Here is an 83218-nt window from a genome sequence, read left to right as displayed (position 1 = left end):
CCGTCTTTTTTGGACGGGCGGGACGCCCATCCCACAATAATAATTAAAATTGTAAGTTATTTAATTTGCGATCCTTAGACTCAAAAAATGTTGGATTGGATTGTCAAAACCGTAGCCGATGTTTCAGGGGTAACTAACCAGCTAAAGATAGCTGAATGGGCAAAATTGAACAGGACTAACCCTTTCGATATGGGAGCAAAAAACTACCAACGATGTCTTCATGACTTAGGGTTAGGGGGAAAATATCATGAACTTGAATATAACGAAGATGGCAGCCTAAAATATCAATAATTTTGCAGTACTTACCTGAATTACTTTTCATAATTACTTATTTTCTTATCCATCCCTAATCAATTAATCTATCAAACAGAAACATTTCTTTCCCATCCGCCCCAAGGGGGGAAAGGTTACACAGTACATTTTCCGCATGGGGAACAGAAATTTGTTTGAATTGAGAGAATAAACCCAAACTTGTAAAACTCCATAACATTGGACAGAGAGTAAGATAATTAAATCGCGCCGCGTATCCGTGTTAAAATTCCTTTATCGCCGTGTTTTTTGAGGGAATAAAACTCATGGAAAAAGAATTTACCATCGGTCAAAAAGTCCGAGTTGTGGCGATGCCGCCTTACGTCAAAACTGCCGAACCAATGCCGATGCTGCGGCCTGCGAATGTAATTGCGATCGGGGCCCAAGGTGTTGTGATCGATCGGCGTCCCGGCAATTATTGGGGAATTCGCTTTGAAAAAGGTGCTTTTCTGTTAGACAGTCAGTACATTGAAGCGGCAGAAACTACTGTAGAAGGTAATGGGTAATCGGGAATGGGTAATCGGGAATGGGGAATTTATACGATCGCAACTTAAAATCTCCCTTTTCCTTCTCTCTTTTCCTTCTTCCCTCAACATCCCTCCGTTAAATCCGTTAAATCCCGTACATTGCTAGTTGCCAGACTTCTCTCTTCAAGAAGCCAGCTTAGCCTTAAAAGCCAAAGAATTAACCGTAAAATCCCCCAAAACTTCCTCTAAACTAGGAGAAGTGAAGTTACAAGGTAGAGGCTTTCCAAAATAATAACCTTGAGCGTAATCTACCCCAAGTTCATTGAGTTGATCCATAATTATTTGACTTTCCACATACTCGGCAATAGTTTTAATTCCCATGAGGTGAGCAATTTTGGTAATAGCTTCCACCATTGCGATATCAATAGGATTTTCGGCAATATTCTTAATAAAATTGCCGTCAATTTTGAGATAATCAACCGGCAAGCTTTTCAGGTAAGCAAAGGAAGACATCCCGCTGCCGAAGTCGTCCAAGGCAAACTGGCAGCCGAGTTCCTTGAGTTGCAAAATCAAGCTAGCTGCCTTGCTGAGATTACCGATCGCCACGGTTTCTGTAATTTCAAAACAAATTATTTCTGGCGGTATTTGATGGATGGAAAACTGCTCCTGAATAAACTCGATAAACTTTTCTTCGTTGATGCTGTCGCCGGAAAGGTTAATTGAATATAGGGTGGAATACTTGCCAAATGAGGATTGCGGATTAGACAAAACAGAGCCAGCAGGGAAGGTAACTATTTTCTCGCTGTCTGCCCCGGGGTTTTGGACTAATAAATTTGCCGTGAAAAATTTAGATAAATTGCTAAATAAAGTGCGAATTACCCAGCAGTCGATCGTGTGCATCAAGTTGTAGCGTTCTGCAGCGGGAATAAACGCCATGGGCGACACCAACTGACCGGTTTCAAGCTGGAGGCGGAGCAGGATTTCGCAGTGGGATGCGGTGGTTGGAGAATTGAGCAAATGTACGATCGGCTGAGAGTACAAGCAAAAGCGATTCTCTTCTAAAGCTTGGTTAATTTGCACTACCCACTCGGTTTCGCCGTGCTGTTTGATTAATTCTCGATCGCCCGCTTCATAAACCTGCACCCGGTTGCGGCCTTTATTTTTAGCAGCGTAGCAGGCCATATCGGCCGCGCTCAAAATCGCTGATGTCGATGCTGTTTTGGGAGTAATTGCTACCAAACCGATACTGACGCCGATCGAAAAAGTTTTGTCCTGCCACCCAAACCGGAATTCCTGAATGCTTCGCAGCAGAGATTCTGCAACATTCAATCCTCGTTCGACGGGACTATTGTACAGGAGTACGGCAAATTCATCGCCGCCAAGACGCGCCAAAATATCGGTTTTGCGAATTTTGCTTTTAAATAGCTGGCTGACTTGGCGCAGCAGTTCGTCGCCTGCTGCGTGGCCGGAAGTGTCGTTAACTATTTTGAAGCGATCGAGATCCAGGGAAAGCATAACGTGTTCTTGCCCGTAACCTTGAGCGCTGTGCAGGGATTGTTCTAGCTGGTACTCAAATTCGCGGCGGTTGACTAATTGCGTCAGGGGGTCATGAGTTGCCTGCCAGGTGAGTTGCCGCGCTTGAGTTCGCACTTGGGTGACATCTCGGAACACAACGACGGCCCCGACAATTTTGCCGCTGCTGGCGTGGATGGGGGCGACGCAGTGGTCGATCGCAAATTCGCGGTTGTTGCGGGCAATCAGCAAGCTGTTGTGTCCTTGGTCAACAATGCGACCTTCGCACAAAGCGATTTCGGCGATATTTTCGACCTGCAGCCTGGTAGTTTCGTCAACTATTCTCAGCACACTGGCGAGGGGCAAACCTTTAGCTTCCGAGGTAGACCAACCCGTGAGTTCTTCGGCAACTGGATTCAGGGTGGAAATGTAGCCGGCGGCGTCAGTAGCGATTACGGCATCGCCGATCGATTGTAGAGTAACCTGAGCGAGTTCTTTTTCTTCAAAAAATGCTTGTTCCATGCGCTTGCGATCGCTAATATCGCGCTGCACCGACACCCAGTGAGTAACGTTCCCGGAGGTGTCGGCAATGGGTACGCTGTTAAGTTCCACCCAATAAGTTGAACCATCCTTGCGGTAGTTAATCAATTCCAGGCGTAGGGGTTCTCGGCGAGAGAAAGCACGGCGAATTTTAGCGACCTGGGCCGGGTCAGTTTCTGGGCCGCGCAAGCAACTGGGGGTTTGTCCGATGATTTCTTCGGGTAGGTAGCCCGTCATTTGGGTAAAAGCTTCGTTGGCATAGATGATGCTGGGATCGGAGATATCGCTGTGTCCCGCATCCATAATCACGATCGCGTCGTTAGCGTTAACTACGGCAGATTCTAGCAGTTGCAGCCGCACCTCAGCCTGGACGCGGGTAGCGATTTCGCTTTCTAGTGTGGCGTTAGTCAAGCTGAGTGATGCGATCGCTTTTTGCAATTCGCTACTGCGTTGGGCCACTGAATTGTGCAGAACATCGATCACCGCGGACATTTCCATCGGGTCAAGTACCCGCAGTAAGTTGCTTTGAGTGACTATTCCCAAGAGTTCTCCCTGTTCCCCCGTTACTACCAACCTGCGGACTAAACGCTGCTGCATTTCCTGATGAGCTACCCACAGCGAGTCTTCTTGCTTGAGACTAAATAAGGGGGTACTCATCACTGTTTCGGCGACGGTTTGCGACAAATCTATATCTAAAGCTTGAAATTCCACAATATCCCGTTCTGTGACTATACCCACTGGAATTGGGAACGACAAATTCATCGATAATTCTGTTGATTCTGTAATTACCACGCAGCTAACGCGGTGCTGCGCCATCAACTCGGCTAAACTGATAACTGACGCGGAGCGAGGCGCTTGAATGACTTGTGCGGTCATTACTTCTTTGACGCTGCGCATTTTTAAGATATTTGCCGGTTGCAGCATGGCTTGGCGAATGCTTTCCGGCGTAATTACTCCTAAGAGTTGACCCTCACTGTCCAATACTGGCAAATGGTGAATTCTTCCTTGGCGCAGCAGAATTATGGCGCTAAAAAGGTCTTGAGTCTCTGATTTGATCAGACTTGCAGCAGGCTGCCTCATGACTTCTGCGATGGTGACACCTTTTAAGTTTTTGCCCGAGGCAATCAAATCGACAAGATCCCTCTCAGTGAAGATGCCTTGCAAGTGAGAATTTTGAGCCGAGTGCGAGGATAATTTTTCGAGGGATTTTTCCACGACAAAGACGCAGATACCTGCGGCATCTCTGCACGCGCTTGAGGTAGAGGGATTTGCGACGTCTGTTAGTTGCTGGTAGATATCGGTTGGTGGAATGTCTGCGTTTAGAGAGCAACTTGGGCGCCGTTGGCCCATCAGAGTAATTACTTCTGCTAGTGGGGTATCGGGCCCAACTGTCAAGGGGTAGTGGTCAATTACTTGATCTAAGGTTGGCAGATACTTGGAGGAATCGTTTTTGAGCATATTTAATTTATTTTTGCGATCGCGTTGATTCTGCGACATTCCAAAAAAAGCGCTGCTTTCCAAGCACTAGGTAGATTTTTTCAGTGCTGGTGAGACGTAATTAAAATTTTTGTTAAAAGTGCACCCCGATCTTTGGCTGGGGAGCGGATCGGTGACGGCTCCCCCTCTACCTCTAAAGTTATAGACCGATCTTTATTTTAAGTTAAATTTTCTGTTCTTTGACAGCTTTATTAAAAATAATGTATTTTTGGTGATTTTTTTGCGCTCAAATTACCGGCTAAAATCATCGATCGCATCGCTAAGCATAAAAAAAATCGGTAAGTGGGTTCCGAGGGCGGCTTTAGCCCGAGCCTGGGAAACGACGCGGGCAGTTTCAATCGCCGTGAATCTTTCCATTACCGCGCCAGGGAATTGTTTGATTCGGTGTAATGAATGTAATGTACTTTCACTGCTGACAATTACTGCTTCCGAGATCACAATCCGCTCGCGCATAATGTTTGCTCGCTCTCATACCCTGCCTTGGGGGTAATTTTAGCACGCGCCTTTGTTTAAAGAGCTTGAGAGACTTGCAAGACTGTCGGGCGTGACCTTAGAACTGTTTAATTGCCAATGACACAGCAGGAAACTAGCTACCCATCAAGCGGGTGTCGTCACTCAAAAAACCTAGACCTCCGTTTACAAAGTCTTAGGCCCATCAGAACGGCTTGCGGGAATTGCTCCCGACCAAGCGAGCGTGTCCTTAGACCTGGGTTTGTGAGATCCCTCTTCAGAAATACACATTTGTTGGCTGTACTAGCTAACATAGAAAAGGTTACTACAAAACAGCACTGTATTAAGTTCGGCAGTGTTAAGATTTGCGAAATTAAATTTTGCGAGCTTTTCGAGACCCTGTGTAACTTGTCGAGGGCAATCGAGGTCACAGCCAAGCTGTGAATTCGATCGCAACTGGCGAAAACAACCGTGGTAAAATTGTAGATATAAAGACAAGAACTTAAATACACAGTCGGGTGAGGAAAAGAGATTATGAAACGCCATCTATTAGCCGCTACTTTTTTAATTACCCCCCTACTGTTGGCAGGTCCGGCTCGCGCTGAAAATCCGGCTCACGTCAAACAGTTATTGTCAACCGGGCAATGTTTTAAGTGCGACTTGGCCGGAGCAGATTTAAGGGGCTCTCATTTAATTGGTGCTGATTTGAGAGAAGCAGATTTACGAGGAGCCAACCTATCTAGTGCCAACCTCGAAGGTGCTGATTTGAGTGGTGCTAACTTGACCGGTGCTAACTTAACCTCGGTTTTCCTAACTAATGCCAGTTTAAATTACGCAGACCTCGATCGGGTCAATCTGACCGCCGCCATCATTAACACCGCTGACGTATCCGGCGCATCAATGGAAGATATGACCATCACAGAGGCCAAAATCTACAATACCCAAATCGGCGTCGGCGGCAGCTACGACCAGTAAACTCCTTAAAAGAATGGAAAACGCCAATTTTCTTAAAAACCCGGTTTCTCGCCAGAAACCGGGTTTTTAGTCGTTTGGTAGGGTGTGCCAAACAACTTTTTGGGTAAGAAACTGTAACATAATTGTTACATATCTGTATATTGCTTACTGTTTGGGTAGGTATTAAGGGTAGTCGTATCCGTCCTTTTGATGAATGGATGTTAAGTAGTCCAACTTGATAGACCTCCGTTTTTTGTCAATAACCAATTCTCCGCAACCATGTGACATTGGGCAGACTCGTGCAGTAAAAGTACCTTTGTACTTGCCTTTTGGAACATCAGCGCGAACTATATCGCCCGTACAGAATCCCATAATTGGACGCAACGGGCGATGTTTTTGCGGATAGCCAAACTTGTTTGTTTGACATCGCTGCCGACCACCAAAACCTGTTGCTTTTACTTTGATAATCTTACTAGTAACAAGTTTTATAGTTTCAACGGAGCCGACGCAGGCAGCATCAATCCAATGAGCTTTTGGTAAGTCAAATCGCATCCGATTGAACTTTGTTTGACCGCCGGTTCCAGTGCTAACAGGCAATCCAAAAGACTTCAAAGTATTGAACAATGCCCACCGAGTCGAGTTAACTGATGCCGCATCCTTTAAGGGAGTTTTGGCTTGTTTCAAAACGCGGTTCAACAGCTCTGACTTACCTTTTAGAAAGTCTTTGATATCTTTATTTCCCTTGCGTTGATTGCACTTGTGACAAGCCAAGCACAGATTGGATATACGGTCTGAACCACCTTTGGACTTTGATTCGATATGTTCAATTTCGAGCGGAACATCCTTGACACCACAGTAAGCGCATTGACGATTCCATTTCTCCAACAAGTATTCGCGACATTCGTAACCTTTCAAAGTTCCCGCACGGTATTCAATCCCAGAGATTTCTGGATTCTGGACTGCCTGGGTGTCGAACTTAACCACTTCTTGAACAATTGAACTAATTGAAGCAAACTTTTGAATTCGTTTGACCCAGGTTTGGGTTGTCAAGACGCGATGCTTCAAAGATGGTGCTAACCAACCATTTGGACGCTTGCGGTTCAGGAATCGAGCTTGACGATAACGAGTATTGCGATTCCTCCGTCCTCTACGCACTGCTTTACGTGCTAAGAGCGCGTTTTTGATTTGTTGACCTCTATGTTGCAATTCCATCCCCCAAATGACATTCCCTTGGTTGGTTACTAGCGCAATACCAGTAAACTTTGAGCCTGGGTCAATTTTAAGTGTCAGAGGATAAACGTTGGGATTGTCAATAACTCGTTTGAGTATTAAAGTGAACGGATATCGCCGAAACACTGCTGCGGTGCCTGCATCCAACAACTTTCTAGCTTGTTTTGGATGTACTAGATTTAGCGGTGTTTGGTTGCTGTCAATTAGAAAGACGTAGTTTGACATATTCTGTCAGCCTGATTTCTCAGTAATGTTTGCCTCGACAATGATTTAAGAGCTTGTTTGGACTGCCACACGCGGATGTATAAGGAATACCCTGAAAACCCCGTGACTTCAGTCCGGGAATGAAAGGGCGTTGCAGGATTTATCCTGCCTGTTCTCTTTACCTGAGTCATGAACCCAAAATCCCATCTTTTTAATTCAAAAAACTTCCTTACAAAGCTTTGGACAAAACCCGACAGTATGGTAAACTCAAACAGTCAGGGTTAAACTCCCTTGCCCTCCGTGAAACAGGACATGAGACACACTTTTAGGAATAAACTGGGGGACAAAGTGCGGCGAAAACACTATAAACAGTCGAAACCGAAAAGGTAGGTTTCAATCCAGCAAATAAACTTTTTCACGCTCGAATTGTTAAGTAGGGTAGGGCATACCCAAACTCGCTTGTTCATATCAAGCGTAAGCTTTTGGAGATAGACCCGCGCTTGATGCTTCTGAATTAGGCGAGTCAATTGGTGGTATCCCCACGGTTGAAAGGTTTAAGAATTGCCGTAAGGACAGAACATTTTAAGGTGAGTCGCTGAATTAAGAATCCCCTCGGCTTCAGCCAGGGGAGTGTCAAGAACCGTTAATCCGTGGCTTAATGACAATCCACAGAGCAACAAACTGGCGTTCATTTGTTGGTGTTATGACTCAAAAATCGCAGCTACCGAAATAGCTGAGTCTGCACGCTCGGTAGAGTTGTCAGTAAATGTCCAACTCTGGGTAGGTTTTACCGAGCGGTTTAAATTAGCACTTATATCGATTCCGGTTGCACCGTCCGTGCTTGTTGAGTGTTGAGTGTTGAGTGTTGACTGTTGACTGTGAGTCAAAAAAATGAAAATTGCGCGAGTTATTTGTTGGCAGCTTGATTCGACTTTACGCCTAACTCTTGAAGCAAGGGTTTGATATCATTCCGGCCGCGGGGCCGGAATTGATATTACGCATGGGGGTCGAGAAACCGGGTTTTTTTACTAAAAAATTTTGCCCGAGTCCGCACACGGGCGTAAAAAACCCGGTTTCGAGGAATCGGAGTGCGTCCAGGAATGTAAATGCTGAAAACTTAAAAACCCAAATCAACCGCAATTCGGTGCGCGCAAGCAAACCCCGAAAACGCCACGGCATTTAAACCCTGTCCGGGAAACGTACTGTCGCCCACACAATACAAACCAGGCATAGAAGTTCGGTTAAACGGCATTCCCAACAAACCCATTAGCTTCTGTCGCGGAATCGGCCCGTAAGTTCCGTCGTCGCGACCCAAAAAGCGGCGGTGAGAGCGCGCCGTCCCAACTTCCATATAATCCAAACCGGCATCTAAACCGGGAAAAATCTTTTCTAACCTTTCAATAATTCTCCCTCCCGCCTCTTCCTTTTTATCCTCGTATTCCTGCTGCGAAAGTCCTTCCCACTCTTCCATCCAACTCGACGTAAAAGCGTGAACGATGTGATATCCTGCGGGAGCTAAATCCGGGTCGAGCACGGTCGGAATTGACACCAAAACAGTTCCCTCGGGCGCTTCCATTTTGTCCCAATCTTCTAACAAAATGTGGTGGCAGGCACTACCTGCAGGGATGACGCTTGCTTCCACTCCCAAATGCAAACTCAAGAAACTGGGGGCTTTTTGATAGCGCTGCTGCCATTTCTTTTCGCTAGCGGGCATCTCTTCTGCCGGCAGTAATTTCTCAAAAGTATCCCACCGCGTGGCGTTAGAAACTATCCGCTTTGCCCGGTAAACTTCGCCGGTTGCTAGCTCGACTCCGACAGCGCGGCCGTTTTCTGTAATAATTTTTTTCGCCTTAGCTTTGTATAGAATTTTCCCGCCGCATTTTTCTAATCCTTCTACTAATTTTTGGGCGATTTGACCGACTCCGCCTTTGGGATAATTGATGCCGCCGTAATGTCTGTCGGAAAATACCATTCCGGCGTTAATCATCGGCGTCAAGTCTGCGGGTACTACAGACCAGTAGTAGCATTCCATGTCGATAAATTTCAGCAAAGTAGGGTCTTTGATGTAGCGCCGCGCAATGTCGCCAGTATTTTGAGGCAGATATTTTACTAATCCCAAACAGGCTAAAGGATTCTGAAAAAAGACTCGAACCAGATATCCGGGTTCTTCTAGGGATAGCAATTCCATGCCGTTGAGGCAGTTAAAGACGTTCCAGCATTCGCCGTAAAATTTGTGGATTCCTTCGCGTTCGTGAGGGAACCTGTCTGTTAATTCTTGCAAGTATTTATCATAAGCCTGGGGAACTTCAAGTTCCAAGCCGCTGGGTAAGTGATAGTGAAGCTGTACGGGGTCGGGAATCGTTTCTAAGGTGACGTTGACTGCTTTCAGGGCGCGGGTGAGGAGGTTGGTGGTGCCGCGCTGTCCGAAGCCAAAAATCATGGAGGCGCCGACATCGAATCTGTAGCCTTCTCGATCGAAATATCCAGCGCTACCCCCCGGAATTGTATAGCTTTCGAGCACTAAAACTTTGGCTTTCTTCGCCGCTAGCTGGGTGGCTGTCACGAGTCCACCAATGCCGGAACCGATGACAATCACATCAAACTCTTGCTGTGTAGGGCGGGAGTTGGGAGAAAATAACTGGGATTGGGTAGGAGCTGACATTAGCTGAAAAATCTTAATATTTCTATAATTTTACAGTCGATCGCCCTCTCTCAACTGTTGCCTCTGCTATTTTCCCTTTGTATATCTAGCTTCCTGCCTTTTTCACCCTTGACCGAAAGCATCCAGGATACAAGCCCCCGGATTCATCCGTCCAGAAATAAAAAACCTGTATCCGATGAAACTTGCCTAACGTATTTATCCCTGGGGTCAATGCTTCAATTCTTTAATCTAAAATCTAAAATCTAAAATCGATTGACCGAAAGCATCCAGGATACCAGCCCCCGGATTCATCCCTGGAGAAATAAAAAACCTGTATCCGATGAAACTTGCCCCCGGAATTTATCCGTAGGATCAATGCTTCAATCTAAAATCTAAAATCTAAAATCTAAAATCGATTGACTTCTTCCGGCTGCCATCGCACTTCTTCCGAATTCTTTCCCCAAAAAAAATGCGGGAACAGTCTACCATTGCCGACTGCCCCCGTCTGCAGATCCTTTGAGAGGAGAACACTGAAATTTACTATAGCCTTGTTGCTAATTAATGTCAATACTATTAAAAAAAAATTTCAATAAGCGGAGGAAGGTCGATCGGCAAATGGGTTCTAAGGGACGGCTTGCGGTCGCAATACTGGGACCGGAGAACCCTCCGGCAGGGGTTTAAACCGCTGCCTAAAAGCTGAAGTCCTTTGAAAAGGACTAAAGAGAAAACTCAAGTTGAGGGTTATTTGGTTGCTGTTGAGTCGTCTTTAGAGGAATGGGAGCTGTGAGGCTCGGGTTTGAAGCCGCGACGGCAATCTGGAACATCGCGCTCTTCGGTCGATTCTCACTCTCTGGGTTGTATGCGCCCTCAAGGATGTGATAAGTTGCACAGAGCGAGCGATCGCCCGTTGGCGAAGCCCTCGAAGACGATCGACCGCGCTGCATACAATCCCTCAAACCTAGCAATCTTCCCAATTTTCTAATGTCCCTGCAACTGCGCGTTTACGTTCCCCCGCATCCGTTAATTAAACACTGGCTGGCTGTCGCCCGCGACGCCGCCACCCCCTCGGTACTTTTTCGTTCTGCGATGACAGAATTGGGAAGGTGGCTGGCTTACGAGGCAATTAGAGAGTGGCTGCCGACAGTGGAAACAACGGTGCAGACGCCTTTGGCAGAATGTCCGGCGACATTTATTAACCCGGAAGCTCCGTTAGTTGTGGTACCGATTTTGCGGGCGGGTTTGGCACTGCTCGAAGGAATTCAGACGGTTGTGCCGCTGGCGTCGGTTTACCACCTCGGCATGGCAAGGAATGAGGAGACGCTGGAACCGAGTTGTTATTTGAACAAGTTGCCGGCGCAGTTTAACCCGGAAACGCGGGTGATAATTAGCGAGCCGATGCTGGCGACTGGTGGCACGATGCTGGCGACAATGCAGGAATTGACTGCACGGGGGATTGACCCAAACTTGATTCGGATTATCTCTGTGGTGGCTGCTCCTGATGCTTTGAAGAAGCTGAGTGCAGAGTACCCGGGTTTGATTATTTACGCGGCAACGATCGACGAAATCGTCAACGAACAGGGCTTTATTGTACCTGGTTTGGGAGATGCGGGCGATCGAACTTACGGTACATGAACCAGTCAGTCAGTCAATTTTAGATTTTAGATTTTAGATTTTAGATTGACTCGACAGATAAATCTGGGGGCTTGTATCCATTTTTGGGTACGGTGAGTTGTTTCAGGAAGCAGTTGCTGAAATCTCCGGCCAAAAAGATGACCCTGGTTTGGTAAAAGCAGGCACCGACAAAGTTAAAATCAAAAGTATAAGTCAAAAATAAATAGCGTTTAGCACTCATTGCCCGTGAAACTTGATTCTGTTCCGCCAAGCTTGTCTGCTTCTGACTCACTAAACCTCAATTACGATTTGCCACAAAAGGTACAACTACAAATAAAAGAGGTTTCTAAGATTTGTGCTGATTTAACCCCGGACCCTGGTGAAATTTCAGTGGGTGCAAATCCTGATATTTGTCAGGAAGAAAAGAAACTGAAGTCGAACCACTGGGCAATTTTTGCCTCGACTTTTGCAACTATTTTTTTGGCTGAAATTGGAGACAAAACTCAGCTCGCAATTTTGCTGATGACGGCTGAATCTCGGAATCCTTGGATTGTGTTTGCCGGTGCGGGTGCGGCTTTGATAGCAACCAGTTTGCTGGGAGTGTTGCTGGGAAGGTGGCTGGCTAGTCGGATTGCTCCGAGAACTTTGGAGAGAGCTGCAGGAGTGATTTTGCTAGCAATTTCCGCGGTTCTGCTGTGGGAAGTGCTGGGTTAATTGTCTGCCTGTCGCTAAGTCCTAGATTTCTACAATAGCTAACTAAGAACTAAAAAAACATGGACTGGCAACTTTTGGGAGTAAGTTTTATTACAGTTTTTTTGTCAGAATTGGGAGACAAAAGTCAATTAGCTGCGATCGCCCTGGGCAGTAGTTGTAACTCGCCGCGGGCTGTATTTTTCGGTACGGCATCGGCGCTGCTGCTGGCGAGTTTCATCGGCGTGGCAATCGGCTTGGGCACTGCAGAGGTGTTGCCGGAGCGACTGGTAAAGGCGATCGCAGCGATCGGATTTGCGGTGATGGGCTTGCGCCTGCTGTGGCCAAAAGCAGATTTACCCGAAGCATCCGAGTAGAGCGTGCCCTCAGTCGATTTGAAATTTGAGACTCGATCTGCGTGAATCAGCGTCAATCCCTGGTAATCTGCGGTTAAAATTCTCTTTTTTTAACCGCAGATATAGGCAGATAAACACAGATTAACGCCGATGAATATCAAATTTGTTAGCATCGGAATTATTCAGCTCTCTCTTCTCTACATCTGCGTGAATCAGCGTCAATCCCTTGTCATCTGCGGTTAAAATTCTCTTTTTTTAACCGCAGATATAGGCAGATAAACACAGATTAACGCCGATGAATATCAAATCCGGTTGCACCGTCCGTGACTAGCGCTATAATTTTAAAAATTAGCGGGGGGCGTGAATTTACGCCCCCCGCCGCTGTTGGTTGAGTTTTTTTTCTCAACTCAACCTCTGAGCCTTGTGTCGATTAAACTTGGTTTTGGTAGCACCAGCCCAGCAGCGTACCGGCGACAGCCAACTTCAGCGCTTCTAAGCCAAAATACCCTTGGTGCAGTACATTCATCCCGGCGGGTACTTCTGATGCGTCAGCGAACAGATTTAGGTGCATTCCCAAGGCGCTCATTTGGGGCGTCAGGGCGTAGGTGTCAATCAGGGCGATCGCCAGAAGTACCAATGATAATATGATTGCTGTGCGGCTGCGCTTGCCGAAGTCACCGACTAAATTGCTCAAAACCATCACACCTGTTGCCACCAGACCGGCACAGATTAACTCAACGCGGTTGAATCCCCAGAACATTAAATTTCCGGCCGTTGCAAACTCGGGAGATGTCGTCATGCCAGATACGTAGAGACTGGGCATAATTACTAGATCCAAAATCAGGCTACCGCTGAGCCAGAAAATTAAGGCCACCATGACAATTGCTTGCCAGCGGGGTTTGATTGATTCCACTCTCGATGTTGTAATAGCTGTCATTTAATTCGACCCTCAAAAATTTTTTTCTGCCTTTTCTAGAGTTTAACTAATTTTTTTCTCAAATTGTGTTAAGTATTTTTAAATTAATGGTAACTTTTTTGTAACAGGCCCTAAAGAATTGTTAAGCTCACTTATGTTGGTCATCACCTCGGTTAACTCATACAACTAATCCTGAAAAAGTAGAGAATAAATTAATAATTACTCACAGTCCTGGATGCACTGCGACCAAAGACATCGGTTTTTGACCGTGATTAAAGACCTTAACCTATTTTTATTATAAAAAACCCGCGTGTCTGCGTCCCGGGCGAACTCCTCATTTAACTTTAATGCCTAAACTTCAATTATCATCTTGGTTGCCACGTCTTCCCCCTCAAGTCTGGATTCTTGCCGCCGGCAGATTCCTCTCCCAAAGCGGCACCGGTTTTACTCTATTTTACGCGCCGATATTTTTTGTCGATCGCGTGGGCTTATCTGCTACTGCTGTTGGGATCGGTTTGGGTAGCGGTTCAGTTTCGGGAATATTCGGCAGAATTTTGGGCGGTTCTTTTTGCGATTCCCAATTTTGGGGAAGGCGGCGTACTTTATTGCTGGCGGCAATTATTTCGGCTGCGGCTTCTTTTATACTGGCGGCGACTAATGATTTCCCCGGCTTAATTGCGGGCAATTTACTGATGGGTTTTGGGGTGGGTTTGTATTGGCCTCCAACTGAGACGATGGTGGCGGATTTAACTGAGGGCGAACAGCGACAGGAAGCTTTTGCTTTGACGCGGCTGGCTGATAATTTGGGTTTGCAAGTTGGGATTATTTTGGGCGGTTGGTTGATTGCGGTAACGGGTAATTATCGATCGCTCTTTATTATTGATGGTATCTCGTTTTTAGTGCTGTTTGCGGTAGTTGCGATCGCGATCGCCGAAACCTACAAACCACCTAAGTCCGCGGATAGAGGCAAAAAAAATCGGGAAAATGGCTGGATGGTGGCGCTGAGCGATCGAAGTCTTCTAGTTTATGCTGTAGTAAATACTCTGTTCACATTATATATTTCCCAAATCCAAACCACCATGCCGCTGTACTTTAGCAAGTTTGTCGCGGTGGGAACGGGAACAGGCTTTTCCACGGGTACAATTACCGTTTTGTTTGCTTTTAGCACGTTTTTAACTGTGGCTTTGCAACTGCCGGTTGTTAAAGCTTTGAGGCGGTTTTCCCATCCGAAAGCTTTGATGATTTCTGCGCTGATGTGGGGAATCGGATTTATCGCGATCGGCTTGACGGGAATGGCTGCAACTGGCAATCTATTTTTAGCTGTTTTAGGCTTGAGCTTGTTGTCGGTTGCGACTGTTGCTTATACCCCTTTTGCTTCTGCTTTGGTGGTGGATTTAGCGCCGGAGTCTTTGCGGGGCGTGTATTTAGCAGTTAATTCTCAGTGTTGGGCGATCGGCTATTTAATCGGGCCGCCGCTGGGCGGTTTGGCCTTGGATAAAGGTAAATGGGCGGCGGATAATTTCTGGTTGGGTTTGGCTTTGAGTGTCGGCGCTGCTATTTTTATTTTGCAAAAGCTCGATCGAATGTTAAAAAAATAGTTGCCTAAATACCTGTTCCGTGATATTATCTTTTACCTTTTTTTTACCGAGGCTCGATCGAATGTAAAAAAAATAGTTGCCTAAATACTTATTTTGTGATAGGTTATTCTACTATATCTGATGAAAAATATAATAATTTTTAATTAAAAACTTTGTGGTTGTGGATACCAAATAGATTTATAATTCTCGAAACGTAAGAGCAATTTTACAATCTATTTGGTGAGGAGTTGTAATGAAAGCACATTTACTCTTTAGTGCTAGCGGAATAGGTTTAGTTTATCTACTTGTCGGTTCTCTACCATTGGCAGCGATGCCTCTCGTCCCTGAGAAACAGACATTAGGTGCTGAAGGATTGAAAGAATTAGAGACTGAAGTCAGCCTGAATACAAGTAGTGTTGACAATTCGGTCAAAATTCCGGGAATAGATGAATTACAACCCGCCGATGCGGTGGAAGTTGAAAACACTGGCGATAGCCCCGTCTCCACACCCAAGGAACTCGCCCCTCTCTCGCAAGAGGCCCCTCAAGTCAATCAGCGACAAACAGCAACATTTACCGCAGAAAATAAGCCGGAAAACTCATTAAAGCTAGCTGAAAAACCAGCCAACCCAGAGCCAGCCTCAGTTACAGAAGAAATATCTGTTACCCCTTCCCAAAACCAGCAGGCACCAGCAGAAGTTACGGCAGAAACATCAGTCATTCCTGCCCAAAAGCCAGCCGCACCAGCTATTGCCCAAACAGGCATATCTGCGCCAGTACCAACAGAAACTTCAACTGCCCAAAAGTTGGCAGAAATCGAAAACAGCAGTTCCTTAGAACCCGCCGCAACCAACAGCGAAACCGAGGAGTCGATCGAACTACAACAAGTAACATCTGTATCTCAACTCTCCGACGTGCGCCCGACGGACTGGGCATTTCAAGCCCTGCAATCTCTAGTAGAAAGATACGGCTGCATAGCAGGATATCCAGACGGAACATTCCGAGGCAATCGGGCAATGACTCGCTACGAATTTGCGGCCGGTTTAAATGCTTGCTTGGATAAGGTTAGCGAGCTAATTAGAGGAGGTACATCCAACTTCGCGACGAAAGAAGACTTAGCCGCATTGCAAAGATTGCAAGAAGAATTTGCAGCGGAACTAGCTACTTTGCGGGGTCGAGTAGATACTTTAGAAGCCCGTACCGCCGCCATAGAAGCCAATCAATTTTCGACAACAACTAAACTCAGTGGCGAAGCAATTTTTAGCGTTGCCGATACTACCAAAAACAATCACAGCGATACTCAGACAGTTTTAAACTACCGAGTGCGCTTGAATCTGCTGACCAGTTTTACAGGCAAAGATACCCTAATAACTGGCTTGCAAGCTTACAACATTCGCAGCTTTGGGCCTAATTTAGGTTTGTCAACAGGGGCATTTAGTGCTTTGTCCGACAGTCAGGCAAAGCTGAGTTTTGAACCGCAATTCCCAGGAATTAATCCTGAGACTCTATCTAGCGTTGACGCCAATACTGTTGAACTTTACAAGCTGCTTTACGTGTTTCCAGTTTCTAAGAGTATCAGCTTATTTGCTGCCCCGAAAGTAGAAACTTCCGACGCTTTTGCAGCAATTACTCCCTTTGCTGGAGAAGGGCAAGAAGCCGTCTCCAGGTTTGCAGGTTATAACCCTGTAGTCCGCGTATCCGGCGGCACTTCAGGCAGGGGTTTGGCATCAGCAGGCGGGTTTATTTGGAACATTTCCCCCAAGCTCAATCTCACAGCTTTGTACGGCAGTGTAAATGCAGCCTTGCCCAATGATTTAGGTTTTCCAGCCACGCCTTTGGGAGCCGGCGCATTTGGGGGAAGTACGGTGGCTGCGGCGCAGTTAACGATTAAACCTACCAGCAGTATCGACATAGGTTTAAATTACGCTTACAGTCGCCACAAATTGAATATTCTTGCTACAGGATTAGGTGATGCCGATTTGGGTTCTATTTTGGGAGCAGATAGAGAACCTGTTAGCGGTGGCGTGAGGCTGAATTCGTTTGGCGGTACTTTAACTTGGCGGTTTTCTCCGAAAATTGCTATTTCTACCTATGGAGGCTGGATAGTTGCTGACGCTGAAAGAAGCAATGCTTCTACAACTTTCAACAGTTGGATGGTAGGTTTCCATTTCCGAGATTTGTTCGCACAGGGCAATAATGCAGGTATTCTGTTTGGACAGCCACTCGATCGCGATTCAGTAAGTGGCGGTGCTCGCTTTCAGCAAAACAAAGCAACTCCTTACCATTTAGAAGCTTATTACCGCTTCAAAGTCAACGATAATATCAGCATTACACCCGGAGCTTTTGTGCTGTTCAATCCTGAAGGAACTGAAGATAATGACACCGTAGGGGTGGGAGTCCTGCGCACGACTTTTACCTTCTAAAGGCTGTCGCGATATTATCTGCAATTGCAGGAATTGATGCTGTTGCAGCTTAAGCAGTGCTAACGTAGATAGTCCTGGACGCACGAGTACGAATAGGGGCCCAGAAACCGGGTTTTTTTACCAAAATAGTTCCTTAGAGAATTGCAGACTTGGTAAAAAACCCGGTTTCTTCACTCGGAGTGTGCCCAGGACTAAGTTGGTTAAACCCCTCAATTAGACAGGACTTACGCCTGGGGGATCCAGAAACTGGGGTGAGGGGCGAAAATACTTGGTTCGAGCCAGCAGATTCGGTAAAAAACCTGCTGGTTGAGCGAAGTTGAAACCCGGTTTCGAGGAGTCGGAGTGCCTCCAGGAGGGCAATTATCAATTATCAATTACCGATTCCCAATTACCGATTATTTTCGTCGATCGTCCAATTTGCGGTAAACTGCTCTCAAATCCACTTGATGGTGAGCCAAAGCAACTAAAGCGTGATAAAACAAATCAGCCACTTCCCCTGCAATCCCCTCTTTGTCGTCATCTTTGCAAGCCATTACAACTTCCGCCGACTCTTCGCCAATTTTCTTGAGAATCTTGTTGTCGCCGCCCTCGAACAATTTGCAAGTATAAGAAGTTTCGTTAGGATTGTCGCGCCGATCGCAAATTACCCCAAATAATTGAGATAACATATCCCCCGGCGGCGGTTGAATTTCCCCATCAACTTGGTGAAAACAACTTCTTTCTCCCGTGTGACAAGCAATATCTCCGACTTGTTCGACAGTCACCAGCAAAGCATCACTATCGCAGTCGTAACGCAGGGCTTTGACATTTTGAACGTGTCCCGAAGTGGCGCCTTTGGGCCACAATTCGGCACGAGAACGACTCCAGAACCAAGTTTGCCCGGTAGAGAGCGTTTTTTCCAGGGACTCACGACTCATCCATGCCATCATCAACACTGTACCGTCCAAATAATCTTGGACGATCGCCGGCACTAAACCGCGATCGTCGTAACGGATCTTTTCAATTGGGATCGATCGGCTCAAACTCGATAAATCAGTAGTAAACATAATTTTATTTCAACTTTTTGACACTCAGGGCGCGTTTACGCGCCCAGATTCTTGGTTCACCCAGTCGGCTTGCTCGTTGGTGTCACCACCAGCGAGTAGAGGTCGGTCTGTCCCCAAGCGTTAATTCCGGTGTACCCCACCGTATTTAAAGTCATTCCTACTTGCTTCAATCCTTTCGCTAAAATATTCAGCGCTGCGTTGTGATCCCGGTCTAATACCATTCCGCAACTACAAACATGAGTCCGAACTGATAGCGACTTTTTAACAGTCGTACCACAACCCCAACAGTCTTGGGATGTGTATTGAGGAGCAACAGCAACAACCGTTTTCCCATACACATTCCCTAAATATTGCAACCACTGAGTAAACTGACTCCAGGCTGCATCGCTGATTGACTTGGCAAGCTTGTGGTTTTTGACCATGTTCTTTACCTGCAAGTTTTCGTAGGCTACAAAATCGCTAGATTTCACTACGCCGGGCGTCGTCTTAATGGCGAAGTCTTTACGCTGCCTACTGACTTTGAGGTGTTTTCGTCCCAACCTGTTGATAGCCTTCTGACGATTGGCTGACCCTTTCTTCTTTTTAGAGACTCTCCGTTGTAATCTGCACAGGGCCTTCTCGCTCTTACGCAAATAGTGAGGGTTAGGTACGGTATCTCCGTTACTGTCAGTCAAGAAGTGATTCAATCCAACATCGATACCAATAGCCCTGCCTGTTGGCGACAGTTCCTCTGTCCGTGTTACGTTGACACAAAACTGGGCATAGTAACCATCAGCCCTTTTGACGACTCGAACTCGTTTGATGTTGTCAGGGGTCCAGAAGTGCAAGTCGTAAGAGCCAATTAATTTAAAAGTACCCGCCTCGAAGCCATCGGTAAAAGTCAATCTCCTTTTGTCAGGAGAAAGTTTCCATCCCGACGTTTTGTACTCAACAGAACGCGAGCGCTTCTTAAATTGCGGGTATCCTTTTTTTCCAGGTTTCTTCGCTTTGCAATTGGCAAAAAAGCGTTGAATAGCAGAAATGGCACGTTCGGCCGAAGCTTGACGCGCCATCGAGTTAAGTTTACCCGCCCACTCAAACTCTTTAGCCATGATGGCGCACTGTTTGTAGAGGTCGGACAGCTTAACATTTTGATTATCGATCCAATAACGCAGAGCCTTGTTTCGCACAAACTGAGCAGTTCGGATCGTGTCGTCGATGATCCGATATTGCGTTGGTTTGCCTTTCAACTTGTACTCTAGTGTTATCATGCAACCATCTTAACAGTTTATTACAAGTTGTGGCTATAAAATAAAAAGCCGTCCTGAAAGGACAGGGCTTTAAACCCAGATTTCCGGTAATATTGATTAACGCTTTCCTGCCGGAGATTTTTTTTAATTAACCGCAGAGAACGCAGAGGACGCAGAGGAAGAGAAGAGAGGAGATTGAGGAAGTGATGGACAAATTGTCAAGAACTATTTTACAAAAAATTACACTTTAGGGCGATTCCCTACGGGATAGCTTCGCTTCACGGTGCTAGTGCGACCAAGCCCGAAAAACCCAAGCTGCTATTGCTACTCATTGGTTTGTACCCTAAAATCTATTAACATAGTTTCCTTGAATCGACCTAACCATTATCCTGAAGTCGTTATAAAAGTATCCTACCAACAACAGACGTTCACTAAGGAGAAAACATTGGTTTCCACAACCTTGAAAACCACCAAATCAGAAGAAATTTTTGCCGCTGCCCAGAAGTTGATGCCAGGTGGCGTCAGTTCCCCGGTCCGCGCCTTCAAATCTGTAGGCGGACAGCCCATCGTCTTTGACAGGGTAAAGGGAGCCTATGTTTGGGATGTTGATGAAAACCAATACATCGACTACGTAGGCACTTGGGGTCCGGCTATCTGCGGCCACGCCCACCCCGAAGTCATCAAAGCCCTTCACGAATCTTTAGAAAAAGGTACAAGTTTCGGGGCACCGTCGCTGTTGGAAAACGTGCTGGCAGAAATGGTCATCGATGCCGTTCCCAGCATTGAAATGGTGCGATTTGTCAATTCCGGCACGGAAGCCTGTATGGCCGTTTTGCGGCTAATGCGAGCTTTCACCGGACGCGATAAACTGATTAAATTTGAAGGCTGCTATCACGGGCACGCCGATATGTTCTTGGTAAAAGCAGGTTCCGGCGTGGCAACTCTGGGCCTTCCCGACTCCCCGGGCGTGCCGAAATCTGTTACCGCCAACACCCTCAACGCTCCCTACAATGACTTAGAAGCAGTAAAAGCTTTATTTGCCGAAAATCCGGGCGAGATAGCAGGGGTAATTCTCGAACCAGTGGTGGGGAATGCCGGATTTATTGTACCGGATGCAGGTTTTCTCGAAGGTTTGCGGGAAATTACCAAAGATAACGGTGCTTTGTTGGTGTTTGATGAAGTAATGACCGGTTTCCGCATCGCCTACGGTGGAGCTCAGCAAAAATTCGGCGTTACCCCGGATTTGACAACTTTGGGTAAAGTTATTGGCGGCGGTTTGCCGGTGGGAGCTTACGGTGGACGGCGCGATATTATGGGGATGGTGGCTCCTGCTGGGCCGATGTATCAAGCGGGTACGCTTTCGGGAAATCCTTTGGCGATGACTGCTGGGATTAAGACTTTGGAATTGTTGCAAAAACCCGGCACTTACGAACAGTTGGATAAGATTACCAAAAAACTGTCCGAGGGATTGCTAAAAATTGCTAAGGAAGCAGGACACGCGGCTTGCGGCGGGCAAATTAGCGGGATGTTTGGCTTGTTTTTTGCGGCGGGCCCGGTTCACAATTACGATCATGCGAAGAAGTCGGATTTGACGAAGTTCAGCCGCTTTCATCGGGGAATGTTGGAGCACGGTATTTATCTGGCTCCTTCGCAGTTTGAGGCGGGATTTACTTCTTTGGCTCATACTGAGGAAGATGTCGAGAGAACTTTGGCTGCAGCGCGCGAAGTGATGGCAAGTATTTAACGTGCGTACTAAGGACTTTAGTCCTTAAAACTCAGGAATAAATGATTATAGTCCTTGCTGTTTTGTGGCAGTAAGGACTTTAATTTTTAACTCCTACCGAATCCGCGTTAAAAATCTCTCGGGGCTTGCGGAGGGGGCTAGAAACCCGGTTTCTACGAGATTTTGCGACGACTCACGATAAATATAGGAAGAAACCGGATTTCTGAGGTATTGTTTTTTTCCGATGACCTACTTAATGACTAATGATCTCATGTCCGATCGATCGCCCATAATACAATTGCTGGGGCGGATTTGTGAGATTGTCCGTTTTTGGCAAATATTATTGGCTCACGGGCCACTACAGGAATCAGGGTAATCGACCGGACATGATATGACTAATGACTGCTGACTCATTAAACTTGAATTGCAGACATTCACAAAGTATCTTTGCATGCCTCTGCGTGGCATCTGCCGTTTCCCTGTCGCTCAAAGATTTATGCCATAAGTCTAATGACTACTGACTCGCATCAATTATTGATAAATTCACCTTCACAGATAATCGAGTCTCTGCTGTCCAAATCTTCTGGATTCCAGTTCGAGTTTAATGCTGGCGAACTTAAGCAAGTTGACATCGTATATAATGTTGTGTTGTAGTATTCTACAGCATTACTAAGTTTCACCTGCGGCGCTTCCTTGAAGTACGAATTAATATCAGGCGTGCAGCGCTGGGCTTGGTAGTATAAATAAGCTTCAGCATTAATGCACATTACATGGTAAAAATCCTTATTTGCTGCCGTAACATCTCCGAGTTTATACAGCGCTAAACCCCGGTTGAGATAAGCTTTAACATAGTTCGGGTCGAGTTCCACTGCTTTGTCAAAGTCTTCAATTGCAAGCTGCATTTGTTTTAATTTATAGCGAACGCAACCTCTGTTATAATACGCATAAACATTTTGTGGCTCGATGCCGAGTGCTGTGTTGTAATCGGCGATCGCCTGCGTATTGTCTCCTAATTGGTGATAAGAGAGACCGCGATTTATGTAAGCTTTGATATATCTAGGATTCAACCGCAGCGTTTCGTTAAAGTTCTCGGTTGCTACCTCCTTTTCTCCCAAAAGGTAGTAAGCGCGCCCGCGGTTGTAATAGGTTTTATAATTGTGGGAATTGAGAGAGAGAGCTCGATTGTAGTCTTCTATTGCTTCTTCGTAATGTCCTAAATTAGCAAGTACAAGTCCTCGGTTGTTGTAGATAGCCTCGCTGTTGGGCTTACTTGCTAAAGCGCAGTTTAGATCGTCAATGGCTTTTTCGTGTTCTCCGAGATGACGCCAAGCATTGCCTCGATTCAGGTAGGCCTCGAACAAATTAGGATTGATATCTAGCGCTTGGCTGAGGTCTGCCATCGCTTTCTGGTAGTCTTTCATGTAATAGTAAACCAAGCCGCGATTGTTATAGACTTTGGCATCGGCGGGATTGACTTGCAGTATGCGATCGAAATCGTCGATCGCCGCTTCATAGTTTCCTTTCTTGGCGCTGTGCAAACCGCGCTTGTAAAATTGTTTGAGGTTCATAGGTCAACTTTCAGGAGTGCTTGATTCTGCGGGTTGATTCCTTTGCTCGAGGGTCGTTAATCTCTTGAAAGAGCATATTCCGGCAGTCTGGGTAACTCTTGACTGGTTCCCTGCCATCTACCCTAAATAGGATTTTTGTTTTATTTTAACAGTATTTAAATCCTGTTGAAAGAGTCTGCACCTCGCCTGGATTTAAGTAGTCAGTTCGATTGTTTACCCGATCGACTCGATCTCAAAAGTCTAGTTTTAGTTGGTGCTCTGTGTCTCTTGATGCGGCTGGGCTCGGAGCGAACGGAAAATTCAGCTTGAGACAGCAACTAGGTACAAAGTTGTACGCAGCCCAAAAAAGTAAACTTTATATATTCACCATCAACATTAACTCAGTATTTTCCGCAAAACCCGTACAAATTTTTGTTACCAAATTTTAAAGACCAGTGTCCCTTGCCAGCTTATAATATGAGGGCAGTATCCAAACACGAATAGAGAAAGATGGATGGAACTATAGCCAGTAAATTACTGCGTCTGGCTGGCAGTTTGGCAACGCATCCAGAGTACATTCCCCGCTACCTGCGCGATCGCGCACCAGCACGCAGTTCGCCGCTAGAGATAGAACTTCCCTGGATTTCCTACGCCGCGATCGACTTCCTCGAGGGATACTTGAAATCGGACATGACTGTTTACGAATACGGTTCCGGGGGTTCGACGCTGTTTTTTGCTTCGCGAGTTGCCCGCGTGACTAGCACCGAACACGACCCACTTTGGTACTTGCGCGTCCGGACCAAACTCCAAGCGAACTCTGTGACCAACGTCAACTTACAGTTAGTTGAGTGCGATTTATCACAAACGCCTGACTTCGAGAACTCCCCCTACGTGCAATCTCTTCGAGACACAGAAGCCGACGTGATTTTAATAGACGGACTCGAGAACCAGTCAAAGTATAACCGGCGCCCTATTTGCTTTGCGCTCGCCGAAACTCAAATTAAACAGGGTGGCATCATCATCTTAGATGACTCTTGGCGCTACACCCACCTCCGGCAGAAAAACTCTGCTGTTCGGGTGCAAGTATTTGAAAGCCCAGGCCCGGCTCGCCCAGGGGTAACTTCCACCGACGTTTACTTCTATTAAAAATAGAATTTCACAATCAAAATTCGTGAATACAAAAGATTTCGCTATGTTTTCACAGCAGCTTTGATTGTCCAATTATCAATTACGAATTCCCAATTACCAATTACCGATTGATTTCCTCTTCCACATAAACAGTCAATTTCTCTAAATCTGGAAGTTCGATCAATTCTTTTTCCTTTTCCTTAACCGACACGGGCATCATTACAGGTGTACGCTGCTCGATCCAGCAACTCGCCAGCGGTAAAGTTTGTTCCAAATCTTCCAAAGGCCTCGGAATTACCATCACCGCGTTCAACTCGCCAATTCGCTCAGCTTCGTACATCCCCGCTTCTACGGCTACTGCTACATCTGCAACTGCACCGCGAATAATTGCCGTGCACAAACCGGCGCCAATTTTCTCGTAAGCTGCCAAGTGTACGTCGGCGGATTTGAGCATAGCATCGCAAGCGCCGACCATTGCCGGAAATCCCCTGGTTTCTAGCAAACCGATCGCCTGATTGCTAAGCCGAGAATAATTGCCACTTTCGGAAAGTTCAGTCAGCCGAAAGCCGATCGGCAAAACCACTTCCAAATTAGGCAAAGGTCTAGGAATCACCAACTTAGAAACAAACTCCCCGAACTGTTCGGCTGTTTGAGCTCCAGCTTCCACAGCCAAACGCACATCGGAAATTCTGCCGCGGACGATCGCCGTACAGTGACCGGAACCTATTTTTTCGTATCCTACCAAAATCACCCCTGCCGACTTCAGCATCATGTCAGCAGTCCCGACAATTGCCGGAAAACTCTTGGTCGATACCAAACCCAAAGCAGTGTCTTTAAAGTATTCCTGGCGCTGCGATCGCTCTTGGTGACTGTTACGATCTGTTTGTCCGTCCATCTTCTATTACCTTTAGAAACTTCCCAAAATAAAAATTTGTTGATATTTTTAGTTTCTCAGATGATTCGACAGACTGCACGAGCTACAAGACATTGATTGCTGCTGCAAGGTCTTACAAATTGCTGAGCTACCAATATAATATGAGATTACCTATTTATATTTGATCTTTCTGCCTTCAGCATAGCTGCCTTTTGCTAAAATGACGGCTACCCGGAACCGCCCGATAGATTTTGACCGTTTTCCTCCGAGCGATTAAAAGCTTGCCGGTGCGGAAACAGCGTCCCCAGCAGCCGATTGATGTGAGCTTGGCCGTACAGAATAGTTGGCATCTCCCCTGGTTGGGGTGGCTCTGCGGCGGTGGATTCCGGCGGTTCTGCTGCAGCCTCCGGCGCCGTTTGAGGCGGTGTTTGGGCGGGGGAAGGCGGCTCGATCGGTGGAGCGACTGGTGGCGTAGTGGCTTCGGGGGTTTCTGGTGATGTTGGCGCTGCTGTTGGGGCTGCTGCGGTTGCGGCTGTTTCGACTTGGCGGCTGGTATCTCCGATTAGAGAACCTGCTGGCATAATTTGCATTTGGTCGATACAAGGATCGATCAGTGTCGTCCCGGCGCCTATACAGGCATTTTTCCCGATCGTCCCGGCACCTACCACCAGCACCCCTGCACCCAGAATAGCGCCCGCCCCGATGGACAGAGTACCTTCACGGGCGTGAAGGATAACTCCCATCCCGATACACGCACCGGCGGCGATCGAGATCCGGCTCCCTGGCTCTGCTTGCAGGATTGCTCCCAGGGCGATCGCCGCACCCTCATTCACAACTACATCGCCACTCATCAAAATCTGAGAGTTGCTACTTAATTGTAGTGGCGATAAATACATTCAACTTCACCATGAAAAGAGCTATTTTTTTCGCTTAAATGAATTTAAATTATGGGTTTTCTCGACTGATAAATTTAATCATGTCAATCTAAGAAACGATAATTTACTAATGCACAGAAGTTTGATGCTTTAACGTTTTCTAGAAAGTTTCAGAAGATTCTAGATTTTGACCAACCCTTCTCTATCGAGCTTTTTAACTCTCTCAAATCCAACTTCAATCCGCTGGGGTTTCTCCCGTGGGGCCCGCAAGCGAGGACTTAACGGGAGAAACAAGCTAATTACCTAGCTTCTTAAGGTCGTTGGATAATTTCTTCGAGTACCCGGCGCTTGGCCTTGGAGTCGATGCCCAGCAAGCGGACGTACTCGCCGCTGTGTTCTTTGAGACAGCTTTCGAGAGCTGAAATCACTTCGGATTCGCGGTTGGATGCGATCGGCGCGCAACTGCTCCAAGAACCGGTGCGGAAACGGCGCGCATCGGCGTGTTCCGTGCCAATTTTGTAGCCTTGGGAAAGCAGGTTGCGGATTTGGTCGATCGTCTTGCCGGCCAACATTCCGCTGCTGGGCGCCGAACCACTCGTCGCGGCTTTGTATCCCGATGTTCCTGCAGGCTTAGATGTTGCTGCGGGCTTAGCCGATTGAGCAACCGGGCCGTCGGGACGCTGAATAATTTCTTCAACCACGCGCCGCTTAGCTTTCGGGTCAATCCCGATCAAGCGCACGTACTCGCCCGGGTACTGATTCATCACAGCTTCCAAAGCGGCGATCGCCTCAGATTCGTTTCTGACTTGCAGCGAAGCCCCGCTTTGCCAAGAACTGGTACGGAAGCGGCGGGCGTCGGCGTGTTCCGTCCCCACCTTGTAGCCTTGAGCTAGCAAGCTGCGAACCTGAGCCACTGTTGCCTCACTCAATTTTCCGCTTGACACGGAACCGCTATTGTGGTATGAAGTTTGTGCAACTTTACCGTTAGATTGGTGAGTTTTGGCACCGTTAGAACCGTTAGAGCCGTTGTCTCCCGGTCTTTGGACGATTTCTTCTAGTACGCGGCGCTTGGCTTTGGTGTCAATCCCGATCAAGCGGACGTATTCTCCTTGGTGGTCGGCCATGCAAGCTGACAAAGCCGCGATTACTTCAGACTCGCGGGTTGAGGAAATCGGGCCGCAAGTGCGCCAAGAACCGGTACGGAAGCGGCGCGCGTCGGCGTGTTCGGCTCCCACGCTGTATCCTTGGGCTAGTAAATTGCGGATGCTATCGGCAAGAGTTGAACTCAATTGGGTGCCGGCAGGGGTAGAATATTTGCTTTGAGTCATATTGGAGTTTTTAGTTTGCTCGTTGCGAATTGGTGCTAGACAGGCGATGTTCTCAGCGCAGCGATAACCCGTTCTCAGAGCGTCATTGATGCCGATGACATGGGTCGCAAATTTAACGTCAGAATCTAGAACGTCAGGCAAGCGATCGGCTTGTTGCTGATTAGTGATGATGGCTCCCGAAGGTATGTACTTACCTTCGGGAATCTCCACATCTTGAATTAGTACGTGCATCATGACAATGCAGCCGTTGCCCACTCTGGCATTGAACACCGTAGAGCGAAAGCCGATAAAGCAGTCGTCGCCCACGTAGGCAGGCCCGTGAATTAAACTCATGTGGGTGAGGGAAGTATTTTTCCCCACCCACACAGAATAGGAGTTGCCGTCATCTCCTGTGACTCGGCCTTTTTCTAGGCCGTGAATCACTACTCCGTCTTGAATGTTGCTTCCTTGTCCGATATGAAAAGGAGTGCCTTCATCGGCGCGGATAGATGTCCCGGGGGCAATCATCACATTAGAAGCGATATGCACATCCCCAATAATGTTAGAAAAGGAATGTACGAAGGCGGTATCGTGAATTTTTGGCTCAGCCAAGTTTTTCGACCAAGGCGTCGGGGGAGCCGCAACATTGCGGACTGCCATAAATTAAGTTCTCCTAAGCTGAAAAATCTTTTTGTTAGTTGTTAGTTGTTAGTTGTTAGTTGTTAGTTGTTAGTTATTTTTCCACTAACTGCTAACTGCTAACGGTTGCAACTAGCGGTACGGGTCGTCTTTTTTACTGTAAATGACGCGGTTTTCTACATTGACAGTATCTATAATGCCTACTACCAGAGCATCGATCGGACGGTTTTCGCTCCCGGGCGCGATCCGGGCTGCGCTGCCTCGGGTCACTAAAACCCATTCATCGATACCAGCGCCCACACAGTCAGCCGCTACCTCATATCCGGGAACCGGGGAACCTTCCTCATCGATGAATTGCAGCAGTAGAAATTTCGATCCTCTCAGCGTGGGTTCTTTTTGGGTACTGACAACTGTGCCGAGAACTTTGGCCATTTGCATTTTAGGTAATAGGTAATAGGTAATTGGTAATTGTCATTTTTACACTGTCACTTGTCTTTTTTTTTATTAGCTTTGCTCAGTCCGCTGTCCGTCGTTTAGAGTTATTCGTCTAGTAACTAATGACTGATGACTAATGACTCCTGACTAATGACTCCTGACTAATGACTCCTGACTAATAACCAATATCCCATGCCCACCTCAATTAAAAATTAAAAATGCTAAATCAAAAACATCGCGATTTTTAATTTTTAATTTTTTAATGACCTAATGCCCCATTGCATTTCTGACCTATCTTACGATCTGTTGAGAGGGCGAATACCGCTGACGCCTTCGCGGAACTGTTCTACAGCTTCGGTGTAGCGAATCGGCAGCACGTACTCCAAGTTTTCGTGAGGGCGGGCGATAATGTGGGTGGACATCACTTGTCCGCCGTTAACGCGCTTCACTGACTCTACTCCAGCGGCGACTGAGGCTTGGACTTCGGAGACATCTCCTCTGACAATGACTGTAACGCGAGCGCTACCGATTTTTTCGTAGCCTACCAAGGTGACGCGGGCTGCTTTGACCATCGCGTCAGCAGCTTCTACAACTGCGGGGAAGCCTAAGGTTTCGATCATGCCAACTGCAATTGCCATTGGTTTTACTCCTGATTGATTATTTGGGGAACTAAACAGTTAATTTTTGACGAGCGCACTAATTTTCGTCAAACCAAATTTCTGTGCGCTAAGAACTTAGTAGCCTCGGAACTGTTCTACTGCTTCTGTATATCGAATCGGCAGAACGTATTCTAGGTTTTCGTGGGGGCGAGCGATGATGTGGGTAGATACGACTTCTCCGCCGTTCACCCGCTTGACGGATTCCACGCCGGCTGCCACTGAGGCCTGGACTTCCGACACGTTGCCGCGCACAATTACTGTGACGCGGGCGCTGCCGATTTTTTCGTAGCCCACTAGGGTAACACGGGCAGCTTTGACCATAGCGTCGGCAGCTTCCACAACAGCGGGAAAACCTTTCGTCTCAATCATTCCCACGGCAATTGACATTTTTGAATCTCCTTTGAGGATTAGTGAAATTACCGTTACAAATCTTTGAGAAATCTAAAAATTTGGACGGGGAGGCCCACATTATTTAGTAATGCAGTGTAAAGCTTCCTATCCTTTAAGAATAGGGGAAGCTGTCCACCTTGACAATATAAACTAACATCATAATGTTTAATAACAAAAATTAAAATTTTTTATGTTACTTAAAATAATTTAATATTTATTTAATAAACTTAATATTGAGAGAAGTAGATGCCGGGGGCGATCGGGGATTAGAGTAAGTAACAATACTTATAAAGTAGAGTTCGGTATGTGAAGCAGGGGGCGATCGGTGCCGGGAAACTTGGGGATTACCAAAAGGGGGATCGCGGGAAAATTGGCGAAAAAGGCAGTCTTGGCTGATGAGCCGGTATTTTTTTCTGTGAGTGCCGAGCCTGCTGAATCTGTAAAATTCTATTGAGAGAATTCTCAGTTTTGATGCTTTAATGTATAGTGAATCAGGAGTGCAAATTATTTTGCCGGAACTATACGATCGGGTTTAGTCAAAGTTTTTGGGTATCGGGCGATCGCCCGCGACTGTTTTTTGTATAAAGGCAGGCGGTAATTTCAAGTTTAAGGGATAGATTAAGTCAACAACCCAGGTCTAAAGACACGCTCGCTTCGGGCCTTTGACTTAAACCCGAGTTGACCAGAGGTGTACCTGCGTACTACGTTAACAATAAGAGTTAAAGACCTACCAAGGGATGCTCAGCTAGTTCCTTGAATTGCGAAATTTAGGACGAAACAAACTTATTGGGTTAAATCAGTGTCCTAGATCGAGTACCGGCCATTAACTTTGTCGAGACTAACATAACCCGTCTCAATTAGGCTCATAAAGGAGCAAACATTATCCGATCGCGGGTTGCGACCTTTGAGATAGTAATTGTCAAGAGTGAAAATACATCACATTCATTACACCGAATTTAGCAATCCTTGGCGCGGTAATGGCAAGATTCACGGCGGTTGAAACCGCTCGCGTCGTTTCCCTGTCAGCCCTCTTTGTGACACTCGTTTCCCACTTACCGAGTATTTTTATGACTCAATTTCTCCTCCAAGCCTGTTGGTGGGTACCTTTATATAGCTTAATAGGCGCAATTTTAACTTTGCCGTGGTCTACGGGAACAGTTCGCAGAACAGGACCCAGACCGGCGGCTTACTTCAATTTGTTGATGAGTGTGTTGGGTTTCATACACGGGTCAGTTATTTTTACAGCGACTTGGGATCAACCGCCCCAACAGTTGCTCGTCCACTGGGTGCAAGCAGCAGATTTAGATTTGTCTTTTGCAATAGAAATCTCCACGGTCAGCGTCGGAGCAATGGAGTTAGTTACACTTCTGAGTTTGCTAGCACAAATTTACGCTCTTGGCTACATGGAAAAAGACTGGGCCCTAGCTCGATTTTTTGGGCTGCTCGGTTTTTTTGAAGCGGCAATTAGCGGCATTGCCATTAGCGACTCGCTGCTTCTAACTTACGCTTTGTTGGAAATGCTGACGCTTTCAACTTACTTGCTAGTCGGGTTTTGGTACGCTCAACCGCTGGTAGTAACAGCCGCTCGCGATGCGTTTTTAACAAAGCGTGTAGGAGATGTGCCGCTGCTGATGGGAGTAGTGACGCTTTCAACTTTAGCGGGAAGTTTGAATTTTTCCGATTTGGAAAAATGGGCGGAAACAGCAACTTTGTCTCCGGTAGTGGCGACTCTTTTAGGTTTGGCTTTAATTGCCGCACCTACAGCTAAGTGCGCTCAATTTCCGTTCCATTTGTGGCTCGACGAGGCGATGGAAGGACCCAACCCGGCTTCGATTATGCGGAATACGGTAGTTGTGGGCGGGGGGGCTTATGTTTTGATTAAACTTCAGCCTGTTTTAGCGCTGTCGCCCGTGACTGATGCGGTGCTGGTGGTTTTGGGTGCGGTGACTGCTGTTGGCGCTTCCTTGGTGGCGATCGCCCAAATCGACATCAAAAGAGCATTATCGCATTCTACCAGCGCTTCTTTGGGTTTGGTGTTTATCGCGGTGGGGCAAAATCACGTTGACATTGCTTTGCTGTTGCTGTTCGTGCACTCGATCGCCAAGGGCCTATTATTCATGAGCATAGGGTCAGTTATTACCACAACTAACACTCAAGATTTAACTGAAATGGGTGGCTTGTGGTCGAAGATGCCTGCCACGACTACGGCTTATTTAGTAGGCGCTGCGGGGATGGTAGCCCTGTTGCCTATGGGCAATTTTTGGACGATGCGGCGCTGGCTCAACGGTTTTTGGACTGTGCCTTTGTGGCTGGTAATTGTGTTGCTTTTGGTTAATGGTTTGACGGCGCTAAATTTAACTCGCATATTCGGTTTAGTGTTTGTCGGAAAACCGCAGCCGAAAACTCGCAGAGCTCCAGAAGTCGGTTGGCCGATGGCTTTGCCGATGGTAATTTTGACCGTGATGGGGCTGTTGGTGCCTTGGATGTTGCAGGAGTGGCAATTGTTAATTAGTTGGACTGGCCCTTGGGCGCAAACGGGTGATTTTGATACTTTAAATTTGCTGTTGAAGACTCTGGATATTCCGCTGTTAATGTTCTCTGGGTTGATTGGCGTTGCGGTTGGGGTGGCGATTTATTGGTACGGGGTGTTACCTCGACCGGTACGGCTGCCGATTCCGGCGGTACAGGATTTGTTAGCTTACGATTTTTATATCGATCGAATTTACCGCCTGACTGTGGTTTGGGCTGTGGCTTATATTTCTAAAATCAGCGCCTGGACTGACAAGTATCTGGTGGACGGGGCGGTGAATTTGTTTGGTTTTGCCACAATTTTCAGCGGCGAAGGGTTGAAGTACAGCGGCACTGGTCAGTCGCAGTTTTATGTGTTGACTATTACGATGGGGGTTGCTGTGTTGCTGGCTTTGATTATTTGGCAGTTTTAAACGGCAGAGGTTGGCAGATGAATTTTTTGGGGTTTGTCTGCTTTTTGTCTGATGTTATTTATTTTTAAACCGCAGATGAGGGCGGATGTACGCAGATGAACGCAGATGTTTTTATTCTGGGTTTGTCTGTTTTTTTATGTCATTTTACTCAAAGTCGATGGGCCACAATTCGGTCACCGCAATTTCCCAACCGGGTAAAAGTTCGGGAAGTGAAATTAGGTCGCCGTCTCTTAATACCACTGGCTGGGCTTTCTGAGTGTAAAGGGTTGAAGTACAGCGGCACTGGTCAGTCGCAGTTTTATGTGTTGACTATTACGACGGGGGTTGCTGTGTTGCTGGCTTTGATTATTTGGCAGTTTTAAACGGCAGAGGTTGGCAGATGATTTTTTTGGGGTTTGTCTGCTTTTTGTCTGAGGTTATTTATTTTTAAACCGCAGATGAGGGCGGATGTACGCAGATGAACGCAGATGTTTTTATTCTGGGTTTGTCTGCTTTTTTATGTCATTTTACTCAAAGTCGATGGGCCACAATTCGGTCACCGCAATTTCCCAACCGGGTAAAAGTTCGGGAAGTGAAATTAGGTCGCCGTCTCTTAATACAACTGGCTCGGCTTTCGGTGTGTAAATTGTTACTGTGCGCTTGTCTGGGTCGATTAATATTCCTACTTTTGCTCCGAGTTCGATAAATGATTGAATTTTTTCTCGCAGGGGTTTGAGGCGATCGGACTGAGATTTGATTTCTACAACTAAGTCGGGAACGAGTTCGGCAAAATACCTTTTACTTTGTTTGAGGCGCGAGGCTGTCACAAAGGAAACATCGGGTGCTGTAACATTTGAATTGGGGAGAATAAACCCGCCGCTGGACTCAAATACTCGTCCGAGTTTGCGGGGTTTGACCCAGTTACGCAAAAGACTGACTAACTCTGCTCCTATTTCGCTCGATACAATGTCTGATGGGCCCCTAATGATAATCTTCCCGTCTACGAGTTCTAATTGGTAGTCTAGATGGGCTTCGCAGAGTATACCTTGCAGTTGTTCCAAGTCGGCAACTGTGAGGCGGGTGGAAGGAGAACCGGATTTAATTTGCAAATCTTCTCGCTCTGTAAGACTTGTGGTCATAGGAGGTTTCCAGAGATATTTGAATTTATGTTAACAAGAAAGTCAGCCGGACGCTTTTTTATGCGGTTGCTTTGCGTTAATGTTAAATATAGTTCTAAAAACTCTGTAACAAAGGAAAGTTTTAATTGATGCTCAGTGCTTTAATCTGGATACCAATATTGGCGGCTGCCCTAATTGGGTTCTGGCCCGGTGCGATCGGTCCTAAAATAGTGCGGAATGTCGCGATCGCCATTGCGGGCATAACTTTTATTCTCTCGGTGATTTTGGCAGCTCAGTTTGATGCTAGTACGAGTCAGTTGCAGTTTTCGCAATTTGTTCCTTGGATAGATGCTTTGGGATTGAATTACAATCTCGGCGTTGATGGTTTGTCTCTGCCTTTGGTAATTTTAAATACTCTGCTGACAGGGGTAGCTATTTACGCTACGGATGAGTCGATCCGCAGACCTCGACTTTATTATTCTTTGATGCTGTTAATTACGGGCGGCGTAACGGGGGCTTTTTTATCTCAAAATTTGCTGCTGTTTTTCCTGTTTTTTGAGGTAGAATTGATTCCGCTTTACCTGTTAATTGCGATTTGGGGAGGGGAGCGCCGGGGTTATGCTGCTACTAAGTTTTTAATCTATACTGCTTTTTCGGGGATTGTGCTGCTGGCTTCTTTCTTGGGGGTGGTTTGGCTCAGCGGTGCTTCTAGTTTCGATATGGTTGGTGCAGCGGGCGCCTCGCATTTGCAAGGAGGATTGCCTTTGCCTTTGGTAAGGCAAATTGTTTTGCTTGCCGGGGTGTTGCTGGCTTTTGGCATTAAGATTCCTTTGGTGCCTTTTCATACTTGGTTGCCGGATGCTCACGTAGAAGCTTCGACGCCGGTTTCGGTGCTGCTGGCTGGGGTGCTTTTGAAGCTGGGAACTTATGGGATGCTGCGCTTTGGTTTGGGTTTGTTTCCAGATGCGTGGGCGGTGGCGGCGCCTTGGTTGGCGAGTTGGGCTGTGGTGAGTGTGCTTTACGGGGCCAGTTGCGCGATCGCCCAAAAAGATATGAAAAAAATTGTAGCTTACAGTTCGATCGCTCACATGGGCTACATTCTGTTAGCTAGCTCCGCAGCTACTCCGATTAGTATGCTGGGAACGGTTTTACAAATGGTTAGCCACGGTTTAATTTCGGCGCTGCTATTTTTGAGTGTCGGCGTTGTTTACAAAAAATCGGGCACCCGCAACATCGATGTGCTTAAAGGTTTGTTCAATCCCGATCGCGGTTTGCCGATGATTGGCAGTTTATTGATCCTCGGCGTGATGGCAAGTGCCGGCATTCCGGGTTTGGCTGGATTTATTGCTGAATTTTTGATGTTTCGGGGCAGTTTGCCAGTGTTTCCCCTGCAAACTTTCCTGTGCATGATCGGCACTGGTTTAACTTCGGTTTACTTTTTACTTATGGTCAACCGCGCCTTTTTCGGCCGCCTTTCGGATTTGGTGGAAAATTTGCCGCAAGTCCGCTGGCGCGATCGCATCCCTTCGCTGATTTTAGCAATAATTATCACCATCATGGGGGTGCAGCCGGGTGTTTTAGTTGCTTTGAGCGAGAAAACTGCGATCGGATTGGTAGCTAATGTACCCCCGCAAGTTAAAGTGATTGCTCAAAACTTAGACTGATAGGATCTCTGGTCGAGCGACAGCAATCTAATTCGTTTGTAGTGAGGAATACAAGTCATCCTAAACTTCTGAGGATGGTCGTACTCACTACAAACAAGCGTACTCCGCAGCAACCGCAAAAAACCTGCTTTCTTCGATATAGATTGCGTCTAGTAGGGTATGTATTTTTACATCAAAATAAAGTAAATATTTGTGTGTTTAGGTAGCCTGTATTGCCAAAAATGATCTAATATCAGAGCTATCAACAGTAAAAAAATAGTTATTAAATTCAGGCTGAATCTCGATGAAAAGCACAGTATTAAAACCGTCTGCCCATCCCCTAGCCGCATACATTGACATCTTGGAATCAGGCAAAGCTTTGCTTCCCGAATCGGCGGAAAATGTACTAGAAGTTGTCGGAGTTCTCAAAAGTTACGGTGTGGTTCTCGATGCCTACTCCCGCAATCTCAACTACATCGCTGAAGAACAGTTTTTAGTGCTTTTTCCGTTTTTTAAATATTTCAATGGAGAGGTGACGCTGCCGAAATTAATTCGCTATTTGTGGCACGACCGCATTAATTTTGAGTATGCTGAGTATTGCATGAGAACAATGCTTTGGCACGGCGGCGGCGGTTTGGACACTTATGTGGATTCCCCAGAATTTAGCAGTTTGGCCGAAAAGGCGATCGCGGCTAAACTGAAAGGCAATTTTTTCATGCAGGGACTCCACAAAACATTTCCTGATTTTTTGCCGGAACAAGTGCGGATGCTGGCTTACTACACGGGCCTCGGTCAGTTTTGGCGGGTAATGAGCGATTTGTTCATCGACTTGTCTGATTCCTACGACGCCGGGAAAATTAAGTCGATCGCTGACGTAGTTAATTTTGTCAAAGCAGGTTTGGTTAGCGCCGCCAGTCTGCCAATTACCTACAGTGTAAAGATTCACGGTCAAGTCTACGATATCATTCCGGCGGCGGCGAACTTGACATTTTTACCAGATGTAGCAGTGCCTTATGTAGAGGCAGTTTTCTTTCGGGGCACTGCGTTTTTTGGCACAGTTTCCTACAACGCGCAAGCCCATCAAATCCCCGAAAAACAGGGAGAATTTGCCTACGGGGCTTTGTTTGCAGACCCTTTGCCGATCGGAGGTGCAGGGATTCCGCCAACTCAATTGATGCAAGATATGCGGCATTTTCTGCCGGATTATTTGCACGAAGTTTATCGCACTAGCTGTCGGGGTGAAGACGACCTGCGGGTGCAAATTTGCCAGAGTTTTCAGAAGTCGATGTTTTGCGTGACGACGGCGGCTATTTTGGGTTTAGCACCTCATCCCATGAATACCTCCGATCCAGAGGAAAAGAAGGCTAATCGCGCTTATTTGGAAGGTTGGATGGATCGATTTGGGAATTCTCGCTTGGAGTGGGCAAATCAGCCAACTAACAGGGCCTGTCAGTTGTTCCCCGAACGGTAGAATGGCGACTGGTTTTTAGAAAGAAATGTCTCTAGGAGTTGCCAAAATATTACCGGCTTGGGCGATTGCTTTCTTTTCGAGGGCGAAAGCTCATGCTGGCGATCGCAATGAGAGCAAGTCCAGTAAAATAGCCGTTATCAGGCAAGTAGTGAGGACTGAACTCCTCGGATTTTTATGAGGACTTCAGTCCTGACTGCGAACCACTTTTATAGTGGTCGTTTTAGCGGACATAATATGACATGGTGAACTGCTTGTTTTCCGGTCATTGCGATTGCTTTCATAACAGAGGGATCCGAATCGGCTTAGGCTAGCAATCACAGGATAAAGCACTTGTTATTTCCCAACTATTTAGATTCTGACTAGAATACTCAGCCCGTGAGAGTCGGTTCCGCAAGTTCCAAGCAAACCATAAGTTTCTGCTAAATCTTTGACTAAAGCACTTCGTTTGGGACTCGGTTTCCAAGGATTGGGATTACCGTAAGCATAGTAAGTTTCTACACCGTCAATGCCGAAACGGGCTGCTTCTGGGATTAGTTGCTCTGCGGTCGATCGATACCGGCAAGGATGTGCTAGAACTGCTAAACCTCCTGCTTCATGAATAGCTTCAATTACCCGGGCTGCTGGATAATAAGCGGTGCCTTCAGTACCTTTACCTCCTAAGTATGGTTGGACACTCGGATGTTGCGGGGAGAAGGCGTAAGCGAGAATGTGTACCTCATTGTTGAGCAATTCGGCATTAATTTCAGCGCCTGTCCACAGACTAGGTGCTTCGCTATTTTTTTCGGGATGGTTTAATTTCCAATTATCCAGCCAAAGTTGAGCTTTAACGTAGCCTTGGGTGCTGTGGTGGTCGGTGATAGCTAAGCCTTTGAGGCCGCGGGCTATGGCTTGTTCCATCAATGCCTCTGGCTGCAATCGCCCGTCCGAGTAGACTGTGTGCAGATGGAAGTTATAGGAACCCGGACAGCTATCGGCATCAATTGTCTGGAAGACTTGTTTGAGGGCTGATATATTCTGGGCTTCTGGTTTGAGGCTAGAACTTTTTGGGGAATCGAGATTGATAGGCATAGGGATTCTTATAAAAAAAAACTAGCTTTTTTTAATATATCTAATAAATGAATATGTTGCACCTGTCGCCCTAGTCGGCTGTAGGGTTTAAAGCTCTGGCCGACTACTGCCTTCGGCACAAGATATCAATTCACTCGCACATTTTGCACAATTTTATATTGAGGATTTTATCATCTGGTGGGGACTGGTTTATGAGATGATTAATTTTATGCAATTATACTTCGTAAAACCAGCCCCTACAGGTTTGTGGAGGATGCCACAAGATATCAATTCACTCGCATTTTAAACCTGCGGCTGCGGCTGTGGTAAATTCGATCGGCACAAAGGTGAAACCAAACTGTTCTTTAGAACACGGTACAATATGCACCAATCGTTTAGGAGGGTTTAGCCGATTTCGCGTATTCGGGTCAAACTCAATTATACCCGTGGCTCCTGCGGCTTTAAAGTTGGGATCGGCTAAGGTTTTTTGCATTCCTTCGCGGCTGGGTTTTTGCTGCATTTCTAGGGCTTTAATCAGGGTCCGGGCGGCATCGTAGGTTAAAGCCGCTCGAGTATTTACCGGGCCTCCCCACAATTTTTCAACGTTTTGCGGAAATTTTTTGTCAAAACTTATTAACGGATGCCAAAACACGGATATACCCAGTTTTTCAATAGAATTTAGCTGTGTTGCTAGTTTTAACGTACCCGGGTCGTACAGCGTCCAGGGTCCGACCACCCAATTGCGATCGTTGTTAGCTTTAATCATTTCGATCGCATTTTCCAGGGAATTAGTGACTTGACCGTCGGGAATGAGAAGTAAGGCTGTTTTTCCGGCTTTCTCATCAACTTCTTTGATTGCTGCTTCGGCGTTAAAATTATTGTTAGATAAGTCGTCATAATTACTGCTTTTATAAGTCGTTCCTCCTAGGGCTTCAAATTGCTTTTTAAATTCTTCCCACAAAGAAAGGCTGAACGGACTGTTGGGATTGTAAAATACTGCGGCTTTTTTCTCACCGGCAAAGATCAGTTGATTTACTAAAGATTCAGCTTCTATCCTAGTTGTCGGAGCCGTCCGAAAGAAATATTTTCGAGGTTTTCGCGTCAGTTCTTCTGTTGTGCTTCCCGAAGAAATGGCGACCAGTTTATTGTCATTGTAAATATCTACTGTTTTCACAGTCATGTCACTAGTATAGTGTCCGATGACTGCTAGAATATCGGGTCTCTCGACCAGGTAATGGGCCCTTTTAACTGCGTAGTCTTTGATATTTCTGTCATCAGCAATGATGACTTTGAGACCTTTTCCGTTAATAGCTTTTGGTTCGAGAAAGCCTTGACCGGGAAAATCTTTATTGTTCTCATTTACACCCGGAAGACCTAAATTAACTTCGGTTTGAGCTTGAGCAATGCCGCGCAGCAGTTCTTCGGCTAAATTTGCATTGAGGATGCTGCCGTCCTGATTTCTGCGGATGGGAACAACAATTGCGATCGTGTAATATTCTGCATTTATTGCCTTCAGCAGAGCATTGTTCATGTAAATTAAAGCTTCTGGATCTTTGCGCTCTTCTTTCCAGGACTGTTTGAGCAATTTTAAAGCTGCGGGATAATTTGAGTCGGCAAACTCATTGATTCCCCTTTGTTTTAACGAAACGTCGGAGGGTTGCACTAGGAGTTTTTCGCCAGAACTTACACCATCTGGGGAGGGTGGAGGCAGGCTTGGGGACGGTGTAGGCAGGGTTGGGGAGGGTGTAGGCAGGGTTGGTTCGCGGGAAATTATGGAGATTAGCGGGAAAATTATGGGGATTAAAAGTCCCATCGCCAATCCAGCGCCCAGTCCCGCAACTCCAAACAGCAACCAACGAAACTTCCCTACAGGCGGTAACGGTGGTGGTGGTGGCGGTGGCAATTGAAGCGAATCCAAGTCTTGCAAAACTTCATCCACAGATTGGTAGCGGTCTTGAAAGTGGTAACGCACCATTGTGGTTAAAATATTTTTGAGGTTGTCGCTAACTTGTACAGCAGGGCGATTGGGCGTCGAGTAATCCCAGATAATATCGCAAGTTGCGGGGTCTGGTGGCAGATTGGTGGGATGCTGGCCGGTGAGAGCTTGGATGGCGATGATTCCGAGAGCATAAATGTCGTTGTAGAGTTGCGGGACGGACCGCGGATTGTATTGTTCGGCAGGCATATAACCGCTGGTGCCGATCGCCTGCGATGTTAATATTTCACCTGTCGAGTTAGATGTGAAAGTGCTGATTTCTCTGACCGCTCCAAAATCTATTAAAACAATTTGTCGGTCTGTTTGGCGCCGAATTAAGTTAGAAGGTGTAATATCGCGATGAATAACATTTGCTTGATGAATAGAGTTTAAAATTTCTAAGATTTCCCGTAAAAAGGCGATCGCCTGTGCTTCCGTCCACCGTTGCCCCGGAGGGAGTTCTTGACTTAGGGGAGTTCCTTCCATGAATTCTTGAACTAAGTAAAAATTGCCATTTTCCTCAAAGTGATTGAACAGTTCAGGAATGCGCGAGTTATTTCTTAGAGTCTGCAAAGCCCTAGCTTCCCTTTGAAATCGCCTCCTGGCTCTTTCCAATACCTGGGGATTTTCGGATTGAGGAAAAGGAATTTCCTTGATTACGCACGGGGGATTTTCGGGGTTTTGTATATCTTGAGCGGTGTAGGTTCTAGCGAATCCTCCCTGTCCTAATCGAGCAATGATTCTGTAGCGTCCGGCCAGTATCTCTCCGGGATTGAGACACATAAATTTTCTAGTTCCTTGTGGAGGTGCGATCGTTGATGTTGATTATAAGCTTTTTTGTTGCCTGATACAGCTTGGCAACCTATCAAATTCCTCTGTGTCTCTATCAAAAACCCTATAGCAATCCTCGCATCATTTGCATAATTATTGTAGGGGCAATCCCCCCGTGGTTGCCCGATAGATAGGGAGTAGGCAAAGAAAGGCACTACCCCTACAAATTTATCTGAATCATTTAGGATTGCTATATAACTCTCAGCAATTGGCAATTATACATTAGTCATGACCGATCGTTAATTCCCAATTATCTTTCTGCTAACTTGCTGAGTACAAAAGCAGCTAAAAAGCCGCAGACAGTAATTAGTCCAGCAAAATCGTGAGTTTCATCGAATGCTTCGGGAATCATAGTATCTGAGATCATTGCTAAAATAGCCCCTGCCGCTACGGCGGTAGTTGCGGCTATTACTTCCGCAGAAAAGCGGCTGAAAACCGTATATCCTAACAATGCGGAGATACCGGAAATAACTGCGATCGCACCCCAAACTCCAAAAATGTAACCGATCGATCTCCCTGCTTTTTTCATGCCGGCGGCGCTGGAGAGTCCTTCAGGAATATTGGAGAGGAAAATTGCCGCTACTGTCACCCAACTGACAGCGCCTCCAGAAATCATGCTGACGCCAACGACGATCGACTCGGGTATCCCGTCTAACAGCGCGCCGAGGGCGATGGCTAATCCGCCATCGCCTGACTCTGTTTTAGCTGGGTGCAAAGCGCCCGATCGCTTGCGGTGTTTTGCTCCCATTTGACTCAAAAACCAATTGGCGGCTGTGTAGATGGCAGCGCCAGCCAAAAAGCCGATCGCCGTAGAGTCGAAACCGCCGCGCTTGTAAGCTTCATCCATCAGCTCAAAGGATAGCGCTGAAATCAGCACACCGGCACCAAAAGCCATAATTGTCGCGATCGCGCGCTGGGGAATGCTGACAAAGTAACCCACCGCCGCTCCCAGTAGCAAGGCTGAACCCCCTACTAAACCCCAAAATCCTGCTTGCAACCACACTGGAAACATCAGCCGCACCTCAGAGGAAAATTTTTTTATGCCCCCTCGAAAATTATATAGTTTTCATTACGGATCGACAGCAGATACAGCATTTATCAACCAAGCGAGGGACTGCCTCGGAAGCACGCAATTTCCAACAATAATTCCGGTTGCACCGGAATTATTGTTGAGAGTTGACTGTTGAGAGTTGACTGATGACTGTGTTGACTGATGACCAAGAATTTATTGATGGTACCCGCCACGTGATTTATCCGTGGAATCAATCCCAAATCGAAAATCGAAAATCCTCAAGCCCCCGCATTTATTCGTGGGGTCAATCTAAAATCTAAAATCTAAAATCTAAAATCGATTGACTGTGTTGTTTGACTTCCAGGCTCTACCTGATAACGCAGAGAAAGGAGGCTGTGCCTCCAATTTTCCTCTGCAATTGAGGCTCTTGCTCGCTTATATCGCATAGCGAGGCTCGACCTCGGAACCAGTGCAATCTAAAATCTAAAATCTAAAATCTAAAATCGATTGACTAATGACTAATAGAAACAAATTCCCAGGCTTTACCCGGGAACGAAAGATATTAAAAAAAGTAATGTTGTTTTAATAAATTGAGTTTGCCAAAAAGCGGCGATAAATTAGTAGCAGCGCTTGTTGATTTGAGAGGGGAGGACGGGGCGGGCAGTCCTGTGGAGATGCCGCACCCGATCGCATTTTTCAGTCTCAAGAAAACAGTTGCATTCATATTTGAGCACCAATTAAGCTTGGGTGCTGTTGCGAGTCTGGCTTGCCAGCTCCAACAGTTGCGCCCAGCGTTTTTGGACTTGTTTGGGAGTGCATTGGATTGCAGCGCCGATCGCCTTGTCGCTTTCTTGATTCCGCTTCATTTCTAACAGTTGCTGCATTTGGGGCGACAGTTGAGCGCGAAATTCTTCCCATTGGTCCGAAGTCATTCCCAGCTTTTGATCGACATCAGCACCCAGCCATTCGTGCACGAGTTTCCAATTTTGAGTGCGGGCAAATTTTTCGACGTGGTACTTAAACCGCTGTTGCAAGTAGTCGCGCTGGCGGGAAGACAAACCGAGAACTCGATCGATTTCCGAAGCCGAAAGGTCTTGCAATTTTAAAGTTAGGTAGTCCACGCATTCGGGCTGATTTTGGGCTTCCAGATAGGCGATCAATTCCGAGACTACTCGATCGCGCAGCACAGCATCAGCCGGATCGACAGTTTCCGATACCATTTGCTCGCGCACTTGTTGCAGCGCCGGAGAGCGGCTGTACATTTCCGCCTCTTCTCCCTTGCCCGACTCTACAGCCATTTCAATGTCGATCGCAGTTTCCGGAGGTTGGCCCTTGGCAAATCCTTGAGCGCGCAACACGATCAGGCGCTGGCGGTTGCGGCCGGGCAAACCGATTTGGCGCTTGGCGTAGTGTTCGGTAAAAGCCATGTACTCAGCCAATTCTAGCTGCGTGCGGGGCTGGTAGGTAGCATCGAGTTGGTGTTCGCGGCGGAAAGCTCGCAAAGATTCGATGTAAAAGCCTTGCAAAAAGTCTTCAATCATGTTGTAGCGAGCTTGGAAGTTCAAGTTCGATCGGAAAGAAGCAACATGGCGGTAAACCATCGCCGCGAGGTGAGAATGGAGTTCGACGCGGCCTTGTTTGGAACCGAGGCGGTAGTATTGCAAGGTTTTTTGCAACCGGTGCTCTGCCAAAGTGATTTGCCAAGCTTCAACTTCGCCGGAAATTTGGATGCGATCGCTTTTTTGGCAAATCCGTTCGACTTCCTTAGCAATCCGCATCGCCACTGCTTGAGCGCTGCGGCTGGCAGTTTTCATTTCGGCTTGCAATTCTTTGAGGGCGAAGTTAGCCAAAGCGAGGATATCGATGCTGGAAACAGTATTGATATCGGCGGTTTGTTCGCCTACGGCAGTCGGAATGCAGTTGAGATCGGAAGCGGTGTTGCAGTTGACGGTGTTGGTGGCAGCTTTGACAGTCATGGCGTTTATCGGGTGGTAGTGCACAGCGGGTGTGCGAGGACATTTGTTAGAGAGTGAGGCGGCAGTAGCTGGCGGTTTCGCTTGCTGTGCTGATTCAACTCTCTATACATTGAATGTTACGGAAGAAGAGATAACCGCAGTTATGCCAGTGTTCCACTCTCTCATGCAACAGTTTTTGCCTGCTGAATCTGATTCTTTGCGCTGGCTGTGGGAGATTGGTTGTATGCCTATTAAACCGTGACTGTACAAGCATTCTGAGCTGTTTGTCGCCTGGGGCGATCGTCACAAGGATTCAGGGGGCTGCCAGCCCCCTGAATGGACAATTTATTAAGTGGCTGTGTGAGCGTTGGAGATTCTGGAATGGAGATTTGGCAGGGTGTAGCTAGCTGCAATCTCTTTAAAACCTACGCTACAGCATTTAGGAAACCCGGTTAATCTGCAAATTTGCTTTTGTGGAATAAGGAAGAAGGAAACAGGAAGCAGGAAGCAGGAAGCAGGAAGAAAAGTCCTGGACGCACTCAGACTCCTCGAAACCGGGTTTTTGGAGCCCGTGTGCCGGCTCTAAGGAAGTATTCTTGTAAAAACACCCGGTTTCTGACCACCCGTGGCATCCAACTAAAGAAACCGGGTTTTTGGAGCCCGTGTGCCGTCTAAAAAAGTATTCTTGTAAAAAAACCCGGTTTCTGACAAGCGAATTTCAAAGGTGGTACCCGCCACGTGATTTATCCGTGGAATCAATCCCTTTTCGAAAATCGAAAATCCTCAAGAAAGAGCATTTATTCGTGGGGTCAATCTAAAATCTAAAATCTAAAATCTAAAATCGATTGACCGCCCGTGCGTCCAGGACTAAATCATTCAAGCCGATTCTCTCTCTAGTACCAAAGTCACCGGCCCGTCATTATCTATAGAGACTTGCATCATCGCTCCAAACACGCCTGTTTCAACTTTTAAGCCGCTCTGGCGCAACTTTTCGACAAATTTATCATAAAAAATTTCAGCTCTTTCAGGAGCCGCTGCTCTGTCAAAGGAAGGTCGCCGACCTTTGCGGCAGTCCCCGTAGAGGGTAAACTGACTCACAACCAGCAACTCGCCGCCGATGTCTTGTACGGAGTTGTTCCAGCGGCCGTTATCTCCTGCCGAGTCGGGAAACAAACGCAATTCTAGGCATTTGCGAGCCATCCAGTCGAGTTCTGCTTCGGTGTCGGTGTCTGCAATACCTACAAGCAAGTTAAGTCCGCAGCCAATTTTGCCGACAATTTGACCGTCAATTTCAACTTGAGATGATTTGACTCGCTGAATAATTGCTCGCATTGAAAATCGGTAATTGGTAATAGGTAATTACTCGTTACCAGGCTAAGGCCTGGTAACGCAGATTCTGATGATCTGACTCCTATATTTTTGAGGATCACAGAGGCAGAGCCTCGCTTACATAGGTTCCCAGGCCTTAGCCTGGGAACCAGTAGAAAAGAATATTTTACTGTTAGTTTTTCGCAAAACCTTTACCGCGACTGGTTGAAGGCATACAAAGACAGTTTTCGAGTTGCGATCGCAAATTCTCGGTATCCAAACCCTGACCGATGAGAACAAGCTGGTTCTTCCGCTCACCTTTCCACTGGTCATCGTCCATCGTAAATCGCTTGCCGCTCAAGTGAAAAATATGCCGTTTCGGGCTTTCTTCAAACCACATAATCCCTTTCGCGCGAAACACGTTTGTTGGCAGTTGGTGGTCTAAGAAATATTGAAATTTCCTCAGAGAAAACGGCTTGTCGCTTTGGAAAGAAATTGAGGTAAATCCGTCATTTTCTAAATGGTCGGAGTGGTGGTGATGGCTGTGGTCGTGATGGTCGTGGTGGTCGTGGTGGTCGTGGTGGTCGTGGTGGTCGTGATGGTCGTGGTGGTCGTGGTGGTCGTGGTGGTCGTGATGGTCGTGGTCGTGACTGCTAGGAGTTTTTTCAGATTGGAAATATTTGTCCGATTCAAACAATCCGACGCTGAGGACAAGGGGTAGGGGAACTTGCGATTTTACTGTTCGCAGAATTCGAGCACCTTCTTTGACATCGCGAATCTTAACTTCCAACAAATCTAAATCTGCTTCCTCAACCAAATCTGTTTTGTTGAGGATAATTATATCGGCGTAAGCTATTTGACTGTAAGCTGCTTGAGAGTTGAACAAATCTAAGCTGTAGTTGGCTGCGTCTACTACTGTAACTATCGAATCGAGACGAGTCAGGTCGCGCAGTTCTGTGCCTAAAAAAGTCATCGCTACTGGCAGCGGGTCGGCGAGTCCGGTTGTTTCGACTACCAGATAATCAAGATTTTCTTGACGTTCTAAAACTTTGTAAACTGCATTAACTAAATCTTCATTAATAGTGCAGCAGATGCAGCCGTTGTTCAGCTCAACCATGTTGTCGTCGGTGGTGACAATCAGTTCGTTGTCAATGCCGATTTCGCCAAATTCATTGACCAAAACTGCTGTTTTCAAACCCTGCTGGTTGGTCAGGATGTGGTTGAGCAGGGTTGTTTTGCCGCTGCCGAGAAATCCTGTAATGATTGTAACGGGCAATCCGTGTTTGGGAGCGTCCATCGCCGGTTCTGTCTCGGACTGAGTTGTAGATTGCATAGCTTGGATGTCAAATAAGGTCTGAAGCTTAAAGTTGTTGTTCTTATTGTATCTTATATTAATTCCGAACAGCGCCTTACCCGCGCTAATTATCGGAAGCTGCCAACTATTCGATCGCACCCTGTTTAATTGGGCGAGCGAATAGTTGGCACAAGTACCTCTAGGAGTTGGTCTGTAACGTGTTTCCAGGTAAACCCAGTCGCTACAAATTTGGGGCCTGCTTCGCGAGAGCGATCGCACAACTCCGGCTGTTCTATAATATTTTTCATTAAGGCAATCGAATGTTCTAAATCTGGCATCAGGCGAAATATCTGCCGATCGTTAGAAGTACCTTCTTGAAACGTACTTTCGACGTGCCAAGCAAAATCTGGAGTTGTAAAATCATCCGTCGGGCCGCCTTTAGTGCAGATGACCGGCAACCCACAAGCAATTGCTTCTAGTGCTGGCAAATTGAAACCTTCTGCTAAATAAAGAGATACGTAGGCATCGGCGGCTTGATAAAGTTGAGCCATTTTTGCAAAAGGCAGTGTTTCTCCTATGTAAGCCATGCGCGGCAAAACTTTTTCTGCTTCCTCAAAGGTTAGTTCGTCTATGTTTTGAGCGATCAGAGAATCCGATTCATATATTGATTCTTCTCCTTTCAATACTAATCTGGCTTCGGGATAACTTTCAGCTACAACGGAGAAAGCTTTTAACAATAAATCGATGCCTTTATTGGGAGAGCCTGCACCGACATTCAAAAATACAAATCCGTCCCATCCTAGCTGTTTCCGCAAAGCTTCGCGTTCCGATTTTGTTAAAGGTTTATAAATATTCTGATCGGTGCCGCAGGGTATGACAATTGTGCGATCGGGATTCGCACCGCTGCGGATAAATCCGGTTTTCGACCAATGGGAAGGCGTAATAATAATTATATCCGAGTTGCTGTGACCTTCGCGGAGGGAAGCTGCGCCCGTTATTCTAAAGTTTTCGTTGTGCAGAATTCCCCATTCTGTTGTGGCAAACAAGCACGTCCGTTTTGTATTTGAGGGTGCAAAATTGTAAGGTACTGAGATCCGTAACGTAGCGTCTGCTTTTAGAGACGCCCAAGGGTGAGGAATATTTTTTATTGCTGCTTCAGCAGTTGCGTCTAACAAACCCGTTACTGGCTGCCAATTTTCGTCTAGATAGGGGATATCTTTGTGGAAAATTTCTAAGTGAGGATATTTCAGCATTTCTAGTAGCTGAAATTGATTGGCGATCGCGTAGGAGTGCGGCAAAAAGCGCCAGCCTTCAACAATTATACGCATTTATTTGTTAGTTGTTATTTGTTATTTTTTGTTTGTTACTACCGCTCGCCCCTCACCCATTACCCCTTACCAATGCCCGATTATCCCTTACCCGTTACCATTAATAGAAAGAGTTATTGGGTTACAAAATTATTGAGTTAAAAATTGATTGGTCAATTTTATAGCTCGTGTTTTCGGGTAATATGACATCTAGCAACTGGTCTGCAAGCGTGTTTCCCAAAAAAGTTTTTAGCTACCAAACCGGGTCGGCAAGTCTAGCTTGGGCTGTAAGTGCAGGTTGTGCGATAACTGTCTGCATCAATTGAGTAAAATTTTCCCCTTTGCCAGCTAAAATAAAGAGTTTTTATTTGGCTATTTCTACAGCCATAAATTTACTTTCTACTTACTTTCTACGGGCAATGCAAAGTCTGGGTGAGTGAAATCGTCTGTAATGCCGTCGGCTGTGGGGAATCTGGTTATTTCGACTACTAGATAGTCGAGATTTGCTTGGCGTTCTAAAAGTTTGTAAACTGCATTAACCAATGCCGAGAAATCCTGTAATTATTGTAACGGGCAATCCGTGTTTGGGAGCGTCCCTCGCCGGTTCTGTATCGGACTGATTTGTTGTAGATTGCATAGCTTGACTGTCAAATAATGTCGATCGCACTTTCGTTGTGGTTTTTATTGTATCTTAATTAGGACAAAGCCTCGTAAACCGAGTTTCTCGGATAAATGTTGGGTTTGGTTGCCTGGTATCTACGCATCAACCGGGAATCAGCCCCAGAGTGCAAAATAAGTGGGGTCCTAATTATCGGCAATTGCTAACGCACTCGATCGCACTTTTTTATTTTTTTGATAACTTTTTTGTTCCGAGTACCTGTCGCAGTTAGCCTGCAACCTGACCGGGCCGGTAAATCCAGCAGCGACAATTTGGGGGCCGACTCAAGCTGAGGGCGATCGCCCAATGGACGCTGCTTTATCATAGTTTTAATTATCGAGCCGCGTGAAATATTTAAACCTCAACTAAAACAGGGCGGTGGCTACTTATAGCCACCGCCCTCAAGATAGTATTGAGCTATCTAAGTCTGTGCTTACGCAGGAAGCAAGACTGAATCAATAACGTGGATGACGCCATTATCAGCAGCAACATCGGCTGCTGTAACGGTAGAATCATTGATTTTTACGCCATTGGAAGCATCAATTTTCACTTCTGAACCTTCAACTGTCTTGGCAGATGTCAGCTTTACCACATCAGCAGCCATAACTTTGCCGGAAACGACATGATAAGTCAGGATTTTTGTCAGCTTAGGAATATCATTAAGCAGTGCTTCTACAGTACCTGCGGGAAGCTTAGCAAAAGCTTCGTCAGTAGGCGCGAAAACTGTGAAGGGGCCAGCGCCTTTGAGAGTATCTACTAAACCAGCCGCTTGCACGGCAGCAACTAGGGTAGTAAAAGAGCCAGCCGAAACGGCGGTATCAACGATGTCAGCCAAGTGAGTCACCTAGTTTTTGTAATCTATAAATCACCATAACGCTAAAAAGCTAATTTAGCTACATAAATTTTTTCTCGGGTTCTGTCTGGTTTGGTGATATTCAAGATAGCAATTTTTTTTTATTTAACTCATTTCAGAAAATACCTATCTAAAGGTAGATAAAATTATTTGGAGTTTACTGTATTTTTATTTATCCATGTAATCCTAAATACATTGCTAAGAGGCTCGCCCCTGCGCGGTGTTGAAAGTAAATGCAGGGGCGATCGCCCCTCGCCCTTGCCCGTGCTACGACATTTTGATTGACAAGCAAATTTCAAAGGTGGTACCCGCCACGTGATTTATCCGTGGAATCAATCGCAAATCGATTTTCAAAAATCCTCAAGCCCCCGAATTTATCCGTGGGGTCAATCTAAAATCTAAAATCTCAAATCTAAAATCGATTGACTTGGCAAAACATTCAACATCCAGCACAGTGCTAAGGCGCCGTAAAGGCCCGCAGCCCCGACTGATGGCAACAGTTTCAAAAATGCCGATCTACACTGTTAACAACCATTAGCTAGCGCAAGGGTGACATGAGATATAAACTACTAGGTCACAGCGGACTTCGCGTTTCCGAAATCTGCCTCGGAACCATGACTTTTGGGGAAGAGTGGGGTTGGGGGAGCTCCTTCGACGAAAGCCGTAAAATGTTCGACGCCTTTGCAGAAGCGGGCGGCAATTTCATTGATACCGCAAATCTCTACACCAACGGTACAAGCGAAAAATATGTCGGCGAGTTCATCGCAGCCGATCGCGAAAAATGGGTAGTTGCCACTAAGTATAGCCTCAACATGAAAAACGGCGAAATCAATGGTTTCGGCAACCACCGCAAAAATATGGTGCAAGCAGTAGAAGCAAGTTTGAAGCGGCTGCAAGTCGAATACATAGATTTGCTGTGGCTGCACGCTTGGGATTTTACGACACCGGTTGAAGAAGTGATGCGCGCTTTTGACGATTTGGTGCGCGCCGGCAAAATTCTTTATATCGGCATTTCCGATACGCCGGCTTGGATTATTTCTCAAGCAAATACGATCGCCCACCTGCGCGGTTGGACACCATTTATCGGGTTGCAAATCGAGTATTCTTTAAAAGAGCGAACTCCCGAACGAGACTTGATCCCTATGGCAAAAGCCTTTGATATTGGCATCACAGCTTGGAGCCCCCTAGCAGGCGGTTTGCTGACAGGAAAATACAACACTTCAGAAACTGCCAGCGAAGCTAAACGGCTTAATTCACCTGAATCGGGAACAATTAACGAACGAGACCTCAAAATTGCTGACGAAGTTAGGAAAATAGCAGCCGAAATTGGCAAACCTGCTTCTCAAGTAGCCCTAAATTGGCTGATCCAACAGCCACTCAAAGTTATTCCGATTGTGGGTTCGCGCCGACTCTCGCAGCTTCAGGAAAATCTCGCTTGTTTGGAGTTTCAATTAACCCCGGAACAAATGCAGCAATTAGACAAAGTAAGTGCAATTGAATTGGGCTTTCCCCACGATTTCTTAAAGAGTTCGACGGTGCAAGATTTTGCCTTTGGAGGGGGACTAGCAAAAATTGACCGCAGACTTTAAAATTGCTACTATTTTCTAGTCGGGGCGGGTTTACGTGGATATTTGGCGATCGATCGCAGATATCGGCCCACCCGCCCTTAAAGAGATGATTGAGATTGGTGATCTCGGCGGCAGTTTAACCTCACCCCCAGATCCCTAATGTCATTACCTTGGTTTCTGGCCACCGACTCGCGTAAAATTGTAGGTTTATCGTCGCCGTTCCCCGCTTTCTTTCAGATTTGGGAGAAAGGTGCAAGATGCAAGTTTAACCTACTCTATAAACTGTAAACTGTAAATTGTTAATCTATCGGAAGTCAGAAATATCTCTTTATTTCTGTATAGTAGGATACATTTTTTAAAATTAGCGATCGCAGAAGTGTAAAAAACAACGTTTGTCAAATCAAAAAGGAACATAAACCCGTGCGAGCGAAGCTATCCAGAAGGGAATCGCAAATTTTCTATCCTCTCCAAATAAAGCAATAAAACTCGCTCTTTTTTCAGCCCGTACCTGCCTGTTAAGAGTCATTTTACAAGGTAGATCGGCACTTTAACCGCTTTTGAACCAGCGTGTAAGCTAAACGCCTCCTGAGAGAGAAGTCATCCTTCAGATAGAAGTAATGGCCGAAAAACTGGGTTACAGTTAACAGCAATAGCAAGTCAAACAATATTAACTTATCTCCAAGTTTCAATTTAGAAAAAAGCAGATAAGCCTGTTTTTTCCGCAACTAAACAGTTTCTTTGTTTGGTTCACTGAATGCGGCGCTTGCTCGTCAATAAAATTTCTCAGATTGAGGCTTGCAACTTTCAGTAAGACACTGCTGAGAATATATCCTATTGACAAATTTTCATTGACAAATTCCAGAGGCTAATTATGTCCCCCCCTGACAACTCAGTAAACAATAATTATAGCAATAAAGGTCGAGCATGGGAGATACGATTTACCTCTATAGATCCAGCCAAATCGCCCTCTCAATTCTCTACCTCGCCCGCATTGCGCGCCAACTTATCAAAAGCTGATGCTTTAGATGCACCTGATTTAGTTTGCCTGTCTCATTTGCGGTGGAATTTTGTCTATCAGCGTCCGCAACATCTCTTGAGTCGCTGTGCCAAAAATCGTCGCGTATTCTTTGTAGAAGAACCTATTTTGAGCGCGGCTACAGATTGGTGGCTTGATGTCACCATCCACGAAAGCGGAGTGTGGGTAATAGTACCGCACCTCAGCGAAGGAACCAGCGAAGCAACAGCACAAACTGCTCAGCAAGCCATGCTAGATGATTTGTTTCGAGCGGCAGACATTAACCAGTACATACTCTGGTATTACACACCAATGGCTGTCAGTTTCACAAACCACTTACAGCCACTAGCTGTAGTCTACGACTGCATGGATGAACTGTCAGCATTCAAAGGCGCACACCCCGATTTAAAAGCCAATGAAAATCAACTATTAAAGCGTGCCAGCGTAGTATTTACAGGCGGACACAGCCTTTACGAAGCTAAACAGTACCAGCACGAGAACATTCACCCCTTCCCCAGCAGCATCGAAAAAGAACACTTTGCGACAGCCAGGAATCTTTCAGAAGAACCGGCGGATCAAAAAGACATTCCTCACCCGCGTTTGGGATTTTATGGCGTCATAGACGAACGCATGGATATCGAACTGCTGGCGGGCATTGCCGAAGCAAGGCCGGACTGGCATTTGGTCATCATTGGCCCGGTGGTAAAAATCGATCCGGAAACTCTGCCAACTCACCCAAATATCCACTATCTCGGCGGCAAATCTTATCAAGAGCTGCCAGGGTATCTTGCCGGGTGGGATATAGCGATGCTGCCTTTTGCAATTAACGAATCGACTAAGTTTATTAGTCCGACGAAAACTCCAGAATACCTCGCTGCTGGCAAACCAGTGATTTCTACTCCTATCCGCGACGTGGTGCGGCCCTACGGAGAAAACGGCTTGGTTCGGATTGCTAGCAATGCTGAAGAATTCGTTGCTTGTGCCGAAGAAATCTTCAGCGAAAGTTCGGACGTTCGCGCCAAGTGGCTCAGCGAAGTAGACGCCTTTTTAGCAGACAATTCTTGGGACAATACCTTGGGAGAAATGCTGGCGTTGATCGAAAGTGCGATCGACGACAAAAGGCAGAACGCAACAGGCAGGATGAAAGTTTTAAGCTAGGAAGGTTGAGGTTTAAGTTAAAGAGTTACCAATTTACACATTCAAAACTTAACACTCAACAATTCTTGCTTGTTGATTACAAATTACCACTTACCTTACTACAAATCAGAGGTTTTTTAATGTTTGACTATTTAATTGTCGGCGCAGGATTTGCAGGTAGCGTCATTGCCGAAAGACTAGCAAATGAAGCCGGAAAAACAGTCCTAATAATAGATACCCGCAACCACATCGGTGGGAACGCATACGATCACTACGACAACCACGGCATCCTCGTACACAAATACGGTCCCCACATTTTCCACACGAATTCGCGCCCTGTTTTCGAGTATCTTTCCCGCTTCACCGAGTGGCGGCCCTACGAACACCGGGTCCTCGCCAGCGTTGACGGTCAACTGCTGCCAATTCCCATCAATCTCAACACCGTCAACCAACTTTACGGACTGAATCTCACCTCATTTGAAGTAGAAGATTTCTTCGCGAAAGTAGCAGAACCAAAGGATTATATTCGCACTTCCGAAGATGTCGTTGTCAGCAAAGTCGGTCGCGAACTTTACGAGAAATTCTTCCGCAACTACACCCGCAAACAGTGGGGAATGGATCCGTCGGAACTCGACAACTCAGTGATTGCGCGCGTACCCACTCGCACTAACCGGGACGATCGCTATTTCACCGATACCTATCAAGCAATGCCCCTGCACGGCTACACTCGGATGTTTGAAAAGATGCTTTCTCACCCAAACATCAAGGTGATGCTGAATACCGACTACCGGGAGATTGAGGGCTTTATCCCTTACGGAGAAATGATTTACACCGGGCCGGTCGATTCCTATTTCGATTACTGCTACGGCAAACTTCCTTACCGTTCCTTGGAATTCAAGCACGAAACGCTGAACGTACCTGTACACCAAGCAGCACCGGTGGTAAATTACCCCAACGAGCATTTATATACTCGCTGCACGGAGTTTAAATACCTCACCGGACAAGAGCATCAAAAAACTAGCATTGTCTACGAATATCCTCAAGCTGAGGGAGACCCTTACTATCCGGTTCCGCGTCCAGAAAATGCCGAAATTTACAAGAAATATAAGGCTTTGGCTGATGAAACTCCTGGAGTTTCTTTCGTGGGAAGGCTGGCGACTTACAGGTATTACAACATGGATCAAGTGGTCGCTCAAGCTCTGACAACTTACAATCAACTTACTACCAAGCCGGTGATTCAATTGGCGGCGAATGTTAACGATTCTGCCTCTAATCTAAGCTCCTCGAATGGAGCGATCGAGTTCCCAGCCACACCTTCTCTAGAAGTCGCTGCTGTCAACGGCAACGGCAACGGCAACGGCCACGGCCAATCTGCTAGCAAGTAGGTGGAAGCTGTGAATTAGTAAGAGTCCAAATGTCTGGCGCTCCGTGTACACCCTACAGCAATAGCTAAAAATGTAAGGTATGGACGGATCGCCATACTCGGTTTGGGTTAAAATTTATTTGACAATTCAAACAAGCGTTGAGGAGAAAATGAGAGTGATAGTTAAAATTGTTTTGTCTCCAGAGGTTTTGGAAACTTCTCAATTTCCGCATTTCTATAAAGAAATAGAGCGCCTAATTGCAAGTGGTGGTAAAATTCTTATGCTCGATTTCTCAAAAATTAATTTTTTGAAAAATCCGGAGTTAATGTCTGTAGTGGCGATCGTGAAATTAGTTAGAGACAGCGCTTGTATACTTTTGATATCTGCCATGAGCGAACAAGTTAGAATCCTATTTGAACTAACGGGACTCGAACAAATATTTCAGTGTTTGTCGCCTTTAGATGATAATGGCCTCAAAAGTGAGCTAACTGAACAGTTAGGTGATTTGCAAAAGGTGGCCAGCTAAACTAGAGTTATGAGCTCGGGAGAGTGTCAGACAGAGAGTGGCAAGCGAGGGGGAGAGGCCCAGAGTGTCCGAGTGTCCGAGTCGGGGATCAGAAAAATCTTGCTTCTTCCTGGCCTCTGACTAATGACTAATGGCTTCTGCCTTCAGTACAAGACAGCCTTTAGATGAGGCTGTTTTAATTTACTAAACTTTTACAAATCTTTTACAAATTAATCAGCAAAAAAGTTGTCAAAGTCGGGGTAATTGTCGCTAATCTATATGTATAACTTCGGGTAGATGTGCCGATGAGCTGGTTAGGTAGAGAGCTAGAAAATTGTGATATTGAAGAGTCTTCCACTATAGACAGCAAGGTAACTGTTCAAGGGCGGAAAACTGGTTATCCACGCCCCCAATTGCGCCGCAGCAACTGGATTTGTCTCAACGGTCAGTGGAGGTTTGCTTACGACGACGCGGGACGCTGCGTGCAGCCGATCGATATTTCTGAGTGGACTCACACTATAGAAGTGCCATTTGCACCCGAATCGGCAAAAAGCGGGATCGGCGACACGAATTTTCACGCCAATTGCTGGTACGAACGCGAATTTGACTTACCTCACACAGAAAGCAGAGTGCTGCTGCACTTCGGGGCCGTAGACTACCGCGCCCGCGTCTGGGTGAACGGTCAGTTTGTCATCCAACACGAAGGCGGACACACTCCTTTCTCCGCAGACATTACAGCAGTTTTGAACCACAGCGGGCCGCAGCGGGTGACAGTCTGGGCCCAGGACGACCCGCAAGATTTGGAGAAACCGCGGGGGAAGCAAGATTGGCAAATAGAGCCGCACAGTATTTGGTATCCGCGCACGACGGGTATTTGGCAGACAGTCTGGGTAGAATTGGTGCCTCACACTTATATCGAGCGCATCCGCTGGACTCCGCAGTTTGAACGCTGGGAAATCGGTTTTGAAGCGTTTGTCGCCGGCGATCTCCAGTCGGGAATTCAGATTAAAGTTAAACTGTCGATCGGCTGTATGCTGCTCGTCAACGACACCTACGAAGTCATCAACGGCGAAATCCACCGCCGCATCGCCCTCTCAGACCCGGGTATCGACGACTACCGCAACGAATTGCTGTGGAGTCCGGAAAAACCGACATTAATCAACGCTCAAGTGCAGTTGTGGGCAGGCGGCAAACTGCTGGACGAGGTTAAATCTTATACCGCCATGCGGACGGTCAGCATCCAGCGCGATCGCTTCATGCTCAACGGCCGCCCCTACTACCTGAGGCTGGTGCTCGACCAAGGTTACTGGCCCGACACCATGATGACTGCCCCGAACGACGAAGCTTTGCGCCACGATGTCGAATTAGTCAAAGCAATGGGTTTCAACGGCGTCCGCAAGCACCAAAAAATCGAAGACCCCCGATTTTTGTACTGGGCAGACGTGCTCGGGCTCCTAGTTTGGGAAGAAATGCCCAGCGCCTACCGCTTCACTCCCAAAGCCGTTGACCGGCTGACGCGGGAGTGGATCGAAGTCATCGACCGCGACGCCAGCCACCCCTGTATCGTAGTCTGGGTGCCGTTCAACGAATCCTGGGGAGTTCCGAATTTAGTCGAAGCAGCAGCCCACCGCAACTACGTGCAAGCGCTGTATTTCTTGACAAAAACCCTCGATCCGACTCGCCCCGTCATCGGTAACGACGGCTGGGAAAGCATCGATACCGACATCCTGGCGATTCACGACTACGACAACAACCCGCAAACCCTAGCCAAGCGCTACGGACCGGAAGTCCAGCTATCCGATTTGTTCGATCGCGGGCGTCCGGGAGGGCGCATCCTCACCCTGGACGGTCACCCGCACCAAGGACAGCCGATGATGCTGACAGAATTCGGCGGCATCGCCTGCGCCGGCCACGAAAACCCCGATTTTTACAGAGTTTGGGGCTACGTGCGCGCGTGGGACACGAAGGAACTGCAAAGGCGCTACACCGCGCTGCTGAAGGTGGTAAACCAAGTGGAAATGTTCAGTGGATTTTGTTACACGCAGTTGACCGATACTTACCAAGAAGCTAACGGTTTGCTGTATGCCGATCGCACTCCCAAGTTTCCCCTAGAGGCGATGGCCGCGGCAACTCTCGGCTGGGATCTTCCCGAAGAAAGTGCACAGCCGCAAGCTATTACTCAGTGCTAATTGGGCATGGGGAATGGGGCATCGGTTATTAGTTATTAGTTATTAGTTATTAGTTAATTGCTAACAATTACCAATTTCTAAATTCCTAATGCCCGATGCCCCATGCCCCATTCCCAATGCCCGATGCCCGATGCCCGATGCCCCATTAGCCATTAGATTGATGTTTCAAAGCTTTTTCATGGGAGGTTTTGAATGTTCCACCCACCGATTGCGATCGGGAAAACGCCTTGATGTAACAGCCGCCACCTCTCACGATAAATTTGCAGTCGCCGACTACCAACGTTTGCAACAGCAAGGCATTTACACAGTCCGCGAAGGCCTCCGCTGGCACTTAATCGAACAGTCGCCAGAAAAATACGATTTTTCCAGCGCACGGCCAATAATCCGCGCGGCCCGCGACATCAAAATGCAGGTAATTTGGGATTTGTTTCACTACGGCTGGCCCGACGATATTGATATTTTCAGTCCCGAATTCGTGTCCAGGTTTGCCAAGATGGTGCGCGCTTTTATGGAAGTCCTGGCGGAGGAAACCGACGCAACACCTTTTGTGACACCTGTCAATGAAATTTCATTTATTGCTTGGGCCGGCGGCGATTTCGCCTACATCAATCCCTTTGCCAAAGGCAGGGGAGACGAGCTCAAAATCCAGTTAATCAAAGCAGCGATCGCAGCGATAGAATCAGTTTGGGAAGTTAATCCCCGCAGTCGCATCGTTCAAACCGACCCCGTAATTAACGTTATTGGCGATCCAGACAAACCCGAGGATCGAGAGGAGGCCGAAGCTTATAACTTATCTCAATATCAAGCTTGGGATATGTTGGCCGGACGTTTTCGCCCCGAACTCGGCGGCACGGAAAAATATCTCGATATTATTGGGGTGAATTATTACGATCGCAATCAGTGCATTCACAAAGAAGACCCGATGAAATACACAGATCCCCTGTACCGGCCGTTTCGCGAACAACTGCAAGAAGTGTTCGATCGCTACCGCCGCCCCTTATTCGTAGCAGAAACAGGCGCTGAAGACGATTTTAGACCGGTGTGGTTTAATTATGTGTGCACTGAGGTAGTGGCGGCGATGAAAGCAGGAGTGCCGATAGAGGGAATCTGCTTGTATCCGATTGTCAACCATCCGGGCTGGGACGACGACAGGCACTGTTACAATGGTTTGTGGGATTATTGCAATGAATCAGGCGATCGAGAAATTTACCAGCCTTTAGCAGACGAATTGCAGTATCAAAGGCAGCAGATTGAACCGCTGTTGAAGTCGCCGACTTGATAAGTGCGATCGAATTATGTAGGGTTCGCTGCTGCGCACCTCAATTTGCTTTGAGACTCGGCGGTTGAAACCGCGTCTATACAAACGAAGTCCCTCTCTAAGAGACTAAGAGGTGGAGGGGGTATTTATGCGGGATTTGACGTTGGATATAAAACGGCGACCCGCCTTGACTGACGTTTATTTTACCTACTTAATCCAATGTGGAAGCTGGTCAAAATTCAGCCTTTTGATTTTTTGGAGAGAAGGGCAATCACTCTTCTAACCCTTTTAATGCTTGTTTGACTGATAATCTGAGCTGAGCTTCATCAATATCAAACTCAGGATCGAATAAAGCAGAATCGCTGCAATAAGCATCTACGTCACCAAACAACTTGTCTCAAATTTGGAACTCTATTTCTGAATAAAAAAAATCTTTTTTAAAAAGCTCCATAAATTGGAACTCAAATTCATCGCTGCTGATTTTATTATTAATAAAATTTTTTAGCAATCTAATATATTTCATATCAATTTCATATCAAGCAATTTCATACAATCTAGTATTTTATTTTTAGAAGGGCAGGAAAAAAGTTCCCGCCCTTTTTATTATCAGCCTCCTCCAATATTACCAGTATCTCTAATCGCCTTAAGTTGGTTTTCCTTCAATTTCCAACCACTGATAAAATATCCCTTATCATCAGAAAAGACATTTAAAGCTGTTTGCGGATCAAAATAATGAACTACTGGCATTCTTCTGAAAGTTCCCCACCTCACTTTCGTAGTGCTACTTTGTACATGATTTTCTATAGCGATTTGAAATTTTGTTAAATTCTGTAAACTTCAACTTTCTTGAATACCAAAATCACTAGCGTGCTTAAATTTTTCTTGAAGTTGCTTATCGTGAAAATATATTATGCGTTTTTTTATACTTTGTTTTATGTGTTTTCTAGATTTTTTTCCAGATTGTGTTATACATTTTTTCCCAGATTTTATTATTTTAGATTTTTTGGGAGTAGATTTTTTTCTAAAGTTCATCATTCTACAGACTAACTATTTTTTACGCAAACAAAATACTGATAGTATTCTTGTAAAAAATTTGCTCTGTAGTCTTGTGTAGTCCTGTGGCAGTTTTCAGGCTTGCGGGCCATCGGGATAGTCCCCGGCGTCTGCGGGATTCAGCAGTTTACCCTCTGTCTTCTTTCCAGAGCGTCTTATTAACTTGTATTCTTATCATACTACGGGAAAAATACATTGTCAAGTTAAAGATGGGGTTTCAATCCCTGGAGGAGGAGCGCCCTAAGTTGCCACTCCTAACTAGACTTATCTATATAATAATTTGCGACTTTAGATAGGGGCGAATTCTCAAAGCACGAAGTTATACTCCTAAAATCTCTACTCTTAGACGCAGCCGCAGTCAGAAACCGGGTTTTTTAGGAAAATCTTTCGTTGTAGCCTGCCAATTAAGTAAAAACCCGGTTTCTTTGGTCTTAATGCGTAAGTTCCGCTCTATTAAAAACGCCCGCCCCGACAAAAATGCACTCCCAAATATTGCTAAAACCAGACGGCCGCCCACTCACACTCTACAGCCGCTACCCCATCCCAGAAGGTATCGCGGCCGTAAGTCCCAGCAATGAACCGGTACAGGCAAACCCGCACTTTCGCTGGCATCCTTTGCGGGGGGAATGGGTAGCATACGCCAGCCACCGCCAGGGCAGAACCTTCATGCCGCCGCCGGAATACAACCCCCTGGCTGCTACAATTAACCCTAAGTTTCCGACAGAATTGCCGCCGGGAGATTACGACGTAGCAGTTTTTGACAACCGCTTTCCATCGATGACTTTGCAGGCAAAAAACGCACCGGCAAATATTGTCGAAACTTTGCCCGCTCACGGCATTTGCGAAGTGGTAGTGTTTACTCAAGATCCGCTGGCTTCCCTCGGCGGTTTGGAGCTATCTCACTTAGAATTGCTGTTAGAAGTATGGGCAGATCGCACTTCAGTTATTGGCAGCAATCCCGAAATTCAATACGTCTTGCCCTTTGAAAATCGCGGCGTCGAAGTAGGAGTAACTTTGCACCATCCCCACGGTCAAATTTACGCTTATCCCTTCGTGCCGCCAGTGCCGGCGCGGATGTTAGAATGTCAGTCGGTTTACTATGAAAAAAACAGTAGCGGTTTGCTGCAAGATATGATTCAAAAAGAAATTGCTGACAAACAGCGAATTCTTTATTTAGACTCCGAGGCGATCGCCTTTGTCCCCGCTTGCGCCCGCTACCCTTACGAAGTCTGGATTGCGCCGATCGCACCGACGGCCACATTTATCGATCTTACTGAAAAACAGCGTCAAGGACTCGCTAAAGCCTTAAAAACAGTCACCCTCAAATATGACGGTTTGTGGCACCGCCCGTTTCCCTATTTGATGGCTTGGTTTCAAGGGCCCACAGACGGGAAACCCCATCCCGAAGCGCATTTGCACGCCGAATTTTATCCGCCCTACCGATCGAGCGATCGACTAAAATACCTAGCAGGAACCGAACTCGCAGCCGGAATGTTTGCTAACGACGCTTTACCCGAAGAAAAAGCTAAAGAATTGCAAGCCGTATCCATCCATCTATTTTAGATTTTAGATTTTAGATTTTAGATTGAGGAAACGCTAACTAAAATCATTGATTTTCTTCCTTCTTCCTCAGATGCATTATATCCGTTACATCCGTTACATCCGTTACCGAACTTTCATCTATGATACACTCATTAAATCCAGAAGTTGACAGCAAACTCGAATTCATCCGCCAAGCCTTAAGCGAAACAAGAGCGATCGCCCTTCGCTTGCGAGGCACAGACTGGTTTGCTTGGGCCACAGCCGGCGGTTCCCATACAGTATTGCTGACCGCAGAAACCGGAGTTGCAGAACTTTTAATCACCGCCGAAACAGCTTGGGTTCTCACCGATGAAATCGAAGCCCAGCGCTTGCAAGACGAAGAATTGCCAGCCAACTTTCAAATGCACATCTATCCTTGGGCAGATGTTGCACAGCGCGAAGCTTTTGTCAAAGAAATTACTGGTGACGGTAAGGTGATGAGCGATCGGCCAATTTATCCCCAAGAAACGCCAATAATCGCATCTTTACAGTCTAGCAAACAGACAATGATGCCAAGCGAATTAGAGCGATACCGGCGAGTCGGGCGTTTAGCCAGTGAAGCCATGACAGAGGTACTTTCTGCAGCCAAACCGACATGGACAGAATATCAGCTAGCGGGAGCCGGTGCACAGGCATTGTGGGCGAGAGGTTTGCATCCAGCCCTGACATTAGTTGCTGGAGAAAGGCGTTTGCCGCTGTACCGCCACGCCACCGCAACCACCGAACAAATTGGGCGGCAAGCAATGTTAGTATTTTGTGCCAGGGGATGGGGTTTGTATGCAAATTTAACCCGATTTGTCAGTTTCGACTTTCTTGGGGAAAATCATTCCGAGTTGCACCGACAAGTCAGAGAAATTGAAGCAGCAGGGTTGAATTCGTGCCGGCCGGGAGTATCGCTGAATGCGGTTTATGATACGCTGAAAGCTGCTTACGAAGAGGAGGGATATCCTCAAGCAATTAGGCAACACCATCAAGGCGGAACTACCGGATATTTGGCGCGAGAAGTTGTGGCAAATCCGGCTACTTCAGATAGGTTAGCCGAAAATATGGCAGTGGCTTGGAATCCGAGTTTGTCGGGAGCCAAAATTGAGGATACCTTTGTAATTCACAGCGATGGAACCTTGGAAAATTTGACTTTCGATCCGAATTGGCCGAGTGTAGAAGTAGCGGGAAGGTTGCGGCCGGTGCCAATGGAAAGATGGGGCGATCGGCTTTAACTTATGTGTTGGGGGCGGGCGATCGTACCCACCCCACAAAAACTAATTTATTTATCTATATATATCTATCTAATAGATGTCGTCACCGATCGACAAAACAAATATGTTTAATATGCACCCCCTGTAGTAAAACACTAATCTAATGAACAGAGAGCAGCCGATCGCTACCCCGCCCCTAGAGGTATGGGCTGGAGTAGAATGCACTGTTAACCGCGTGGGCGACGAGTATTTCGACCAGTTGGAGCGCAGCGGTCACGCCACGCGCCTGGAGGACCTCGACCTGTTTGCAGAACTGGGCGTGCGTGCCATCCGCTACCCCGTGCTGTGGGAACGGACTGCACCCGATGGTTTAGAGAGTGCTGACTGGTCCTGGGCGGATGAGCGGCTGGGTCGTTTGCGCGAACTCGGCATTCATCCCATCGTTGGTCTAGTTCACCACGGCAGCGGCCCCCGCCATACCAGTCTCATCGATCCCAGCTTCCCTGAGAAACTAGCCGAATTCGCCCGGGCGGTTGCAGAGCGCTATCCGTGGGTAGACCGCTACACACCTGTCAACGAGCCACTGACCACGGCGCGATTTAGCGGACTCTACGGTCACTGGTATCCTCACGGACTCGATGGACTAACCTTCGCCCGTGCCTTGTTGACAGAGTGCCGTGCCACTGTACTCTCGATGCGGGCAATTCGTGAGGTAAACCCTGCCGCACAACTGGTGCAGACTGAGGACATGGGTAAAACTTACAGCACGCCCCTACTAGCGTATCAGGCAGAATTTGAGAATGAGCGCCGCTGGTTGAGCTTCGATTTGCTGTGCGGTCGCTTGAATCGGTCTAGCCCGATGTGGGGTTACCTACGCTACTTGGGCATTGAGGAAGCCGAACTCGATTGGTTCTTGGAGAATCCCTGCCCGCCAGACGTGTTGGGGCTTAATTATTACGTAACCAGCGAACGCTTTCTGGATGAACGCATAGAAAACTACCCAGAGTCCTGGGTTTGCGGAAACGAGAAACACAAGTACATCGACATAGAGGCAGTGCGCGTCTGTGCTGAGGGTAAAGCCGGTTTGCGTGCGCTCATCCAAGAGACATGGGAACGCTACGGGCTACCCATCGCCGTGACAGAGGCACACCTCGGTTGCACTCGGGAGGAGCAACTGCGCTGGCTTTATGAAATATGGCAGGCAGCGCTTTCTATGTGTCGCGAGGGCGTGGACGTGCGCGGGGTGACTGTTTGGTCTCTCTTGGGTACGTTTGACTGGAATGTTTTGCTGACCCGCGCCGATGGCCACTATGAGTCGGGAGTATTTGATGTGCGCGGTTCCCATCCGCGCCCGACCGCCCTGGCCCGGCTGGTACGGGATTTAGCAGAGGGACGCCAGCCGGACCACCCCGTCCTCGACGTGCCTGGATGGTGGCGCCGACCTGTGAGGCTGCTTTATCCACCTTATAGTTGTGGCGCAGATGGGCAGCAGGATAACTGGGTTATGGGGCCTGAAGACTGGCGGGTGGAAAAGAACATAACTAATTCCCAATTAGCAATTACCAATCCCCAGCCTGTGCGTCCGCTGGCAATTGTGGGAGCAACAGGAACGCTGGGCAAGGCTTTTGCCCGCCTGTGCGATCTCCGGGGCATCCCATACCACATCCTGACACGCCGGGAAATGGACATTACCGACTTCGCGTCTGTCGCTGCGGCTCTTAGTGAGTTGAATCCGTGGGCGGTTGTGAACGCTGCTGGGTACGTTCGCGTGGATGATGCCGAACGCGAACCTGACATCTGTCTGCGGGTGAATGCTGAGGGTCCAGCCATCCTCGCTGCTGCTTGCGTTGATGCGGGAGTGGCGCTGCTTACGTTCTCATCAGACCTTGTATTCGATGGGGCTGGTGCTACCCCTTATCTAGAAAGCCACGCTGTTGCACCCCTCAACGTGTATGGGCGCAGCAAAGCTCTGGCGGAGGCGCGGGTCTTAAACGCTAATCCCTCAGCGCTAGTAATCCGCACGAGTGCATTCTTCGGCCCGTGGGATGAGTATAACTTCGTGACGATCGCACTGCGTCAGTTGGCTGCTGGGCAGAGGTTCGTAACGGCAGAGGATTCGGTTGTTTCGCCTACCTATGTCCCGGATTTGGTCCATGCCAGCCTCGATTTGTTAATTGACGGCGAGTACGGCTTGTGGCATTTAGCTAATAAGGGTGCGATCACGTGGACCGAGTTGGCGCGACTGGCGGCTTCTGTCGCGGGTGTGGATGCGTCTGGTGTCGAAGCTCGTCCTACGCGAGAACTTGGTTTTGCCGCTCTCCGTCCCACTTACAGCGTTCTCGGCAGCGAGCGCGGCTTGCTACTCCCGGACCTTGACCATGCCATGTCCTGCTACTTCGCCGATCGGCAACAAGTTTAGATTTTCGAGTAGGAAGGAGTTAATATGTCTCAGGCTGGATCTACCCTCTTAGTAACAGGGGGAGCGGGATATATTAGACATCTCCAAAAACTCTCAAGCTTTTTCCCCCGTTAGTTTATGGCTGCCTGCTCTTGGAGGGCAGGCAGCCATAAACTAACGGTTCAATAAGGGTTGAAAGATTTATAAATAAAAATTTCCCTAGTTTTATTGACGGCCTGTGACTTTTTTTTGCTGTTTATACTAATCTTAGTTACACATAAGTATTGCCCCTATTCGCGATGTTATTAATCCCCATACTACCAATATTACTGGTTCATAATTTTCCCGTTTTCAGCGAAATCTCTCTGCTGCTACTCTAAAAATATTCAGTAATCTAATTAGACGTTCTACCACTATTCTTTTTCTAGCCTTCTTTTGATTTCCTTGTTTTTGTTTGGGAGTAATGTATTGAATTATAGTTATTTGTCAAGAGTTTCAATGCCTAATTCCTCCAAATATGCTTAATTTCCTTGGTACTTTTGTGTCTCAGTTTATTCTTAACGTCGGGAACACCCAATTTTTATGTCTCCCGTTGCCCCAGTTTCTCCCACTACTACACGATTTCTTTGCCAGGCAGCATCACAATTACTTGGTTTTGTAAAGTCGGTCTTTTGTGGTGAAAGAGCGAGTTAGCTGCTGACTCACTCCAAATTTTACTCCCAGCATTTGAAATCGGGGCCGATGATGCAGATCTAGGCTTGGTCAAGAGAATTTGAGCGGGAATCGCTAGTTTAGGCGGCAGACCACCGCTCCCTTTAATGATGCGAATTTGAGAATTATCTTGAAGTTTTTTATGCTGATTATGCAGATTTGAGCGGATGACTAATTAGTCCTTTGAGTGAGGCCGAGTCTAGACCCCATAGCCTCCTGGTTTCTGAGGGATGTTTTTCTATCTCCGAAGTTGACTCATGTAAGTTAAGGGAAAATTTTATTATAAGATTGAAGCGATGGCTCCGCCCCGGCTTACGCCTACGCACTCCTAGTTGATTTGTTGGAGATGTCTATTAGTCATCATTGGCACCATTTACAGCACATATCGGGTTTGGCAACTGTGGCCGAACCAACAGTTTTTAAGGACGAGGGCTCAAAGCGGTAAGGTTGGCGCTCGAGTCGCGCATGGCTTACTATGGATGATGCTGTTGTTTTGGTCAGCCAACTTAATCTTCCTTCTAGTGATTGGCTGGTTGAGGATTTTCTAGCTCCATCTAGCACCAATGCAGAAAACCCAATTCCTCAAAGTAAATCAGAAGTTTCAACAAAGGTAATCCATCGAATGAACATTGCTATTATCGGAGGTGGCATTGGCGGTTTAGCGACAGCGATCGCCCTGCTCAAACACGGATTTAACGTGCAAGTCTACGAGCGGGCACAAGCTTTGCGGCCCATTGGTGCAGGCCTGAGCTTGACCCCAAACGGATTAAATACCCTCGACGCCATTCACCCGGGGATCGTTGAGTTGTTGAAACAAGCAGGCAGCCAAGTGAAAACGCTTACCCTGAAGCGAAGCACCGGAGAGACGATCGCATTCCAGCAGATCACGACCATGGAGCAATATGGACAACCCCTGTTGAACATTCAGTGGTCGCGTCTGCAAGCCATCCTGGCATCGGTACTGCCGCCAGATATTATCCATCTCAATCATCGATGTATCGGTTTTCATCAGCATGAAAACAGTGTTGAAACTCATTTTGAAAATGGAAAAACAGTCCAGTCAGACTTGCTGATTGGGGCAGATGGTATCAACTCTGTCGTCAGGCAAAAGCTAATCGGTGATGGTTCTCCTCTCTATGCCGGTCGAATGTCTTGGCGTGCCGTAATTCAATATCCCCACGAATTGTTATCTCCTGACTCAGCGACCTTAATCACGGCACCCGATGGCAAAAATATCATCCTAATTGATGTGGGTGACGGTTACACCTTTTGGAGTGCCGGTGCACTATTAACAGACGATTCTGTTTGTCAACGTGCAACTGATGTCAAGGCTCGTATTTTGGAGATATTTGCAGAGTGGACAGAACCTGTAGAGGCCATCCTCAAGGCAACCCCTGCGGAGGACATTGTGGAGCGACCCATCTGTGACCGCATCCCGTTACCACGCTGGAGTTCGGGTAGAGTAACGCTTTTGGCAGATGCCGCTCATCCAGTTGTGCCATCTCTGGGGCAAGGAGCAAACAGCGCATTTGAGGACGCTTACGAACTTGCAGAATGCCTTTCTTCAGCACCTAGCATTGAAGCCGCCCTGGAGGCTTACGAGCACAGTCGCATCCCTCGCCTAGAAGCGATTTATACTCAAAGTGCACATGAGGGGAAAGCCTCCTACAAGCCAGACAGCGAGACAAGATTCCGCGAAATGATGAAGCACTCGCCAATGAATCCAGATCAGTTTCAACAATGGCTCTACAGCTACAAGCCTGCATAAACCGTTGAAGATGTGCTGATTAAAAATGCTGGCATGATGCAGCTATCAGCACTCGAACATAATAAATAAAGGAAACCTTTAAACTGGATTTAGTATTAAACTCTCAATACAGGCCTTTCGGGATTTTCAGGATTGGGAATTAGAGGCTGATTTTTGCAATCTACTAGCAAATCTAAAGTTTCTAACACTGTTTGACCGATTAGCACCCTATCGCCTAAAACCATTGCCTCCTCAATTGTCTCGCGCCCTTCTATAGCAATCCTAAATCATTTGTGTAATTCTTGTAGGGGCAAACCCCCCGTGGTTGCCCCGATGCAGGCCGGGGTAGGCAAAGAAAGGCACTACCCCTACATTTTTTTACGACTCCTGCAAGGATTGCTATATTTCAATGAGAACAGGCTTTGTTAATCCCACTGTTTCTTGTCTGCCAGCGGCATATTGTGCTATTTCTTGACTCCGAATTCTTAAGCCGAGGTGTTCCACGACATCTGCAGGTAACGCAGTTCTGAGGGAGCCGCTATCTATTAGTGCTTCTGCTTCGTACACGCGCCACAGATTGGGATTTAGCAATCCTCTTTTGACTAACTCTTCATCAATTGCATTCGTGAGCTTGACTTTGACTCGAACTGCACCTATATTTTTGGTTTTTTGACTTCGATCGCGATCGCGATTTATCCGATCGCCTCTGTTGTCTAGAAAGTCTACCTTAGATTCTAGCTTTGAATTCGTGCAGCCACAGGTGTTAACCTGTAGGCTGCAACCTCCGGCAAAATATCTCTAAAGACTATTCATCTTCAGCATAGATAAACCGATACAATTCGCTAGGATCTGGCTCGGGGCTTTTCTCAGCAAAATCTACCGCATCATCAATTACTCCTTGAATCTTATTATCGATCTCTTTTAATTCTTCAGCAGTTGCCAAAGTTCGATCGATCAACTCACCAGCCAACTTCTTAATCGGATCGCGGGGGAACCAATATTCCTTCTCTTCCTTAGAACGCAATTCATCAGGATCGGCCAAAGAATGGCCGCGAAAGCGATAAGTCAAAGCCTCGATTAAAGTCGGTCCCTCGCCGGCTCGTGCCCGCGCTACCGCTTCTTTCGCCACTTCGCGCACCGCCAAAACATCCATCCCGTCAACCTCAAAACCAGCCATGCCAAAAGCATGAGCCTTTTTGTAAATCAGCGGATCGGAAGTAGCTCGCTCGTGGGCCATCCCGATCGCCCATTTGTTATTTTCCACGACATAAATAATTGGCAACTTCCACAAAGCCGCCATATTCAAACACTCAAAAAACTGGCCGTTATTTGCAGCACCATCGCCAAAAAAACAAGCAGTCACCCCATCAGAACTCTCATCCCCCAAAGCTTCGCGCCGGTACTTCGATTGAAAAGCCGCCCCCGTAGCTACAGGAATCCCCTCAGCCACAAAAGCATAGCCCCCCAAGAGTCGGTGTTCGGCCGAAAACATATGCATCGAACCGCCGCGGCCCTTCGAGCAACCAGTTTCCTTCCCGAACAACTCCGCCATTACCTCCCGCGCCGGGACGCCCGCGCTCAAAGCGTGAACGTGATCGCGGTAGGTGCTGCTGACGTAATCGGTATCATCCCGGCGCATCGATCGAATCACGCCTGTAGACACAGCTTCCTGACCGTTGTACAAGTGGACAAAACCAAACATTTTGCCCCGGTAGTACATCTCAGCACACTTGTCCTCAAAGTAGCGCCCCAAGACCATATCCTCGTAGAGCATCAAGCCCTCATCCCGAGAAAGGTTTACGCTTTGCGCGTCAAAAACTGGTAAAGTCCGTTCCTGAACCATAAATAATTAATACCCGACGATCGGCTTCCTAGACATCTAAATTTAAACCCAGATGGGACACAACCGCAGCAGAAAAAGCTCGAACCTTTTCTGTGCAGCAGTTCACCAATTGTTAAAATGACTAGGGCAGGGGGGCGGATTGGCCGGACTGGGAGAACCAACTCCCATCTAAACCCGATGCCAAGGAATGATATAATTCCATTACTCTCAAACCCGAAAATGCTCAAGAGTCAAACAACTCATTTAGCTGACGGGTAGTGGGGCAAAGCATTTTCCTCACTGTAAAACGCTGTAGAGGAAAAAAAATCAGAGTATCTCTACGGCAAGTCCAAGATAGCGTGAATTGGGCAGTTGGAAGCCAACACCAGAATTTTTGATTTGGTTTGCGGGAGTATCTCACTTAAGATAGGCTAATTCAGTTGCTAGCGCTTTGGGGAAGTGGACGAGTGTTAATTCCACTAGATTACTACCGGATTTTGGGTCTACCGATTCAAGCTACTGCCGAACAGTTGCAGCAGGCTCACCGCGATCGAACTTTACAGCTTCCGCGCAGGGAGTATTCCGAAGTTGCGATCGTCGCCCGCAAACAACTGCTCGATGAAGCCTGCGCCGTTCTGTCAGACTCAGACGGGCGCAAAGCTTATGATGCCAGTTTTTTAGCCAAAACTTACGATCGAGAGTCGGAAGCCGCACTCGAAGCCAAGCACCAGAGGTCGAAAACCTCAGCAGGCACGGCCACAGTTTTGCAAGACGCAGGAGAAACCGCTGCTGCAGAATCCAAGGCTTTAGAGGCTGCTCCCGACCCGCACACTCCAAGTATTGAAATCGATGACAACCAATTCGTAGGAGCCCTGCTCGTACTGCAAGAACTGGGGGAATACGAACTCGTACAGAAGCTGGGTCGCCCGTATCTCAACAATGGCAGCATCGGGATAGCCGAAGGTCGTTTCGGCGACCCCCAGCTCGTGCGGCCAGATATAGTTTTAACCGTCAGCCTTGCCTGTCTAGAACTCGGCCGCGAACAGTGGCAGCAAGGTCAGTACGAAAAAGCTGCAAAATCATTAGAAGCAGGCCAAGAACTGCTGCTGCGCGAAAGCTTATTTCCAAGCGTGAGGGGTGAAATGCAAGCCGACCTATATAAATTGCGTCCGTACAACATTTTAGAGTTACTATCCCTCCCCGAAGAAAAAGTCGCCGAGCGTCGCAAGGGACTGCAAATCCTGCGAGAAATGCTTCAAGAACGAGGCGGGATAGACGGATCGGGAGACGATCGATCGGGTTTAGGGATAGAAGACTTCCTCCGCTTCGTGCAGCAAATGCGGAAACACTTAACCAGCAGCGAGCAGCAGGCTTTATTTGAAGCCGAAGCCGGCCGCCCCTCCGCAGTCGCCACTTACCTCTCGGTCTACACCCTGTTAGCCCAAGGATTTGCCGCCAGACAGCCATCGATGATCCGTCGCGCCAAGCTGATGCTGATGCAGCTAGGTCGCCGCCAAGACGTTCACCTGGAAAAAGCCGTTTGTTCCCTGCTGCTGGGCCAGACAGAAGAAGCCAGCAGAGCCCTGGAACTGAGTTCGGAAAAAGAACCCCTCGCCTTCATTCGCGAACATTCCCAAGATTCTCCCGATTTGTTGCCCGGACTGTGCTTGTACGCCGAACACTGGCTGCAAGAAGAAGTGTTTCCCCACTTCCGCGACTTGGCAAACCAGTCAGTATCCCTAAAAGATTACTTTGCCGACCCGAAAGTACAAGCTTACCTAGAAGCTTTGCCGCTCGAGGCAGAAACCGCTAATGAATGGGTGGTGGTGCAGCCCCGCTCCGGCAAGCCCTCGGCGCGACTGCAACCGACAGCAGGCCGATCGCCCGCAGCAGTACCCCCACCACCGAGCAAGCAGGGAGCCAGTACCGTCACTTTGACCCCCGTACCAGCCGGCGTCTCCACCGCAGGCTCAGGACCGAAATCCCCGGCAACGGGGGCGGTGCCGAGACCGGGTGCCGCCGTGTCTCTCCCGACAGCTACGGCGGGACCTCCCCCAGACTCGACTTCTAAACAACGCAGACGCAAAAATTCAGGGCGCAGCGGAGCAAGCGGCAAGGGCCTAACAGGCGATTTGGTCGATCGCACCCGCACCCAGGCAGCACAAATTTCCGCCAAAGTCAAGTCCATGCCTCGAAACAGGCTGGCTCTGTTTCTAGTCGCAGGTGTCGTGAGCCTGTTATTTCTGTGGTTAATACTCAGTTTGTTGGCGAGCGCGATACAAGCTCTGTCGGGTCCATCCCTGCAAGGAGAGCAAGCCTCCGTCGGGCTGGAAGCACCGCCGGTAGAAATCCCCGCCGTTTCCGCAGCCCCTGAGCCGAGGGCCGCGGCGTCGGGAGCAATGACTGAGGAAGCAGCAAGAGAGTTAGTTCAAAGCTGGCTGTCGGCGAAAGCGGCGGCTTTGGGCCCTAAGCACGCTGTGGAAGAATTAAAGCAAGTTCTCACGGAACCGGCTTTGTCTCGCTGGCAATTAATGGCAGAAGCTCAACAGCGAAACAACGCTTACCAGCGTTATGTACACAAGCTGGAAGTTAATGGAATTACCGCAAATCCGACTAATCCCGATCGCGTCCAAGTAGATGCCCAAGTAGCTGAAAAAGCCGAAGTGTTCGATCGCGATCAGCCAGTTTCTTCGCGCAACGAAAACCTGCGGGTGCGCTACGATTTGATCCGCCAAGAGGGAGAGTGGCGGATTATGGATTGGCAAGTGATTAAGTAAGGAATTGTTCGGTTCACAGTTGACAGTTGACAGTTGACAGTTGAGGGCAAGAGAGCGACCTCTACCTGGAAGGAACAGGATTGGAGTAATGAACAGTCTTCTTTTAATTTCTCCCGATCGGGCTTTGGGCTTTAAATCAATTCTTTCTGGTAATTGGTAATATCAACTCCGGTAGCATCGGAATTAATATTACTCACAGTCAGGACACGGCGAGTGCCTTAGTCCCTACCCCCATTAATTGTAGGGACACGGCACTGCCGTGTCCTCTATATCATTCCGATGCTACCGGAAACAATATAATTGGTAATTGGTAATTTCTGAGTGCTAGTTGCTAATTACCAATGTCTGATTATTAGTTAAATTTTTAATTCCAAAAGGGGCAGTTTTGAATGGCAGATTATTGTTGAAGGCTGGCGTTTTATTTATCATTCTTATTGTGTAGCCAATCAATTTCAACTGCTGGAAATGGTCGTGAAGCGCAGCTATCCCGTAGGGAATCGCCCGCGAGGACAAATTGAGCTTTTCCACCGCGATATGGCCTATATAGACGCTGCTTGGGAGACAAAATTTAGTTGGTTCGATCGCCCAAATGAAACTTTACTCCGCAGCATTAACAGCCCTGCGGTAAATCAGTCTGCGGATGTGACGCTGCGAATGTACTGCCCCTGGGACTTCTCGGCATCCTGCAGCGCAACAACTTGGGGATTGGCAGCGACAGAATGGGGGATTGTTACGAGTACAGTATTGCAGGGGATGGGGGTTAAGTCGATCGCAGAAACTGGGGTTAATTCAGAAACGAAAATTATTACACCGTCGGAGTGGTCAAAAGCGGGGTTAATTCGGAGCGGTGTTGAGGCCGATCGCATTGCGGTGGTACCTTTGGGAATCGATCCTAAAATTTATTATCCTGTCTCGGGCGATCGGCGTCAATTGCTGGGCGAAAGGTTGGGCTGGTCAAACTATTTTATATTTTTAAACATCGGAGGGCAAACGGACCGCAAAGGTATTCGCCCTTGATTAAAAGCCTTCGCTGCGGTAGTTGACAAATATCCCGATGCGAGATTAGTTTTAAAAGGTTCAGAAGTGCTTTATCCGTCGAGAGACGAGATTGCCGAAGCCTGCCGAGTTGTGCTCGACGATGGGGAAAGAGCGAGAGTTTTACCGAGATTAATTTATACTGGCGGGCAGCTATCTTTTGCTCAAATAGCTGAGTTTTACCAAGCAGCAGATGCTTGTGTTTCTCCGTATTTGGCAGAAGGTTTTAATCTGCCGGTGTTGGAAGCTGCTGCTTGCGGTTTGCCGGTGATTTGCACTCTTGGCGGCCCTACGGATGATTTTACGCGATCGGACTTTGCACTGCAAATTGAAAGTAAATTTATGGCTGTGGCGAGGGAGGGGGAAACTTTATTTATGTTAGGTCCTGAGTGGGAACATTTGACAGATTTGATGCGAAGGGCGATCGAACAGCCTGGAATCGCTGCGAAAGCTAGGGTTGCGGGCCCGGGTTTTGTGACTGAAAATTTTACTTGGAGGCGGGTTGTCGATCGATTGCTTGAGGTTATGGGAGGAGATAAAAAGAGTGAGGAGAAGTCTATTTTTGAGCCAATAATTTTGTAGTTTGGGCGTTTCAAGCCCTAGATGGGGAAATAGGTTTTTTCCGGCAATTAATGATTCTGCAAATGCCGATCGAGGCAGTTTCAATCCCTGATAGGGTTTTAGGTTTTTTCCGGCCTTTTGGCAACCATTTCACTTTACATTCACACTGCCGTTTCAATCCCTGATAGGGTTTTAGGTTTTTTCCGGCCTGGCAGCGTCCGTGTCGGCTTTCCCGATCGCTAGTTTCAATCCCTGATAGGGTTTTAGGTTTTTTCCGGCTGATGCGACAATCTTTATCCTTGGTGCGTCCGCAGTTTCAATCCCTGATAGGGTTTTAGGTTTTTTCCGGCGCAATGCCGGCATCCCCTTGCGAGTCATCCAGAGTTTCAATCCCTGATAGGGTTTTAGGTTTTTTCCGGCTGATGCGACAATCTTTATCCTTGGTGCGTCCGCAGTTTCAATCCCTGATAGGGTTTTAGGTTTTTTCCGGCATAGGTATTACATCCGACATTCTTGCCGACGCACTAGTTTCAATCCCTGATAGGGTTTTAGGTTTTTTCCGGCTGCATAAAGGCAAGCTTGAATACTGGGAGCCATTTAGTTTCAATCCCTGATAGGGTTTTAGGTTTTTTCCGGCTCTACTTGCCTGGTATTTAGAAAAAATTAACTTGGTTTCAATCCCTGATAGGGTTTTAGGTTTTTTCCGGCGACACTGTACCCGGTGGCAGTCACACAAATAACCCGTTTCAATCCCTGATAGGGTTTTAGGTTTTTTCCGGCTTTGGATTATGGGAGCGGGCGGGCAATCGAGTTAGTTTCAATCCCTGATAGGGTTTTAGGTTTTTTCCGGCCTCGTCCAGCAGTTGCAATCGCAGCTCAGTTGTTCTCTTGTTTCAATCCCTGATAGGGTTTTAGGTTTTTTCCGGCTTTGCTTGCGCCGCCAACTTGTGCCACGAAATGCCCCAACGCTGGCGGTGGATGTCTAGTTGGGCATACAATGTTTCAATCCCTGATAGGGTTTTAGGTTTTTTCCGGCTTGCTCGTTTCTGCTAGCAGCACAACAGGGTCAAGTTTCAATCCCTGATAGGGTTTTAGGTTTTTTCCGGCTTGGGTTGACTAACTCAGCTATTTTTTTGTCTCAATATGTTTCAATCCCTGATAGGGTTTTAGGTTTTTTCCGGCTGTGCTGGCATTAGTAAGATCGGGAACTAATGCAGGTTTCAATCCCTGATAGGGTTTTAGGTTTTTTCCGGCAAGCGTCCCTTTCTGCCTTGTCTCGCTTTGCTTCGTTTCAATCCCTGATAGGGTTTTAGGTTTTTTCCGGCAAGGAAAGCCGCGTTTATATATTTATTTTGCTGAGGTTTCAATCCCTGATAGGGTTTTAGGTTTTTTCCGGCTAGCTGGCAGTAACCCCGATTTTGCATCCCAATCCTTGTTTCAATCCCTGATAGGGTTTTAGGTTTTTTCCGGCCTAAAGCGGTGATTTTCAAGCCAGGAACTGGTAGGTTTCAATCCCTGATAGGGTTTTAGGTTTTTTCCGGCTTTGCTGATGCCGTCAGTGTCATCTTGTCTGTCTCCTGGTTTCAATCCCTGATAGGGTTTTAGGTTTTTTCCGGCTTGATGCGGCGATTCGCCGTCTACAGCTTGTGCTTTGTTTCAATCCCTGATAGGGTTTTAGGTTTTTTCCGGCTACATTTGAGTCAGAATGGAAATTATTTGGAATAGTTTCAATCCCTGATAGGGTTTTAGGTTTTTTCCGGCCGGGTTGCTAAAAGTTTTTGCCCAGTGTCTGAGAAGTTTCAATCCCTGATAGGGTTTTAGGTTTTTTCCGGCTTTCAAATTCAGTTCCACCGCCAGTAAATTGATTAGTTTCAATCCCTGATAGGGTTTTAGGTTTTTTCCGGCTTGGGTTGACTGGTTAAAATATTTCCGAACTTTGTGTTTCAATCCCTGATAGGGTTTTAGGTTTTTTCCGGCCCCTTATCGGCAGCGCCTGTCTGATATGCCCAACGGCGTTTCAATCCCTGATAGGGTTTTAGGTTTTTTCCGGCCGTAGTGTGCGATCGCTGGTGCAACTGTACTATCCACGTTTCAATCCCTGATAGGGTTTTAGGTTTTTTCCGGCTGTAAATGGAATAAGAGAGAGCAACGACTCGAATTGTTTCAATCCCTGATAGGGTTTTAGGTTTTTTCCGGCTTCAAGCACTACACATTTATGAGTGCTACTCCTAGTTTCAATCCCTGATAGGGTTTTAGGTTTTTTCCGGCGTTATTATCCAAAAAATAGAGGAGATGGTAGTAAATCTAGTTTCAATCCCTGATAGGGTTTTAGGTTTTTTCCGGCTTCAGCCGTTAACCCAACCAAAAAAATAATCATGACTGTTTCAATCCCTGATAGGGTTTTAGGTTTTTTCCGGCAGTTCTTCTACTATTCCTACTACTTTAGAAAGATTAGTTTCAATCCCTGATAGGGTTTTAGGTTTTTTCCGGCGTAGCACTTGGAAATCTTCTAAAGCTTTTTGGACGTTTCAATCCCTGATAGGGTTTTAGGTTTTTTCCGGCATACTTGGCACATTCTCTTTCACTATAGATGATGACACGTTTCAATCCCTGATAGGGTTTTAGGTTTTTTCCGGCTAGAATCTATTGGCGCGTGTGCGGCTTCTATTTCTGTTTCAATCCCTGATAGGGTTTTAGGTTTTTTCCGGCCGAGGTGAAATTTTAACAAAGTTCGATCCAACTTTGTTTCAATCCCTGATAGGGTTTTAGGTTTTTTCCGGCGAGTATTATCTAGTCTCAAACAGAAGAAATTACATTGTTTCAATCCCTGATAGGGTTTTAGGTTTTTTCCGGCGTTACTAATAGCAGGATTAGGTTGTCTGAAGAATGTTTCAATCCCTGATAGGGTTTTAGGTTTTTTCCGGCAGCCCTATTGAATTTATCCCTTCTGAAATTACAGGTTTCAATCCCTGATAGGGTTTTAGGTTTTTTCCGGCTCAATTGAGTGTCAGCCAAACGAGATAAACTTGGCGCGTTTCAATCCCTGATAGGGTTTTAGGTTTTTTCCGGCTTATTGATTTAAATAATACAGATAAGATTGTCAGTTTCAATCCCTGATAGGGTTTTAGGTTTTTTCCGGCTGGATTCGCTCTTGGCAAGTCAAGTGAAAAAAGCGGGTGTTTCAATCCCTGATAGGGTTTTAGGTTTTTTCCGGCCTGGCGTAAGGGCGTCTTCAGGTTTTATCCTTGAAAAGTTTCAATCCCTGATAGGGTTTTAGGTTTTTTCCGGCCCAAGTTTCACAAGGTTTAACTTTCAATTCAATAGGTTTCAATCCCTGATAGGGTTTTAGGTTTTTTCCGGCTTCAGTATGTGACTATCTCCTTGGGGCCTTTTTCGCAGTTTCAATCCCTGATAGGGTTTTAGGTTTTTTCCGGCGTAGAAACAAAGCGATATCAGCTTCTTTACGACGTTTCAATCCCTGATAGGGTTTTAGGTTTTTTCCGGCTTTACTGTTAGCCAAATAAATCTTTTTGCCGGCAGCGTTTCAATCCCTGATAGGGTTTTAGGTTTTTTCCGGCAGTAGCTTTATAGGCAGGGTCGATGGCCGCTGCAGTTTCAATCCCTGATAGGGTTTTAGGTTTTTTCCGGCTCATTGGATTCGGGGAAAGAGGAATCGATTTCTGTGTTTCAATCCCTGATAGGGTTTTAGGTTTTTTCCGGCCAGCGCTGGCAATGCTTCAGTAGTCGGTTCGATCGAATACGGCTCGTTTCAATCCCTGATAGGGTTTTAGGTTTTTTCCGGCCGCCGGGGTCTAGGAGGCTTGAAATATAAGGTTTTCAAGGTTCATTTGCGTCTGAATGGAATCAATATACCATTTGGCCGATCGCCCTGTCAAGAAAGCAAAACTCAAATATACCTCAAACTCTTTCCCAGTAAGCATTACAGCATTTGCGTCTGACCCCCATGACGTACAAACCACTGCAAACCCAGTCCTAGTAAAGCTTTCGACCATTAAAATTCACCCCCTCCCTTCAACACCTATAGCCAGACGCAAAATCAAACCATAAAGATCGTAGTATCCAGCGGTGCCCTGCCACCAATCCGCTCTATCTTCCCCTGACAGCAAGCACACAAAAAGTGAAACAGAATACTATCTTCTTCCGACTTAATCACCCTACTCAGACGTTGGCGCATCCGAGCATACTGGGTATCCGTCACCTCGCAATGAAACACCGAATACTGCTTCCATTCCCCATAAGACTTGAGAATATTGTGAATCTTAGTGCGGCGCTTGTCCTCAGATATATCATAGCAAACCAAAACAAACATAACTCGATCGCCCTCCCTATTTCAAAATCAAAGGTGGATACTTATCAACTTCACCCATCAAATACTTAGCCATCAGCCGCCCTTGAATCTCAAACGCTTCTTGATAGCTACACAACTTTCCCATGACTGGATGCTTGAACTTTGACTGTTTCTTTTGCTCGTAAAGTCGCAAAAAATTGTGCAGCCCTTCTTTTGTTAAAGAAACCGCCCCGCTCAGCGGTTCTGCCGTAAAATCCTGAGGGGAAACTTTCTGCAAATTTATCGCCGTCAACACTACAGCATCAACTACCAAAGGTCGAAATTCTTCCATCAAATCCAGTGCTAAGGAAGGACGGCCATAGCGCTCGAAATGCAAATATCCCAAATACGGATCGAACCCCACAATATTTACCGCACTTTGAACATCGTGCCGCAGCAGAGAATATCCCAAACTTAACAGAGAATTTACCGGATCCGTAGGCGGACGGCGGCGGCGAACTTCAAAGCTAAAATCCGGCACCCGAATCAGCCGATTGAAGCAGCCAAAATAAGTCGCGCTACCCGCCCCCTCCAATCCTCGCAGAGAATTAATACTCGAAGTTTTCTCAATAGACGCGATGACTTGTTTCAATTGTGCGATCGGTTTTTCCAAATCCTGGGGAGAATATTTGCGCTGACATTCTAACAAAGTATTGCGGTAATTCTTGAGCTTCCCCCGTACAAACCCTCTCACTAAATGTACCGACTTTTCCGATTCCCCAGCCGCTTGCCACTGAGCTTTTCGCACAAAAATGTTTTTCGTCATTTCCGGTTCCAACCTCCCCAAATAACGTCCGTTTACCGTCAAAAAACTCAAAGGAATGTGACGTTCCAAAAGTTCCACCACCACAGCAGGCGAAACTGTGGCCCGTCCCAAAGCAACAACCCCATCAATTTTGATTAATGGCACGTCCAACAGATTTTTTTTGTCAGCTTTAACCGTAAGACGTTCGTCAACTTTGCCGATAAAAGCATCTTCTTGAGTAATATAAACTGTTCCCATTGTCAATTCTCCTATTTGCTGGTTAACTTGCTTCTTGATACCGCAGGACTTTCTGTGCAGCTTGCGGCAAACATTGCTGATAAAGGCTGCAACCTTGACAGCGTTTGCTATAATAAGCTGGAGGCATTTTGCCAGTTTGTAGTAAAATTTGGATAGCGTTGATAGTGGCGATCGCCTCTTCTCTCAATTGCTCAGAAATCTCCACTAATTGTCGCTGGTGCGACTGCGCGTAATACACATATCCAGCCGCAATAGTTTTCCCCGTCATCTCCTCCAAACAAAGCGCTTGAGCGCAAACTTGCAACTCATCATTATCCCATTCCCCCTTCCCTCCCCGCTTGTATTCCACCGGATAAATCTCCCCCTCAGCAGACTCAATCAAATCCGATTTACCAATCAGTTTATAGCGCTCGGATTTCAGCCAAATCGCCCGCACCTGCCAAGTTTCATCCCGGTTAATTTCGCCCATCCTGTGAACGCGATCGTGCAAAGTCGTCCCTTCAATGGTATACTGATTGTCCGCAAATTCCCCCGCACAAAACATCCGCCAGCAGCGGTGAGCGCAATAGGAATACTGGTTAAGCGACGCAATAGAAATGTAATCAAAATCATTCATAATTTTGATGGTTTGTAAGAGATTGGTAATTGGGAATTAGCGATCCGCCAGTCCGCCAGGGGTTGAAACATTTAATTTTGCCGTGGGGGCGAAAGAATTTGAGGAATTAGCGATTTGCCAGTTATCCGCCAGTTATCCGCCAGTCCGCCAGGGGTTGAAACCCCTGTCTCATAGCTAAAGTCGGTTGAAACCGACTGAAGAAGTAATTTAATCATTGATGATATTTTGAGCTTATCGGTAACAGTAAGCGCCAAGATTGAAACCGACTGAAGAAGTAATTTAATCATTGATGATATTTTGAGCTTATCGGTAACAGTAAGCACAAAGGTTGAAACCGACTGAAGAAGTAATTTGATCATTCATACTTGCAGTCCTCTTAAGAGGACTTTAGCTTTGAGGCAGGGGTTTCAACCCCTGCCGGACTATGGGTTTTACGTTAAGTTTCAAGAACTTTTTTTAACAACTATTCGCCTAGTCATTCCCATCCCCATCGGAGTTTTTCTCCCCACCCCGCAGTAAACAGCAAAATCAGCCAAAGCATTAACTTGCTTAATCATTAAAGGCTCCACATCTCCCAAAATCCGATAACTAACCTCCCCAACCATGCCGACAAAATTGCTTTCATAGTTAGTCAACTTTTCAGTCCGGATATTGACAAATGTCGAAAAAAGTGCATCTAAGGAAAGATCCGGAATTGCGATCGGGCTGTACTTATTCCACCGACTGAGGAGACTATTAAAAACGCAATCTCTAGTAGGAATCACCGAATCGAATTTCCCTTGCCTAAAAGTAGTAGGAGTCGCAAAACTGAAGGCAATTAAGCGGTTAGTTTCCGAAGCTTGTTCGTAAAGTTGAGAGTAAGTACAAGCATTAGCCCAAGGTTGATCTAATTGAGCAGTCCCCAGGATATTCGCAATCACCAAATCCGCCGGGCCAAGGTGCCACGGCTTGGAGGGATTGAGATTCAGCCAAAGATTCGTTAACTTGCCAAATAAAGTGTCATCAAGGAGAGTAATCCGCCACCAACAGAGAGAGTGTGCTGGAATCGATTGTGTGTGTTCCCATTGCAGGGAATGGTGTTTTTTGAAAGGGCATTTTTTAGTTTGCAAAGGGCTGAGAGTGAAGGATTTTTGGGCGGTGGCTTCGTGGAGGTAATCACCGAGTTTTTTGTCAACGGAACTCACGAGGGTGAGGAAGAGGGCGTGCAGGTGTCTTCCGGTGAGGTATCCGGGGGGAATTGGGGCCAGGGGAAGGATGTTGAGGACTAGGCTGTGTGGCATATTGGTTAATGGTTAATGCTTAAAATTGGTTTAGTTTTTATCGTTCCCAGGTTCAACCTGGGAACGCATTTCTCGAGGCTCTGCCTCCTATTAATCAGCCCTAAAACGGTATTCCATACAAGCTGGAATTTTGAGTTGGTCAAACTCGTAATATCGCCCTAGCATTTTGACATTTTGGATGAGGCTAACCGGAGGCATATTAACCACATCGTAGCTAATCACTTGATGGGAAAATATCACATCTAAAGGGTTGAGAAGATAGGGAAAAATGAAGTCTGTTTCTGAGGGCGATCGCTTCACTTCCTTCTGTTCTAAAATTTCGACGGCTGCTTTGCTCATCCACTTTCCCAACCGTATCCACTTTGCCAGTTTCAGAGACTTATCTGAAATTATGAAAAACTCAAATTTGCTTTCCGGCGCAATTTCTTTTGTTCTGCCAAAACCGGGGATATTTTTCTGGGTTTTCTCCATCTCAACGTGATAGTTATTGTTGGCGTATTTCCAAGTGTTGAGAGTAGAGGAGTGAGAAATAGATCGCGCCGGAGTAACATAAATCCTCTGTTGGTTGAGCGCGGTTAAATGCCGCTCGTATTTAGGAACTTGTTCGGGACAGAAATAGCGATAGGAATGTTCTTCAGAAACGGTGGTGGAATAGATTTCGCTATCCACCAAACCGAGGGCGTAACAAAGCGCGTAATTGTGAATTACTGGCTCTGTTTCGTAAAGTCTCCCTATCTCGCGAGTTGCAAAATAAAGGCTATCGTGCAACTCGATTTGACAGCGGTAAATAAAAGCCACGATTTTTACTCCGTAGGTGCAACTGCTTTCTTACCTTTCTTGCCTTTTTCAGAACTCTTTAAGATATGTTTCTGAGCGTAAGCTGTTGATTCGGTATTGGCTTGAGTCAGCATTGCTTGCAGTTTAGTTTCATTGCTGGAAATCGATTTAACCTCCGCCAAAAGGCTATCAAAAGATTCGCCGAGAAAATCGCGGTGCGAGATGCACTCTCCCTCCATCAGTTCAGTAATTGCTCGATTCGCATGAGTCAAAACATCATTTTCATTGAGAGGATCTGGGGGATTAATTTTGCCAGCAGCACTCATCAAATCGTAGATTTTTTGCGTCCACCGCAGATTGCTAACAATCTCGCCATCAGCAAAAATTACCCCGATCAATTCATTGCGAACTCGACCCGTGCGAGTAGTTTGCGCTCCGTAGTGCCGCGTTCGGAGAATGTTATTAAAAACGTAGATAAAACCAGTTTCTGTCGGGTCTTTCAAGGTTACAATGCTGGGAAAAAAGACTTGAGGCAAAATGTGGTCTTGACTGTTGATGCGACTGGTAACTTCTCCCTGACGGCTCATTGTTCCGCTTTCAAACGGTGCATTGAGGGTGAAATTGAGGTGAGAATCGTCGAAGGGGGTAATGGAATAAGCAGTGTCTACAACTACTTTGGATTTCTCAGAACCGGAATCGCCGATCGCAAAACCGTACAAAATGCAATCAGGAGTAGTTTTGCTAAAATCGACGTTGTAGTCGCACTTTTCCCAGTCGCCAATTTTGTAATTTCGCAGCAACTCCCGTCCTGTCAAGCGTTCTGGTGTAGACTGTTTCCGCTTAAACATTGCTAAACGGCTGATGTGCGTTTTGTCTTCAATTCCAGCACTTACTCTGGCTTTATTCAATTCGCCGTCTGTCTGAAACAGCGGATAAGATTCGGTGACGCGAACGGTGATAAAATGAGCGTATTTTCCCATCGGTTTTGCGGGAATTTCATCGTGAAATAATTTTGAATCAAGAGTTTTCAGAAATTTCATGGTTGGATTCTCCAGTAAGTAATGATTAAACAACTGCGGATAAGTTAGAGTGATTCTGCTTCTAATTCGGGAATTTCATCAGGTTCATCCTGTTTGCGTTCCCGGCGTTCTTTGTCATCTTCCAAGCGATAAAGGTAATCGCAAGTATCCCGAATCAAGTTGAGTTGAGTGCCTGCTAAACGCGCGCGATCGCCCTTCAGACTCCCATCAAAAATTACCTCCACAAAATACTTAGCAAAATCATAAATTGCTTGCCGTTCTTCCTCAGAAGTCAAAGCAGGTTTCCACTTCCCATCAACAAAAGCAAGTCTTGGTTTGCCTTCCGCCGCCCGCCGCCGCACGTTATTCATCAGCTTTGACAAACGTCCCGCCACAATATCTGTTAAAGATTCAGTATTGTTGGCTAAAGATTTATCAAATTTCAGAATAACGTCAGCAGCTTCGTCAATAGGTTTCAGCACGGCATTAGCTTTCGCATATTGACTTTTTGCCCGATAAAAGCGGCGGTACAGTTCGGTCAATTCTCGCATTTGATTCATGGTTTCTCCTTGGGGTTGAAAGTAGTAGTAAAAATTTAGGTACAGGCGGATTTTGGCAATCGGCACAGACTCGATTTTGTCTTGTTTCCGCAGCCATTTATTCAGGTAGTGAAAGACATAAAGAGGACTGGTTTCTAAATCGCGTGCTAAATCTGACAATTTCCCCCAGTCGGGATTGCCATCTTTTTTGCGGTTGACTTCTAAGTGAATGCAGTAAGCGGCACTTAAAGCATTTAGCGGTGAAATTTTAGGCGGATTTGATGGCGGAGGCAAAATGCCGTCTAAGCGATATTCATCTTGCTTAATCAGAGAACGAATTGCTTGATGTTCGCCATCAATCACAACAGTTTTTTCAAAATCTGCACCGCTAATAAAGGGCGGGACTGGCGACTCGGATGCAACTGTTTTGACATCGAGAATTAGCGGTAAAGCAAAGGCTAACCAAGTCGGCATTACCCAGGATTCGGTATCTGTGGCATCTTTTCCCGGTGGCAAAGCTAAGAAGAAAAAGGTCAGCGGTTGATTGTCGGGATAGCCGATCTTGAAAGTGCGATCGTCTTCTGCTGGCAAATTCTCCTGAATCAATAATGAATCAACTTGTTGATAATTGTCAAGGGTAAAATTGGCAATTTGTTTGTCAGTAATTAAATGCTTGCGAATATCAGCATCAAATCTCGTCCTAGCAATCCAACTGTAAGCTTTCTGAAGAAATTTGTTGGTTTCTGGAGTAAAGAAGTAAGCGGGATAAAGATAGAGATAGCGGTATTTGCGCCCTTCAAAGTCTCCTCCCGTGGCATTGGTTTGATTCATCAAAATTTGTCTCAGCATGATTTCGATAGACCAAATTGAGCAAATTTGACGTTTGGCAGCTTGCGCGTTAAACAAAATTTGGCGGTTGCTGTAAACTTGGGGAGTAAATAAAGTCGCCGCCTCCATTTGTTCCGTCACAGTGTAAGCCGAACTCGACATCGCACAAACATTTTCGCGTCCTCTCCCTGTGGGTAGTGCTTTTTTGTAAAGGACAGAGGAAAACAATCTATCTTATTATGCAATCCCCATTTTTTTTCTGATTTGTTG

64 protein-coding genes, 2 pseudogenes and 1 CRISPR repeat array are annotated in these 83218 nt (G+C 46.8%); of the genes and pseudogenes, 27 read left to right on the top strand and 39 right to left on the bottom strand.

Annotated elements, in window-relative coordinates:
* Positions 1-575 precede the first annotated feature (575 nt).
* Entirely contained in the window at positions 576-815 is a 240-nt protein-coding gene (gene sipA / locus QUB56_RS16175) for a regulatory protein SipA (protein ID WP_332956433.1), read from the top strand.
* 144 nt (positions 816-959) lie between these two features.
* Here sipA and QUB56_RS16170 read toward each other — a convergent pair whose 3' ends face one another.
* A complete protein-coding gene (locus tag QUB56_RS16170; RefSeq protein ID WP_332956431.1) occupies positions 960-4325 on the bottom strand; it encodes an EAL domain-containing protein in 3366 nt (1121 codons plus the stop codon).
* Between the two features lie 231 nt (positions 4326-4556).
* Positions 4557-4778, bottom strand: a complete 222-nt coding sequence (locus QUB56_RS16165) for a hypothetical protein (RefSeq protein ID WP_332956429.1) — start codon at positions 4776-4778, stop codon at positions 4557-4559.
* 531 nt (positions 4779-5309) lie between these two features.
* On the opposite strand from QUB56_RS16165, the gene QUB56_RS16160 reads away from it, so the two are divergent.
* Positions 5310-5750: a pentapeptide repeat-containing protein gene (locus tag QUB56_RS16160; RefSeq protein WP_332956428.1), complete on the top strand. Its 441-nt coding sequence runs from the start codon at positions 5310-5312 to the stop codon at positions 5748-5750.
* Positions 5751-5912: 162 nt separating this feature from the next.
* Here QUB56_RS16160 and iscB read toward each other — a convergent pair whose 3' ends face one another.
* The 3 genes from iscB to QUB56_RS16145 form a co-directional block, all read right to left on the bottom strand.
* On the bottom strand, positions 5913-7184 hold the full coding sequence (iscB, locus tag QUB56_RS16155; RefSeq protein WP_332956427.1) for an RNA-guided endonuclease IscB: 1272 nt from the start codon (positions 7182-7184) through the stop codon (positions 5913-5915).
* A 1096-nt stretch (positions 7185-8280) separates the two neighbouring features.
* Entirely contained in the window at positions 8281-9825 is a 1545-nt protein-coding gene (gene crtH, locus QUB56_RS16150; protein ID WP_332956425.1) for a carotenoid isomerase, read from the bottom strand.
* A gap of 695 nt (positions 9826-10520) precedes the next feature.
* Entirely contained in the window at positions 10521-10778 is a 258-nt protein-coding gene (locus QUB56_RS16145) for a hypothetical protein (RefSeq protein WP_332956423.1), read from the bottom strand.
* Between the two features lie 7 nt (positions 10779-10785).
* Here QUB56_RS16145 and upp point away from each other — a divergent pair, with 7 nt between their 5' ends.
* From upp to QUB56_RS16130, 3 genes are all read left to right on the top strand, one after another.
* Positions 10786-11436 carry a uracil phosphoribosyltransferase gene (gene upp / locus QUB56_RS16140; protein ID WP_332956421.1) on the top strand — a complete coding sequence of 217 codons (651 nt, stop codon included), beginning with the start codon at positions 10786-10788 and terminating at the stop codon, positions 11434-11436.
* A gap of 225 nt (positions 11437-11661) precedes the next feature.
* A complete protein-coding gene (locus tag QUB56_RS16135; RefSeq protein WP_332956420.1) occupies positions 11662-12129 on the top strand; it encodes a TMEM165/GDT1 family protein in 468 nt (155 codons plus the stop codon).
* Positions 12130-12188: 59 nt separating this feature from the next.
* On the top strand, positions 12189-12482 hold the full coding sequence (locus tag QUB56_RS16130) for a TMEM165/GDT1 family protein (RefSeq protein ID WP_332956419.1): 294 nt from the start codon (positions 12189-12191) through the stop codon (positions 12480-12482).
* A gap of 409 nt (positions 12483-12891) precedes the next feature.
* Here the strand turns inward: QUB56_RS16130 and QUB56_RS16125 are convergent, their stop codons facing one another.
* On the bottom strand, positions 12892-13398 hold the full coding sequence (locus QUB56_RS16125) for a hypothetical protein (RefSeq protein ID WP_332956417.1): 507 nt from the start codon (positions 13396-13398) through the stop codon (positions 12892-12894).
* 326 nt (positions 13399-13724) lie between these two features.
* Here QUB56_RS16125 and QUB56_RS16120 point away from each other — a divergent pair, with 326 nt between their 5' ends.
* On the top strand, positions 13725-14975 hold the full coding sequence (locus QUB56_RS16120) for an MFS transporter (RefSeq protein ID WP_332956415.1): 1251 nt from the start codon (positions 13725-13727) through the stop codon (positions 14973-14975).
* A 232-nt stretch (positions 14976-15207) separates the two neighbouring features.
* Positions 15208-17376, top strand: coding sequence for an iron uptake porin (locus tag QUB56_RS16115; RefSeq protein ID WP_332956414.1), 2169 nt, complete (start codon positions 15208-15210; stop codon positions 17374-17376).
* 395 nt (positions 17377-17771) lie between these two features.
* On the opposite strand, the gene hisIE is transcribed toward QUB56_RS16115, so the two are convergent.
* A complete protein-coding gene (gene hisIE, locus QUB56_RS16110) occupies positions 17772-18422 on the bottom strand; it encodes a bifunctional phosphoribosyl-AMP cyclohydrolase/phosphoribosyl-ATP diphosphatase HisIE (protein ID WP_332956413.1) in 651 nt (216 codons plus the stop codon).
* 56 nt (positions 18423-18478) lie between these two features.
* Positions 18479-19672: a transposase gene (locus QUB56_RS16105; protein WP_332956411.1), complete on the bottom strand. Its 1194-nt coding sequence runs from the start codon at positions 19670-19672 to the stop codon at positions 18479-18481.
* A gap of 424 nt (positions 19673-20096) precedes the next feature.
* Here QUB56_RS16105 and hemL point away from each other — a divergent pair, with 424 nt between their 5' ends.
* Positions 20097-21395, top strand: coding sequence for a glutamate-1-semialdehyde 2,1-aminomutase (hemL, locus tag QUB56_RS16100; RefSeq protein WP_332956410.1), 1299 nt, complete (start codon positions 20097-20099; stop codon positions 21393-21395).
* Positions 21396-21901: 506 nt separating this feature from the next.
* Here the strand turns inward: hemL and QUB56_RS16095 are convergent.
* Positions 21902-22942 carry a tetratricopeptide repeat protein gene (locus QUB56_RS16095; protein WP_332956408.1) on the bottom strand — a complete coding sequence of 347 codons (1041 nt, stop codon included), beginning with the start codon at positions 22940-22942 and terminating at the stop codon, positions 21902-21904.
* 489 nt (positions 22943-23431) lie between these two features.
* On the opposite strand from QUB56_RS16095, the gene QUB56_RS16090 reads away from it, so the two are divergent.
* Positions 23432-24067, top strand: coding sequence for a hypothetical protein (locus QUB56_RS16090; RefSeq protein ID WP_332956407.1), 636 nt, complete (start codon positions 23432-23434; stop codon positions 24065-24067).
* Positions 24068-24170: 103 nt separating this feature from the next.
* On the opposite strand, the gene QUB56_RS16085 is transcribed toward QUB56_RS16090, so the two are convergent.
* The 6 genes from QUB56_RS16085 to QUB56_RS16060 all read right to left on the bottom strand — a co-directional run bounded on the left by QUB56_RS16085 (position 24171) and on the right by QUB56_RS16060 (position 29225).
* Complete coding sequence (locus QUB56_RS16085) at positions 24171-24944, bottom strand: BMC domain-containing protein (protein ID WP_332956406.1); 774 nt, start codon at positions 24942-24944, stop codon at positions 24171-24173.
* A gap of 206 nt (positions 24945-25150) precedes the next feature.
* A complete protein-coding gene (locus tag QUB56_RS16080) occupies positions 25151-25819 on the bottom strand; it encodes a carbon dioxide concentrating mechanism protein (protein WP_332956405.1) in 669 nt (222 codons plus the stop codon).
* 290 nt (positions 25820-26109) lie between these two features.
* Complete coding sequence (locus QUB56_RS16075) at positions 26110-27765, bottom strand: ribulose bisphosphate carboxylase small subunit (RefSeq protein ID WP_332956404.1); 1656 nt, start codon at positions 27763-27765, stop codon at positions 26110-26112.
* Between the two features lie 111 nt (positions 27766-27876).
* Positions 27877-28182 carry a EutN/CcmL family microcompartment protein gene (locus tag QUB56_RS16070; protein WP_332956402.1) on the bottom strand — a complete coding sequence of 102 codons (306 nt, stop codon included), beginning with the start codon at positions 28180-28182 and terminating at the stop codon, positions 27877-27879.
* 293 nt (positions 28183-28475) lie between these two features.
* Positions 28476-28817, bottom strand: a complete 342-nt coding sequence (locus QUB56_RS16065) for a carbon dioxide-concentrating mechanism protein CcmK (protein ID WP_006635058.1) — start codon at positions 28815-28817, stop codon at positions 28476-28478.
* Positions 28818-28913: 96 nt separating this feature from the next.
* Complete coding sequence (locus QUB56_RS16060) at positions 28914-29225, bottom strand: carbon dioxide-concentrating mechanism protein CcmK (protein ID WP_006635059.1); 312 nt, start codon at positions 29223-29225, stop codon at positions 28914-28916.
* A 1070-nt stretch (positions 29226-30295) separates the two neighbouring features.
* Between QUB56_RS16060 and QUB56_RS16055 the strand changes: the two genes are divergently transcribed.
* Together QUB56_RS16055 and QUB56_RS16050 are read left to right on the top strand one after the other, a co-directional pair.
* Positions 30296-32170 carry an NAD(P)H-quinone oxidoreductase subunit F gene (locus QUB56_RS16055; protein WP_332956400.1) on the top strand — a complete coding sequence of 625 codons (1875 nt, stop codon included), beginning with the start codon at positions 30296-30298 and terminating at the stop codon, positions 32168-32170.
* A gap of 95 nt (positions 32171-32265) precedes the next feature.
* Complete coding sequence (locus tag QUB56_RS16050; protein ID WP_332956398.1) at positions 32266-32532, top strand: hypothetical protein; 267 nt, start codon at positions 32266-32268, stop codon at positions 32530-32532.
* A 144-nt stretch (positions 32533-32676) separates the two neighbouring features.
* On the opposite strand, the gene QUB56_RS16045 is transcribed toward QUB56_RS16050, so the two are convergent.
* On the bottom strand, positions 32677-33288 hold the full coding sequence (locus QUB56_RS16045; RefSeq protein ID WP_332956396.1) for a Uma2 family endonuclease: 612 nt from the start codon (positions 33286-33288) through the stop codon (positions 32677-32679).
* Between the two features lie 128 nt (positions 33289-33416).
* Between QUB56_RS16045 and QUB56_RS16040 the strand changes: the two genes are divergently transcribed.
* The 3 genes from QUB56_RS16040 to QUB56_RS16030 all read left to right on the top strand — a co-directional run bounded on the left by QUB56_RS16040 (position 33417) and on the right by QUB56_RS16030 (position 36559).
* Positions 33417-34931 carry an NADH-quinone oxidoreductase subunit M gene (locus QUB56_RS16040; protein ID WP_332956395.1) on the top strand — a complete coding sequence of 505 codons (1515 nt, stop codon included), beginning with the start codon at positions 33417-33419 and terminating at the stop codon, positions 34929-34931.
* Between the two features lie 283 nt (positions 34932-35214).
* Complete coding sequence (locus tag QUB56_RS16035; RefSeq protein ID WP_332956394.1) at positions 35215-36381, top strand: CO2 hydration protein; 1167 nt, start codon at positions 35215-35217, stop codon at positions 36379-36381.
* Between the two features lie 25 nt (positions 36382-36406).
* Positions 36407-36559 (top strand): hypothetical protein, encoded by a 153-nt coding sequence (locus QUB56_RS16030; RefSeq protein ID WP_332956393.1) that lies wholly within the window; start codon positions 36407-36409, stop codon positions 36557-36559.
* 170 nt (positions 36560-36729) lie between these two features.
* Here QUB56_RS16030 and QUB56_RS16025 read toward each other — a convergent pair whose 3' ends face one another.
* The 10 genes from QUB56_RS16025 to QUB56_RS15980 form a co-directional block, all read right to left on the bottom strand.
* Positions 36730-37449, bottom strand: a complete 720-nt coding sequence (locus QUB56_RS16025; protein WP_332956392.1) for a PHP domain-containing protein — start codon at positions 37447-37449, stop codon at positions 36730-36732.
* A 271-nt stretch (positions 37450-37720) separates the two neighbouring features.
* Complete coding sequence (locus QUB56_RS16020) at positions 37721-40186, bottom strand: bifunctional serine/threonine-protein kinase/ABC transporter substrate-binding protein (RefSeq protein ID WP_332956391.1); 2466 nt, start codon at positions 40184-40186, stop codon at positions 37721-37723.
* Between the two features lie 298 nt (positions 40187-40484).
* Positions 40485-41246, bottom strand: coding sequence for a ZIP family zinc transporter (locus QUB56_RS16015; RefSeq protein WP_332956389.1), 762 nt, complete (start codon positions 41244-41246; stop codon positions 40485-40487).
* Between the two features lie 562 nt (positions 41247-41808).
* Positions 41809-41970: a hypothetical protein gene (locus QUB56_RS16010; RefSeq protein ID WP_332956386.1), complete on the bottom strand. Its 162-nt coding sequence runs from the start codon at positions 41968-41970 to the stop codon at positions 41809-41811.
* A gap of 13 nt (positions 41971-41983) precedes the next feature.
* Complete coding sequence (locus tag QUB56_RS16005) at positions 41984-43222, bottom strand: HetZ-related protein (RefSeq protein ID WP_332956384.1); 1239 nt, start codon at positions 43220-43222, stop codon at positions 41984-41986.
* Between the two features lie 855 nt (positions 43223-44077).
* A complete protein-coding gene (dtd, locus tag QUB56_RS16000; protein WP_332956382.1) occupies positions 44078-44533 on the bottom strand; it encodes a D-aminoacyl-tRNA deacylase in 456 nt (151 codons plus the stop codon).
* 169 nt (positions 44534-44702) lie between these two features.
* On the bottom strand, positions 44703-45842 hold the full coding sequence (locus tag QUB56_RS15995; protein WP_332956380.1) for a GTP-binding protein: 1140 nt from the start codon (positions 45840-45842) through the stop codon (positions 44703-44705).
* 125 nt (positions 45843-45967) lie between these two features.
* Positions 45968-47131, bottom strand: a complete 1164-nt coding sequence (locus tag QUB56_RS15990) for a glycosyltransferase (RefSeq protein WP_332956378.1) — start codon at positions 47129-47131, stop codon at positions 45968-45970.
* 378 nt (positions 47132-47509) lie between these two features.
* The gene (locus tag QUB56_RS15985; protein ID WP_332956377.1) at positions 47510-47653 is read right to left on the bottom strand and encodes a hypothetical protein; all 144 of its coding nucleotides are present in this window, start codon (positions 47651-47653) and stop codon (positions 47510-47512) included.
* A 548-nt stretch (positions 47654-48201) separates the two neighbouring features.
* Positions 48202-48603, bottom strand: a complete 402-nt coding sequence (locus tag QUB56_RS15980; protein ID WP_332956437.1) for a fasciclin domain-containing protein — start codon at positions 48601-48603, stop codon at positions 48202-48204.
* 572 nt (positions 48604-49175) lie between these two features.
* On the opposite strand from QUB56_RS15980, the gene QUB56_RS15975 reads away from it, so the two are divergent.
* From QUB56_RS15975 to QUB56_RS15950, 6 genes are all read left to right on the top strand, one after another.
* On the top strand, positions 49176-50210 hold the full coding sequence (locus QUB56_RS15975; protein ID WP_332956376.1) for an aldo/keto reductase: 1035 nt from the start codon (positions 49176-49178) through the stop codon (positions 50208-50210).
* 850 nt (positions 50211-51060) lie between these two features.
* Positions 51061-52362, top strand: a complete 1302-nt coding sequence (locus QUB56_RS15970; RefSeq protein ID WP_332956375.1) for a glycosyltransferase family 1 protein — start codon at positions 51061-51063, stop codon at positions 52360-52362.
* Between the two features lie 119 nt (positions 52363-52481).
* Complete coding sequence (gene glf, locus QUB56_RS15965; protein ID WP_332956373.1) at positions 52482-53726, top strand: UDP-galactopyranose mutase; 1245 nt, start codon at positions 52482-52484, stop codon at positions 53724-53726.
* A gap of 148 nt (positions 53727-53874) precedes the next feature.
* Positions 53875-54231, top strand: coding sequence for an STAS domain-containing protein (locus QUB56_RS15960; protein ID WP_332956370.1), 357 nt, complete (start codon positions 53875-53877; stop codon positions 54229-54231).
* Positions 54232-54515: 284 nt separating this feature from the next.
* Positions 54516-56399: a glycoside hydrolase family 2 TIM barrel-domain containing protein gene (locus tag QUB56_RS15955; RefSeq protein ID WP_332956368.1), complete on the top strand. Its 1884-nt coding sequence runs from the start codon at positions 54516-54518 to the stop codon at positions 56397-56399.
* Between the two features lie 88 nt (positions 56400-56487).
* A complete protein-coding gene (locus tag QUB56_RS15950; protein WP_332956367.1) occupies positions 56488-57678 on the top strand; it encodes a beta-glucosidase in 1191 nt (396 codons plus the stop codon).
* A gap of 250 nt (positions 57679-57928) precedes the next feature.
* On the opposite strand, the pseudogene QUB56_RS15945 reads toward QUB56_RS15950, so the two are convergent.
* Positions 57929-58180 (bottom strand): annotated as a pseudogene (locus tag QUB56_RS15945) (colicin immunity domain-containing protein).
* 83 nt (positions 58181-58263) lie between these two features.
* Positions 58264-58467 (bottom strand): colicin D domain-containing protein, encoded by a 204-nt coding sequence (locus tag QUB56_RS15940; RefSeq protein ID WP_332956435.1) that lies wholly within the window; start codon positions 58465-58467, stop codon positions 58264-58266.
* 720 nt (positions 58468-59187) lie between these two features.
* On the opposite strand from QUB56_RS15940, the gene galT reads away from it, so the two are divergent.
* From galT to QUB56_RS15920, 4 genes are all read left to right on the top strand, one after another.
* Positions 59188-60273: a galactose-1-phosphate uridylyltransferase gene (gene galT / locus QUB56_RS15935; RefSeq protein ID WP_332956365.1), complete on the top strand. Its 1086-nt coding sequence runs from the start codon at positions 59188-59190 to the stop codon at positions 60271-60273.
* A gap of 119 nt (positions 60274-60392) precedes the next feature.
* Positions 60393-61508 carry a M24 family metallopeptidase gene (locus QUB56_RS15930; protein ID WP_332956364.1) on the top strand — a complete coding sequence of 372 codons (1116 nt, stop codon included), beginning with the start codon at positions 60393-60395 and terminating at the stop codon, positions 61506-61508.
* Positions 61509-61650: 142 nt separating this feature from the next.
* Positions 61651-63906, top strand: a complete 2256-nt coding sequence (locus QUB56_RS15925; protein ID WP_332956363.1) for a family 1 glycosylhydrolase — start codon at positions 61651-61653, stop codon at positions 63904-63906.
* Between the two features lie 1165 nt (positions 63907-65071).
* Complete coding sequence (locus tag QUB56_RS15920) at positions 65072-66364, top strand: FAD-dependent monooxygenase (RefSeq protein WP_332956361.1); 1293 nt, start codon at positions 65072-65074, stop codon at positions 66362-66364.
* Positions 66365-66459: 95 nt separating this feature from the next.
* Here the strand turns inward: QUB56_RS15920 and QUB56_RS15915 are convergent, their stop codons facing one another.
* From QUB56_RS15915 to pdhA, 3 genes are all read right to left on the bottom strand, one after another.
* Positions 66460-66588 carry a hypothetical protein gene (locus tag QUB56_RS15915; protein ID WP_332956359.1) on the bottom strand — a complete coding sequence of 43 codons (129 nt, stop codon included), beginning with the start codon at positions 66586-66588 and terminating at the stop codon, positions 66460-66462.
* A 154-nt stretch (positions 66589-66742) separates the two neighbouring features.
* Entirely contained in the window at positions 66743-66934 is a 192-nt protein-coding gene (locus QUB56_RS15910) for a hypothetical protein (protein ID WP_332956356.1), read from the bottom strand.
* A 214-nt stretch (positions 66935-67148) separates the two neighbouring features.
* The gene (gene pdhA, locus QUB56_RS15905; RefSeq protein ID WP_332956355.1) at positions 67149-68186 is read right to left on the bottom strand and encodes a pyruvate dehydrogenase (acetyl-transferring) E1 component subunit alpha; all 1038 of its coding nucleotides are present in this window, start codon (positions 68184-68186) and stop codon (positions 67149-67151) included.
* A 446-nt stretch (positions 68187-68632) separates the two neighbouring features.
* Here pdhA and QUB56_RS15900 point away from each other — a divergent pair, with 446 nt between their 5' ends.
* From QUB56_RS15900 to QUB56_RS15890, 3 genes and pseudogenes are all read left to right on the top strand, one after another.
* Positions 68633-70942, top strand: coding sequence for an IMS domain-containing protein (locus QUB56_RS15900; protein WP_332956354.1), 2310 nt, complete (start codon positions 68633-68635; stop codon positions 70940-70942).
* 465 nt (positions 70943-71407) lie between these two features.
* The gene (locus QUB56_RS15895; RefSeq protein ID WP_332956352.1) at positions 71408-71959 is read left to right on the top strand and encodes a hypothetical protein; all 552 of its coding nucleotides are present in this window, start codon (positions 71408-71410) and stop codon (positions 71957-71959) included.
* A 12-nt stretch (positions 71960-71971) separates the two neighbouring features.
* A pseudogene (locus QUB56_RS15890) lies at positions 71972-72559 on the top strand (glycosyltransferase family 4 protein); the annotation flags it as partial.
* Positions 72560-72636: 77 nt separating this feature from the next.
* Positions 72637-76341: a CRISPR direct-repeat array (repeat unit 37 nt; unit sequence GTTTCAATCCCTGATAGGGTTTTAGGTTTTTTCCGGC).
* A 254-nt stretch (positions 76342-76595) separates the two neighbouring features.
* Here QUB56_RS15890 and cas2 read toward each other — a convergent pair.
* The 8 genes from cas2 to cas10d all read right to left on the bottom strand — a co-directional run bounded on the left by cas2 (position 76596) and on the right by cas10d (position 83176).
* Positions 76596-76868 (bottom strand): CRISPR-associated endonuclease Cas2, encoded by a 273-nt coding sequence (cas2, locus tag QUB56_RS15885; protein ID WP_332956351.1) that lies wholly within the window; start codon positions 76866-76868, stop codon positions 76596-76598.
* Between the two features lie 16 nt (positions 76869-76884).
* Positions 76885-77889 (bottom strand): type I-D CRISPR-associated endonuclease Cas1d, encoded by a 1005-nt coding sequence (cas1d, locus tag QUB56_RS15880; RefSeq protein ID WP_332956350.1) that lies wholly within the window; start codon positions 77887-77889, stop codon positions 76885-76887.
* 22 nt (positions 77890-77911) lie between these two features.
* Entirely contained in the window at positions 77912-78505 is a 594-nt protein-coding gene (cas4, locus tag QUB56_RS15875) for a CRISPR-associated protein Cas4 (RefSeq protein WP_332956349.1), read from the bottom strand.
* A gap of 71 nt (positions 78506-78576) precedes the next feature.
* Positions 78577-78864 (bottom strand): hypothetical protein, encoded by a 288-nt coding sequence (locus QUB56_RS15870; protein ID WP_332956347.1) that lies wholly within the window; start codon positions 78862-78864, stop codon positions 78577-78579.
* A gap of 84 nt (positions 78865-78948) precedes the next feature.
* Positions 78949-79785, bottom strand: coding sequence for a CRISPR-associated endoribonuclease Cas6 (cas6, locus tag QUB56_RS15865; protein WP_332956345.1), 837 nt, complete (start codon positions 79783-79785; stop codon positions 78949-78951).
* Positions 79786-79875: 90 nt separating this feature from the next.
* Positions 79876-80583, bottom strand: coding sequence for a type I-D CRISPR-associated protein Cas5/Csc1 (gene cas5d, locus QUB56_RS15860; RefSeq protein WP_332956343.1), 708 nt, complete (start codon positions 80581-80583; stop codon positions 79876-79878).
* Between the two features lie 5 nt (positions 80584-80588).
* Positions 80589-81602: a type I-D CRISPR-associated protein Cas7/Csc2 gene (gene cas7d / locus QUB56_RS15855; RefSeq protein ID WP_332956342.1), complete on the bottom strand. Its 1014-nt coding sequence runs from the start codon at positions 81600-81602 to the stop codon at positions 80589-80591.
* A 44-nt stretch (positions 81603-81646) separates the two neighbouring features.
* The gene (gene cas10d / locus QUB56_RS15850; RefSeq protein WP_332956340.1) at positions 81647-83176 is read right to left on the bottom strand and encodes a type I-D CRISPR-associated protein Cas10d/Csc3; all 1530 of its coding nucleotides are present in this window, start codon (positions 83174-83176) and stop codon (positions 81647-81649) included.
* Positions 83177-83218 lie beyond the last annotated feature (42 nt).

Origin of the sequence: Microcoleus sp. AR_TQ3_B6 (genome assembly GCF_036702785.1) — a bacterium.
GTDB lineage: Bacteria > Cyanobacteriota > Cyanobacteriia > Cyanobacteriales > Microcoleaceae > Microcoleus.
The sequence above is the reverse complement of the archived record's forward strand: the minus strand, read 5'-3'. Positions and strand labels throughout refer to the sequence as shown.

Excerpts from the sequence above, each read along its gene's own strand:
- sipA (WP_332956433.1), top strand. The coding sequence starts at position 576 with ATGGAAAAAGAATTTACCATCGGTCAAAAAGTCCGAGTTGTGGCGATG.
- QUB56_RS16170 (WP_332956431.1), bottom strand. The coding sequence starts at position 4,325 with ATGTCGCAGAATCAACGCGATCGCAAAAATAAATTAAATATGCTCAAA.
- QUB56_RS16165 (WP_332956429.1), bottom strand. The coding sequence starts at position 4,778 with ATGCGCGAGCGGATTGTGATCTCGGAAGCAGTAATTGTCAGCAGTGAA.
- QUB56_RS16160 (WP_332956428.1), top strand. The coding sequence starts at position 5,310 with ATGAAACGCCATCTATTAGCCGCTACTTTTTTAATTACCCCCCTACTG.
- iscB (WP_332956427.1), bottom strand. The coding sequence starts at position 7,184 with ATGTCAAACTACGTCTTTCTAATTGACAGCAACCAAACACCGCTAAAT.
- crtH (WP_332956425.1), bottom strand. The coding sequence starts at position 9,825 with ATGTCAGCTCCTACCCAATCCCAGTTATTTTCTCCCAACTCCCGCCCT.
- upp (WP_332956421.1), top strand. The coding sequence starts at position 10,786 with ATGTCCCTGCAACTGCGCGTTTACGTTCCCCCGCATCCGTTAATTAAA.
- QUB56_RS16130 (WP_332956419.1), top strand. The coding sequence starts at position 12,189 with ATGGACTGGCAACTTTTGGGAGTAAGTTTTATTACAGTTTTTTTGTCA.
- QUB56_RS16125 (WP_332956417.1), bottom strand. The coding sequence starts at position 13,398 with ATGACAGCTATTACAACATCGAGAGTGGAATCAATCAAACCCCGCTGG.
- QUB56_RS16120 (WP_332956415.1), top strand. The coding sequence starts at position 13,725 with ATGCCTAAACTTCAATTATCATCTTGGTTGCCACGTCTTCCCCCTCAA.
- QUB56_RS16115 (WP_332956414.1), top strand. The coding sequence starts at position 15,208 with ATGAAAGCACATTTACTCTTTAGTGCTAGCGGAATAGGTTTAGTTTAT.
- hisIE (WP_332956413.1), bottom strand. The coding sequence starts at position 18,422 with ATGTTTACTACTGATTTATCGAGTTTGAGCCGATCGATCCCAATTGAA.
- QUB56_RS16105 (WP_332956411.1), bottom strand. The coding sequence starts at position 19,672 with ATGATAACACTAGAGTACAAGTTGAAAGGCAAACCAACGCAATATCGG.
- QUB56_RS16095 (WP_332956408.1), bottom strand. The coding sequence starts at position 22,942 with ATGAACCTCAAACAATTTTACAAGCGCGGTTTGCACAGCGCCAAGAAA.
- QUB56_RS16090 (WP_332956407.1), top strand. The coding sequence starts at position 23,432 with ATGGATGGAACTATAGCCAGTAAATTACTGCGTCTGGCTGGCAGTTTG.
- QUB56_RS16085 (WP_332956406.1), bottom strand. The coding sequence starts at position 24,944 with ATGGACGGACAAACAGATCGTAACAGTCACCAAGAGCGATCGCAGCGC.
- QUB56_RS16080 (WP_332956405.1), bottom strand. The coding sequence starts at position 25,819 with ATGTATTTATCGCCACTACAATTAAGTAGCAACTCTCAGATTTTGATG.
- QUB56_RS16075 (WP_332956404.1), bottom strand. The coding sequence starts at position 27,765 with ATGGCAGTCCGCAATGTTGCGGCTCCCCCGACGCCTTGGTCGAAAAAC.
- QUB56_RS16070 (WP_332956402.1), bottom strand. The coding sequence starts at position 28,182 with ATGCAAATGGCCAAAGTTCTCGGCACAGTTGTCAGTACCCAAAAAGAA.
- QUB56_RS16065 (WP_006635058.1), bottom strand. The coding sequence starts at position 28,817 with ATGGCAATTGCAGTTGGCATGATCGAAACCTTAGGCTTCCCCGCAGTT.
- QUB56_RS16060 (WP_006635059.1), bottom strand. The coding sequence starts at position 29,225 with ATGTCAATTGCCGTGGGAATGATTGAGACGAAAGGTTTTCCCGCTGTT.
- QUB56_RS16055 (WP_332956400.1), top strand. The coding sequence starts at position 30,296 with ATGACTCAATTTCTCCTCCAAGCCTGTTGGTGGGTACCTTTATATAGC.
- QUB56_RS16050 (WP_332956398.1), top strand. The coding sequence starts at position 32,266 with ATGAACGCAGATGTTTTTATTCTGGGTTTGTCTGTTTTTTTATGTCAT.
- QUB56_RS16045 (WP_332956396.1), bottom strand. The coding sequence starts at position 33,288 with ATGACCACAAGTCTTACAGAGCGAGAAGATTTGCAAATTAAATCCGGT.
- QUB56_RS16040 (WP_332956395.1), top strand. The coding sequence starts at position 33,417 with ATGCTCAGTGCTTTAATCTGGATACCAATATTGGCGGCTGCCCTAATT.
- QUB56_RS16035 (WP_332956394.1), top strand. The coding sequence starts at position 35,215 with ATGAAAAGCACAGTATTAAAACCGTCTGCCCATCCCCTAGCCGCATAC.
- QUB56_RS16030 (WP_332956393.1), top strand. The coding sequence starts at position 36,407 with ATGTCTCTAGGAGTTGCCAAAATATTACCGGCTTGGGCGATTGCTTTC.
- QUB56_RS16025 (WP_332956392.1), bottom strand. The coding sequence starts at position 37,449 with ATGCCTATCAATCTCGATTCCCCAAAAAGTTCTAGCCTCAAACCAGAA.
- QUB56_RS16020 (WP_332956391.1), bottom strand. The coding sequence starts at position 40,186 with ATGTGTCTCAATCCCGGAGAGATACTGGCCGGACGCTACAGAATCATT.
- QUB56_RS16015 (WP_332956389.1), bottom strand. The coding sequence starts at position 41,246 with ATGTTTCCAGTGTGGTTGCAAGCAGGATTTTGGGGTTTAGTAGGGGGT.
- QUB56_RS16010 (WP_332956386.1), bottom strand. The coding sequence starts at position 41,970 with ATGAATGCAACTGTTTTCTTGAGACTGAAAAATGCGATCGGGTGCGGC.
- QUB56_RS16005 (WP_332956384.1), bottom strand. The coding sequence starts at position 43,222 with ATGACTGTCAAAGCTGCCACCAACACCGTCAACTGCAACACCGCTTCC.
- dtd (WP_332956382.1), bottom strand. The coding sequence starts at position 44,533 with ATGCGAGCAATTATTCAGCGAGTCAAATCATCTCAAGTTGAAATTGAC.
- QUB56_RS15995 (WP_332956380.1), bottom strand. The coding sequence starts at position 45,842 with ATGCAATCTACAACTCAGTCCGAGACAGAACCGGCGATGGACGCTCCC.
- QUB56_RS15990 (WP_332956378.1), bottom strand. The coding sequence starts at position 47,131 with ATGCGTATAATTGTTGAAGGCTGGCGCTTTTTGCCGCACTCCTACGCG.
- QUB56_RS15975 (WP_332956376.1), top strand. The coding sequence starts at position 49,176 with ATGAGATATAAACTACTAGGTCACAGCGGACTTCGCGTTTCCGAAATC.
- QUB56_RS15970 (WP_332956375.1), top strand. The coding sequence starts at position 51,061 with ATGTCCCCCCCTGACAACTCAGTAAACAATAATTATAGCAATAAAGGT.
- glf (WP_332956373.1), top strand. The coding sequence starts at position 52,482 with ATGTTTGACTATTTAATTGTCGGCGCAGGATTTGCAGGTAGCGTCATT.
- QUB56_RS15960 (WP_332956370.1), top strand. The coding sequence starts at position 53,875 with ATGAGAGTGATAGTTAAAATTGTTTTGTCTCCAGAGGTTTTGGAAACT.
- QUB56_RS15955 (WP_332956368.1), top strand. The coding sequence starts at position 54,516 with ATGAGCTGGTTAGGTAGAGAGCTAGAAAATTGTGATATTGAAGAGTCT.
- QUB56_RS15950 (WP_332956367.1), top strand. The coding sequence starts at position 56,488 with ATGCCCGATGCCCCATGCCCCATTCCCAATGCCCGATGCCCGATGCCC.
- galT (WP_332956365.1), top strand. The coding sequence starts at position 59,188 with ATGCACTCCCAAATATTGCTAAAACCAGACGGCCGCCCACTCACACTC.
- QUB56_RS15930 (WP_332956364.1), top strand. The coding sequence starts at position 60,393 with ATGATACACTCATTAAATCCAGAAGTTGACAGCAAACTCGAATTCATC.
- QUB56_RS15925 (WP_332956363.1), top strand. The coding sequence starts at position 61,651 with ATGAACAGAGAGCAGCCGATCGCTACCCCGCCCCTAGAGGTATGGGCT.
- QUB56_RS15920 (WP_332956361.1), top strand. The coding sequence starts at position 65,072 with ATGGATGATGCTGTTGTTTTGGTCAGCCAACTTAATCTTCCTTCTAGT.
- QUB56_RS15915 (WP_332956359.1), bottom strand. The coding sequence starts at position 66,588 with ATGGTTTTAGGCGATAGGGTGCTAATCGGTCAAACAGTGTTAGAAACT.
- pdhA (WP_332956355.1), bottom strand. The coding sequence starts at position 68,186 with ATGGTTCAGGAACGGACTTTACCAGTTTTTGACGCGCAAAGCGTAAAC.
- QUB56_RS15895 (WP_332956352.1), top strand. The coding sequence starts at position 71,408 with ATGGTCGTGAAGCGCAGCTATCCCGTAGGGAATCGCCCGCGAGGACAA.
- cas2 (WP_332956351.1), bottom strand. The coding sequence starts at position 76,868 with ATGTTTGTTTTGGTTTGCTATGATATATCTGAGGACAAGCGCCGCACT.
- cas1d (WP_332956350.1), bottom strand. The coding sequence starts at position 77,889 with ATGGGAACAGTTTATATTACTCAAGAAGATGCTTTTATCGGCAAAGTT.
- cas4 (WP_332956349.1), bottom strand. The coding sequence starts at position 78,505 with ATGAATGATTTTGATTACATTTCTATTGCGTCGCTTAACCAGTATTCC.
- QUB56_RS15870 (WP_332956347.1), bottom strand. The coding sequence starts at position 78,864 with ATGATCAAATTACTTCTTCAGTCGGTTTCAACCTTTGTGCTTACTGTT.
- cas6 (WP_332956345.1), bottom strand. The coding sequence starts at position 79,785 with ATGCCACACAGCCTAGTCCTCAACATCCTTCCCCTGGCCCCAATTCCC.
- cas7d (WP_332956342.1), bottom strand. The coding sequence starts at position 81,602 with ATGAAATTTCTGAAAACTCTTGATTCAAAATTATTTCACGATGAAATT.